The sequence below is a fragment of the Kitasatospora sp. HPM-01-4 genome (assembly GCF_051374625.1).
Lineage (GTDB): Bacteria > Actinomycetota > Actinomycetes > Streptomycetales > Streptomycetaceae > Kitasatospora.
Map to the genome: position 1 here is coordinate 5,952,255 of NZ_JBPQGP010000005.1, position 112,263 is coordinate 6,064,517.

At 71.1% G+C, this 112,263-nt stretch carries 110 protein-coding genes, 4 tRNA genes and 1 pseudogene (1 of these 115 cut by a window edge); 72 read left to right on the top strand and 43 right to left on the bottom strand.

The window, feature by feature from the left end; all coding sequences use genetic code 11:
• A protein-coding gene (locus ACSMTC_RS25815; RefSeq protein ID WP_436562089.1) for a protealysin inhibitor emfourin crosses the window boundary here: on the bottom strand, positions 1–84 show its 5' end (the start). The gene continues 204 nt to the left of window position 1, outside the view; 84 of the gene's 288 nt are visible here — the first part of the coding sequence; its start codon is at positions 82–84; the stop codon falls past the left edge of the window.
• An 82-nt stretch (positions 85–166) separates the two neighbouring features.
• Complete coding sequence (locus ACSMTC_RS25820) at positions 167–1,186, bottom strand: M4 family metallopeptidase (protein ID WP_436562090.1); 1,020 nt, start codon at positions 1,184–1,186, stop codon at positions 167–169.
• Positions 1,187–1,503: 317 nt separating this feature from the next.
• Here ACSMTC_RS25820 and leuA point away from each other — a divergent pair, with 317 nt between their 5' ends.
• From leuA to ACSMTC_RS25840, 4 genes are all read left to right on the top strand, one after another.
• Positions 1,504–3,285 carry a 2-isopropylmalate synthase gene (leuA, locus tag ACSMTC_RS25825; protein WP_436562091.1) on the top strand — a complete coding sequence of 594 codons (1,782 nt, stop codon included), beginning with the start codon at positions 1,504–1,506 and terminating at the stop codon, positions 3,283–3,285.
• A gap of 237 nt (positions 3,286–3,522) precedes the next feature.
• Complete coding sequence (locus ACSMTC_RS25830) at positions 3,523–4,188, top strand: TerB family tellurite resistance protein (protein ID WP_436562092.1); 666 nt, start codon at positions 3,523–3,525, stop codon at positions 4,186–4,188.
• Between the two features lie 142 nt (positions 4,189–4,330).
• Complete coding sequence (gene recO / locus ACSMTC_RS25835) at positions 4,331–5,077, top strand: DNA repair protein RecO (RefSeq protein ID WP_436562093.1); 747 nt, start codon at positions 4,331–4,333, stop codon at positions 5,075–5,077.
• 5 nt (positions 5,078–5,082) lie between these two features.
• Positions 5,083–5,913, top strand: coding sequence for an isoprenyl transferase (locus ACSMTC_RS25840; protein WP_436562094.1), 831 nt, complete (start codon positions 5,083–5,085; stop codon positions 5,911–5,913).
• A gap of 116 nt (positions 5,914–6,029) precedes the next feature.
• Here ACSMTC_RS25840 and ACSMTC_RS25845 read toward each other — a convergent pair whose 3' ends face one another.
• From ACSMTC_RS25845 to ACSMTC_RS25860, 4 genes are all read right to left on the bottom strand, one after another.
• Positions 6,030–6,443, bottom strand: a complete 414-nt coding sequence (locus tag ACSMTC_RS25845; protein WP_436562095.1) for a Fur family transcriptional regulator — start codon at positions 6,441–6,443, stop codon at positions 6,030–6,032.
• A 35-nt stretch (positions 6,444–6,478) separates the two neighbouring features.
• Positions 6,479–7,444, bottom strand: a complete 966-nt coding sequence (locus ACSMTC_RS25850) for a metal ABC transporter permease (RefSeq protein WP_436564809.1) — start codon at positions 7,442–7,444, stop codon at positions 6,479–6,481.
• Positions 7,444–8,280 (bottom strand): metal ABC transporter ATP-binding protein, encoded by an 837-nt coding sequence (locus tag ACSMTC_RS25855; protein WP_436562096.1) that lies wholly within the window; start codon positions 8,278–8,280, stop codon positions 7,444–7,446. Before ACSMTC_RS25855 ends, ACSMTC_RS25850 begins: the two co-directional genes overlap by 1 nt.
• Before the next feature lie 180 nt (positions 8,281–8,460).
• Positions 8,461–9,414: a metal ABC transporter substrate-binding protein gene (locus ACSMTC_RS25860; RefSeq protein WP_436564810.1), complete on the bottom strand. Its 954-nt coding sequence runs from the start codon at positions 9,412–9,414 to the stop codon at positions 8,461–8,463.
• Between the two features lie 452 nt (positions 9,415–9,866).
• On the opposite strand from ACSMTC_RS25860, the gene ACSMTC_RS25865 reads away from it, so the two are divergent.
• A complete protein-coding gene (locus ACSMTC_RS25865) occupies positions 9,867–11,249 on the top strand; it encodes a glycine--tRNA ligase (protein WP_436562097.1) in 1,383 nt (460 codons plus the stop codon).
• Between the two features lie 138 nt (positions 11,250–11,387).
• On the opposite strand, the gene ACSMTC_RS25870 is transcribed toward ACSMTC_RS25865, so the two are convergent.
• Together ACSMTC_RS25870 and ACSMTC_RS25875 are read right to left on the bottom strand one after the other, a co-directional pair.
• Positions 11,388–11,975, bottom strand: a complete 588-nt coding sequence (locus ACSMTC_RS25870; protein ID WP_436562098.1) for an NADAR family protein — start codon at positions 11,973–11,975, stop codon at positions 11,388–11,390.
• A gap of 515 nt (positions 11,976–12,490) precedes the next feature.
• The gene (locus ACSMTC_RS25875; protein WP_436562099.1) at positions 12,491–13,945 is read right to left on the bottom strand and encodes an MFS transporter; all 1,455 of its coding nucleotides are present in this window, start codon (positions 13,943–13,945) and stop codon (positions 12,491–12,493) included.
• Positions 13,946–14,047: 102 nt separating this feature from the next.
• On the opposite strand from ACSMTC_RS25875, the gene ACSMTC_RS25880 reads away from it, so the two are divergent.
• Entirely contained in the window at positions 14,048–14,890 is an 843-nt protein-coding gene (locus ACSMTC_RS25880) for a helix-turn-helix transcriptional regulator (protein WP_436562100.1), read from the top strand.
• Positions 14,891–15,342: 452 nt separating this feature from the next.
• Here ACSMTC_RS25880 and ACSMTC_RS25885 read toward each other — a convergent pair whose 3' ends face one another.
• Positions 15,343–15,876, bottom strand: coding sequence for a hypothetical protein (locus ACSMTC_RS25885; RefSeq protein ID WP_436562101.1), 534 nt, complete (start codon positions 15,874–15,876; stop codon positions 15,343–15,345).
• 111 nt (positions 15,877–15,987) lie between these two features.
• Between ACSMTC_RS25885 and ACSMTC_RS25890 the strand changes: the two genes are divergently transcribed.
• From ACSMTC_RS25890 to ACSMTC_RS25915, 6 genes are all read left to right on the top strand, one after another.
• Positions 15,988–17,211 (top strand): sensor histidine kinase, encoded by a 1,224-nt coding sequence (locus ACSMTC_RS25890; RefSeq protein WP_436562102.1) that lies wholly within the window; start codon positions 15,988–15,990, stop codon positions 17,209–17,211.
• Complete coding sequence (locus ACSMTC_RS25895; protein ID WP_436562103.1) at positions 17,199–17,843, top strand: response regulator; 645 nt, start codon at positions 17,199–17,201, stop codon at positions 17,841–17,843. Before ACSMTC_RS25890 ends, ACSMTC_RS25895 begins: the two co-directional genes overlap by 13 nt.
• Before the next feature lie 92 nt (positions 17,844–17,935).
• A complete protein-coding gene (locus ACSMTC_RS25900; RefSeq protein WP_436562104.1) occupies positions 17,936–18,823 on the top strand; it encodes a DUF4097 family beta strand repeat-containing protein in 888 nt (295 codons plus the stop codon).
• Between the two features lie 407 nt (positions 18,824–19,230).
• Positions 19,231–20,478 carry a tRNA dihydrouridine synthase DusB gene (dusB, locus tag ACSMTC_RS25905; RefSeq protein ID WP_436564811.1) on the top strand — a complete coding sequence of 416 codons (1,248 nt, stop codon included), beginning with the start codon at positions 19,231–19,233 and terminating at the stop codon, positions 20,476–20,478.
• Between the two features lie 564 nt (positions 20,479–21,042).
• Positions 21,043–23,751 carry a pyruvate, phosphate dikinase gene (ppdK, locus tag ACSMTC_RS25910; RefSeq protein WP_436562105.1) on the top strand — a complete coding sequence of 903 codons (2,709 nt, stop codon included), beginning with the start codon at positions 21,043–21,045 and terminating at the stop codon, positions 23,749–23,751.
• Positions 23,752–23,982: 231 nt separating this feature from the next.
• Complete coding sequence (locus ACSMTC_RS25915; RefSeq protein WP_436562106.1) at positions 23,983–24,477, top strand: ribonuclease; 495 nt, start codon at positions 23,983–23,985, stop codon at positions 24,475–24,477.
• 216 nt (positions 24,478–24,693) lie between these two features.
• On the opposite strand, the gene ACSMTC_RS25920 is transcribed toward ACSMTC_RS25915, so the two are convergent.
• Positions 24,694–25,416, bottom strand: a complete 723-nt coding sequence (locus ACSMTC_RS25920) for a GNAT family N-acetyltransferase (RefSeq protein ID WP_436562107.1) — start codon at positions 25,414–25,416, stop codon at positions 24,694–24,696.
• Positions 25,417–26,104: 688 nt separating this feature from the next.
• Here ACSMTC_RS25920 and ACSMTC_RS25925 point away from each other — a divergent pair.
• Together ACSMTC_RS25925 and ACSMTC_RS25930 are read left to right on the top strand one after the other, a co-directional pair.
• Positions 26,105–27,049 carry a PAC2 family protein gene (locus tag ACSMTC_RS25925; RefSeq protein WP_436562108.1) on the top strand — a complete coding sequence of 315 codons (945 nt, stop codon included), beginning with the start codon at positions 26,105–26,107 and terminating at the stop codon, positions 27,047–27,049.
• Between the two features lie 238 nt (positions 27,050–27,287).
• Entirely contained in the window at positions 27,288–28,247 is a 960-nt protein-coding gene (locus ACSMTC_RS25930) for an SGNH/GDSL hydrolase family protein (protein ID WP_436562109.1), read from the top strand.
• A 131-nt stretch (positions 28,248–28,378) separates the two neighbouring features.
• Here the strand turns inward: ACSMTC_RS25930 and ACSMTC_RS25935 are convergent, their stop codons facing one another.
• Both ACSMTC_RS25935 and ACSMTC_RS25940 read right to left on the bottom strand, forming a co-directional pair.
• Entirely contained in the window at positions 28,379–29,692 is a 1,314-nt protein-coding gene (locus ACSMTC_RS25935) for an MFS transporter (protein WP_436562110.1), read from the bottom strand.
• Complete coding sequence (locus ACSMTC_RS25940; RefSeq protein WP_436562111.1) at positions 29,689–30,276, bottom strand: helix-turn-helix domain-containing protein; 588 nt, start codon at positions 30,274–30,276, stop codon at positions 29,689–29,691. The genes ACSMTC_RS25935 and ACSMTC_RS25940 overlap by 4 nt, the downstream gene beginning before the upstream one ends.
• Before the next feature lie 124 nt (positions 30,277–30,400).
• Between ACSMTC_RS25940 and ACSMTC_RS25945 the strand changes: the two genes are divergently transcribed.
• The 4 genes from ACSMTC_RS25945 (at position 30,401) to ACSMTC_RS25960 (ending at position 36,251) form a co-directional block, all read left to right on the top strand.
• Positions 30,401–31,783 (top strand): deoxyguanosinetriphosphate triphosphohydrolase, encoded by a 1,383-nt coding sequence (locus ACSMTC_RS25945; RefSeq protein ID WP_436562112.1) that lies wholly within the window; start codon positions 30,401–30,403, stop codon positions 31,781–31,783.
• 67 nt (positions 31,784–31,850) lie between these two features.
• Positions 31,851–33,755: a DNA primase gene (gene dnaG / locus ACSMTC_RS25950; RefSeq protein ID WP_436562113.1), complete on the top strand. Its 1,905-nt coding sequence runs from the start codon at positions 31,851–31,853 to the stop codon at positions 33,753–33,755.
• A 289-nt stretch (positions 33,756–34,044) separates the two neighbouring features.
• Positions 34,045–35,295, top strand: a complete 1,251-nt coding sequence (locus tag ACSMTC_RS25955; RefSeq protein WP_436564812.1) for an RNA polymerase sigma factor — start codon at positions 34,045–34,047, stop codon at positions 35,293–35,295.
• Positions 35,296–35,399: 104 nt separating this feature from the next.
• Positions 35,400–36,251 carry an IS5 family transposase gene (locus ACSMTC_RS25960; RefSeq protein WP_436562114.1) on the top strand — a complete coding sequence of 284 codons (852 nt, stop codon included), beginning with the start codon at positions 35,400–35,402 and terminating at the stop codon, positions 36,249–36,251.
• 212 nt (positions 36,252–36,463) lie between these two features.
• On the opposite strand, the gene gad is transcribed toward ACSMTC_RS25960, so the two are convergent.
• The 3 genes from gad to ACSMTC_RS25975 all read right to left on the bottom strand — a co-directional run bounded on the left by gad (position 36,464) and on the right by ACSMTC_RS25975 (position 40,021).
• A complete protein-coding gene (gene gad, locus ACSMTC_RS25965; protein ID WP_436562115.1) occupies positions 36,464–37,867 on the bottom strand; it encodes a glutamate decarboxylase in 1,404 nt (467 codons plus the stop codon).
• Positions 37,868–37,975: 108 nt separating this feature from the next.
• Complete coding sequence (locus ACSMTC_RS25970; RefSeq protein WP_436562116.1) at positions 37,976–39,415, bottom strand: FGGY family carbohydrate kinase; 1,440 nt, start codon at positions 39,413–39,415, stop codon at positions 37,976–37,978.
• Positions 39,416–39,727: 312 nt separating this feature from the next.
• Complete coding sequence (locus tag ACSMTC_RS25975) at positions 39,728–40,021, bottom strand: hypothetical protein (RefSeq protein ID WP_436562117.1); 294 nt, start codon at positions 40,019–40,021, stop codon at positions 39,728–39,730.
• A gap of 293 nt (positions 40,022–40,314) precedes the next feature.
• Here ACSMTC_RS25975 and ACSMTC_RS25980 point away from each other — a divergent pair.
• Positions 40,315–40,387, top strand: a tRNA-Asn gene (locus ACSMTC_RS25980).
• 39 nt (positions 40,388–40,426) lie between these two features.
• A tRNA-Asn gene (locus ACSMTC_RS25985) sits at positions 40,427–40,499 on the top strand.
• Positions 40,500–40,687: 188 nt separating this feature from the next.
• Here the strand turns inward: ACSMTC_RS25985 and ACSMTC_RS25990 are convergent.
• Complete coding sequence (locus ACSMTC_RS25990) at positions 40,688–41,467, bottom strand: trypsin-like serine peptidase (RefSeq protein ID WP_436562118.1); 780 nt, start codon at positions 41,465–41,467, stop codon at positions 40,688–40,690.
• Between the two features lie 76 nt (positions 41,468–41,543).
• On the bottom strand, positions 41,544–42,413 hold the full coding sequence (locus ACSMTC_RS25995; protein ID WP_436562119.1) for a trypsin-like serine peptidase: 870 nt from the start codon (positions 42,411–42,413) through the stop codon (positions 41,544–41,546).
• Positions 42,414–42,658: 245 nt separating this feature from the next.
• Between ACSMTC_RS25995 and ACSMTC_RS26000 the strand changes: the two genes are divergently transcribed.
• Positions 42,659–42,735, top strand: a tRNA-Ile gene (locus ACSMTC_RS26000).
• Between the two features lie 232 nt (positions 42,736–42,967).
• Here ACSMTC_RS26000 and ACSMTC_RS26005 read toward each other — a convergent pair.
• Both ACSMTC_RS26005 and ACSMTC_RS26010 read right to left on the bottom strand, forming a co-directional pair.
• Complete coding sequence (locus tag ACSMTC_RS26005; RefSeq protein ID WP_436562120.1) at positions 42,968–43,570, bottom strand: GOLPH3/VPS74 family protein; 603 nt, start codon at positions 43,568–43,570, stop codon at positions 42,968–42,970.
• Between the two features lie 338 nt (positions 43,571–43,908).
• Entirely contained in the window at positions 43,909–44,709 is an 801-nt protein-coding gene (locus ACSMTC_RS26010) for a polysaccharide deacetylase family protein (protein WP_436562121.1), read from the bottom strand.
• 322 nt (positions 44,710–45,031) lie between these two features.
• On the opposite strand from ACSMTC_RS26010, the gene ACSMTC_RS26015 reads away from it, so the two are divergent.
• The 3 genes from ACSMTC_RS26015 (at position 45,032) to ACSMTC_RS26025 (ending at position 47,379) form a co-directional block, all read left to right on the top strand.
• On the top strand, positions 45,032–45,469 hold the full coding sequence (locus ACSMTC_RS26015) for a hypothetical protein (RefSeq protein WP_436562122.1): 438 nt from the start codon (positions 45,032–45,034) through the stop codon (positions 45,467–45,469).
• A 173-nt stretch (positions 45,470–45,642) separates the two neighbouring features.
• Positions 45,643–46,392, top strand: coding sequence for a class F sortase (locus ACSMTC_RS26020; RefSeq protein ID WP_436562123.1), 750 nt, complete (start codon positions 45,643–45,645; stop codon positions 46,390–46,392).
• Positions 46,393–46,470: 78 nt separating this feature from the next.
• Positions 46,471–47,379, top strand: coding sequence for a 1-aminocyclopropane-1-carboxylate deaminase/D-cysteine desulfhydrase (locus tag ACSMTC_RS26025; protein ID WP_436562124.1), 909 nt, complete (start codon positions 46,471–46,473; stop codon positions 47,377–47,379).
• A 33-nt stretch (positions 47,380–47,412) separates the two neighbouring features.
• Here the strand turns inward: ACSMTC_RS26025 and ACSMTC_RS26030 are convergent, their stop codons facing one another.
• Together ACSMTC_RS26030 and ACSMTC_RS26035 are read right to left on the bottom strand one after the other, a co-directional pair.
• A complete protein-coding gene (locus tag ACSMTC_RS26030) occupies positions 47,413–48,903 on the bottom strand; it encodes an LCP family protein (protein ID WP_436562125.1) in 1,491 nt (496 codons plus the stop codon).
• Between the two features lie 143 nt (positions 48,904–49,046).
• Positions 49,047–49,547, bottom strand: coding sequence for a MarR family winged helix-turn-helix transcriptional regulator (locus ACSMTC_RS26035; RefSeq protein ID WP_436562126.1), 501 nt, complete (start codon positions 49,545–49,547; stop codon positions 49,047–49,049).
• 113 nt (positions 49,548–49,660) lie between these two features.
• Here ACSMTC_RS26035 and ACSMTC_RS26040 point away from each other — a divergent pair, with 113 nt between their 5' ends.
• Together ACSMTC_RS26040 and ACSMTC_RS26045 are read left to right on the top strand one after the other, a co-directional pair.
• Positions 49,661–50,686, top strand: coding sequence for an NADP-dependent oxidoreductase (locus ACSMTC_RS26040; protein WP_436562127.1), 1,026 nt, complete (start codon positions 49,661–49,663; stop codon positions 50,684–50,686).
• A gap of 388 nt (positions 50,687–51,074) precedes the next feature.
• Positions 51,075–51,569, top strand: a complete 495-nt coding sequence (locus tag ACSMTC_RS26045) for a DUF3145 domain-containing protein (protein ID WP_436562128.1) — start codon at positions 51,075–51,077, stop codon at positions 51,567–51,569.
• A 186-nt stretch (positions 51,570–51,755) separates the two neighbouring features.
• On the opposite strand, the gene fabF is transcribed toward ACSMTC_RS26045, so the two are convergent.
• The 5 genes from fabF to ACSMTC_RS26070 all read right to left on the bottom strand — a co-directional run bounded on the left by fabF (position 51,756) and on the right by ACSMTC_RS26070 (position 56,780).
• Positions 51,756–53,021: a beta-ketoacyl-ACP synthase II gene (gene fabF, locus ACSMTC_RS26050; protein WP_436562129.1), complete on the bottom strand. Its 1,266-nt coding sequence runs from the start codon at positions 53,019–53,021 to the stop codon at positions 51,756–51,758.
• Between the two features lie 140 nt (positions 53,022–53,161).
• Entirely contained in the window at positions 53,162–53,404 is a 243-nt protein-coding gene (locus tag ACSMTC_RS26055; protein WP_436562130.1) for an acyl carrier protein, read from the bottom strand.
• Positions 53,405–53,518: 114 nt separating this feature from the next.
• Positions 53,519–54,550: a beta-ketoacyl-ACP synthase III gene (locus ACSMTC_RS26060; protein WP_436562131.1), complete on the bottom strand. Its 1,032-nt coding sequence runs from the start codon at positions 54,548–54,550 to the stop codon at positions 53,519–53,521.
• Entirely contained in the window at positions 54,547–55,491 is a 945-nt protein-coding gene (locus ACSMTC_RS26065) for an ACP S-malonyltransferase (protein WP_436562132.1), read from the bottom strand. Before ACSMTC_RS26065 ends, ACSMTC_RS26060 begins: the two co-directional genes overlap by 4 nt.
• Before the next feature lie 92 nt (positions 55,492–55,583).
• On the bottom strand, positions 55,584–56,780 hold the full coding sequence (locus tag ACSMTC_RS26070) for a PucR family transcriptional regulator (protein ID WP_436564813.1): 1,197 nt from the start codon (positions 56,778–56,780) through the stop codon (positions 55,584–55,586).
• A 273-nt stretch (positions 56,781–57,053) separates the two neighbouring features.
• Between ACSMTC_RS26070 and ACSMTC_RS26075 the strand changes: the two genes are divergently transcribed.
• Together ACSMTC_RS26075 and ACSMTC_RS26080 are read left to right on the top strand one after the other, a co-directional pair.
• Positions 57,054–57,830 (top strand): pirin family protein, encoded by a 777-nt coding sequence (locus tag ACSMTC_RS26075; protein WP_436562133.1) that lies wholly within the window; start codon positions 57,054–57,056, stop codon positions 57,828–57,830.
• Between the two features lie 458 nt (positions 57,831–58,288).
• Positions 58,289–59,785, top strand: coding sequence for a serine hydrolase domain-containing protein (locus tag ACSMTC_RS26080; protein WP_436562134.1), 1,497 nt, complete (start codon positions 58,289–58,291; stop codon positions 59,783–59,785).
• 88 nt (positions 59,786–59,873) lie between these two features.
• On the opposite strand, the gene ACSMTC_RS26085 is transcribed toward ACSMTC_RS26080, so the two are convergent.
• Positions 59,874–60,707: a serine hydrolase domain-containing protein gene (locus ACSMTC_RS26085; protein WP_436562135.1), complete on the bottom strand. Its 834-nt coding sequence runs from the start codon at positions 60,705–60,707 to the stop codon at positions 59,874–59,876.
• A gap of 162 nt (positions 60,708–60,869) precedes the next feature.
• On the opposite strand from ACSMTC_RS26085, the gene ACSMTC_RS26090 reads away from it, so the two are divergent.
• Positions 60,870–61,349: a MerR family transcriptional regulator gene (locus ACSMTC_RS26090; RefSeq protein ID WP_436564814.1), complete on the top strand. Its 480-nt coding sequence runs from the start codon at positions 60,870–60,872 to the stop codon at positions 61,347–61,349.
• Positions 61,346–62,350: an aldo/keto reductase gene (locus ACSMTC_RS26095; protein ID WP_436562136.1), complete on the top strand. Its 1,005-nt coding sequence runs from the start codon at positions 61,346–61,348 to the stop codon at positions 62,348–62,350. The genes ACSMTC_RS26090 and ACSMTC_RS26095 overlap by 4 nt, the downstream gene beginning before the upstream one ends.
• 74 nt (positions 62,351–62,424) lie before the next feature.
• Here ACSMTC_RS26095 and ACSMTC_RS26100 read toward each other — a convergent pair whose 3' ends face one another.
• From ACSMTC_RS26100 to ACSMTC_RS26130, 7 genes are all read right to left on the bottom strand, one after another.
• Positions 62,425–63,657 (bottom strand): alpha/beta hydrolase, encoded by a 1,233-nt coding sequence (locus tag ACSMTC_RS26100; RefSeq protein ID WP_436562137.1) that lies wholly within the window; start codon positions 63,655–63,657, stop codon positions 62,425–62,427.
• Between the two features lie 231 nt (positions 63,658–63,888).
• A complete protein-coding gene (locus tag ACSMTC_RS26105; RefSeq protein WP_436562138.1) occupies positions 63,889–64,095 on the bottom strand; it encodes a hypothetical protein in 207 nt (68 codons plus the stop codon).
• Between the two features lie 57 nt (positions 64,096–64,152).
• On the bottom strand, positions 64,153–65,367 hold the full coding sequence (locus ACSMTC_RS26110; protein WP_436562139.1) for an acyltransferase family protein: 1,215 nt from the start codon (positions 65,365–65,367) through the stop codon (positions 64,153–64,155).
• A 49-nt stretch (positions 65,368–65,416) separates the two neighbouring features.
• The gene (locus ACSMTC_RS26115; RefSeq protein WP_436562140.1) at positions 65,417–66,568 is read right to left on the bottom strand and encodes an alpha/beta hydrolase; all 1,152 of its coding nucleotides are present in this window, start codon (positions 66,566–66,568) and stop codon (positions 65,417–65,419) included.
• Positions 66,569–66,778: 210 nt separating this feature from the next.
• Positions 66,779–67,453, bottom strand: a complete 675-nt coding sequence (locus ACSMTC_RS26120; RefSeq protein ID WP_436562141.1) for a response regulator — start codon at positions 67,451–67,453, stop codon at positions 66,779–66,781.
• Entirely contained in the window at positions 67,450–68,778 is a 1,329-nt protein-coding gene (locus ACSMTC_RS26125; RefSeq protein WP_436562142.1) for a sensor histidine kinase, read from the bottom strand. The genes ACSMTC_RS26120 and ACSMTC_RS26125 overlap by 4 nt, the downstream gene beginning before the upstream one ends.
• A 105-nt stretch (positions 68,779–68,883) precedes the next feature.
• A complete protein-coding gene (locus ACSMTC_RS26130; RefSeq protein ID WP_436562143.1) occupies positions 68,884–69,564 on the bottom strand; it encodes a TetR/AcrR family transcriptional regulator in 681 nt (226 codons plus the stop codon).
• 205 nt (positions 69,565–69,769) lie between these two features.
• Here ACSMTC_RS26130 and ACSMTC_RS26135 point away from each other — a divergent pair, with 205 nt between their 5' ends.
• On the top strand, positions 69,770–71,380 hold the full coding sequence (locus ACSMTC_RS26135) for an MFS transporter (protein WP_436562144.1): 1,611 nt from the start codon (positions 69,770–69,772) through the stop codon (positions 71,378–71,380).
• A 75-nt stretch (positions 71,381–71,455) separates the two neighbouring features.
• Here ACSMTC_RS26135 and ACSMTC_RS26140 read toward each other — a convergent pair whose 3' ends face one another.
• The gene (locus ACSMTC_RS26140; protein WP_436562145.1) at positions 71,456–71,701 is read right to left on the bottom strand and encodes a hypothetical protein; all 246 of its coding nucleotides are present in this window, start codon (positions 71,699–71,701) and stop codon (positions 71,456–71,458) included.
• 154 nt (positions 71,702–71,855) lie between these two features.
• Positions 71,856–74,606 (bottom strand): pyruvate dehydrogenase (acetyl-transferring), homodimeric type, encoded by a 2,751-nt coding sequence (aceE, locus tag ACSMTC_RS26145; RefSeq protein WP_436562146.1) that lies wholly within the window; start codon positions 74,604–74,606, stop codon positions 71,856–71,858.
• Between the two features lie 529 nt (positions 74,607–75,135).
• Between aceE and ACSMTC_RS26150 the strand changes: the two genes are divergently transcribed.
• From ACSMTC_RS26150 to ACSMTC_RS26170, 5 genes are all read left to right on the top strand, one after another.
• Complete coding sequence (locus ACSMTC_RS26150) at positions 75,136–75,573, top strand: DUF3052 domain-containing protein (RefSeq protein WP_436562147.1); 438 nt, start codon at positions 75,136–75,138, stop codon at positions 75,571–75,573.
• Between the two features lie 418 nt (positions 75,574–75,991).
• Positions 75,992–76,450 carry a peroxiredoxin gene (locus ACSMTC_RS26155; protein ID WP_436562148.1) on the top strand — a complete coding sequence of 153 codons (459 nt, stop codon included), beginning with the start codon at positions 75,992–75,994 and terminating at the stop codon, positions 76,448–76,450.
• Positions 76,451–76,572: 122 nt separating this feature from the next.
• Entirely contained in the window at positions 76,573–77,148 is a 576-nt protein-coding gene (locus ACSMTC_RS26160; RefSeq protein WP_436562149.1) for a TerD family protein, read from the top strand.
• A 288-nt stretch (positions 77,149–77,436) separates the two neighbouring features.
• Positions 77,437–78,012, top strand: a complete 576-nt coding sequence (locus tag ACSMTC_RS26165; RefSeq protein WP_436562150.1) for a TerD family protein — start codon at positions 77,437–77,439, stop codon at positions 78,010–78,012.
• Positions 78,013–78,051: 39 nt separating this feature from the next.
• Positions 78,052–79,131: a DUF475 domain-containing protein gene (locus tag ACSMTC_RS26170; RefSeq protein WP_436562151.1), complete on the top strand. Its 1,080-nt coding sequence runs from the start codon at positions 78,052–78,054 to the stop codon at positions 79,129–79,131.
• A 96-nt stretch (positions 79,132–79,227) separates the two neighbouring features.
• Here the strand turns inward: ACSMTC_RS26170 and ACSMTC_RS26175 are convergent, their stop codons facing one another.
• A complete protein-coding gene (locus ACSMTC_RS26175) occupies positions 79,228–80,283 on the bottom strand; it encodes a DUF2637 domain-containing protein (RefSeq protein WP_436562152.1) in 1,056 nt (351 codons plus the stop codon).
• A 319-nt stretch (positions 80,284–80,602) separates the two neighbouring features.
• Between ACSMTC_RS26175 and ACSMTC_RS26180 the strand changes: the two genes are divergently transcribed.
• Complete coding sequence (locus ACSMTC_RS26180; RefSeq protein WP_436564815.1) at positions 80,603–81,346, top strand: Tellurium resistance; 744 nt, start codon at positions 80,603–80,605, stop codon at positions 81,344–81,346.
• 33 nt (positions 81,347–81,379) lie between these two features.
• Here the strand turns inward: ACSMTC_RS26180 and ACSMTC_RS26185 are convergent, their stop codons facing one another.
• Positions 81,380–82,462, bottom strand: a complete 1,083-nt coding sequence (locus ACSMTC_RS26185; RefSeq protein ID WP_436562153.1) for a TerD family protein — start codon at positions 82,460–82,462, stop codon at positions 81,380–81,382.
• A 361-nt stretch (positions 82,463–82,823) separates the two neighbouring features.
• Between ACSMTC_RS26185 and ACSMTC_RS26190 the strand changes: the two genes are divergently transcribed.
• The 3 genes and pseudogenes from ACSMTC_RS26190 to ACSMTC_RS26200 all read left to right on the top strand — a co-directional run bounded on the left by ACSMTC_RS26190 (position 82,824) and on the right by ACSMTC_RS26200 (position 87,737).
• Complete coding sequence (locus tag ACSMTC_RS26190; RefSeq protein ID WP_436562154.1) at positions 82,824–84,026, top strand: HpcH/HpaI aldolase/citrate lyase family protein; 1,203 nt, start codon at positions 82,824–82,826, stop codon at positions 84,024–84,026.
• Positions 84,027–84,196: 170 nt separating this feature from the next.
• Positions 84,197–86,823, top strand: a pseudogene (locus tag ACSMTC_RS26195) (phosphoribosyltransferase).
• Entirely contained in the window at positions 86,820–87,737 is a 918-nt protein-coding gene (locus tag ACSMTC_RS26200) for an HAD family hydrolase (protein ID WP_436562155.1), read from the top strand. Before ACSMTC_RS26195 ends, ACSMTC_RS26200 begins: the two are co-directional and overlap by 4 nt.
• Positions 87,738–88,066: 329 nt before the next feature.
• Here the strand turns inward: ACSMTC_RS26200 and ACSMTC_RS26205 are convergent, their stop codons facing one another.
• Positions 88,067–88,288 carry an FmdB family zinc ribbon protein gene (locus ACSMTC_RS26205; RefSeq protein ID WP_436562156.1) on the bottom strand — a complete coding sequence of 74 codons (222 nt, stop codon included), beginning with the start codon at positions 88,286–88,288 and terminating at the stop codon, positions 88,067–88,069.
• A 146-nt stretch (positions 88,289–88,434) separates the two neighbouring features.
• Positions 88,435–89,688 (bottom strand): coiled-coil domain-containing protein, encoded by a 1,254-nt coding sequence (locus ACSMTC_RS26210; RefSeq protein WP_436562157.1) that lies wholly within the window; start codon positions 89,686–89,688, stop codon positions 88,435–88,437.
• A gap of 202 nt (positions 89,689–89,890) precedes the next feature.
• On the opposite strand from ACSMTC_RS26210, the gene ACSMTC_RS26215 reads away from it, so the two are divergent.
• Positions 89,891–89,962: transfer RNA gene (locus ACSMTC_RS26215), tRNA-Val, on the top strand.
• Between the two features lie 85 nt (positions 89,963–90,047).
• Here ACSMTC_RS26215 and ACSMTC_RS26220 read toward each other — a convergent pair.
• A complete protein-coding gene (locus ACSMTC_RS26220; protein WP_436562158.1) occupies positions 90,048–91,340 on the bottom strand; it encodes a hypothetical protein in 1,293 nt (430 codons plus the stop codon).
• A 371-nt stretch (positions 91,341–91,711) separates the two neighbouring features.
• A complete protein-coding gene (locus tag ACSMTC_RS26225) occupies positions 91,712–92,203 on the bottom strand; it encodes a helix-turn-helix domain-containing protein (protein WP_436562159.1) in 492 nt (163 codons plus the stop codon).
• A gap of 118 nt (positions 92,204–92,321) precedes the next feature.
• Between ACSMTC_RS26225 and ACSMTC_RS26230 the strand changes: the two genes are divergently transcribed.
• From ACSMTC_RS26230 to ACSMTC_RS26305, 16 genes are all read left to right on the top strand, one after another.
• Positions 92,322–92,600 (top strand): helix-turn-helix domain-containing protein, encoded by a 279-nt coding sequence (locus ACSMTC_RS26230; protein ID WP_436562160.1) that lies wholly within the window; start codon positions 92,322–92,324, stop codon positions 92,598–92,600.
• The gene (locus ACSMTC_RS26235; RefSeq protein ID WP_436562161.1) at positions 92,597–92,911 is read left to right on the top strand and encodes a helix-turn-helix domain-containing protein; all 315 of its coding nucleotides are present in this window, start codon (positions 92,597–92,599) and stop codon (positions 92,909–92,911) included. Before ACSMTC_RS26230 ends, ACSMTC_RS26235 begins: the two co-directional genes overlap by 4 nt.
• Before the next feature lie 91 nt (positions 92,912–93,002).
• A complete protein-coding gene (locus ACSMTC_RS26240; protein ID WP_436562162.1) occupies positions 93,003–93,362 on the top strand; it encodes a hypothetical protein in 360 nt (119 codons plus the stop codon).
• Positions 93,359–93,823: a hypothetical protein gene (locus ACSMTC_RS26245; RefSeq protein ID WP_436562163.1), complete on the top strand. Its 465-nt coding sequence runs from the start codon at positions 93,359–93,361 to the stop codon at positions 93,821–93,823. Before ACSMTC_RS26240 ends, ACSMTC_RS26245 begins: the two co-directional genes overlap by 4 nt.
• Positions 93,820–94,236 (top strand): hypothetical protein, encoded by a 417-nt coding sequence (locus tag ACSMTC_RS26250; protein ID WP_436562164.1) that lies wholly within the window; start codon positions 93,820–93,822, stop codon positions 94,234–94,236. Before ACSMTC_RS26245 ends, ACSMTC_RS26250 begins: the two co-directional genes overlap by 4 nt.
• A complete protein-coding gene (locus ACSMTC_RS26255; protein WP_436562165.1) occupies positions 94,233–94,604 on the top strand; it encodes a hypothetical protein in 372 nt (123 codons plus the stop codon). The genes ACSMTC_RS26250 and ACSMTC_RS26255 overlap by 4 nt, the downstream gene beginning before the upstream one ends.
• A 57-nt stretch (positions 94,605–94,661) precedes the next feature.
• Positions 94,662–95,651, top strand: a complete 990-nt coding sequence (locus tag ACSMTC_RS26260; RefSeq protein ID WP_436562166.1) for a YqaJ viral recombinase family nuclease — start codon at positions 94,662–94,664, stop codon at positions 95,649–95,651.
• On the top strand, positions 95,648–96,427 hold the full coding sequence (recT, locus tag ACSMTC_RS26265; protein ID WP_436562167.1) for a recombination protein RecT: 780 nt from the start codon (positions 95,648–95,650) through the stop codon (positions 96,425–96,427). The genes ACSMTC_RS26260 and recT overlap by 4 nt, the downstream gene beginning before the upstream one ends.
• Positions 96,424–96,861 (top strand): helix-turn-helix domain-containing protein, encoded by a 438-nt coding sequence (locus ACSMTC_RS26270; protein WP_436562168.1) that lies wholly within the window; start codon positions 96,424–96,426, stop codon positions 96,859–96,861. Before recT ends, ACSMTC_RS26270 begins: the two co-directional genes overlap by 4 nt.
• An 84-nt stretch (positions 96,862–96,945) precedes the next feature.
• Complete coding sequence (locus ACSMTC_RS26275; RefSeq protein ID WP_436562169.1) at positions 96,946–97,926, top strand: helix-turn-helix domain-containing protein; 981 nt, start codon at positions 96,946–96,948, stop codon at positions 97,924–97,926.
• Positions 97,923–98,468 carry a zinc finger domain-containing protein gene (locus tag ACSMTC_RS26280; RefSeq protein WP_436562170.1) on the top strand — a complete coding sequence of 182 codons (546 nt, stop codon included), beginning with the start codon at positions 97,923–97,925 and terminating at the stop codon, positions 98,466–98,468. Before ACSMTC_RS26275 ends, ACSMTC_RS26280 begins: the two co-directional genes overlap by 4 nt.
• Positions 98,468–98,650, top strand: a complete 183-nt coding sequence (locus tag ACSMTC_RS26285; protein WP_427392964.1) for a zinc finger domain-containing protein — start codon at positions 98,468–98,470, stop codon at positions 98,648–98,650. Before ACSMTC_RS26280 ends, ACSMTC_RS26285 begins: the two co-directional genes overlap by 1 nt.
• A gap of 296 nt (positions 98,651–98,946) precedes the next feature.
• A complete protein-coding gene (locus ACSMTC_RS26290; RefSeq protein ID WP_436562171.1) occupies positions 98,947–99,678 on the top strand; it encodes a hypothetical protein in 732 nt (243 codons plus the stop codon).
• Between the two features lie 11 nt (positions 99,679–99,689).
• The gene (locus tag ACSMTC_RS26295) at positions 99,690–100,358 is read left to right on the top strand and encodes a hypothetical protein (RefSeq protein WP_436562172.1); all 669 of its coding nucleotides are present in this window, start codon (positions 99,690–99,692) and stop codon (positions 100,356–100,358) included.
• An 806-nt stretch (positions 100,359–101,164) separates the two neighbouring features.
• On the top strand, positions 101,165–101,371 hold the full coding sequence (locus ACSMTC_RS26300) for a helix-turn-helix domain-containing protein (RefSeq protein ID WP_436562173.1): 207 nt from the start codon (positions 101,165–101,167) through the stop codon (positions 101,369–101,371).
• Between the two features lie 51 nt (positions 101,372–101,422).
• Entirely contained in the window at positions 101,423–101,683 is a 261-nt protein-coding gene (locus ACSMTC_RS26305; protein ID WP_436562174.1) for a hypothetical protein, read from the top strand.
• A gap of 62 nt (positions 101,684–101,745) precedes the next feature.
• On the opposite strand, the gene ACSMTC_RS26310 is transcribed toward ACSMTC_RS26305, so the two are convergent.
• A complete protein-coding gene (locus ACSMTC_RS26310) occupies positions 101,746–102,132 on the bottom strand; it encodes a DUF2511 domain-containing protein (protein WP_436562175.1) in 387 nt (128 codons plus the stop codon).
• A gap of 46 nt (positions 102,133–102,178) precedes the next feature.
• Between ACSMTC_RS26310 and ACSMTC_RS26315 the strand changes: the two genes are divergently transcribed.
• The 15 genes from ACSMTC_RS26315 to ACSMTC_RS26385 all read left to right on the top strand — a co-directional run bounded on the left by ACSMTC_RS26315 (position 102,179) and on the right by ACSMTC_RS26385 (position 112,245).
• Positions 102,179–102,538 carry a holin gene (locus ACSMTC_RS26315; protein WP_436562176.1) on the top strand — a complete coding sequence of 120 codons (360 nt, stop codon included), beginning with the start codon at positions 102,179–102,181 and terminating at the stop codon, positions 102,536–102,538.
• A 424-nt stretch (positions 102,539–102,962) separates the two neighbouring features.
• A complete protein-coding gene (locus ACSMTC_RS26320; RefSeq protein ID WP_436562177.1) occupies positions 102,963–103,400 on the top strand; it encodes a phage terminase small subunit in 438 nt (145 codons plus the stop codon).
• Entirely contained in the window at positions 103,381–105,000 is a 1,620-nt protein-coding gene (locus tag ACSMTC_RS26325; RefSeq protein WP_436562178.1) for a terminase, read from the top strand. The genes ACSMTC_RS26320 and ACSMTC_RS26325 overlap by 20 nt, the downstream gene beginning before the upstream one ends.
• Complete coding sequence (locus ACSMTC_RS26330; RefSeq protein WP_436562179.1) at positions 105,000–106,397, top strand: phage portal protein; 1,398 nt, start codon at positions 105,000–105,002, stop codon at positions 106,395–106,397. The genes ACSMTC_RS26325 and ACSMTC_RS26330 overlap by 1 nt, the downstream gene beginning before the upstream one ends.
• Positions 106,398–106,406: 9 nt before the next feature.
• Complete coding sequence (locus ACSMTC_RS26335) at positions 106,407–107,393, top strand: VG15 protein (RefSeq protein WP_436562180.1); 987 nt, start codon at positions 106,407–106,409, stop codon at positions 107,391–107,393.
• Positions 107,394–107,438: 45 nt separating this feature from the next.
• Positions 107,439–108,074, top strand: a complete 636-nt coding sequence (locus ACSMTC_RS26340; RefSeq protein ID WP_436562181.1) for a hypothetical protein — start codon at positions 107,439–107,441, stop codon at positions 108,072–108,074.
• A 41-nt stretch (positions 108,075–108,115) separates the two neighbouring features.
• Entirely contained in the window at positions 108,116–109,072 is a 957-nt protein-coding gene (locus ACSMTC_RS26345) for an SU10 major capsid protein (protein WP_436562182.1), read from the top strand.
• An 8-nt stretch (positions 109,073–109,080) separates the two neighbouring features.
• Entirely contained in the window at positions 109,081–109,272 is a 192-nt protein-coding gene (locus tag ACSMTC_RS26350) for a hypothetical protein (RefSeq protein WP_436562183.1), read from the top strand.
• 3 nt (positions 109,273–109,275) lie between these two features.
• Positions 109,276–109,635 (top strand): Gp19/Gp15/Gp42 family protein, encoded by a 360-nt coding sequence (locus ACSMTC_RS26355; RefSeq protein ID WP_436562184.1) that lies wholly within the window; start codon positions 109,276–109,278, stop codon positions 109,633–109,635.
• Positions 109,632–110,042 carry a DUF6093 family protein gene (locus tag ACSMTC_RS26360; protein WP_436562185.1) on the top strand — a complete coding sequence of 137 codons (411 nt, stop codon included), beginning with the start codon at positions 109,632–109,634 and terminating at the stop codon, positions 110,040–110,042. Before ACSMTC_RS26355 ends, ACSMTC_RS26360 begins: the two co-directional genes overlap by 4 nt.
• Before the next feature lie 2 nt (positions 110,043–110,044).
• Positions 110,045–110,428, top strand: coding sequence for a hypothetical protein (locus ACSMTC_RS26365; RefSeq protein WP_436562186.1), 384 nt, complete (start codon positions 110,045–110,047; stop codon positions 110,426–110,428).
• Positions 110,425–110,823 (top strand): hypothetical protein, encoded by a 399-nt coding sequence (locus ACSMTC_RS26370; protein WP_436562187.1) that lies wholly within the window; start codon positions 110,425–110,427, stop codon positions 110,821–110,823. Before ACSMTC_RS26365 ends, ACSMTC_RS26370 begins: the two co-directional genes overlap by 4 nt.
• Before the next feature lie 15 nt (positions 110,824–110,838).
• Positions 110,839–111,171 (top strand): hypothetical protein, encoded by a 333-nt coding sequence (locus ACSMTC_RS26375; protein WP_436562188.1) that lies wholly within the window; start codon positions 110,839–110,841, stop codon positions 111,169–111,171.
• 64 nt (positions 111,172–111,235) lie between these two features.
• Entirely contained in the window at positions 111,236–111,715 is a 480-nt protein-coding gene (locus tag ACSMTC_RS26380; protein ID WP_436562189.1) for a phage tail tube protein, read from the top strand.
• Positions 111,715–112,245 (top strand): hypothetical protein, encoded by a 531-nt coding sequence (locus tag ACSMTC_RS26385; RefSeq protein ID WP_436562190.1) that lies wholly within the window; start codon positions 111,715–111,717, stop codon positions 112,243–112,245. The genes ACSMTC_RS26380 and ACSMTC_RS26385 overlap by 1 nt, the downstream gene beginning before the upstream one ends.
• Positions 112,246–112,263: the final 18 nt, after the last annotated feature.

Here is a 112,263-nt window from a genome sequence, read left to right on the forward strand (position 1 = left end):
AGAGTCGGGTCGGTCGGCGGTGTCCAACTCCGCGCGCTGGGTTCGGCCTGCCAGGCCGCCGGTCCTGGTCACCTGGATACGCATGGTGGTAAGTCTGCTACGCACCGGTGGGACGCGCCGGACTTTCGCCCAGGCCGACGTCCCGCGGATCGGCGGACCGGGCGGCTCAGGTGGTGCTGATCCCTACCTGGGACCAGGCGGCGGTCACGGCGTCCGCCACCGACCGGTCCTGGTAGCGGGCGGCGGCAGCGGCCACGGTGGCCTTGGCGAAGGCGGCGAAGTCGGCGTCATGGGTGAGTCGCCCGCCGGTGAGGGTGTCGTACCAGATCTGCCCGGCCCGCTCCCAGGCGTGGCCGCCGAGTGCGGTCGCCAGCAGGTAGAAGGCGTGGTTGGGGATGCCGGAGTTGATGTGCACCCCGCCCTGGTCCTCGGGGGTGTCGACGTAGTCGTTCAGGTGGGCGGGCTGTGGGTCCTTGCCGAGCTGCGGGTCGTCGTAGGCGGTGCCGGGGGCCTTCAGTGAGCGCAGTGCGACCCCCTGGATGCCCGGGGCGAGCAGTCCGGAGCCGATCAGCCAGTCGGCCTGGGCGGCGCTCTGCCCCAGGGCGTACTGCTTGACCAGCGAGCCGAACACGTCCGAGACGGACTCGTTGAGCGCGCCGGGCTGGTCCTGGTAGTCGAGCCCGGCGGTGTACTGGGTGACGCCGTGGGTGAGTTCGTGGCCGATCACGTCCACGGCTGCGGTGAAGTCGGTGAAGATGACGTTGTCGCCGTCCCCGAAGACCATCTCGGAGCCGTCCCAGAAGGCGTTGTCGTAGTCCTGCCCGTAGTGGACCGTGGCGTCCAGCGGCAGCCAGTCGCCGTCGATGGAGTTCCTGGAGTACACGGTCTCGTAGAGCGTGAAGGTGGAGCCCAGGCCGTCGTAGGCGCGGTTGACCGAGCCGTCCGCGACCGCCGCCTGGCCTTCCCGGCGGACCGCCCTCCCGGGCGCCTGCTCGGCATGGCCGGCGTCGCCGATGGTGCGGGTGAGGTGGTGGGCCGGGGCCGGGGGAGCGACCGCCTGGAGCCGGGCGGTGCGGTGGGCGAGGTCCAGTGCCAGCGAGCGCTGCGCGGGTTCGTGGCCCTGCTCTGCGAGTCGGTCGAGGACGTACGGCGGGATGATCGTGCAGTAGTGGGCTACTGGAGTCATGTTGCCAAGAGTGAGGCATCGATGACTCGTTGTCACGATCCTGGGTGGCGGGTAGTCCGTCTCAAGGAGTGGAATGGTGGCGGAGTTCACTGCCTCGCGCCGGTGACCTGGGCTACTCTCGGACCCATCATGCGTTTCGGGCTGCTTCTTCTTAGCTGCCGCGGCGAGGGCCTGTAGTCCACGAAGGCCGGCTCCCTTGCCGCGGGGAAGTTGTGTTGCGCCCGATCAACGTCGATGCGGCGCACCAGTCGGCCCGACCGGGTGTTCACTGTCCCCGGCCAGCCCGCAATCGATCAGGGAAGCTGAGACTCTCCTCCATGACCGAGCAGTCCGCCATCGCTCGCGTGTTCAACGACCGCCCCACCCCGATCACCGCCGCCACCGCGCCGCAGAAGCCTTCCGGGATGCCGTTCCACCGCTATGTGCCGTTCGGCACCGTGGACCTGCCGGACCGCACCTGGCCGAGCCAGGTCATCACCAAGGCCCCGCGCTGGCTCTCCACCGACCTGCGGGACGGCAACCAGGCGCTGATCGACCCGATGTCGCCGGCTCGCAAGCGCAAGATGTTCGACCTGCTGGTGCGGATGGGCTACAAGGAGATCGAGGTCGGCTTCCCGTCCTCGGGAGCCACCGACTACGACTTCGTCCGCTCGCTGATCGAGGAGCGGGCGATCCCCGAGGACGTCACCATCTCGGTGCTGACCCAGGCCCGCGAGGACCTGATCGAGCGCACCGTGGAGTCCCTGGTCGGGGCTCCGCGCGCCACCGTCCACCTGTACAACGCGACGTCGCCGCTGTTCCGCCGGGTGGTCTTCAAGGGCAGCCGGGAGGACATCAAGGGCATCGCGGTGGACGGCACCAGGCTGGTGATGGGGTATGCCGAGAAGCTGCTGGGCGAGCAGACCGTCTTCGGTTACGAGTACTCGCCGGAGATCTTCATCGACACCGAACTGGACTTCGCCCTGGAGGTCTGCGAGGCGGTGATGGACGTCTGGCAGCCGGGCGAGGGACGCGAGATCATCCTCAACCTGCCGACCACGGTGGAGCGTTCCACTCCGAACGTCTACGCCGACAAGATCGAGTGGATGTCGCGCAACCTGTCCCGGCGCGAGTTCGTCTGCCTGTCCGCGCACCCGCACAACGACCGCGGCACCGGGGTCGCCTCGGCCGAACTGGCCGTCATGGCCGGTGCCGACCGGGTCGAGGGCTGCCTGTTCGGCCAGGGTGAGCGGACCGGGAACCTGGACCTGGTCAACGTCGGGATGAACCTGTTCTCGCAGGGCGTCGACCCGATGATCGACTTCTCGGACATCGACGAGATCCGCCGCACCTACGAGTACTGCAACCAGATGGCCGTACCGGAGCGCCACCCCTACGCCGGTGACCTGGTCTACACCTCCTTCTCCGGCTCGCACCAGGACGCCATCAAGAAGGGCTTCGACGCCCTGGAGGCCGATGCCAAGGCGGCCGGTGTCCCGGTGGGCGAGTACACCTGGGGCGTCCCGTACCTGCCGATCGACCCGAAGGACGTCGGTCGCTCCTACCAGGAGGTCATCCGGGTCAACAGCCAGTCGGGCAAGGGCGGTATCGCGTACGTCCTGAAGAACGACCACAAGCTGGACCTGCCGCGCCGGATGCAGATCGAGTTCTCGAAGATCATCCAGGCCAAGACCGACGCCGAGGGCGGCGAGGTCACCCCGGCCGACATCTGGGCGGTCTTCCAGGACGAGTACCTGCCCACCCCGGCCAACGCGTGGGGCCGGATCGCGCTGAGCGGTTCGCGCAGCCTGACCACCGAGGACGGCCGCGACGCGCTGTCCGCCGAAGCCGTGGTGGACGGGCGGCCGACCACCCTGGCCGGCACCGGCAACGGCCCGGTCTCCGCCTTCGTCAACGCGCTGGCCGGAATCGGCGTGGACGTACGGGTGCTGGACTACGCCGAGCACGCGCTGAGCGAGGGCGGCGACGCCCAGGCCGCCGCGTACGTCGAGTGCGCGGTGGACGGCAAGGTGCTGTGGGGCGTCGGCATCGACGGCAACACCGTGCTGGCCTCGCTGAAGGCAGTGATCAGCGCCGTCAACCGGGCCCAGCGCGGCTAGTCCGCACAGGGACTCGTACGAAGGCGGCGGAATCCGGGCGGGGTCACCGAAAAAGGTGACCCCGCCTTGCCATGTGTTCCACGCCACATTTTTACCCGTTCGGGGTGCTGACACATCCCGGTAACCATGGCAGCATCTACCCACCGGAACCGAGGTCGGTGGGACGGCACCCGGCGTCCGGTCGCGTGACCTGCCCATCGATGCGCAGGCCGCCTGCCATGTCTGGGGAGTGGCGCCGTGACAGGGTTGTGGGGTGTTCGCCCTCGCTGGCGGACGGACGTTCTCGGTGATTTCTTCTGCCCAGGCTGTGGTGGGGACCGCAACTACCGCCGGCAGCACGGGCGGCGGTGGCTGCGACTGCTCGGCACCCCGCTGCTGCCGGTCGGCCCCGTCGTCGGCAGCGTCCAGTGCACCAGCTGCCACGGCCGCTACGGCGTCGAGACCCTGGAGCAGGTCACCTGCGTCCGGCTCGCCTCGATGCTCCGCGACGCCCAGTACACGGTGGCTCTGGCCGTCCTCGCCGCCGGCGGTACCGGCGGGCGGGCCGCCCGGGAGGCCGCCTGCACCACCATCCGGGAGGCCGGCTTCGAGGACTGCGGCGAGGCCCAGGTCCTGGCCGCGCTGGCCGCGCTCACCGGGGTAGGCGGCGAGGGGGCGCTCGACCTGGAGGTCCAGGGCAGCGGCCTCACCATCGAACTGCACGCCGCACTGGAGCCGTTGGCGCCGCACCTCGCCCAGCAGGGCCGCGAGCGCCTGGTCCTGCAGGGCGCCTCGATCGCGCTGGCGGACGGGCGCTACCTGCCGCAGGAGCGCGCCGCGCTGGCCGCCGTCGGCCGCTGCCTCAAGCTCGGCGAGGACCGGGTCGGCGAACTGCTGCGGGCCGCGGCGGGCGCGCCGCACTAGGTTCCGTCCGGGCCTCTTCCGGGCGTCCTCCGGGTGCCCGTCGGCCGCCCGCACGGCAGGGGCCGTGCCTCCGCGGGAGCCGTGGAGTGCGCGAGAATGGTCGGATGGCCACACTGTTCGACTCCCGCGCCGGGGCGCGCCGATGAGTCTGTTCCGCGACGACGGCGTGGTCCTGCGCACCCAGAAGCTGGGCGAGGCGGACCGCATCATCACCCTGCTCACCCGCCAGCACGGCAAGGTGCGCGCGGTGGCCCGGGGCGTCCGCAAGACCAAGTCCAAGTTCGGTGCCCGGCTCGAGCCCTTCTCCCACGTCGACGTGCAGTTCTTCAGCCGGGGCGCCGACCTGGTCGGCCGTGGGCTGCCACTCTGCACCCAGGTGGAGACCATCGCCCCCTACGGCGGCTCGATCGTCACCGACTACAGCCGCTACACCGCGGGCACGGCCATGCTGGAGACGGCGGAACGATTCGCCGAGAACGAGGGCGAACCCGCCGTCCAGCAGTACCTGTTGCTGGTCGGCGGGCTGCGCACGCTGGCCGCCGGACTGCACGAGTCCCATCTGGTGCTGGACGCCTTCCTGCTGAGGTCGCTCGCGGTCAACGGATACGGCGCGAGTTTCACGGACTGCGCCAAGTGCGGGCTGCCCGGCCCCAATCGTTTCTTCTCGCTCCAGGCGGGCGGAGTGCTCTGCGCTGACTGCCGGGTGCCTGGAAGTGCCGTACCCTCCCCTGAGACACTGGTACTGCTCGGCGCGCTGCTGTCAGGGGACTGGCAGACTGCGGACAACTGCGAGCCTCGGTACTGGCGGGAGGGCAGCGGGCTGGTGGCCGCCTATCTGCAGTGGCACCTGGAGCGGGGTATCCGCTCGATGAGATACGTGGAGAAGTGAGCAGCATGGCAGCGCGACGGCTCTTCGGCGGTAAGCAGCGCGAGTACGTGACCCCGCCCCCGCACCCGAGTGGCGCGAAGCCACCGAAGATCCCCGGTGAGCTCGTTCCCGATCACGTCGCGATCGTGATGGACGGCAACGGCCGCTGGGCCAAGGAGCGTGGGCTGCCGCGCACCGAGGGCCACAAGGTCGGCGAGGCGGTCGTCCTCGACGTGCTCAAGGGCGCGATCGAGCTCGGTGTGAAGAACGTGTCCCTGTACGCCTTCTCCACCGAGAACTGGAAGCGTTCCCCGGAAGAGGTGAAGTTCCTGATGAACTTCAACCGGGACGTCATCCGCCGCCGCCGCGACGAACTCGACTCCATGGGCGTCCGGATCCGCTGGGCCGGCCGGATGCCCCGGCTCTGGAAGAGCGTCGTCCAGGAGCTCCAGGTCGCCCAGGAGCAGACCAAGCACAACGACGCCGTGACCCTCTATATGTGCGTCAACTACGGTGGCCGGGCCGAGATCGCGGACGCCGCCGCGGCCATGGGGCGGGATGTCGCGGCCGGCAAGCTGGACCCGGCGAAGATCACCGAGAAGACCGTCGCCAAGTACCTCTACCACCCCGACATGCCGGACGTGGACCTGCTGCTGCGCCCCAGCGGTGAGCAGCGCACCTCCAACTTCCTGCTCTGGCAGAGTGCTTACGCCGAGTTCGTGTTCCAGGACGTGCTCTGGCCGGACTTCGACCGGCGTGATCTGTGGCGCGCCTGCGAGCAGTTCGCGATGCGCGACCGACGCTTCGGCGGCGCCATCCCGAACGAGGTGGCCGGCGAGGTGCCGGAGCAGCGCTGACGCTACGGCGAAGGGGCCCGGGAGCGGTTGCTCCCGGGCCCCTTCGCGTATGCCTTCGTACAGTTGGCCGGTTCGTGCAGCCGGCCGGCTCGTACGGCAGTCGGCTCGTACGGCGGTCAGCTCCTCTTGGCGGCGCAGTCCCCGCAGAGTCCGAAGATCTCCAGCGTGTGGGCGATGTCGGTGTAACCGTGCTCGGCGGCCACGGTGTTGGCCCAGCGCTCGACCGCGGGGCCCTCGACCTCCACGGTGGCGCCGCAGTCGCGGCAGACCAGGTGGTGGTGGTGCCCGCTGCTGCACCGGCGGTAGACCGCCTCGCCGTCCGCGGTGCGCAGCACGTCCACCTCACCGGCGTCGGCCAGCGACTGCAGGGTGCGGTACACCGTGGTCAGCCCGACCGAGTCGCCCCGGTGCTTGAGGATGTCGTGCAGCTCCTGAGCACTGCGGAAGTCCTCGATCTCGTCCAGGGCCGCCGAGACGGCGGCTCGTTGCCGAGTGGATCGGGCGCGCGGCGACGGGCCTGCGGTGGTCACCGTGGGTCCTCCTGGGGGTGGGGTCGTCTCGCACCTCATTGTGCCAGCCCCGTACTGGCGATCGGGTCGCTCTGCTGCCCTCCGTTCTCAGTCGTGGTGTGGAGGTCGGTGTCCTGGCGGGGGGAGGCCCCCTGGGTGGGGATCGCGGCCTTGCAGACCTCGGGCCCCTGGTTGGTGGCGGCGGCCCGGTGGCGGCGGCGGGCCAGCGGTGCGGCGATCGCGCTGAACACGGCGAAGATCGCGATGGCCAGCAGCACGATGGCCGGGCCCGAGGGCACGTCGGCCTGGTACGAGCCGGCCACGCCCGCCACCGCGACGGTGATGCCGAGGGCGATGGAGGCCGCCTGGGTCGCGGCGAAGGAGCGGGTGAGCTGCTGGGTCGCGGCCACCGGGACCACCATCAGCGCGCTGACCAGCAGCAGCCCGACCACTCGCATGGCCACGGTCACGGTGACGGCGGCGGTCACGGCCAGCAGCAGGTTGAGGACGCGCACCGGAATGCCGGTGACCCGTGCGAACTCCTCGTCCTGGCAGACCGCGAAGAGCTGGCGGCGCAGTCCGATGGTGATGGCGATCACCACGGCGCCGAGCGCCGCGATGGTGGTCAGGTCCGAGGGGGAGACGGTGAGGATGGAGCCCCAGAGGTAGCTCTCCAGGCTGCCGCTGCCGGCCTGGGCGCTCATGCTGACCAGCAGCTTTCCGCAGGCCATACCGCCGTAGAAGAGCATCGCGAGGGCGATGTCGCCGCGCTGCCTGCCGCGCGAGCGGACCAGTTCCATCACGATCGCGCCGAGTACGCAGACCAGAACGGCCATCCAGATCGGGCTGGTCTGGAACAGGAAACCGAGGCCGACACCGGTCAGTGCCACGTGCCCGATGCCGTCGCCCATCAGGGCCTGCCGACGCTGCACCAGGTAGACGCCGACGGCGGGAGCGGTGATGCCCACCAGGACGGCGGCGATCAGTGCTCGCTGCATGAAGTCGTAGTTGAGCATGTCGATCATGCGAGTAGCCCCGGGGTGTTGTTCGAGTGGTCGTCGTCCGCGTGCGGATGCACGTGGTCATGGCCGGGCAGGGCGTGCTGTCCGACCTCCTTCGGGGGCGGGCCGTCGTGCGAGACGCAGCCGTCGCGGAGCACCACGGCCCGGTCGATCAGTGGCTCCAGCGGGCCGAGTTCGTGCAGCACGAGCAGGACGGCGGCACCGCGCTCGACCTCCCGGCGCAGGGTGTCGGCGAGGATCTGCTGGCTGGCCATGTCCACCCCGGCCATCGGCTCGTCCATGATCAACAGGTCCGGCGTGCCGACCAGCGCCCGGGCGATCAGCACCCGCTGGTGCTGGCCGCCGGAGAGGTTGGCCACTCCGTCCTCGGCGCGGTCCAGCATGCCGACGGCGTCCAGTGCCCGGTCCACGGCCTCCCGGTCCTTGCGGCGGAACGGCAGCAGCCGGTGCTGCGGCAGCCGGCCGGTGGAGACCACCTCGCGGACGGTCGCCGGCACCCCGCCCGCCGCGGTGGTGCGCTGGGGCACGTACCCGATCCGGTGCCAGTCCCTGAACCTGGCGTACGGCGTGCCGAAGAGCTCAAGCGCACCGTGCTCCAGTGGGACCGAGCCGATCACGGCCTTGACGGTGGTCGACTTGCCGGAGCCGTTGGCACCGAGCAGTGCGACCACCTCGCCGGGCCGCACCGCGAGGTCGATGCCGCGCAGGACGGGACGGCCTTCGAGCGAGGCGACGGCGGCGCGCAGCGAGACGGCCGCAGGCGCGGCGCCCGCGGGGAGCGGGTGCCGCGCCTGGGCGGAGTCCGTCGGCGCCGTGTCGGGTATGACAGAGCTCATGGGGATGTCCTCTTGGTCCTCGTGGTGTTGCTCGACTCGCGCCGGCTGAACCGGGCCTGTCCCATCCGGTGGGTGTGCGGCCTGTGGCCGGCCGGCTCCCGGTGCGTCAGCTTGCGGCTTGTCAGTACGTAGCTTGTCAGTCTGTGGCCTGTGAGTTCATGACTCCTCAGCTCGGGAGGGTCAGCCCGTGGTGCCGAGTGCGGCCCGAAGGTTGGCCAGGTTCTGGCGCATGATCGAGAAGTAGTCGTTGCCGGACGGGTCCTTCACGCCCTCGAGCGGGTCGAGTACGGCGGTCTTCAGGTTGAGGTCCTTGGCGACGGTCTTGGCCAGGTCCGGGCTGACCAGCGCCTCGAAGAAGATCGTGGTGACGCCGTTGTCCTTGGCCGCCTTCTGGATCGCGGCGAGGCGGGCGGGGGTCGGCTCGGCCTCCGGGTCCACGCCGTTGATGGCGATCTGGTTCAGGCCGTAGTGATCGGCGAGGTAGCCGAAGGCGGCGTGGCTGGTGACGAAGGTCTTGGTCTTGGTGTCCTTCAGTCCGGCCTGGAACTCCTTGTCGAGGGCGGACAGCTTGGTGACCAGCTCGTCGGTGTTCTTCTGGTAGTCGGTGGCGTGGCCCGGGTCGGCCTTGGCCAGCTCGGCGCCGACACTCTTGGCCACCGCGGCGTACCGGGTCGGGTCGAGCCAGATGTGCGGGTCGCCCGCCGCGTCGCTGTGGTCGTGGTCGCCCTGGGCCTCGGTGCCCTCGTCCAGGTGGTGGTCGACCAGCGGAGAGGCGGCGGTGGCGTCCACCACGTGCTTGGCGGAGCCCTGCTCGACGGCCTTGTCGACGGAGGGCTGGAGGCCCTTGAGGTAGACCACCAGGTCCGCGCTCTGGATGGCGGCGACCTGCTTGGCCTTGAGTTCGAGATCGTGCGGCTCGACTCCGGGAGCGGTGAGGTCGGTGACCTTCACATGGCTGCCGCCGATCTGCTCGGCGAGGAACTCCATCGGATAGAACGACGCCACCACGTTCAGCTTGCCGTCGCTGCCCTCGCCCTGGGCGCTGCTTGAACCGCCGCAGGCGGTCAGAACGAGGGCGCCGACAGCGGCGGTGGCGGTCAGGGCTATCGAGGTGGTGGAGCGGCGTCGCAGCATCATGACAACCATTGTCATCTTATGTGGAAATGATTGTCAACTCACCTGATTGGCGTATGGGCTGCAGGTCGTATGGGCTGCGGGCTGTGTGGGCTGCGGGCTGTGTGGGCCGCGAGCTGTGGGGCCGCGGGTTGGGCGAGGGTGGGTTGCACGAGGGCATGGGGCGAGGGCGGGTTGGGTGAGACGTCTGCCGTGGGGCGTTTATGGTGCGGCGAGAGCGCATTGGCTCACCTTGGGGCCGTTGGCGCAATCCGAAGAGACCGTTGTGGGCAGCCGCGTCGACGGGGTGAGTGGCCCGCGTCGGGGCGGCGGTGCGGGGCTTAACGGAGTCGACCCGGAATACGATTTGAACCGTCTACCCACGAGCCCGGTAACCTGAGGTATTCGGGTGCGCGCAACCAGCCGCGCCTTGACCGTGCCGTCGAAACTGACGACGTACTGAAGAGAGCACTGTGGCCGCCGACAAGATCGACACTATTGTCAGCCTGAGCAAGCGCCGTGGCTTCGTCTACCCCTGCAGCGAGATCTACGGCGGTACCCGGGCCGCCTGGGACTACGGTCCACTGGGCGTCGAGTTCAAGGAGAACATCAAGCGCCAGTGGTGGCGTGCGATGGTCACCGCTCGTGAGGATGTCGTCGGGCTCGACTCGTCGGTGATCCTGGCCCGCGAGGTCTGGGAGGCCTCCGGCCACGTCGCCACCTTCCATGACCCGCTGACCGAGTGCCTCTCCTGCCACAAGCGGTTCCGCGCGGACCACCTGGAGGAGGCGTACGAGGACAAGCACGGCAAGGCGCCGGCCAACGGCTTCGCCGACATCAACTGCCCGAACTGCGGCAACAAGGGCGCCTTCACGGAGCCCAAGGAGTTCTCGGGCATGCTGAAGACGCACCTCGGCGTCACCGAGGACGCGAGCGGCCTGGCCTACCTGCGTCCGGAGACCGCGCAGGGCATCTTCACCAACTTCAAGGCGGTGCAGACCACTTCGCGCAAGAAGCCGCCGTTCGGTATCGCCCAGGTCGGCAAGAGCTTCCGCAACGAGATCACCCCCGGCAACTTCATCTTCCGCACCCGCGAGTTCGAGCAGATGGAGATGGAGTTCTTCGTCAAGCCGGGCGAGGACGAGAAGTGGCACGAGTACTGGCTTGAGCAGCGCTGGAACTGGTACGTGGACCTGGGTCTGCGCACCGAGAACATGCGCCTCTTCGAGCACCCGAAGGAGAAGCTCTCCCACTACGCCAAGCGCACGGTGGACATCGAGTACCGCTTCAACTTCGGCGGCAGCGAGTTCTCCGAGCTGGAGGGCGTCGCCAACCGCACCGACTACGACCTCTCGGTGCACAGCGAGCACTCCGGTCAGGACCTGAAGTACTTCGACCAGGAGTCCGGCGAGCGCTACTTCCCGTACGTCATCGAGCCCGCAGCCGGTCTGAACCGCGCCATGCTGGCGTTCCTGCTGGACGCCTACTTCGAGGACGAGGCGCCCAACGCCAAGGGCAAGATGGAGAAGCGCGTCGGTATGCGGCTCGACCCGCGTCTGGCCCCGGTCAAGGTCGCCGTTCTGCCGCTGTCGCGCAACGCCGAACTCTCGCCGAAGGCGCGCGGCCTGGCCGCCGACCTGCGGACGGCCTGGAACGTCGAGTTCGACGACGCCGGTGCCATCGGCAAGCGCTACCGCCGCCAGGACGAGATCGGCACGCCGTTCTGCGTCACTGTCGACTTCGACACCCTTGAGGACAACGCGGTCACCATCCGTGAGCGCGACACCATGGCGCAGGAGCGCGTCTCCCTCGACCAGGTGAAGTCCTACCTGGCGGCCCGTCTGATCGGCTGCTGATCAAGCTCCATCGCCGATTGCTCAACCCCCGGCCCTCGCGCGGTTCGCTCCGCGCGGGGGCCGACGGTTGAGGGCAGGGTTCTGGGCGACCATTGCTCAGCGGCTCGGGCGTTGGCCGGGCATAGGGGTGGGTGAGCGTCAGACGGTTGGGGCGGCCAGGCGGGTGCGGGCCTCCATGAGGGCGAAGCCGAGCAGGTTGAGGCCGCGCCACTCGGCGGGCTTGGCCGCCCGTTCGTTGCTGGCGGCGAGGCCGATGCCCCAGAGCCGGTCCAGTGGGCTTGCCTCCACCAGAACTCGCTGGGCGGTGCCGAGCAGGTACTCCCGAAGGGCTTCGTCCTGGCCGAACTTGGCCACATTGCCCTGAATCACCAGCTCGAACCGCTCGGCCGCCCACCGCTTCTCGTCGAAGCCCCGGACTAGCCGCCCGAGCTTCTTCGCCTCGGCGGGTGTGCGGGCGGCGAGGATTTTCGGCAGCACCTGATCATCTCCGAAGAGACGAGCCTTGCTCGCCATCATCCAGTGCTCGGCCGTCGCGTATGTCACCCCGTCCACGGTGAACCTGGCCGGCCACCACTGACTGAGCGAGCCCGGCCCCACCCGGCCGTCCCGCTCGGGCTGGTGGCCCCAGAAGAACAGGTACCTGGGACGGGCGCCCGCTGCCACGAGTGCGGTGAGTTCCTCGTGGGAACGGACGTCGGTCGGGGACTTTGGCTGGCGCGTCGTCATATCGTCATCCTGACACGAAGGGTTGGCGAGCGGCTCCTGATTTTCTCGCCCGCCTTGCTGCCCGCCTTCGCCGTGCACCTTCGTTGTGCACCTTCATCTGCGGCTTTACGGGAGTGCCCCCGTCGGACCGGTCGGCGTGGACCACCCCTGCCCTGCCCGGCCCCGTCTCGGGGTGCGTGCTCCGGGCGGTCGGTCTCGGCGTGTTCGTTCTGACGCGTCTGTTCCGGCGCGTCCGCCATGGACTGCTTCGGCTTGTTCGTTCGGGGCCGCCGACTTCGGATCGCCCTGGCTTGTGGCTCCGGCCGCTGCTGTTCCGGGCTGCCGCTTCGGACTGCCTTGGTCCGTTCGTTCCTGCCCGCATGTTCCGGCCCACGTGTTCCGGGTCCGGTTGCTACGGGTCCGGCTGCTCCGGGGCGCCCGCGTTGCCCGCCCCGGCTACCTGCGCCGCCCTGTACCAAGCTCGCCGTGCCGGTCTGCCTGGACCAGCATGCCCGCGCTCATCCGGGCCGACTCGCTCAGACGACCGTGCGGGGCAGTCGGGCGCTCAGCAGGGCGATGACCACCGAGCCGGTCAGTTGCAGGGTCAGGACCAGCGCCAGCGCGTGGGCGATGCCGAGCGTGGGGGAGAGGGCGAGGAAGAGCGTCCCGAGGGTGGCCACCCCGAGCGCGAGGCTGGACTGCTGCGTTGTGGCCAGCACCCCGCTGCCGACTCCGGCACGCTCGGCCGGAACCTTGGACAGGACCACCCGGAACAGCGGCGTCCCGATCAGGCCCTGGCCGATGCCGGCCAGTGCCACGCCCGGCAGCATCCGCCACGGTGAGAAGTGTGCCCAGTCCAGCAGCACCGTGGCGACCAGGATGGCCAGTCCCGAGCCCTGGACTACCGCGCCGACCGTGATCACCCGGCTGCCAAAGCGGCTGATCAGGCGCGGCCCGCTCAGCGAGGCGGAGAAGTAGCCGACCGCCATCGGAACCAGTGCCCACCCTGCGGCGACGGGACCGAGCCGAAGCCCCTGCTGCAGCATGACGGCCACTACGAACATGAAGCCGCCGAAGCCCGTGAAGTACGGCACCGCGACCCCGAGACCCCGGCGCATCTCCGGTATCCGCAGCAGAGAGAGCGGCACCAGCGGTACCTGGCCCGCCTGCTCCGCCCGCCGCTCCACGTAGAGGAACCCGGCGGCGAGGAAGGGGAAGGCGCCGAGCAGTACCCAGGACCAGAGCGGCCAGCCGGCTGCCCGACCCTCCATCAGCGGGAGGAAGAGCGCGAGCAGTGCCGCCGTCAGCAGAGCGGTGCCGGGCAGGTCGATCCCGGCTGCGTGCGGCGAGCGGCTCTCCGGTACGAATGGGAACGCGAGGATGGCGGTGAGCAGGGCGAACGGGACGTTCAGCAGGAACACGGCCCGCCAGCCGGTGCCGAAGAGGTCGGCGGAGACCAGCATCCCGCCGAGAACCTGTCCGATCACCACGGAGACGCCACCGACCGCGCCGTAGATGCTCAGCGCCCGGGCACGCTGGTGGCCGCTGCTGGCGGCGGTGATGGTGGCGAGCACCTGCGGCAGGAGCAGTGCGGCCGAGGCGCCTTGGGCGGCCCGGGCGGCGACCAGCGCCCAGGCAGTGGGGGCGAGCCCGCAGAGTAGGGAGGTGACGGCGAAGGCTCCTGCGCCGATGATGAAGAGCCGACGGCGGCCGAAGGAGTCACCAAGCCGTCCACCGAGTACCAGAAGCACTGCGAAGGCGATGCCGTACCCGGCGGCCACGAGTTCCAGGACGGCCGGTCCGGCGGCCAGGTCGTGGTCGATGGTGGGAAGTGCGACGTTGACGATGAAGAAGTCGAGCATCGGCAGGAAGGCGCCGAGTAGGACAGTTACAAGACCGGCCGTCCCGAGGACAGGAGCGGCAAAGTGGGCCCCGGGGCGTGCCTGTGAGATCGCGGATGGGGCCTGTGGGATAGCTAGTTGCTGGGTCACGGGCACTACGATCCGCCTCTTCCCACCCTGGTACCAGAGAGCGTTTATCCAGGTATAAGAAGTACCTGGCAACAGGGTCTGATTTGGCGCATCCTTGGCCTTATGACGACCATCACCGCGCCGACCGACAGCCGTCGAACCGAACTGGCGACCTTCCTGCGCAGCCGGAGGGAGCGAATCTCGCCGGAGCAGGTCGGTCTGCCACCGACCGGGCGCCGTCGGACCCCGGGGCTGCGCCGTGAAGAGGTCGCACAGCTCGCCGCGGTGGGAGTCACCTGGTACACATGGCTCGAGCAGGGGAGGGACATCCAGGTCTCGGCCCAGGTGCTGGACTCGGTGGCCCGGACCTTGCAGCTTGACCAGAGCGAGCGGGCCCATCTCTTCGTCCTGGCCGGTTCGGAGGATCCGAGCCCCGTCCAGGACTGCCCGACCATCACTCCCTCCGTACGGGCGGTTATGGAGCAGCTCGAACCGCTTCCGGCGGTGGTGCTGAACAGCCGGTACGACATCCTGGCCCACAACCACGCCTACACCTGGATCGCGGGCGACCTCGACGCGCTGCCGTTCGAGGAACGGAACGTGCTGTGGCAGGCGTTCTCCGATTCCCGATTCGCCTCGGTGCTGGTGGATCTCGCGGGAGCCCGGGAGTCGGTGACGGCCCGCTTCCGGGCGGCGATGGCCGAGCACTCCTCGGAACCGGTCTGGAAGAACCTCCTTCAGCGCCTGCGCCGGACGTTCCCCGAGTTCGAGAAGGTCTGGGAGCGGCACGAGGTGGACGGTCCGAGCAATGGGCTCAAGCGCTTCCTGCTTCCTGAGGTCGGTCTGGTCCGCTTCGAGTACACCAACCTGTGGCTCGGGCCTCGGTTGGGTACCCGCCTGGTCACCTACACCCCACAGGATGAGGAGACGCGAAGCCGTCTGGAGCAACTTGCGGGCATGCGCTGAGCCGCACCCCAGCCGGAGGGATGGAGACCGGCTGAGAGGCGCTCCACCCGTAGTGCCAACAGCAGTTGACATTCCGAGAACCGCCTTCCAAGGTGTGGGAGTTCGGCCCGGCCTGGTACCGGGAACCACACCGCCCAGGGCCAGCGCGGCACAGAGCCATGCCAGGGGCAGCTCGGCACAGAGCGCCATCGCCATGGCGTCGACGAGGTGGCAGCCGTATACCGCTGTATGGAGGTCGTACCAGGCATCGCCCGACAGCAGGACCGCGGCGACTGCTGCCGTCGGCCGACTGCCGGGGCTACCCCGTCGCAGCAGGGCACCGGTGGCGATAAGGGCGGCTGCCTCCAGACAGTCGAGCGCGGGCCAGCCCGCGTCGACTCCGGGGGCGGCGGCCAGCAGCGCTGCCCACGGCAGCAGCACCACTCCGCAGGTGATCAGCATCCGGTGCAGGCTCATGAGGCTCGCCCGGCTCGTACGCTGTCCGCCAGCGTGTCGTCGTGTGGGACTCGTACCCGCACCGAAGTGCAGGGGCCTCCCTCCACCCAGGCCAGCCAGAAGGTATCGGAGAGCGGGACCACGCGAGCTGGACGGCTGCTCCGCCCCCGCAGACCACCGCTGGTGAAGGTGACTTCGGGCAGTGAGCCGTCGATCGGAAGCCGCCCCCATGCGAAGCCGGTCGGACCGTCGGCACCGACGCGATGTCGGGCCCCGCGCAGGAGTTGATGGCCGCCGAGCGCGGAAACCACCATCACATCCAGTAACTCATCGGCCTCGTATATCTCCAGGGAGGCCCGCTTCCGCCAGCCGGCGCCCGGCCTGACCGACCACAGGCCGACGTGAGTGATGCCGTCCCGGTCATCGGCGAGACCCTCGCCCCAGGTGTCCATCGCCACGCACCCGTTGTGCCCAGTGGTCGACTCGACCGGATCTGAGGCCTTCATCAAGCGGTTCGTTCTCGTCATGTCGTCAAGATTCGCGATCGACAAGAACTCTGTCGGTAGCGCACACATCCGTCTTGGGGGTGTACCTAGCTACAGCATTGATTCGGATGCCTACTTCATGGATCGGCCTGATCTGGTGCCCCTAGGCTGTGCGGCATGTCGAACTCCGCCCTCCGCCGTGTTCACGCCTGGGGCGCCGAGCACGCCCCGTGGTCGGCGGCCACCCGGCGGGATGCGGTGTTCATCGCAGCCGGAGTCCCGCTGGGCCTTCCCCCTGTTCTCGCCCTGTGCGTAAGCAAGTTCGGCGAACTGCTCCCCGTCGTTGTGCTCTGCCTCGATCTGCTGACCGTCACTCAGCGAGGCCGCTTCCGCGAGCTGCGCGGTCTGGTGATCCCCAGCAGGGTGGGTCCGGACGCCACCTGGCTGGCGCGCCTGCGCTCCGGCTTCACCTGGCGGCAGGCCGGGTATCACCTGCTGGCCGCACCGGTTATCGCGATCGGTTCCCTGCTGGTGCTGGCCACCGGAGGAGTGGGGCTGGTGCTGGCCACGATCTATGGTTGGGCCAATCTCCTGTCCAGGGACAGCTCTCTCCGCTTCTCCACCGGCTGGACGGTGACCGGGGCCGGGCTCACCTCCGTCGGTCTGGCTCTGCTGCTCGTGGTTCCCTGGGCGGTGGCCTGGCTGGCCAGGATCGACGAGCGAGCGGCCCGTGCTCTGCTCGGGCCGAATCGGGCGGAGGTCCTGGAGCGTCGAGTTGAGGATCTCGCCGAGAGCAGAGCCGGCGTGGTAGACGCGGCGGATGCCGAACGCCGCCGGATAGAGCGGGACTTGCACGACGGTGCCCAACAGCGCCTGGTCTCATTGGCGATGAATCTGGGCCTGGCCCGACGCACGCTCAAGGACACACCATCCGAAGCGATGCAGGTCATCATCGAGGCACACGAGGAGGCCCAGGCTGCCATCGCGGAGCTGCGTGACCTCGTCCGAGGGCTCCATCCCGTGGTCCTGGAGGATCGGGGTCTGGACGCGGCACTCTCCGGCGTCGCCGCCAGGGCCCCGGTTCCGGTCCGTCTAACGGTGGACCTCCCCGACCGGCTCGAACCGACGGTCGAGGCGGTGGCCTATTTCACCGTCTCGGAGGCCTTGGCCAACGTTGCCAAGCACGCCCGAGCCTCCCGCGTCGATCTGTCGGTGCGACAGGACTCCGGCCGGGTCCGAATCATCATCACCGATGACGGAGTCGGCGGCGCCGACCCGAGCAGAGGTACCGGGCTCATCGGGCTGCGCAAGCGCGCGGCCTCGGTGGACGGCACCTTGGCCATCACCAGCCCCGTCGGGGGTCCGACCACCATCACCGTGGAGTTGCCGTGCGAGCTGTGATCGCTGAGGACTCGGTCCTGCTTCGAGTGGGCCTGGTCAAGGTCCTGGAAACAGTCGGATTCGAGGTCGCCGCCGCAGTCGGTGACGCCGAGGCCCTGCTCATAGCCGTGGAGGAGCACAAGCCGAAAGTCGTCGTCGCAGATGTCCGGATGCCGCCGGGCTTCACCGACGAGGGAGTCCGGGCCGCGCTGATGATCCGTCGGCAGTGGCCGGAGACCGCAGTGCTCCTGCTCTCCCAGTACGTGGAGGAGCGGTACGCCGCGGACCTGCTCACCGGGAACACCAGCGGGGTCGGCTACCTCCTCAAGGAGCGGGTCGCCAATGTGGACGACTTCGTGGAGGCACTGCAGCGAGTGGCGGAGGGTGGTACCGCGCTGGATCCGGAGGTGGTGGCCCAGTTGCTGCTCCGGCGTCACCGCGATCCGCTGGAGCGCCTGACCTCCAGGGAGCGGGATGTTCTGGCACTGATGGCCGAGGGCCGTTCCAACACGGCCATCGCGGAGTCCCTGGTGGTCAGCGACAGCGCCGTCGCCAAGCACATCAACAGCATCTTCATGAAGCTGGACCTGCCGCCGGCCGAAGTGTCACACCGAAGGGTGCTGGCCGTGCTCCGCTTTCTGGAAGTGGGGTAGCCATGGACCGCCAGGACCCGGCCGAGGGGGCAACCGCTTGGGGGCGAACAGTCAGCGGCGGAGTGTGGCGGCGGATCGGTGTGATCGTGTTGGTGATCACGCTGTTGGGCGGCGGAGTGACGGCCTGGTCCGAGTTGAACCACCAGCGCCGGACAGCTCACCGCACCTTCTGGCAGTCGAGCAATCCCATCAGGACGGTCGAGGTGAGTTCAGGAAGCGCACAGGTCCTGGTCGAGGCAGGCGCACCCGACCGGGTCACGGTCAAGGAGGACCTGGGCTGGGTGGTGAGCCGTCCGTCCGTCAGCACCCAGGTGGTCGGGAGCACCCTACGAGTCGCCGTTTCGTGCGGAGGCCCCATACCGGTGATCGGCTGCAGTGTCGCGCTCGACATCCAGGTCCCGACCGAGACCGAAGTACACACCCAGAACAGCTCTGGAGGGACGCTCATATGTGGCGTCTCCGGCGAGATAAGAGCGAGAACGACCTCCGGCCGGCTACAGCTGGAGGGCGTGAGCGGCCCGGTGTGGGCCAAATCGACCTCGGGGAACATCACGGCCAGGGAACTCGGAGCCCCGGTGGTCGACGCGGCGTCCAGCTCCGGGCAGGTGGACCTGGGCTTCGCCCTGCCTCCGGGATCGGTGACGGCCACCACCGTATCCGGTGCGGTCGTCGTCGCTGTCCCGGGAAAGAACACCCGCTATCGAGTGGGCGGGCACACACTCTCCCATTCTTGGAGCGTCGACCCTGACATGGAGGACAGCAGCTCAGACCGCAGGATCGACATCACCACGATGTCCGGCCCGGTGACGGTGACCTCGGTCGACTCCGGCTCCGCGTTGGCGCCGTCCAGCGCCTCGGCCACCGAGCCGGCACCTGGAGCCCCGGAGCCGGGCGGGTCGGCACCAGGTAAGTCAGCTCCCGGTGCCCCAACGCCTGGAAAGTCGGCGGCACCCGCCGCCTCGTCCCAGGCTCAGCCATAGGCATCGGCCGGCTTTGGCCTCGGCCCGGTCCGGCCGGGTCTGCTCACAGGCATCAGCCCGGTTTGGCTTGGTCACAGGCATCGAGCCGACTCTGGGTATCGATCCAGCCCTGGACACCTGAACCGGTCCCCTGCATGAACCGACCCCTTGCAGGAACCGACCTCGGGCATGAACCGACCTCGGGCCAGCCACGGCCGACCGCAGAGCCGAATGGGGGATCACCTGGGGGACAATGGAGAGTCTCGGACCGCCGCCCGCGCCGAATCACAGTCGCCCTTGCCGACCCTGAGGACTCCGCCCATATGACCTCCGTGCCCGCGTCCAGCGCAACCGCCAGCCCGACACCCGCGTCCAGCGCCACGCCGGAGCGCGGCGCCTCCCGGGTGTCCAGCGGCGCCGCCACCGCCATGTCCAGCACCGCCGCCCCCACCGCAGGCACCCCGGTCTCGGCCCCCACCCCCACCCCGACCTCCCCCACCTCGACCGCCCCCGCCCCGGCCGCCCCCACCCCGACCGCCGCCGAGTTCGCGCCGCTGAACATCGGCCCGCTGCAGGTGTGGCCCCCGGTGGTGCTGGCGCCGATGGCGGGTATCACCAACGCCCCGTTCCGGACGCTCTGCCGGGAGCAGAGCGGGGGCAAGGGGCTGTATGTGTCGGAGATGATCACGACGCGTGCGCTGGTCGAGCGGAACGCCAAAACCATGCAGTTGATCAAGTTCGATCCGAGCGAGAAGCCGCGCTCGATCCAGCTGTACGGGATTGACCCGGTGACGGTCGGCCGGGCCGCCAAGATGATTTCGGAGGAGAACCTCGCCGATCACATCGACCTCAACTTCGGCTGCCCTGTTCCCAAGGTGACCCGCAAGGGCGGTGGCTCCGCGCTGCCGTACAAGCGCAACCTGCTGCGCGAGATCCTGCGTGAGGCGGTCGGCAACGCGGGCGGCCTGCCGGTGACCATGAAGATGCGCAAGGGCATCGACGACGATCACCTGACCTATCTGGACGCGGGCCGGATCGGCGCGGAGGAGGGCGTCTCGGCGATCGCCCTGCACGGGCGTACCGCCGCGCAGCACTACGGCGGCACCGCTGACTGGTCGACCATCGCACGGCTGCGTGAGGCCGTTCCGGCGGAGATCCCGGTGCTGGGCAACGGAGACATCTGGTCGGCCGACGACGCGGTGCGGATGATGCGTGAGACCGGCTGCGACGGCGTGGTCGTCGGCCGTGGCTGCCTTGGTCGGCCATGGCTGTTCAAGGATCTGGTGTCGATCTTCGAAGGCGATGTGGACTACGCCCGGCCGACCTTCGGCTACGTGGCACAGGCGATGGTGCGGCACGCCCAGCTGCTCGGTGAGTGGCTGGAGGACGAGGCACGGGGTGTCATCGACTTCCGTAAGCATGTCGCCTGGTACACCAAGGGATTCTCGGTGGGTTCCGAGCTCCGGGTGAGGCTGGCGATGTCCAGTTCGCTGACCGAGCTGGCGGAGACGCTCTCCCAGGTCGAGCAGGAGCAGTGCTGGCCTGCTGGTGCGGACGGCCCCCGTGGCCGGACCAGCGGCAACAACCGGGTTGTGCTGCCCGATGGCTGGCTCGACGATCCGTATGACTGCGCCCTGCCCAGCGCTGAGGCCGAGTTGGACACATCTGGTGGATGACTTAGACAATATGGCGAATCTGTCGCGCTAGGCTCGATCGCCGGATCGGATGGGCCCTCTTGGACAATGTGGCCAAGGGGGCTCCTTTCTGGCAGATTTTCATAACGAAGAGCCATTGGATATCGACAGAGTGCGACGAACTGCGGATGTCGCCTACGTTGGACGGCTGACGTGCGCCCGTGACGCTTGCCACATATCGTGGCGATTGACGGCTGGTCGAGTGGGTTCGCTGGACCGTCGGGTGTGAATCGCTTCCCGAAGGGGCCTGGCGGCGGATCGGTGCGGCTGGCTGCAGGAAATCAAGTCGGGGCAACACCGAGGTCGATCGGCCGCTACTCTCTGTCCGGTTCTTCTGATCTTTGAGCTTCCGTGCCTTCACTAGTTGAACGATTGCTAGCGTCAGCCGGACGATTTCACCAACAGAGGTGAACGCCTCGATAGGCATTCGATCTATTGGGTCGCGGCCAGTTCCGGGGTACATACGGCCTATTGGCGGCGCGAAAGTGCCTTCGAAATGGGTATGTTCTCCGGCGTCAGGGCAACCGTGTGCGAGGAGACCGACCCGTGGCGGCGCAGCAGAAGTTTGTTTACTCCTTCACCGAAGGAAACAAGGACCTGAAGGATCTACTCGGCGGCAAGGGTGCGAACCTCGCCGAGATGACCAACCTGGGCCTCCCCGTCCCTCCGGGGTTCACCATCACCACCGAGGCGTGCAAGGTCTTCCTGGAGACCGGCAGCGAGCCGGCCTCGCTGCACAAGGAGATCGGCGAGCACCTTGACTCGCTCGAGCGGCAGATGGGCAAGCAGCTCGGCCAGCCCGACAACCCGCTGCTGGTCTCGGTCCGTTCGGGTGCCAAGTTCTCCATGCCCGGGATGATGGACACCGTCCTGAACATCGGTCTCTCCGACGCCTCGGTGACCGGCCTGGCCGCCCAGTCCGGCAACGAGCGCTTCGCCTGGGACTCGTACCGCCGCCTGGTCCAGATGTTCGGCAAGACCGTCCTGGGCGTGGAGGGCGACCTCTTCGAGGAGGCGCTGGACGAGGCCAAGACGGCCAAGGGCACCTCCAGCGACCTCGACCTCACCACCGAGGACCTCAAGACGCTGGTCGAGACCTTCAAGGCGATCGTGCTTCGCGAGACCGGCCGGGACTTCCCGCAGGACCCGCGGGAGCAGATGGACCTGGCGATCCACGCGGTCTTCCACTCCTGGAACGGTGACCGCGCCCGCCTGTACCGCCGCCAGGAGCGCATCCCGAACGACCTGGGCACGGCGGTCAACGTCTGCAGCATGGTCTTCGGCAACCTCGGCGAGGACTCCGGCACCGGTGTCGCCTTCACCCGCGACCCCTCCACCGGCGCCGTCGGTGTGTACGGCGACTACCTGTCGAACGCCCAGGGCGAGGACGTGGTCGCCGGCATCCGCAACACCCTGCCGCTCGCCGAGCTGGAGAAGCTCGACAAGAAGTCGTACGACGAGCTGATGGCGATCATGCAGAAGCTCGAACTGCACTACCGCGACCTGTGCGACATCGAGTTCACGATCGAGCGCGGCAAGCTCTGGATGCTGCAGACCCGGGTCGGCAAGCGCACCGCGGCCGCCGCCTTCCGGATCGCCATCCAGCTGGTCGACCAGGGCCTGATCGACCTGGACGAGGCGCTGCACCGGGTGACCGGCAGCCAGCTCTCCCAGCTGATGTTCCCGCGCTTCGCTCCGGACGCCGCTTCCAAGCAGATCGCCTGGGGCATCGCGGCCTCCCCCGGCGCCGCGGTCGGCAAGGTGGTCTTCGACTCCTACACCGCCGTCAAGTGGTCCCGTTCCGGCGAGAAGGTCATCCTGGTCCGCCGTGAGACCAACCCGGACGACCTGGACGGCATGATCGCCGCCGAGGGCATCCTCACCTCGCGTGGCGGCAAGACCTCGCACGCGGCCGTGGTCGCCCGCGGCATGGGGAAGACCTGTGTCTGCGGCGCTGAGGAGCTGGAGGTCGACACCAAGCGCCGCCGCCTGACCACCGCCGACGGCCAGGTGATCGAGGAGGGCGAGGTGGTCTCGATCGACGGGGCGACCGGCAAGGTCTACCTGGGCGAGGTCCCGGTTCTCCCGTCCCCGGTGGTCGAGTACTTCGAGGGCACCCTGCACGCCGGCGCCGACGTCCAGGGCGGGCTGGTCCAGGCCGTGCACCGGCTGATGGCGCACGCCGACGTCCGCCGCAAGCTGGCCGTGCGGGCCAACGCCGACAACGCCGAGGACGCCAACCGCGCCCGCCGCTACGGCGCCCAGGGCATCGGCCTGTGCCGCACCGAGCACATGTTCCTCGGTGAGGAGCGCCGCAAGGAGGTCGAGCACCTGATCCTGGCGGACAACGACAAGGACCGTGAGCAGGCCCTCTCCGCCCTCCTCCCGCTGCAGAAGGGCGACTTCGTCGAGCTCTTCCAGTCGATGGACGGCCTTCCGGTCACCGTCCGGCTGCTGGACCCGCCGCTGCACGAGTTCCTCCCCGACATCACCGAGCTCTCGGTACGGGTCGCCCTCGCCGAGGCTCGCAAGGACTCGAACGAGAACGACCTGCGCCTGCTCCAGGCCGTGCACCGACTGCACGAGCAGAACCCGATGCTGGGTCTGCGCGGCGTCCGCCTCGGGCTGGTCATCCCCGGCCTGTTCGGGATGCAGGTCCGGGCGATCGCGGAGGCGGCCGCCGAGCGCAAGCTGGCCGGTGGCGACCCGCGCCCTGAGGTGATGATCCCGCTGGTCGGCACCGTCCAGGAGCTGGAGCTGGTCCGCGACGAGTGCGAGCGCGTCCTGGCGGAGGTGGCGAAGTCCACCGGGGTCAAGCTGGACATCAAGCTCGGCACCATGATCGAGCTGCCGCGTGCCGCGGTGACGGCCGGTCAGATCGCCGAGGCCGCCGAGTTCTTCTCCTTCGGCACCAACGACCTGACCCAGACCGTCTGGGGCTTCTCCCGCGACGATGTGGAGGCCTCCTTCTTCACCGCCTACCTGGAGAAGGGCATCTTCGGGGTCTCGCCGTTCGAGACCATCGACCGCGAGGGCGTCGGTTCGCTGGTCAGGCACGCCGTGGAGGCCGGTCGGGCCACCCGTCCCGACCTCAAGCTCGGCGTCTGCGGAGAGCACGGCGGTGACCCGGACTCGGTCCACTTCTTCCACGAGGTGGGGCTGGACTACGTATCCTGCTCTCCCTTCCGGATTCCGGTGGCGCGCCTTGAGGCCGGCCGCGCCGCCCTTGAGACCGCGGGCAGCGACTCGCGCTGACGGGCACTGCCCGAAGCGCGGTCGGTCGCTGGCCGCAACCCCCTCCGCCGGAGGGGCGTGCGGCGGAGCTCGGCGCAGGAGAGCCGCCGTACGTGGCAGCCGGGGCGGGAACGGACAATGGCGTCCGTTCCCGCCCCGGCGGCGTTTCCCCGGGTACCGGGCCTGGGTCGGACGGGTGAGCGGGGTACCCGGTGTGTGGAAGCCTGACCGGTACCGGGCAAGCTGGAGCGCATGACCAGCCGAATCCGTCTGATCGCCGTCGTCGCCGTCCTGTGCTGCGCGGTGATCGCCGCAGCCGTCTACGCCCTGCTCGGCACCGGCAGGACGGCGTCCACCAGGACCTCCTCCCACCAGACCTCCCCGGCGGCCGGATCCGGCGGCCCGAAGCCCTCCGCCCCGGCGAAGCCGTCGGCCTCCGGCACCTGGGTGCCCACCAATCCGGCCATCGCCGACGTCTGCCGCAGCAAGCTGCCCGGCCAGGCCCAGGACACCCTCGCGCTGATCGCCAAGGGTGGCCCGTACCCGTACCGCACGGACGGCGTGGTCTTCGAGAACCGCGAGAGCAGGCTGCCCCGGCACGCGGGCGGCTACTACCACGAGTACACCGTGGTCACCCCCGGCTCGGGGGACCGCGGTACCCGACGGATCGTCACCGGTACCGCGGGTGAGCAGTACTGGACGGCCGACCACTACAGCACCTTCCAGGAGATCGACTCCCACTGCTGAACCCTGCCGGACGGCGGGCGGTGCCGGTGGAACGCCGCGATGACCGCAGGTGCGCCGGTGCCCTCCGCCCGCGGCCATGGGATGGCAGCGGGTGCGGAGGGCACCGGCGCGTCCGTGCGGTCACACCCGCGTCGGCGGGAAGAGCCGTCGGGGGCCCGCGTCAGCGGTAGGGCCCGTCCGGGCCCGGACCCGCGTCGGCGGGAAACCCCGTCGCGGTCAGACCTGGATCAGAGGGAGGCCGCCCTGTCTGAGGCACTCCTGGTTGATCTCCGGGTCGGGGGCGGTCGGCGAGGTGGCGGCGGCGATCCGGAGCTCGATGATGTCCCGGACGGCCGGCCACTCCTCGTCGAGGATGGAGTAGAAGGCGGTGCTGCGGACGACCCCGTCCAGACCCCGCGAGTGGGCGCGGCGGACGCCCTCACTGGTCGCGCCGAGCCGCTCGATGGCCGCCCGGGAGCGCTGGTTGCGGGCGTCGGCGCGCAGCGAGATCCGCTGGACCTGCCAGGTCTCGAAGGCGTGCCGGAGCATCAGCAGCTTGGCCTCGGTGTTGATGCCGGTGCCCTGGGCGCACGGCGAGAGCCAGGTGTTGCCGATCTCGGCGGCGTCCGGGACCGCGGCCAGCGGGTCGCCGTGCGGCACACCCGGCACCGGCGGCCAGACCAGCGGGCCCTGCCAGTAGTCCAGTTCCAGGAAGCGGGTGGATCCCACCACGCTGTCGTCCGCGGTGTTCACGATGGCGAACGGCAGCGACCTGCCCGCCACCTGGTCGGCGAGGGCGCGGCCGATGTACTCCCGGGCGGCTTCCAGGCCGTGCGGAACGGGAGTGAAGGCGTAGGTCGCACGGTCCTCGGCGCCGGCCACGGCCAGTGCCTCGGCGTGGTGTTCGGAGAGGGGCTCCAGCCGCACGCTACGGCCGATGAGGGTTACGGGTACGGGCACGGATCCTTCGGTCCTTCGGCGGTCGGAGGGCCCTCCGTACCGGAAACTGGCGGCACGAAGGCGGGGGTGTCTCAGCACGTCCGGGTACGGGCACGGGTCTTCGACCGCGTCCGGCGGGATGAGAGAAAGGACAGTGTGCGTCCGAAAGATGGCCGAGAGGGGAATGAGAGCGCGAAGAGCAGCGGGCGGCCAAGTGAAGGCAAGGTGTCTGGAGAGTGGCTGCCAGCGTACCTGGCCGGACCGGGAACACGACGTGACAGACGGCGCGACTACGGTGCGGCGATGCGAGGCAGCGAGAGGACCATACCTGCCAGAAGGCGGTGCGTCACTTCGCGGCGCGCGAACGGGGGCGCACGGCCGTTCCGGACACGCCTCCGGGGTCCGGCACAGCAGCCGAAATCGGGCGCGGGACGGGGTGTGCCAGGCCTGTCAGAACTGCTCTCACCTGCGGATTCGTGGTGGAGTGCGATGATGCTCGCCAGGTCGGGCCCGACGGGTGCCCGACGGGCGTAGTGGGCAAGCTGACACATCCTCGGCGATCCGGGAATGTCACGGTGTTGCGGCACGCTGGACAGGTGAAGAACCGGTCGGCCGGAGGGCCTCCGCAGGATCCGGCACCCGTGACGGGGCGGGGTCCGGCCGGTCGGACCGACGACGAGTGACGAGACGGAACGGGGTGGGGTGCGCGGTGCGTGATCCCGAGGAGCTGTACCAGCTGGAGCCGCAGGGCGTGGACGCGCTGGCCGAAGCCTGTGCCGCCGCCGGCACCGAGGCCGCCGGCCTGGTGCTGCTGCACCACTTCGAGGGCTTCCTGGACGCCGGCGAGGCCGGCGGCCAGGTGGTCGCCCACCTGCTGGAGCACGGTTCGCCGCAGATCGTGGCCCGGTTCGAGCACGACCGCCTGGTCGACTACCGGGCCCGCCGCCCCATGATGACCTTCGACCGCGACCACTGGACGGCCTACGAGCCGCCGGAGCTTCTGCTCCAGCTGGTCCGGGACTCGGTCGGCACGCCGTTCCTGCTGCTCAGCGGTCCCGAGCCGGACACCGAGTGGGAGCTGTTCGCGGCGGCGGTGCGCGAGCTGGTCGAGCGCTTCGGCGTCCGGCTGGCCATCGACTTCCACGGCATCCCGATGGGTGTCCCGCACACCCGCCCGGTCGGGCTCACCCCGCACGGCAACCGGGTCGACCTCGCCGCCGGCTACCCCCGCTGGTTCGACCAGGCCCAGGTGCCGGGCAGCGCCCAGTCCCTGCTGGAGTACCGGCTGTCGCAGGCCGGGCACGACGTGCTGGGCTTCGCGGCCCATGTGCCGCACTACGTCGCCCGTTCCGCGTACCCGGCGGCCGCCGTGGTGATCCTGGAGGCCGTCCAGTCCGCCAGCGGTCTGGTCCTGCCGGGCACCGGGCTGCGCGAGCGGGTCGGCGAGGTGTACGCGGACATCGAGGAGCAGCTGGCCCGGGGCGACGGAGAACTCCGTTCCGCGATCCGGGGCATGGAGGGCCAGTACGACGCCGTGGCCGGGGCGGTGGGCCGCGAGAGCCTGCTGGCCGAGGCCTCCGAACTGCCCTCGGCGGACGAGCTGGGGCGGCGCTTCGAGCAGTTCCTCGCCGAGCAGGAGCGCGGCGCGGAGTAGCGCCCCTCGCACACCCGTCCGGGCACCGCCCGTCGTGGAGCTGCCCGAGCTGCCCGAGCTGCCACGCGCCGGGTACGGCTCGACCGGGTGGGAGTCTTCGCGTAGCCGCCGTCACAGCCGGGCAGTAGCCGCCGTCACAGCCGGGCGCGGGAGCGATCGGGCGCGCCCGTTCGTTTGGGCTGGCGCGGACGCCCGGGGGCCGGGCCGTCGGAGCACGGTTGGGCGAACGGGGGAGCAGGTGGACATCAGGCGCACGGCCGTGCTGCTGGGCACGGCCGGCCTGCTGCTGACGGCCGGGTGCGGGACGGACGGTTCCGGTCCGGCGCCGACCGCATCGGCATCGGCGACGGCATCGGCCACCACGGCCCCGACCGGCCCGTATGTGGCGCTCGGCGACTCGTACACCGCCGGGTTGCGGATCGCTCCGCAGACCGGGGCCCCGGCCGGGTGCGCCCGCTCCGGTGCCAACTACCCGTCGCTGGTGGCCAGGGCACTCGGCCTGACCGGGGCGGCCTTCACCGACGTCAGCTGCAGTGGGGCGACCACCCGCGACCTGACCGGCGCGCAGCGGACCGGCGACGGCACCAACCGGCCCCAGCTGGACGCGCTCGCCCCGGCCACCCGGCTGGTCACGCTCGGGATCGGCGGGAACGACGCCGGGTTCGCGGACGTGCTCGGACGGTGCGCCGAGGAGAGCCTCAGACAGAGCCTGGTCGCGGGTCTCACCGGCGCACCCGCCGACGACTCGCCCTGTCGCCGCCACTACACCGATGCCGACGGACAGGACCAGGTGCGGGCGAAGGTCGACGCGGCCGGCGAGCGGCTGGGTGAGCTGCTGCTGGAGGTGAAGCGGCGGTCCCCGCAGGCCAGCGTCTATGTGGTCGGTTACCCGCAGCTGCTGCCGGCCGACCCGGCGGCCTGCGGGCCGACGCTGGGCCGGAGCGTGCTGCCGGGGGACATCGCGTTCCTGACCGAGAAGGAGGGGCAGCTCAACGCCATGCTCAGGAGCCGTGCGGAGGCGGCCGGCGCCAGGTACGTGGACACCTACACCCCGTCGTCCGGGCACGACATGTGCGCGGGGGAGGCGGACCGCTGGATCGAGCCGCCCTTCGCCACATCCGGCCTGGCACCGGTGCACCCCAACGCGGCCGGGCAGCAGGGCATGGCGGCGGCGGTCCTCCACGCCCTGAGGGCGTGACCGGTCGGCCGACCGGTGGCGCGATCCAACGGAACGCCGTGGCCCCTCCTGGCGCGAGCCCGCCCCCGCGCACCCGCTCGCCGCGCCGGGCGGTGGGGCGCGAGGCCGGACCGGGTACGTACGGCGGTCGTTCAGCCCGCCACCGGCACGGCGGCTGCGACCGCGGGGGTACCCGGCGGCTTCGGCTCGGCCATCGGCTCGGTGGGCAGGTCGCGGCAGCGGCGTACCGGTGAGAACCAGAGGATCAGCGAGCCCAGCGGCACCCCGGCCGTGAGGATCCACATCGCGGGCCGCAGGCCCAGGGCGGTCCCGAGCAGCCCGCCGGCCAGGGCGCCGACCGGGATGGTCCCGTAGTTGAGGACGGCACTGCTGGCGGTCAGGCGGCCCAGCAGCTCGGGCGGGCAGTAGTGCTGCTGGAAGGTCGATTTGAGGACATTGCCGCCCACCACCCCGGCCGAGACCCCGAAAGCGCCGAGGACGTACAGCGCCAGGCCGGTGCCCCTCCCGGTGAGCGGGATGAGCAGGGCCGGCAGGGACAGCCCGCTCTCGAACAGGAGCATGGTGCGCGCCGTACCGATCCGGGCGGCCACCCGGCGGGCCAGCGTCGCGCCGACGATCCCGCCGCTCGACGCGGCGGCGACCAGTACACCCACCAGCCCCGAGTCCAGCCCGACCTCGCGGACCAGGAACACCACCAGGATCGTCTGGTAGCCGGTGAGCGCGAGGTTGGAGCAGGCGCCGAAGAGCGTCAGGCTGCGGAACCAGGCGTCGCCCGCCACCAGCCGCAGGCCCTCCCCGATCTCGCGGAACAGCGCTCGGCGCGGCGCGGCCTCGCGGACCGGTTCCCGGTGCCGGATCCGCGCGGTGGCACAGAGCGAGATCAGGAAGGTGGCCGCGTCGGCCAGCAGCCCGTTCACCGGGCCGAGGAGCTGGGCGATGGCGCCGCCCGAGCCGAGGCCGACGATCTGGGCGGCGGAGGCGCTGCCGTGCAACTTGGCATTGCCCTCGGCCCGGTCGGCAGGGTCCAGCAGGCCGGGCAGGTAGGCGGTGTACGCGGTCTGGAAGAAGACCCCGGCGGCTCCGGTGACCAGTACCACGAGCAGCAGTTGGGCCATCGTCAGAAGTCCCGCGTGGGCGGCGGTCGGCACGCTCAGCAGCAGGACCAGCGACACGGCCGAGGCGGCGATCATGATCGGACGGCAGCGCATCCGGTCCACCCAGACGCCCACCGGCAGGCCGATCAGCAGCCAGGGCAGCCAGCCGGCCGCGCTGAGCAGGCTGACCTCGAGGGTCGAGGCGTGCAGGGTGGTGACGGCGATCAGCGGCATCGCCAGGGAGGTCACCGAGGAGCCGAACTTTCCGGTGGTCTCGCCGAACCAGAGCAGTCGGAAGTCGCGGTGGCGGCGGAGTAAGCCGACCGGGCGCGGCGGGTCCGCGGGGTTCATCGGCTCTCGGGTTCCTTTCGGGGCAGGGCCTGGAGCTGGAGCACGATCGGCCGGGCGTCGGGTCCCGGTTCGCTGTCCGGCGCCGGGGTGTGGCGCTCGATGACCTCGAACAATTCCCTTAGCAGAGCGCTGAGTTGATCCGGTGTCAGGCGAAGCGTGTTCCAGTCGGAGACGCTTCCGACCCCGAGCCAGTCGCCCGTCCACTCGATGGCCGAGGCCTCGCTGGCGTGCTGGAACTGCTGCCGGAGGATCTCCTGCACGTAGACGGCCGCCGTGCCCCGCAGTGCCGGGTCGTGCCGGAAGTCGGCGGTGTTCAGCACGTTCTGGGCGCGCTGCGCGCGCCACCACCGCTCGCGTCTGGTGCCGCGCCCCAACTCCTCCTCGATGAAGCCGTGTTCGGCGAGGTGGCGCAGGTGCCAGCTGATCGTTCCGGTACTCTCGCCGAGCCGCTCGGCGAGCCGGGCCGAGGTGGCCGGCCCGTCGAGCCTGAGCGCTTCGAGGATGTGCATCCGCAGCGGGTGCGCCAGTCCGCGAAGGCTCCTGGCGTCGATCACACGTTGGGTGCGGGGTTCGGGCTCGTTCATGGCGCACAGCCTAGGGTGCAGAGAGTTCTCTGCATAGTGTTCTCTGCAGAGAAGTCTCTGCAACATTGGCGGACGCGCGGCGGGGCAGAGGAATGTCGGTCCGGCGGCGTACGGTGACACGCATATGGACGACACCGCGCACCGCTCAGCCCCGAACGATCCTTCTCGGCCCGGAGCGTCCCAGTCGGACGCACCGCGCCACGCCGTGCCGCACCGCGCCACGCCCCGCACCGGTGTGTCCGGATACGACCCCGCCGCCCAGGCGCGCTGGGTGCCCGAGCCCGACAAGCGCCCCGGCCGCACGGCCTTCCAGCGCGACCGCGCCCGCGTCCTGCACTCCGCCGCGCTGCGCCGGCTCGCCGGCACGACCCAGGTGGTCGCCCCGATGCGCAGCGACTTCCCGCGCACCCGGCTGACCCACTCGCTAGAGTGCGCCCAGGTCGGCCGGGAGCTCGGGGCCTCGCTCGGCTGCGACCCCGACCTGGTGGAGACCGGCTGCCTGGCGCACGACCTCGGCCACCCGCCGTTCGGGCACACCGGTGAGCAGGCGCTCGACCAGGCGGCCGCCGCCTGCGGTGGCTTCGAGGGCAACGCGCAGTCGCTGCGCATCCTCACCCGCCTGGAACCCAAGCGCTTCGCCCCGACCGGCGAGCCGCCGGCCCGCCTCGCCCCCTGGCCGGGCCGCAGCGTCGGCCTCAACCTCTCCCGCGCCGCGCTCGACGCCGCCACCAAGTATCCGTGGACGCGCGGCGACCACCCCACCGACCCGGCCTCCGCCAAGTACGGCGTCTACGCCGACGACCTGCCGGTCTTCCGCTGGCTGCGCAGCGGCGCGCCCGCCGGCCGCAGGTGCTTCGAGGCCACCGTGATGGACTGGTCCGACGACGTCGCGTACTCCACCCACGACGTCGAGGACGGTCTGCAGGCCGGCCATATCGACCCGGCCGCGCTCAGCTCGCCCGAGGAGCGCACCGAACTCTTCAAGATCGCCCAGCGCTACGCCCCGGACGCGGACGCCGAGGAGCTGAGCGAGGCCCTGGACCGCCTCCAGGGCCAGGAGTGGTGGCCCCGCTCGTACGACGGCTCGGCCCGCGCCCGCGCCGGTCTCAAGGACCTCACCAGCCAGCTGATCGGCCGCTTCTGCCTGGCCGCCGAGCAGGCCACCCGGGCCAGGTACGGCCCGGGGCCGCTCACCAGGTACGCCGCCGAGCTGGTGGTTCCGCGCGGGGTCCGGCTGGAGTGCGCGGTGCTCAAGGCCGTCGCCGTCCGCTACGTGATGCAGCGGGACGAGCAGGCCCAGCTCCGCTCCCGCCAGCGGATCGTGATCGCCGAGCTCGCCGACCGCCTCACCGACGCCGCCCCGTACGGCCTGGACCCGGTCTTCGCCGCCCTCTACGAGAACGCCGAGGACGACCGGGCGGCGCTGCGCGCGGTCATCGACCAGATCGCCACCCTCACCGACGCCTCCGCCCTGGCCCTGCACGCCCGCCTGGTGGAGCGGAGATAGCAAGCCCGCTTGGTGGAGCGGAGACAGGGGACGCCGCCCGGGGTGTCCGGGGCCGTAGAATTCCGGGGTGGCAGGCAGGATCAGGGACGAGGACGTACAGGCGGTGCGCAACGCACTGCCCATCGACGCGGTCGTCGGGGACTACGTTCAGCTCGCCAACGGTGGCGGTGCGCAGCTCAAGGGCGTCTGCCCGTTCCACGACGAGAAGTCGGCCTCCTTCTACGTGCACCCGGGCAAGGGCGTCTTCCACTGCTTCGGCTGCGGCGAGAGCGGCGACACGATCTCCTTCCTGATGAAGATCGAGCACTTCTCGTTCGCCGAGGCGGTCGAGCGGATGGCCGCCCAGGCGGGTATCACGCTGCGCTACGAGGAGGGCGGTTACAGCCCCCGGCACCAGCAGGGCGAGCGCACCCGCTTGGTCGAGGCGCACAAGGTGGCCGCCGCCTGGTTCCGGGAGCAGCTCGGCTCTCCGGAGGCCGAGATCGCCCGCCGCTTCCTGGCCGAGCGCGGCTTCGACGAGGCCGCCGCCTCGCACTTCGGGGTCGGCTACGCCCCGGCGGGCTGGGAGCACCTGGTCCGCTACCTGCGCGGCAAGGGCTTCACCGACAAGGAGATCCTGGTCGGCGGTCTGGCCTCGCAGGGGCAGCGCGGCGGCCTGATCGACCGCTTCCGCGGCCGGCTGGTCTGGCCGATCCGGGACGCCGCGGGCGAGGTGGTCGGCTTCGGCGCCCGCCGCCTGCGCGAGGACGACAACGGGCCCAAGTACCTCAACACCCCCGAGACGCCGATCTACAAGAAGTCCCAGGTGCTCTACGGCATCGACCTGGCCAAGAAGGAGATCGCCAAGAGTGGCCGGGCCGTGGTGGTCGAGGGCTACACGGATGTGATGGCGTGTCATCTCGCCGGTGTCACCGCGGCGGTGGCCACCTGCGGTACCGCCTTCGGCGAGGACCACATCAAGATCATCCGTCGGCTGCTGATGGACACCTCCGCCTACCGCGGCGAGACCGTCTTCACCTTCGACGGCGACGCGGCCGGGCAGAAGGCCGCCCTGCGCGCCTTCGAGGACGACCAGAAGTTCGCCGCCCGCACCTCCATCGCCATCACCCCGGGCGGTATGGATCCGTGCGAACTGCGCCTCGCCAAGGGCGACGAGGCGGTCCGCGAACTCATCGAACACCCGGTCCCGCTCTTCGAGTTCGCGCTCCGCTCGGCCGTCGCCCGGCACCGGGTGGACACCGCCGAGGGCCGCGCCGCCGCGCTGGAGGAGACGGCCTCGATCATCGTCAAGATCAAGGACCGCTCGATCCAGCACGAGTACGCGGTCCAACTCGCGGGCATGCTGGGCATCCTGGACGAACAGTTCGTGGTCCGTCGGGTCGGTCAGCTGGCCCGCTGGCAGCGGGAGAACGGGCAGCAGCCGCGTGGTCAGGCGCTGCGCCGTGCGGACGGCCGGCAGCCGGTTGAGCCGCCGCGTCCCGTCCACCGGCTGAACCCCCGCGACCCCGCCCAGTTCGTCGAGCGCGAACTGCTCAAACTCGCCCTCCAGCACCCGGAACTGGTCAGTCCGGCCTTCGACAACTACGGCGACGACGAGTTCCCGACCCCGCCCTACACCACCGTCCGCCGCGCCGTCCGCCAGGCCGGCGGCACCGCGTACGGCGCGAGCCTTCCGGACTTCACCGCGGCCGTACGCGAGGCCAGCCCCGACGACCAAGTACGTAGCCTGGTAACCGAGTTGACCGTCGAGCCGCTGCGCACCCGGCGGGCGCCGGACGCCATCTACGCGGGCGAGTTCCTGGTCAAGCTGCGGCTCCAGGCCGTGGACCGGCGGGTCAACGAGGTCCGCGCCCATCTGCGCCGCCTGGGCGACCGGGCCACCGCTGAGGAACTGGGTCCCGTCCAGGGCGAGCTGTGGGCCCTCCAGCAGTACGCCCAGCAGCTGCGCAGCAAGGGTGCGGCGGGGCTGTAGCCCCCACGGAGGGGCTTCGAGGGCCGGGCTCGCCGAGGCCCCGTGCGCGGCCCTGACGGGCCCGCTCGCACCCGCGCGCCGGAGCCGCCCCGCGCACCCGCCGGCCCGCCGCCCGCGCTCACGGAGCGTCCGACACGGGAACAGAAAGTCGCCGCCCACCTCTCGGCCCCCGGGTGTGGCGTACCCCACACTGGTGGGTATCCCAGTCCGTGTGGCGCGGTTCTCCGCATGAGCCGCGCGCGGCCCAGAGGGGGATGCCGTGGAGCTTGCCACTGCGCGTCAGGCCGTCATGTTCGAGGACGGCGTCCGTCACGGCCGGGACACCGCCCCGCCATCCGAGGAGTCCCGAGTCCCTCCGCAGGGTTCACCGGACGCCCACCCCGACCCCGTGGACCTCGACCCGGCGGCTACGGGCGCCCGCACCGGCCTGCCGGACATCCCCCACCTGCCCGATCCGCCGGACCTCCCCGACGTGCCGGACGTACCGGGCCCGCCCGACCTCCCGGGCGCCCCCGACCTGCCGGACGAGGACGGGGCCGAGGAGCTCGCCCCGGCCCCGGGCGAGGGCAGCGGCCCCGCCGCCGACCTGCTCCGGCAGTACCTGCGCGAGATCGGCCGGATCCGCCTGCTCACCGCCGCCGAGGAGGTGGAGCTGGCCCGACAGGTCGAGGCCGGCCTCTTCGCCGAGGAGGCCCTGGACCGCCGGGTCGCCGCCGGGGCCCAGGTGCCCGTACCCGGCACCACGGCGGACCCATCGGGCACCACCGGGTCCGCGGCCCCCCTCACCGACGAGCTCGACCGCCTGGTGCTGCTCGGCAGGCTCGCCAAGCGGCGCCTGATCGAGGCCAACCTGCGGCTGGTGGTCTCCGTGGCCAAGCGGTACGTGGGCCGCGGCCTGACCCTGCTCGACCTGATCCAGGAGGGCAACCTCGGTCTGATCCGGGCCGTCGAGAAGTTCGACTACACGCGCGGCTACAAGTTCTCCACCTACGCGACCTGGTGGATCCGCCAGTCGATGAGCCGGGCGCTCGCCGACCAGGCCCGGACGATCAGGGTGCCGGTGCACGTGGTGGAGCTGATCAACCGGGTGCTGCGGGTGCAGCGGGCGCTGCTGCAGGAGCGCGGGGCGGAGCCCGGCCCGGCCGAGGTCGCCGCGGTGCTGGAGCTCTCCGAGGCCAGGGTCCGCGAGGTGCTGCGGCTCGCTCAGGAGCCGGTCTCGCTGTACACCCCGGTGGGGGAGGAGGACGACGTCGCGCTCGGCGACCTGATCGAGGACGCGGACGCCGTCTCGCCGGTGGAGAACGCCTCCTTCCTGCTGCTGCGCGAGCACCTGGAGGCGGTGCTGGCCACCCTGGGGGAGCGTGAGCGCCAGGTGGTCCAGCTCCGCTACGGGCTGGACGACGGACGGCCGCGCACCCTGGAGGAGATCGGCAACCTCTTCGGCGTCACCCGCGAGCGGATCCGCCAGATCGAGTCCAAAACCCTCTCCAAGCTGCGCGGCCACGCCTTCGCCGACCAGCTGCGCGGCTACCTCGACTAAGACCGACCGGCAATAGGTGCTGGCGAGGTGGCCCGGACGGCAGAACGGGCACGGGTCCACGCGATCATGGAGTTCTCTACGCTCAGTGATCACGAAGGACAGCCGTGCCCGCGCTGCCATCTTGCCTGCTCGAACCCCTCTGGGACCAATTCGCCGCACTCCTGCCCACACGACCGGAGTTCGCTGTGGGCCACCCACTCGGCTGCCACCGCCGCAGAGTCCCCGACCGGACCGTGTTCGAACACGTGGTACTCGCACTGGTCCACGGCTCGGGCTACGAGCGCCTCTCCAGCCCCGGATGCTCGGACCGCACCATCCGTCGAAGACTCAAGGAATGGGCGGAACAAGGCATTTCCGAGGCCGTCCACGCTCTCGCGCTCCAGGCGTACGACCGCATGATCGGCCTGGAACTGTCCGAGATATCCGTCGACGGCTGCATCACCAAGGCCCCGTGCGGCGGCGAGCGTGCGGGCCGGTCCCCGGTCGACCGCGGAAAGCAGGGCCTGAAACGCTCGATCGCCACCGAGGCCCACGGCGTCCCGCTCGGCCTGGTCGCCGCGGGGGCCAACCGCCACGACTCGCCTCTTCTCGGACCAACCCTCGAGGCCGCCATCGGGCAGGTCGGGCCCCTTCCTCAGGACGTGAATGTCAACCTCGACCGGGGCTACGACAACAACAAGTCCCGAACTCTGCTTCGGGAGTTGGGCTTCACCGGTGAGATCGCCCGCAAGGGCGTACCCGCCCCGATCCAGGCCGGCAAGCGGTGGACCGTGGAACGAACGCACTCGTGGATGAACGGCTACGGCAAGCTGCGGCACTGTACCGAGAGGAACGGCGCGGTCGTCGAGTTCTATCTCCACCTGGCCGCTGCACTCGTCACACTCCGCATGCTGATCCGCCGCGCCACCACCCGCTACCGGTGGGGCGACCGTCCCACCACACGCCGCCTCAAGTGATCCATTTGCCGGTCGGTCTAAGACCGACCGGCAATAGGGCCCGCGGCGTCGCGTGCCGATAGCTCTCGCCTGGACGCACATCCCTCGTCGCGCGCAGCGCCGCTGCGCTCTCCTCACGATGCACGCCCAGACTCGGCTCTCGACCCGCTCCTTGATCCACGCTCCCTATTGCCGGTCGGTCTAAGACCGACCGGGGTGACGGCCGGTCGGCCCTAGTGGTGGAAACCGGTCCGGGCCGGCATGCCCAGCTCCGTCAACGGCTTCGGCTGGAGCCTGAGTTCGGGCAGTGCCCGGGTCAGGTCGGCGAGCAGCAGGTCGGCCAGGTCCCGGGAGAAGCCGTTGCGGCAGACCACGCGCAGCACGGACAGATCGGTGCGGTCCGCCGGGAAGGTGTACGCGGGTACCTGCCAGCCGCGTTCGCGCAGTCGCCGGGACACGTCGAAGACGTCGAACGGGAGGCCCTCCACGGTGGTGAAGGCGAAGACCGGCAGCTGGTTCCCCCGGGTGAGCAGCCGGAAGCAGCCCAGCTTCTCGATCTCGGTGGCCAGATACCCTGCGACGTCCCGGCAGGCCTGCTGGACCGCCCGGAACCCCTCACGGCCGAGCCGCAGGAAGGTGTAGTACTGGGCGACGACCTCCGCGCCGGGCCGGGAGAAGTTGAGCGCGAAGGTGGGCATCTCGCCGCCCAAGTAGTTGACCTTGAAGATGAGTTCCTCGGGCAGCGCCTCGTGGTCCCGCCAGAGTGCCCAGCCGACGCCGGGGTACACCAGCCCGTACTTGTGGCCCGAGGTGTTGATCGAGGCGACCCTGGGAAGCCGGAAGTCCCAGTGGAGTTCGGGGTCGAGGAACGGTGCCACCATGCCGCCGGAGGCTCCGTCCACGTGCACGGGGACGTCCAGCCCGGTGCGCTGCTGCAACTCGTCCAGCGCGGCGCAGATTTCGGCGATCGGTTCGTACGAGCCGTCGAAGGTCGAACCGAGAACGCCGACCACGCCGATGGTGTCCTCGTCGCAACGGGCCACCGCCTGTTCGGCGTCGAGATGGAATCGCTCGCCGCTCATCGGCACCAGCCTCGGCTCCACCTCCCAGAAGTTGCAGAACTTCTCCCAGCAGACCTGCACATTGATGCCCATCACCAGGTTGGGCCGGGCGCCGGCCGCGTAGCGGTCCCCGTTGCGCCGCATCCAGCGGCGTTTGAGGGCGAGCCCGGCCAGCATGCACGCCTCGCTGGAACCGGTGGTCGAGCAGCCGATGGCCTGCGCCGGAACCGGCGCGTGCCAGAGGTCGGCCAGGATGGCCACACAGCGCTGTTCCAGCTCGGCGGTCTGCGGGTACTCGTCCTTGTCGATCATGTTCTTGTCGGCGCAGTCCGCCATCAGCCTGGTCGCGTACTCGTCCATCGAGGTGGTGACGAAGGTGGCCAGGTTGAGCTTGGCGTTGCCGTCCAGCATCAGCTCGTCGTGGATCAGCTGGTACGCGCTGGACGGGGGGATCGGACGGTCCGCGAGCCGGTGCCGCGGCGGGGCGAGCTTCATCGCGCCGAGCGGATCGGCCGTGCCGAACAGCGGGCTGACGGACAGGCGACGATCCTCGCCGTTCCCCTTGTGCAGCGCCATGCGGAGACATCCCTTCAGCAGAGTGCCCGGAGTACCGGAGCCTCCCACGCTGCCACCGCCGCCGGCCGGCGTACCCGCAACACGCCGCCGGCCCTCCGGGCGCGCGCCCTACTCCGCCCTGGTCTCGGGGTGCATCTGCTCGCGCACGGTGACGTACTGCTGGCGGACCGCCTGGCCGATGGCGAGGTCGTGCTCCCGGTCGGGTGTGTACACCGCGGCCTCGGGCAGCTCCCACTGCGGCGGCTCGGGCGTACCGGCCAGCGCCCAGGCGGCCTGTCTGGCCGCACCGCGCGCGGCGTGCGCCCCGGCGGGCGGTACCACCACGGGCAGGCCGAAGACCAGCGGGGCGATCTCCCGCACGGCGGGCAGCCGCCCGACCGTACCGAGCAGGAAGACCCGGTTCACGGCGACGCCCTTGGCCCGCAGGACGTCCAGCGCGTCCGCGATGTTGCAGAGCATGCCCTCGACGGCGGCCCGGGCGAGGTGCTGCGGGGCCATCGACTCGGCCCGAAGCCCCGTCAAGGTGCCTGCGGCGTGCGGCAGTCGGGGAGTCCGCTCGCCGTCCAGGTACGGCAGCAGCACCAGCCCGTACGAGCCGGGTGAGGACCGCAGGGCCAGCTCGCTCAGCCCGGCCAGGTCGCAGCCGAGCATGGCGGCCGTCGAGCGCAGTACCTGCGCGGCGTTGAGGGTGCCGACCATCGGAAGGTGGCGGCCGGTGGCGTCGGCGTACGAGGAGACGGCGCCGGAGGTGTCCACCAGGGCCTGGTCGTGCACCGCGAAGATGGTGCCGTTGCTGCCGAGCGAGACCACGGCGTCCCCCGGCAGCAGCCCGAGGCCGAGGGCGGCGGCCATGTTGTCGCCGGTGCCGGCGGAGATCAGCAGGCCTTCGGGGGTGTGCCCGGCGGGCTCGGCGGGACCGAGCACGTCGGGGACGCGCAGTTCGTGGCCGAGGGCGAGCTTGATGAGGTCCTGGCGGTACTCGCCGGTGAGCGGCGACCAGTAGCCGGTGCCGGAGGCGTCGCCGCGGTCGGTGGTCCGGCGCTTGGAGTGGCGGCCGAGCAGCTGCCAGGTCAGCCAGTCGTGCGGGAGCAGCACCTCGGCGATCCGCTTCGCCGAGGCCGGCTCGAACTCGGCCAGCCAGCGCAGCTTGGCGATGGTGTACGTCGGCTGCGGTACCGAACCGATCGCCTCCACCCACGGGGCCTGGCCGCCCAGCGCCTCGATCAGCGCGGCGGCGGCACCGGCCGAGCGGGGGTCGTTCCACAGCAGCGCGGGGCGGACCAGCACGCCGCCGGCGTCCAGGCCGATCATGCCGTGCTGCTGGGCCGAGACGCCGATCGCCCGGACGCTCTCCAGCAGCCCGCCGGTGGCCGCCTCACCGAGCGAGTGCAGCCAGTTCTGCGGGTCGGTCTCGGTGGTCCTGGCATCCGCTCCCGCGGGCAGCGGGTGGGGTGCCCGGCCGTCCCGCAGGACGGCACCGGTTTCCGCGTCGCACGCGACGATCCTGGTGCGAGTGGTGGAGCTGTCGATCCCCGCGACGATGGCCATGCCGAGATCATGCCTCAGCGGCCGCCCGGCCCGGACGCCGCCCACCCGAGTGTTGCCCACTCGGTACACCTGCCGCCGGCGCGGCGGCCTCTCGACGGCCTCAGGGTCCCGACCGGGGACCGCAGGAGAACCGGCACGGCCGTAGCGTGCTCCTCGCCCCTGGTGGCGTACCTCACGTCGCCCGGTGCGACGTGGCCCTCCCGCCCCGGCCTTCGAGGCCGGGCGCCCCTCCGACCGGTCTCCCGGTCACCGGGAGCCTGCCCGGCCCGATCGCGGGAGCGGCCGGCCACGGGCCCGGGGCGGCCAGCGGCGCTACGGCCGCACCGTGCCCCAGCTGTCGTCCTCGACGCGGTGCCGGTTCAGGTAGGGGACCCGGTCGGTGAGGGCGTCGGGCAGCCGGTCACCGACCCGCTCGGCCACCGCGCCCGCGGCCTTCCCGGCCACCGCGCCCGCCTGCTGCCTGGCCTTGCAGGCCGCGTCCTGGACCCGGGGGTTCTGGGCGATCTGCCTGGCCGTCTTGGCGATCTGCTCGTAGCGCTCCCGCCCGGCGCGTGCGCCCAGGACGTACCCGAGCCCGACCCCCACGACCAATGTCACCTTCCACATGCTCGGCCTCCACCCTTCCTCGCGGCTCCTGCCGCGTTGCCCTACCCGTCCTGCCCGGCGGTGAACCGCACGGGCACCGGCGGGTCCGGGGAAGCCTCGCCCGCCGTGCACCAGCATCCCCCGACGGTGCGTACGGCCGCGCGCCGGGCGCGCCGGAGCGGGTGGCGCGCCGGGGTGCCGAGCGGGGTGAGGGGTATCGATTGGCGGACCACCCCCCTGAGTGCGCTAATGTATGTCCCGCAGCGAGCGCCGAGAGGCCCGGGAGGATCCCGGAGATCAAGGCGGAAGCTCATTCCCCCATAGCTCAATTGGCAGAGCAGCCGACTGTTAATCGGCAGGTTATTGGTTCGAGTCCAATTGGGGGAGCTCGGACAGCCTGCTCGCAGGACGTCCGGCTGTGCACATTCCCCCATAGCTCAATTGGCAGAGCAGCCGACTGTTAATCGGCAGGTTATTGGTTCGAGTCCAATTGGGGGAGCTTCACCGGCAGTTGAGGTGAGTAGTACAGAGCGAGGGCCCTCCGGTCACCGGGGGGCCTTCGTGTTTCCTCGGGAGCCCGCTGGCGGCGGTCCGCCTCGCACCGGGCCGTCCTCCCACCGTTCCCGGCCGGGAATCCTCCACCCGGGCCGGGAATCCTCCGTCCGGCCAGCGGCGGGGCCCCTTCGGCTACGCGCTGGCCTTCCGGTACAGCTCGGCGACCCGCTCGTCGAAGGTGATGCTGTACGAGGTCTGCTCGGTGTCCCCGCCCTGCTGGTAGCCGCCGATCACGCCGATCACGGTGCCCGCGGAGGTCAGCCAGGGGCTGCCGCTGGTGCCGTTGGTGTAGCCGTCGCAGTCGAAGCGCTCCTGGGTGGCGGAGAACTTCTTGGTGGGCGCGGTGCAGGTGATCGGGGCCTGGTGGTCGTTCGGGTAGCCGGTGACCGAGACCGGGAGGCCGAAGCCCTGGTTGGTGCCGATCGGGTTGCCGCCGAGGGCGTCCTCGATCTCCTTGCCGTTCACGGGAGCCACCGTGACGAAGGCGACGTCGTACTCCGGGTCCTCGTCACTGGTCCAGTGCGGATCCGTGGTGATCGATTCGAGTGGCCAAGCCCCGTACGGGGCCTGTCCGTTGCGGTAGTCGGGGGCGAAGACCAGGTTGTCGAGCCGGCCGAGCTCGCTGGTGTAGACGCAGTGGGCCGCGGTCACCAGGAGATTGCGGTGCGGACTGTCCACGACGCTGGCGGTACAGGCCCGTTGGCCGTCCAGGTCGCCGACGAAGAGTGCGCCGATCCGCTTGTTGAGCTCGCTGTCGGGTGCGGGCTGGGAGGAGGGGATGTTGCCCTCGGCCGCTATACCGGAGCTCGACGTGCAGCCCGTGGTGGTGGCCAGCAGCACGGCCAGCAGCGCGGCAGACCCACCGGGACCACGCCGAGCCGTCGTGCCGCCGGAGTGCCGTACGCGTGCCATGAACCGGTCTCTCTCCCCAGGGCCCGCCGTCGCACGGGCTCGGGAGCAAGATCTACCAGGCGAGCAGCCCGATGCGCTAGCCGGTGGCCCGATCGTAGAGGGACTGGACCTGGTCGCCGAAGTAGCTGCTGTACGAGACGTCGGGGGTGGCCCCGCCCTGCTGGTAGCCGCCGATCACACCGACGATGGTGCCGGTCCTGCTCTTCGGATCGAGTCCGGTGATCCACGGGCTGCCGCTGGTGCCGCCGGTGTAGTCGGGACACTCGATCCGGAGCTGGGTGGGGCTCTGCGCGGTGGTGTCGTTGGCGCAGGTGATCGGGGCGTCACCGCTGCTGGGGTAGCCGGTGATCCGGACGGGCAGCTGGTAGCCCTTGTTGATCCCCAGCCTGCTGGCGCCGAGCACCTGCTGGATCTGCATGCCGTCCTGCGGCTGGACGATGGCGAAGGCCACGTCCATGTCCGGGTTCCCGCTCTCCTGCCAGCTCTGGTCGACGGTGATCGAGACCAGCGGCCAGACCCCGTGGGGAGTCTCGCCGTTGCGGTAACCGGGGACGAAGACCAGGTCGCTGCGCTGCCCGGTCATCGGGTCGTAGACGCAGTGCGCGGCGGTCACGATCAGGTTCTCGCCGGCGCTGTCGACCACGCTGGCGGTGCAGAAGTGGTCGCCCTGCGCGTCATGCGTGAAGACCGCCCCGACCTGGGCGTTGAACGGGGTGGCCCGCGCGGTGTGGGTGGTGCCGGGGTGTTTGGCGATCGCGGCGAGCAGGCGCTTGCGGCTCCAGCCGTGGGCGGCGCTCACGCTCGGGGTCGCCGCGTGCCCGCCGGGGCCGGTGGGGCCGCTCGCCGTGCTCGCCGAGTCCGAGGAGGAGGCGCATCCGGTCGCCGCCAGCCAGAGGGTGCAGGCGAACGCGCACGCCCGCCGGCCGATCCGTCTACGAACAGCCACCTGTCCACCGCCCTGGTCCGCCCGTGCCACCGCGTCACCCGTACTGCCCCGTGCCGACTTCCCAGCCTCACCCATCGGGCGGATCGCCGCCAGGTCGGCCCGCCCGGAGGTGGCGGCGCACACCTGGGCGTACTCGGATGCGGCCCCGGGCGAGCATCAGGACTGATCGACCAGCTATGCTGCCGGGGACGCCCTGAGGGGCTGTCTGCCGCTGCACCGGCTGCTGCCCGGATGCATGGCGAACCGGGGCGGTAGCTCAGCCGGTTAGAGCAGGGGACTCATAATCCCTTGGTCGTGGGTTCGAGTCCCACCCGCCCCACCATCTAATCTGATGGACCGTCTGCCAGCGTAACCCTCTGACCTGGGGAAATGCGCGACTCCTCTGCGGTAACTGTAGAGGTATGACTACCCATCAGGCGCGGTGGCATCCCAATATTCACCCGTATGGGAACGCATGGGGATGCCGAGGTGACGTGCGGCGGGGCTGAGCAGCGCGTTTGCCGGTCGTGACGGCTGCCCGGCCCTCCGTCCGGGTGGCTTCCCGTGTGCCGCTGTCAGCCGCCCCGCCAGATGTTGTCGAAGGCCGCCTGCTCGATGGTCCGCCGTTGCCGTACGGCCTCCAGCTCCACCACCGCGTCGCCGACCGCGGCGAGCACGGTCTCCACCGCTTCGCCGACCGCGCCCGGGGTGTCTCCGGTCTCCTGGTCTCGGAACCCGGCCGTCGTCGCGAGGATGGTGAGGACCGGTTCGTTCGCCGCCCAGCGGTCCTCCGCCAGGCGGCGGTCGGGTGAATCGGTCAGCACCGGCCGGCCGGTCTCGAAGGGCATCCAGCGGTGGTGCCGCCGGGTGAGCCGCCCTTCCGCCTCTAGAACGGCCAGATAGGTCGAGGCCAGGCCGCGGCCTCTGCGCCACAGCCAGTCGCCGACGGACTCGTACGGCGCCTCCCGGAGCGAGGCCGCGGCCTGGTCCAGCAGGCGATCGGCGGTGGCCGTCCGGTCGCCGGGCACGATTCGATCGTCGTCAAGGGTGGCGGCCCCGGCGGTCAGGAGGTCGATCAACTCGGCTCCCGCCAGCGCGAGCGACATCTCGCCCCGCTCCACCGGGCGGCCGGGCGCCACGTCCATGGATGTGATCATCAGGTCCCGGGCTGTGGTCATGGAGGGCTCCGCGTCAGGGGCGGCGGCAGGCGCTGCGGTATCGGCTCGTCCGGCACCTCGCACGATGCCCGGCGGCAGGGCCGTCTGCCGTGGCCGGTGAGTCTGCCACCGCTGCGGCAGGAGGTGGAGGTGAGGGCCGGGCGCGGGTCGGGTGGGTGCGGGCCGCCGGTGAGTACTCCCGTGCCGAGTACTCCCGTTACGAGCCTAGGGAGCGAGGACGGCGGGTGCACCCCCGCGCCGGCCGTGTCCCGGTACCGGCGTCGCACGGTCCGACGAGCGGGGTGCGGGGCGGCCGTACGGCTGTCCGGCCGGCGCCGTGTTTCCCGACGGGGTTCGGCTCATCGTGGTGCGGTGAAGCGGTAGCCGTTGCCGATCAGGGTCGGCAGGCAGGTGCGCAGGGCGGCGACGGTCTGGGAGCGGTCGCCGCCCCCGTCGTGGTTGAGCACGATCGCGCCGGGCCGGACGCCTGTCAGGACCCGGTTGGTGATCGCCGTGGTGCCCGGCCGGTCCCAGTCGCGGGGATCGACGGACCAGCCCATCGGCCGCATCCCGAGCTCCGAGCAGACCCGCAGCGTGACGTCCGGCCAGTCGCCGCCGGGCGAGCGGAACCAGGTGACGGGCCTGCCGGTGGTCTCCTGGAGCAGGTCCGAGGTGCGCCGCAGCTCGTCGCGGACCCGGGACTCGGGCAGGTGCCGCAGGTCGGGGTGGGTCCAGGTGTGGTTGGCGATGTGGTGGCCCGCGTCGGCGATGGCCCGGACCAGGGCGGGGTTCGCGGCCGCGTTCTCGCCGATCAGGAAGAAGGTGGCGCGGATCCCGTACTGGTGCAGCAGTTCCAGCACCACCGGCGTGTGGGCGGGGTGCGGGCCGTCGTCGAGGGTGAGGGCGATCAGCCGGTCCGAGGTCTCCAGCTCGAAGAGCGGGGCGGTGACGGGACGCGCCTGGTCGGTGGCCGGGGGCGGGGCGGGCACCCTCGCCGTGGGGAAGTCCGCGACGGGGGCGGCGGGGGAGGCGACGGGGGAGGCGGCGTCGGGGTGGCTGCTGGGCCCGGCGGCAGGCGGGAGGGTGCCGTGCGGCGGGCTGGGCCGGGTGGTGCCGCTCCGCTGCCCGGTCGGCGGTCCGCAGGCGCCGGACGACAGCATGGCCACTCCTGCGATGCTCAGAAGCAGCCTGCGGGGGACCATCTGATGGTGTGACAACATGCCCGATCTCTCCCTCGACTCGATCGGCGCCACGCCGTCGGTGGCCGTACCGGCTCCGTACGCCACTCCGTCAGCTGAATGGGAGTCAGCTGGAATCGGCCATCGGTGGGCGCGGCGGAGGGATGTGGGCCGGGGCGTCACCCGGAAGGGAGTCAGCGGTGGCGAGTGGTCGTCAGGTGACTGAACGTGAAGTGTGAGTCCGCGATCTCCTGAGCCGGTGACCGAATCGGCGGTCGTCCGGACCCGCCGGAAGGATCACCCCATGCGCGTGCAGCCCACCAGCCTCGTCGGGGCGGCCGTGGCCGCCGTCCTCGCTTCCGGTGCTCCCGTCGCCCACGCGGTGAGCGGTCCCGGATCGCCGTCCGACCCGAAGGCGGCCCAGGGTGCTCCGGCGGCCGCCGCCGACCAGCGGGCCCGGGAGGACCGGGGAAGGCGGGACGAGGGGAAGAACGGCGACCGCCGCGAGGGCGGGCACCGTAAGGACGACCACAGGTGGGCCGAGGGCTCCCACTCGGAGGGCTCCCGTGCGGAGGGCCCGCAGGAGGAGGGGCGCAAGCCGCGCGGCGGTGTGCACACCGGTGGCGGTGGCCTGGCGATCCCCGGTGGCGGTCTGACCTCCGGCGTCGTGCTGCTGGGTGCGGGGCTGGGCCTGGGCGCCTACGCCCTGCGCCGCCGCAAGGCGGTCGGCGGCGTGCTCTGAGGATGACGCGATTCCTGTCCCGTCGGGGCCGGCGCGCTCCCGGTGTCGGCCGCGACGGCGCGTCGGCGAGTGGGCCCGGCCGGGCCCGGACGGCCGACTCCGGACACTTCCCGGCTCCCGGGTGAGCCTTCCCGGTCCCGGCCGGGCCAGACGAGAGAGAGGTACGAAAGCCGATGGCAGACGGGACGACCGAGGCCGAGGCCGAGCAGCCGGCTGCCGGCGGCCGGAGCGGCAGTCAGCGGCTCCTCAGATGGTCGATGTGCGCGGCGGCGCTGGGGGCCCTGGTGATCTACCAGTCGGTGGACCAGCGCATGGTGTCCGTCCGGCCGCCGGCCGCCGTCGCCGGGCACGCCGCGCCCTCGGCCGCCGCATCACCGGCCGCACCGCCGGCCGCCCCGGTGTCGCCTGCCGCGAACGCCCCCGGGGCCCCGGCCGCGGGGAACGCGGCGCCCGCGCTGGGCCGGTCCAAGCCGACCAGGATCAGGATTCCGCAGCTGTCCATCGAGGCGCCGTTCACCGAGCTCGGCCTGGACGCGGCCGGTGCGCTGGAGGTCCCGCCCGCGGACAACCCCAACCTGGTCGGCTGGTACCGCGAGGGGCCCACGCCGGGCGAGCGCGGCACCTCGGTGCTCGCCGGCCATGTGGACACCACCAAGGGAGCCGCGGTCTTCCTGATGCTCTACACGCTGGCCCCCGGGAACACCGTGGAGATCACCAGGGCCGACGGTACCGTCGCGGTCTTCGCGGTGGACGCGGTGAAGACGTACCCGAAGAACGCCTTCCCGGACAACGAGGTGTACGCCGACACCCCCGATGCCCAGCTGCGCCTGATCACCTGCGGCGGTATGTACGACCGCAAGCTGAAGGACTACACGGAGAACATCGTGGCGTTCGCCCACCTCCGGTCCTCCCACAAGGCCTGAGTGGTCCTCCGGGCCCGGGCGGCCCTCCCGGAAGCCCGGGCCGCGGGGCCGGGGCCGCCGCTTCCGTATGCTGGCGGGATGCTCACCCCCGCCGCCCTGCCGACCCCGCTGCAGGTGCTGACCGACCCCGTGCTGGCCCGGGCGGGCGTCGAGCTGCGGCTGAAGCGGGACGACCTGGCGCACCCGACCGTTCCCGGCAACAAGTGGCGCAAGCTGGCCCCGAACCTGGAGCAGGCTCTCGCCGACGGGCACACCCGGCTGCTGACCTTCGGCGGGGCGTACTCGACGCACGTACGGGCCGTGGCGGCGGCCGCGCGGGCGCTGGGCCTGTCGGCGGTGGGGGTGATCCGGGGCGAGGAGCTTGCGGCGGCGCCCCGGAACTGGTCGCTGCGGGCCGCCGAGGCGGCCGGGATGCGGCTGGAGTTCGTCTCCCGCTCGGAGTACCGGGCGCTGGTGACCGGGGAGCACGAGAAGTACGGGGAGCTGCTCGGACGGTGGGGGCGCTGTCTGGTGCTGCCGGAGGGCGGGTCCAACGCCCTGGCGGTACAGGGGGCGGCGCGGATTCCGGCGGAGATCCCCGGTCTCGGGGAGCGGGACGTGCTCTGCTGCCCGGTCGGCACCGGCGGCACCCTGGCCGGGATCGCGGCCGGGCTGCCGGACGGTGCGCGGGCGCTCGGGGTTGCGGTGCTGCGCGGTGAGGGCTACCTGGAGCGCGAGGTGACAGGTCTTCACCATGCCACCTATGCAAGGGAGTTCGGGAACTGGCGGATCCACCACGGCCACCACGGTGGCGGCTACGGCAGGGTTCCGGCCGAAGTCGAGGCGTTCGCGGGGGAGTTCGAGCGGCGGCACGGGGTGGCGGTGGAGCTGCGGTACGTGGCGAAGACCCTGTTGGCGGTCCACGACCTGGCCGCCGCAGGGGAGTTGGCGCCCGGGACCAGGGTGACCGTGGTGGTCACCGGGCTGCCCGATCCGGTGGACGCCTAGCCGCGGTGCGGCCGGCCTCCGCGGGTGGTCCGCTCAGCCGAAGGAGAGGTCGGTGCAGAGGTCGCTGTCGGCGGGGCGGGTGTTCTCGGCGATGGTGACCGGGACGGTGGTGGGCGGGGCGCTCGGGGTGGCGGCGGAGTCGTCCGGTGCGTAGTCACGGCCGAGGGTGACGGTGACACCGTCGGCGGACGGGTCCACCCGGAGGGTGGCACCGGTGAAGTACTGGGTGAGCTGCTCGGCGGCCCCGCGCTGGTCCGGGGCGTACCCGATCAGGGTGGTGCCGCGCGGGGAGGCGTCGGGCCCGAGGACGACGTTCCGGTAGCCCTTCGCCCTGAGCGCGTCGGCCGCCTGCCCGGCGAGTCCGCCGGTCCCCGAGCCGTTGGACACGGTCACCGGAAGGTCGGCGGCCGGGGAGGCCGACGGGGTGGTGGAGGGACCGGCGGACGGAGCGGCCGAGGAGGACGGGCTCGCTGCCTCCTGGCCGGTGCTCTTGCCGTCGAGGGTGTCGTCCTGCCGCAGCAGGTTCCACAGCCGGTCGGCGTCGGGGTGGATGAGGGCGACCCGTTCGCCCGAGTAACGCCAGGGCACCGTAACGAAGTTGATGTCCGTGAGCTTGATGTTCCGCAGTGACTGCGCGAAGTCGGCGAGCTTCACCGCCGTACCCAGTCCGGGGTCGACGGTCAGCGACTTGGTGGCGGCGTCGGCGAGCGGGAGCAGGGTGGCCGGGTTGAGGCCCTCGCCCTGGACCTTCTTGATCAGCGAGGCGACGAAGGCCTGCTGGCGCTTCATCCGGCCTATGTCGGAACCGTCGCCGAAGCCGTGCCGCGCCCGTACGTAGTCCAGTGCCTGCTGCCCGGAGAGGGTCTGGCGGCCCTTGGCGAGCTTTATCCCGTAGGAGTCCACGTCGTTCGGGACGCAGACGTCCACGCCGTGCACGGCGTCGGTCATCGCGGCGAAGCCCTTGAAGTCCACCACGACGGTGTGGTCGACCCGCAGCCCGGTCAGCGCCTCGACGGTGTTCTGGGTGCAGGCGGGGTTGCCCTGCGGGAACTCGCCGACGGTGAAGGCCGAGTTGAACATCTGGTTGGCGTGCGCGGTGGTCCACTTGCCGCTGGGAAGTCTGCACGGCGGGATCGTCACCAGGGTGTCGCGGGGTATCGACACCACGACGGCGTGCCGGTGGTCGCCGTAAATGTGCACCAGCATCGCGGTGTCCGAGTTGCCGACCCCCGCCTCGCCGCCGGCGAGGGCCTCGTTGCCGTCGTCCCGGCTGTCGGAACCGAGCAGCAGGACGTTGACCGGGCGCCCGCCGCCGGTCACGGGAGCCGCGGCCGGCGGCCGGCTGGGTGCGATGCCGCCCGCGTCGAAGGTGCTGATGTTGTGGTCGATGTGCCAGTAGAGCCAGGCTCCGCCGCCGCCGGCGGCCAGTACCAGGACGGCGGCCGTGGCCCCTGCGGCCCGGGCGAGTCGGCCCCGGAGGGAGGCCGGAGTGCCTTTGGCGGGACGGCTCTTGGCGTCGGTCATCATCAGCGCTCTCTGTACGGTCGCCCGGGGGTCCGGCCGGCTGGTGCGGTTCTCACCAGATAGACGGTTCGACAAGGCGTCCGGTTGTACGAGCGCACTCCCCAACAAGGGGGGCGCGGACCGGCGGTCCCTCCGGGGGGTCGTCAGGAGCGGCTGCGCTCCACGGCTCCGGCCGGGATGCGCGCGGCCTCCGGGCCGGCTCCTTCGAGCATCCGGCGCAGCAGGTCGCGGAGTTGGGCCCGCTCGCCCTCGGCGAGGGCGGCCAGCGGCTCGCGGGCGAAGTTGAGCGACTCGCGCAGTTCCTCGGAGGCGTCTCTGCCGGTGTCGGTGGCGGCGACCAGCTTGACCCGGCGGTCCTGCGGGTCCGCCTCGCGGGTGACGAACCCGCGGTTCTCCAGCCGGTCCACGATGCCCGTGATGTTGGACGGCTCGCAGCTCAGCGTCTGGGCGATCTGGCGCATGGGCATCGGGCCGCGTCTCAGCAGTGCGAGCACCTTCGCCTGGGCACCGGTGAGTGATCGGGCGGCGGCGGCGTCCTCGTACTCCCGGTGGAAGAGCGCGACCAGGCTCGCCATGAGGTCCACGACCTCGCGGGTGATCGCGTCGGTGGGCGGCGGGGCGACCGGACTCGGTTGCATCTCCATGCTTTCGAGTGTAGCTGGAAAGTTGACAACATGAACCTTTCATGTCCACGATTGCTTTAGGAGGTCAACCTTTTACGTTGACCGGGTACGGGACGAACATCGGGAGTGCAGCCATGGCAGAGCAGGCAGTGCCCACCACGGGGCGGGAGTGGCACCTGGAGGCCCGGCCGGAGGGCTGGCCCAAGACCGGCGACTTCGCCCTGGTCGAGGCCGAGGTTCGGCAGCCGGGGCCGGGAGAGATCCTGGTCCGCAACGCGTACCTGTCGGTCGACCCCTACATGCGCGGGCGGATGAACGATGCGCGGTCGTACGCTCCGCCGTACCGGCTCGGCGAGGTGATGGAGGGCGGCGCGGTCGGCTACGTGGTGGCCTCGCAGGCCGAGGGCTTCGCGGTGGGCGACGCGGTGCTGCACGGCCTCGGCTGGCGCGAGTACGCCACCGTCGACGCCAAGCACGCGGTCAAGGTCGACCCCGAACTCGCCCCGCTCTCCTACTACCTGGGCATCCTCGGCATGCCCGGCCTGACCGCCTACGCCGGACTGCTCGAGGTCGGCGGCTTCAAGGCGGGCGACACCGTCTTCGTCTCCGGCGCGGCCGGCGCGGTCGGCTCGCTGGTCGGCCAGATCGCCAAGCTCAAGGGCGCGGCCCGGGTGGTCGGTTCGGCCGGTTCGGCGGAGAAGGTCGCCAAGCTGGTGGACGACTACGGCTTCGACGCCGCCTTCAACTACAAGGACGGGCCGGTCCACGACCTGCTGACCGAGGCCGCTCCCGACGGCATCGACGTCTACTTCGACAACGTCGGCGGCGACCATCTGGAGGCGGCGATCTCCGCTCTCAAGGTGCACGGCCGGGCCACCCTCTGCGGCGCGATCTCGCAGTACAACGCCACCAGTGCGCCGGCGGGTCCGCGCAACCTGGTGCAGGCCATCGGCAAGCGGCTGCGCCTGCAGGGCATGCTGGTCGCCGACCACGCCGCGCTCCAGCCGCAGTTCGTCGCCGAGATGGCGGGCTGGCTGAAGGACGGCAGCCTGCACTACGACGAGACCGTCGTGGACGGTGTGGAGAACGCCCTCGAGGCCTTCCTCGGCCTGCTGCGCGGCGACAACACCGGCAAGATGGTGGTCCGGCTCGGTTCCTGACGCACCGTCCGCTGTCCGGGCGCCCCCGTGGATCGGTCTCCGCGGGGGCGCCCGGCGCGCTGTGCGGACCTTCCGCGTTCCGCGCGGACGTTCTGCGCACGGATTCGGACTTTTCGATGGAGCGTCACACCTGTCGCGGACCCCGGCCGCTACGGTTGATCCGTCGCGGATGGGGCCGTTCGGGGGAGAGATCCGGAGGAGGGGTAGACCTCGTGGCGGATCTGGCTAGCATTGAGCGAGAGCTTGTCCGTTTTGCTCAACTTGATGACCTAATGTCGAATAAGTTGAGTGTCGCGGGGGCAGGAACCGGTCAGGCGGCGACGCAGGACCGGTGGCGGGTACGAGGCAGCTGGGGAAGGCGACCCTCGTCCACAGCCTGGAGGTCCCGGTGACGACACGTGGAGTCCTGTACGTCCACTCCGCGCCCCGCGCGCTGTGCCCGCACGTCGAGTGGGCGGTCGCGGGCGTGCTCGGTGTGCGGGTCGGCCTCGACTGGATCCGCCAGCCGGCCGCGCCCGGCCACTGGCGTGCCGAGTTCTCCTGGCAGGGGGAGCCCGGCACCGCGTCGAAGCTGGCATCCGCCCTGCGCGGTTGGCAGTTGCTCCGGTACGAGGTGACCAGCGAGCCCTGCGCCGGCGCGGAGGGGGAGCGCTACAGCAGTACGCCCACGCTCGGCATCTTCCACGCGGTCACCGGGCTCCACGGGGACATCCTGATTCCGGAGGACCGGCTGCGGGCCGTGCTGCTGCGGGCCAAGACCGAGGGTGGCGACCTGGAGGCCGAGTTGGCGCGGCTGCTCGGCAAGCCGTGGGACGACGAGCTCGAACCCTTCCGCTACGCGGGCGAGGGCGCTCCGGTGCGCTGGCTGCACCAGGTGGTCTGAGGGCCGGGCGGGAGCCGTCTTCGACCGCCCGATGCGCCTTGCTCCTTGGCGGGGCGGCGCCGACCACTGCCTTCCGGACCGGGCGGCTCCCCGCGCCCCGAGAGCATGCCCGCCTGTCCCCGAAGGTCCGCACGCACAAGGGCCGTACCGGCAACTCCGGTACGGCCCTTGTGCGCTGGCTGTGCGTCAGACGGTGCGGAAGGCGAGGACCACGTTGTGGCCGCCGAAGCCGAAGGAGTTGTTGAGGGCGGCGATGCGGCCCTCGGGGAGCTTGCGGGGCTCGCCGCGGACGATGTCCGCGTCGACCTCGTCGTCCAGGTCGTCGACGTTGGTGGTCGGCGGGGCGAGGCGGTTGTGGAGCGCGAGCACGGTGGCGACGGTCTCGATGCCGCCGGCACCGCCCAGCAGGTGGCCGGTCATCGACTTGGTCGCCGAGATGGCGATGTGGTCGACGTGGTCACCGAGTTCCTTGCGCAGCGCCTTGATCTCGGCGACGTCGCCCTGCGGGGTCGAGGTGGCGTGCGCGTTGACGTGCACGACCTCGGCCTTGTCCAGGTCGGTCTGCTCGAACAGGCCGGCCAGCGCCTGGGCGATGCCGGCACCGGTCGGCTCCGGCTGCGCGATGTGGTGCGCGTCGGAGGAGAGGCCCTGACCGACGGCCTCGCAGTAGACGCGGGCACCGCGGGCGGCCGCGTGCTCGGCCGACTCCAGCACGACCACGCCGGCGCCCTCGCCCAGCACGAAGCCGTCACGGCCCTTGTCGTACGGGCGGGAGGCGCGCTGCGGCTCCTCGTTGTTCTTGGACATCGCCATCATGTTGGCGAACGCGGCGATCGGCAGCGGGTGGATCGCCGCCTCGGTGCCGCCGGCCACCACGACGTCGGCGCGGCCGCTGCGGATCATCTCGATCGCGTAGCCGATCGCCTCGGCGCCGGAGGCACAGGCGGAGACGGGAGTGTGCACGCCGGCGCGGGCACCGAACTCCAGACCGACGTTGGCCGCCGGGGAGTTGGGCATCAGCATCGGGACGGTGTGCGGGGAGACCTTGCGGACGCCCTTCTCCTTCAGCACGTCGTACTGGTCGAGCAGGGTGGTCACACCGCCGATGCCGGAGGCGATCACGGCGCCCAGGCGCTCGGGGGTCAGCTTGGAGGACTCGTCGGTGGCGGGAACCTCGAAGCCGGCGTCGGCCCAGGCCTCGCGGGCCGCGATCAGGGCGAACTGCGCCGAGCGGTCCAGCTTGCGGGCCAGCGGACGGGGGAGGATCTCGGCCGGGTCCACGGCGGTGCGCGCGGCGATCCGGACGGGCAGCTGGGCGGCCCACTCCTCGGTCAGCTCGACGACACCGGAACGGCCCTCAAGCAGGCCCTCCCAGAACGAGGCGGCGGTGCCGCCCAGCGGCGTGAAGGCGCCGATACCTGTGACGACCACGGTGCGATTTTCAGCGGTCACTGGTTTCTTCTTCTCTCACGTTGTGCGGGGAGGGTGGGCCGGGCCGAAGGGTGAGGCCGGGGATGGGCCCTGGGCCGGGATCACCGGCCGGGACGTGTCAGACGCCCCGGCCGGTTCGGTCACCGGAGACCGGAGGTGGATCAGGCGTTGGCCAGGATGTAGTCGACGGCGTCGCCGACGGTCTTCAGGTCCTTGACCTTGTCGTCCGGGATCTTCACCTCGAACTTCTCCTCGGCGGCCACGACGACCTCGACCATGGAGAGCGAGTCGACGTCCAGGTCGTCGGTGAAGGACTTGTCGAGCTCGACGTCCTCGACCGGGATGCCGGCGATCTCGTTGACGATGTCGGCAAGACCTTCCAGGACCTCGTCCTTGGTAGCCATAATCGGCTGCTCCTCTTCGCTGTGGATCGCCCACTGCCCGGCGGACAGTCGGCAGGTTTTCGGTGCCGCGCCCACGGATGCGGGACACGGTGGTGCAACTGGCGGTGATGTTGCCTAGGGGAGAGTAACGACTGCCGCGGCGTAGACCAGACCCGCCCCGAAGCCGATGATCAGTGCGAGGTCGCCGCTCTTGGCCTCACCGGCCTCCAGCATCCGCTCCATGGCGAGCGGAATGGAGGCGGCGGAGGTGTTGCCGGTCTCGACGATGTCGCGGGCCACGGGGACCGAGCCGGGCAGCTTGAGCGCCTTGATCATGGCATCGGTGATCCGCATGTTGGCCTGGTGCGGGATGAACGCACCGAGCTGGTCGGCGGTGATCCCGGCGGCGTCCAGCGCCTGCTGGGCGACCTTGGCCATCTCCCACACGGCCCAGCGGAAGACCGTCTGGCCCTCCATCCGCAGCGCGGGCCACCGTACCTCGTCGCCGGCGCCGTTGACGGCGTCGGCCTTGACGAAGGCGGTGTCCCAGGCCTGCGTCTGGGAGATGACGTCCTTCTGCGAGCCGTCCGAACCCCAGATGACCTTGCCGATCCCGGGGGTGTCGGACGGGCCGACGATGGCCGCGCCCGCGCCGTCACCGAAGATGAAGGCGGTCGAGCGGTCCGAGGTGTCGGTCAGGTCGCTGAGCCGCTCCACGCCGATCACCAGCACGTACTCGGCGCTGCCGCCGCGCACCATGCCGTCGGCCAGGCTCAGGCCGTAGCCGAAGCCCGCGCAGGCGGCCGAGACGTCGAAGGCCGGGGCGGTGCCGCAGCCGAGCCGCTCGGCGATCTCGGTCGCGATGGCCGGGGTCTGCTTGAGGTGCGAGACGGTCGCGACGATCACGCCGCCGATCTGTGCCGGGTCGATCCCGGCCTGGGCGATCGCCTTGCCGGCCGCCTGGACCGACATCTCGCTGACGGTCTCCTCCGGGCCCGCCCAGCGGCGCTCGGCGATCCCGCTGCGGGTACGGATCCACTCGTCGGAGGAGTCGATCCAGTTCAGCACCTCGGCGTTCGGGATCACCCGGACCGGGCGGTAGCCGCCCACTCCGTGGATCCGCGAGTACGCGGCGCCGGTCGAGGGACGGATCTGCGCGGTGGTCATGCGTTCTGCTCCTGACCGCCGTGCTCCGCGACCAGCGCGCGCGCCTTGTCGAGATCGGCGGGGGTCTTGAGGGCCAGCGTCGCCACACCCTTGAGGTTTCGCTTGATCAGGTTGGTGAGGGTGCCCGCCGGGGAGAGCTCGATCACGGCGGTGGCGCCCAGCTGCCCCAGGGTCTCCATGCACAGGTCCCAGCGGACCGGGTTGGAGACCTGCGACACCAGGCGGTCCAGCACCTCGGCACCGGAGTCCACGACCTCGCCGTCCCGGTTGGAGACGTACGAGACCAGGGGGTCCGAGACGGTCAGGGTGGGCGCCAGCTTGGCCAGGCGCTCCACGCCCGGGGCCATGTGCTCGGTGTGGAACGCACCGGCCACCTTGAGCGGGATCAGCCGGGCACCGGCCGGCGGGTCGGCCTTGAGCGCCGCCAGCTGCTCCAGCGTGCCGGCCGCGACGATCTGCCCGCCGCCGTTGTTGTTGGCGGCCGTCAGCCCGTGCTCGGCCAGCTTGGCGGCGACCACCTCGGGGTCGCCACCGAGCAGCGCGGCCATCCCGGTCGCGGTCCGGGCGGCGGCCTCGGCCATGGCCAGGCTGCGCTCACGGACAAATGCCAGCGCGTCGTGCGCGCTCAGCACACCGGCGCAGGCGGCGGCGGTGATCTCACCGACGCTGTGACCGGCGACCGCGCCGACCAGCTTGCGGGCCTCGGCCTCGTCGGGGAACAGGGCACGGGCGGTGAGCAGACCGGCAGCGACCAGCAGCGGCTGGGCGACGGCGGTGTCCTTGATCTCTTCCTCGCCCGCTTCGGTGCCGAAGCGGACCAGGTCGATCCCGGCCACGGCCGACCAGCGCTGCAGCCGGTCGGCAGCGCCGTCCAGCTCCAGCCAGGGGCTGAGGAAGCCAGGGGTCTGGGCACCCTGTCCAGGGGCGACGATTACGAGCACGGTTCAACCCTCTCTCGCCAGGCACCCGGGGACGGGTAGGCGACGGTAACGAAGAAAAGCATGCGGGATTGTGGAGTCCCTACAGGGCGGGGTCAGCCCTGTTCGGCGACCGATCCGAGACGGCCCAGCGCGAGAGCGATGCGCAGGGTGAACGCCGACCGTACGTCGGACGGAGCATAGCCGGTGACATCGGTCACACGTCGCAGCCGGTAGCGCACCGTGTTCGGATGGACGAAGAGCATCCTGGCGGCTCCCTCCAAAGAGGAGGCCTGCTCAAGGTAGACGCTCAGGGTCTCCAGCAGTGCCGAACCGGCCTCGTCGAGCGGTGTGTAGATCTCCTCCACCAGCTGCCGCCGCGCGGCCCGGTCGCCGGCCAGTGCCCGCTCGGGCAGCAGGTCGTCCGCCAGCACCGGACGCGGGGCGTCCGGCCAGGCGGCGCAGGCCCGCAGCCCGGCGGCCGCGGCCGCCGCGGATCTGGTCGCCGACAGCAGGTCGGGCACGGTCGGGCCGACCACCACCGGGCCCGGCGCGAACTGGCCGATCAGCGCCCGCGCGGCGTGCACCGGCTCCTTGTCGCCGCCGACCACCACGACCAGCCGCTTGCCCAGGACACCGGTCAGCACATGCAGCTTGGCGTATCTGGCGGCCCGGCGGATCGCCTCCACCACCAGCTCGCTGTCCCCGTCCGGGGCGCTGCCCATCACCACCCGGACCTGGGTCGGCTGGCCCCAGCCCAGCGCGGCGGCCCGGGAGAGCACTCCCTCGTCCGCATCACCGGAGAGCAGCGAGTTGACGACCAGCGCCTCAAGCCGCGCGTCCCACGCGCCGCGCGCCTCCGCCGCCTGCGCGTACACCTGGGCGGTGGCGAAGGCGATCTCCCGCGCGTACACCAGGACCGACTCGCGCATCCCGGCCTCGTCGCCGGGGGCGGCCACCTCCTCGATGGCCTCCTCCATCACCTCGATGGTGGTGCGGATCAGCTCCACGGTCTGGCGCAGGGTGATCGCCCTGGTCAGCTCGCGGGGTGCGGTGCCGAAGACGTCCGTCGAGATCGCCTGGGGGGCCTCCGGGTGGCGGTACCACTCGGTGAAGGCGGCGATACCGGCCTGGGCGACCAGGCCGATCCAGGACCGGTGCTCCGGCGGCATCCGCCGGTACCAGCCCAGCTGGTCGTCCATCCGCGCGATCGCGGCGCTGGCCAGCTTGCCCGCCGACTTCTCCAGCCGCTTGAGCGTCGCGGCCCGCAGCTCGGCCCGCTCGGCGGCCAGCTTGCGCTCCTGCGCGGTCAGCCGTCCCGGCCTGCCGTTGCGCGGACGCTCGGCGGCCTTGGCGGGGGCCTTCGCCGGAGCCTGCGCGGGCCCGGTGTCCTCGGGCCCTGGGGCGGGCGCGGCGGCCCTTCCGGCCCCGGCCTTCGCGGGCGCGGCCTTCGTGGCCCCGGACTTCTTGTCGGAATTCGCTGAAGCGGCTGGCACAGGACAAGCCTGCCTCACGTCGGTCGGTGCTCGTGCACACCCCCGCCGGTTGTGGCGGTGGCTCCGGTCACACCGGCTACGGTGTCAGTCGTGACTGACGCCGCCACCCGCCCCCGTGCCGACCTGCGCCGATCGACCGAGCGCTACCGTTCCACGCCGGCCGAAGGCATCGAGACCAGGCACGCCTTCTCCTTCGCCGGCCACTACGACCCGAAGAACACCCACTTCGGGGCGCTGCTCGCCTGCAACGAGGAGACCCTGGCCCCCGGCGCGGGCTTCGACGAGCACCGCCACCGCGACACCGAGATCCTCACCTGGGTCGTCGAGGGCGCCCTCGCCCACCGGGACGGCGACGGCCACGCGGGCGTGGTCCGCCCGGGCATGGTCCAGCACCTCAGCGCGGGCTCCGGGGTCAGCCACACCGAGCGCAACGTCGGCGGGGCCGAGGTGCCGGTGCGGTTCGTACAGATGTGGCTGCAGCCGGACTCGTTCGACACTCCGCCCGGCTACGGGCTGCGCCGCGTCGAGCCGGCCGCGGACGGGCTGACGCTGCTCGCGTCCGGACTGGAACGGGACGCCGATACGGACGCGCTCCGGCTGCGGCGCAGCGACGCCGCGCTCTACCTGGTCACGGCCGGTCCCTGGCAGCCGCTGCCCGCGCTGCCGCAGGCGCCCTACCGGTACCTCCACCTGACGGACGGCTCGGTGGGATACCGGACGGTCCCGGGGCCGCAGGGGGGCGGGAGGTCGATGACGGCGGGGGACAGCGTCCGGGTCACCGGGAACGCGTTCGCCGATCCGACGGCGGGGGCGGACGGCGCTCAGCTGCTGCTCTGGGAGATGCACTCGGGGCTGAAGTACGGCTGAGGGCCGGGCACCGCGGGCGGGTACGGGAGCCGTCTCCCGCCCCGGGCGACCGGACCGCGCTCCGGGTTCCGGGGGAGCCCCCGCACGCGGCCTGACCCCGAACGGGTCAGCGGGAGGGCGATACGGGTGGTGGCGGCTTACGTTGGCGATGGCCCGTACCGCCCCCTCGCCGCGGGGCCGCAGCCGTGGGCCGCTTCCCCCGCTCCCGCCCAGAGAGGCGCCTCGACATGGCCGACCCCTCCCAGCAACGGTGTGTGTACGGACCGCGAGGCAGGATATGCCTGGCAGGTCTCGTCGTCGCCGCCCTCCTGACGGGCGCGGGCTGCTCCGGGACCCCCGGCCTGGTGGTCGCCGCCTCGAACGCCGGTACGTCCGGCGCCGGCTACGCCTCCGCGTCGGCCCCGGCGTCGGGAGCGGGGTCGGGAGCGGGGTCGGCGGCCGCCTCCAGCAGCCCTCCGGTGGAGCTGACCCCGGCGGTGACCGCCCAACTCGACGCGGCGGTCGGCGAGGTGATGCGGAAGGCCGATGTGCCCGGGGTGATCGTGGGGCTCTCGATCCCCGGTAACGGCACCTACACCAAGGCGTTCGGGGTCGCCGACCGCAGCGGCAACACGGCCATGACCACCGATCTGAACATGCGGATCGGCAGTGTGACCAAGACCTTCACCGTCACCGCGCTGCTGCGCCTGGTGGACGCGGGCAAGGTCGGGCTGGACGATCCGATCGGCAAGTACGTCGCCGGGGTGCCGAACGGGGACCGGATCACCCTGCGGCAGCTGGCCCAGATGCGCAGTGGCCTGTACCCGCACAGCTCGGACCAGGAGTTCGTGAACCTCCTGCTCTCCAACCCCGCCAGGCCGTTCACGCCGCAGGAACTGCTCGGCTACAGCTTCAGGCACCCGGTGTCCTTCGACCCGGGGAGCCAGTACCAGTACTCCAACACCAACACCGTCCTGCTCGGCATGGTGGTGGAGAAGGCCTCCGGCCAGCCGCTCCAGGACTTCCTGCAGCAGCAGGTGTTCGGGCCGGCGGGCCTGCAGCACACGGTCTTCCCGACGGACGCGTCCTTCCCCGACCCGCACGCGCACGGCTACACCAGCCAGATGGCGGCCGCCGGAGGCCAGACGCCGGATGCCGGCCAGAGTGCGAGTGCCGGCCAGAGCGCGAGTGCGAGTCAGAGCGCGAGCGCGGGGCAGACACCGGGTGGCGCGAGCGCGGACGCGACCGACTGGAACCCGTCCTGGGCCTGGGCGGCCGGAACCATGATCTCCAACCTCACCGACCTGCAGAACTGGGCCGGGGCGCTGGCCACAGGGACCCTGCTCAGCCCCGGCACCCAGGCGCAGCGGCTGCAGATGCTGCCCACCGGCTACCCCAACACGGGTTACGGCCTGGGGCTGCTCGGCGACAACGGGTGGGTCGGGCACAACGGTTCGGTTCCCGGCTACCAGAGTCTGGTGCTGTACCTGCCGTCCGCGAAAGCCAGCCTGGTGGTGCTCACCAACACCGATGCGAGCTACCAGGGCTCGGAGAACTCGACGCTGCTCGGTGAGGAGATCACCCGCATCGTGACGCCGGGGAACGTGTACTCGCTGCCGGCGGGCCCGGCAGCGGCGGCTTCGCCGTCCGGGTCCTCCGCCTCGCCGTCCGGGTCCTCCGCCTCGCCGTCCGGGTCCTCCGCCTCGCCGTCCGGAGTGGAGCCGTCCGGAGTGGAGCCGTCCGGCTCGGAGTCGGACGCATCGGGGTTCCCCACCTCGCCGTACCCGTCCCCCACCGGGGCGGCCTCCCCGTCGCCCTCGGGCCCCGTGTCCGCTCCGTCCGCATCCTCGCCGCGGTCACAAGCGCCCTCGGGTGCGGCTTCGGACGTGCCCTCGGACCTGCCGTCGCCGTCCGGGCCCGCCTCGTTCCCGTCCTCGGGGTCCCGCTCCGGGCGGCCCGGGGCCGGGGCGAGCTGACCGTAGCGCCGCGACGGCCGAACTCCGGCCCGGCACAGGGCGGTTGGGGCCTGTGCCGGGCCGGATCCGGGTGTCTGCGGCCGGTCGGTCAGCCGCGCAGTTCGGCCAGGACCGCGTCGTTGAACTGCGGCCAGGCCTCGGCGGCCCACGGCCCGAAGTCGCGGTCGGTGAGGGCGACACAGGCGACGCCCGCGACCGGGTCGACCCAGAGGAAGGTGCCGGACTGGCCGAAGTGGCCGAAGGTCTCGGGGGAGTTGGCGGTGCCGGTCCAGTGCGGTGACTTCTCGCCGCGGATCTCGAAGCCGAGCCCCCAGTCGTTGGGGCGGCGGTGTCCGAAGCCCGGCAGGACGCCGCTCACACCCGGGAACGCGACCTCCCGGGTGGCGGTGCGCACGGTGGACGGGTCCAGCAGCGTGGGCGCCTGCAACTCGGCGGCGAAGCGGGTGAGATCGGCCAGGGTGGAGAGGCCGCCCGCACCGGCGGGCGAGCGGTGGGCGGTGTTGATCAGGGTGGCCCGCATGCCCAGCGGCTCGAACACCGCCTCGGCGGCGTACTGCGCGAAGTTGATCCCGGCGGCCTTGGTCAGGGTGTCCGCCAGCACGTCGAAGCCGGCGTTGGAGTAGAGCCGGCGGTTGCCGGGCGCGGCCATCGTCCGGTGCTCGTCGAAGGCCAGTCCCGAGGTGTGCGCGAGCAGGTGCCGGATGGTCGAACCCTCAGGCCCGGCCGGGTCGTCCAGCTCGAACACCCCTTCCTCGACCGCGACCAGCACCGCGTACGAAGTGAGCATCTTGGTCACCGACGCCAGCGGGAACAGCCGTTCCTGCGGCCCGTGTTCGCCCAGCACGACGCCGTCCGCGCCCCGTACCACGGCGGTTGCCGCGTTCGGCACCGGCCAGTCCTCGATCATCCGCAAGCTCTGCATGTGCCGACTCTAACGAGCCCGGCCGCAGGGTGGCGTGGGAGGCTTGCTTAGAGTGCGCTCCAACTCGGTAACTTCATAGTCATCGCCGATCGACGGGGGCCACCAATGGCAACGAGCGCAACGATCAAGTCTGATCCGCTGAGCTGCGGTGAGGCCTACCGGATGGCGAATGCGGAGGCCGACCGCACCCCGCGGCACAGCATCAGCGAGGTCGCGGCGGCCAGCGGGCTGACCACCCACACGCTGCGCTGGTACGAGCGGATCGGCCTGCTGGACCCGATCGACCGCTCCTACTCCGGCCAGCGCCGGTACAGCGACGCCGACCTCAACCGGCTCGGCTTCCTCAACCGGCTTCGGCTGACCGGGATGCCGGTCGCCGGCATGCTCCGCTACGTGGAGCTCGCCAGAGCCGGTGAGCGGACCGTCGAGGCCCGCCGGGAGATCCTCGTCGAGCACCGCGAGGAGGTCCGGCAGAAGATCGCCGATCTGCACGCGACCCTCGCGGTCCTCGACTACAAGATCGACATCTACTCGCAGCACGTGGAGCAGGTCGGGCACGCGGCTCCCGCCCGGGACTGCGGGCAGGAGCACCAGTGGTACGAGCAGCACGACCACAGCGACAGGAAGAAGCAGAGCGCATGACTCTCCCCACCACCGTTCTCGGCACCGACGGCCCCGTCGTGGGAACCCAGGGCCTCGGCTGCATGGGCATGAGCGAGTTCTACGGGCCGACCGACGCCACCGAGGCGCTGGCCACCCTGGACGCCGCCCTCGACCTCGGCGTCACCCTGTTCGACACCGCCGACATCTACGGCTCGGGCAAGAACGAGGAGCTGATCGGCCCGTTCGTCCGGGCCAACCGCGACAAGGTCGTCCTCGCCACCAAGTTCGCCATCGAGCGCCGGGCCGACGACCCCATGTACCGGGGCATCCGGAACGACCCCGCGTACATCCGCACCGCGGTCGACGCCTCGCTGCGCCGCCTGGGTGTGGACGTCATCGACCTCTACTACATGCACCGCCGCGACCCGAAGGTCCCGCTGGCCGAGTCGGTCGGTGCGATGGCCGAACTGGTCCAGGCCGGGAAGGTGCGTCACCTCGGGCTCTCCGAGGTGACCGGGGCCGAGCTGCGCGAGGCGCACGCCGTGCACCCGATCGCCGCCCTGCAGTCGGAGTGGTCGCTCTTCTCCCGGGACGTCGAGCGCAGCGCGGTGCCCGTCGCCGCCGAGCTCGGGGTCGCGTTCGTCCCGTACTCGCCGCTCGGGCGGGGCTTCCTGACCGGGGCGGTCAAGTCCACCGAGCAGCTCGCCGAGGACGACTTCCGGCGCACCATGCCGCGGTTCAGCGGGGAGAACGCGGTGCGGAACGCCGCGCTGGTCGAGCCGATCCAGAAGATCGCCGCCGAGCGCGGGGTCAGCGCGGCCCAGGTGGCGCTGGCCTGGGTGCACCAGCAGGCGGAGGTGCACGGGCTGAACGTGGTGCCGATCCCCGGTACCCGCAAGCGCTCCAGGCTGGCGGAGAACGTCGCGGCGGCGACGCTGCGGCTCACTCCGCAGGAGCTGGCCGAGCTGGAGCTGATCGCGGGCCGGGTGACCGGGGACCGGTACGCGGACATGGGCTTCACCTCCGCGGGCCGGGAGTAGGCGCACACGCCGGGGGCCGGGGCCCTGCCCGGTCGGGCAGGGCCCCGGCCCCGTACTCCGGGCTGGGCCCGGTGTCAGCCGGTGGTCGGCGGGTGGGTGACGCTCCCGTACCGGCCGAGGGCGATGTCGGCGAAGTTGTGCAGGCTGGAGGTGTTCGGCGCGAGGTAGCCCGTGTGGCCGGAGGCACCGGCGGAGGAGACCCGGATCGCCCCGAACTCCTCGGAGGTCGGGTCGGCGCCGTGGCCGAGGCCGCCGACCTCCAGGTACGGGACGTTGCCGATCCAGTCGGTGGGGTTGCGGGCCGCCCAGAGCCGGACACCGTCGCCCAGCTCGGACGCGTTCTGCACGCCCATGCCCGGGCTGCCGAAGACCACCAGGTCGGTGGTCCGGCCGGCGTGGATCCTCGGCGCGGCGATACCGCAGACCACCGAACCGTACGAGTGGCAGAACAGCGCCGGCGGGGTGTCCGGGTGGCTGGTCGCGCCCAGTCCGTCGAGCAGGCGCTCCAGCCGGGGGGCGCCGACCTCGGCGAGCCGTGAGGTGACCGCGTCCGCGCCGAGGCCCAGGGGGGTGACGTACCCCGTCCAGGCGATCACGGCGGTACGGGTGCCGGGCGACTGCCGGTGCTCCTCGTCGAACAGCGCGCGGGCCATCCCGGAGGTGGAGCGCAGCGGGTCGGAGGGCTGGTCGAAGTGGGCGAGGTCGGCGTCCGAGCCGGGGACCAGCACGGCGACCTTCTCGGCCGAGGCGAGGTCGCCGTAGACCTCGCTGACCAGGCCGCGGCCGCGCGGGTCGAAGGCCAGGATCTGGCGGCCGGGCGCCAGCAGTTCCTCGGTGTTCTCGGCACGCAGCCCGGCCGCGGTGCGCTCGCTCGAAGTCAGCTTCGGGTCGTCGGCACGCCCCCGCCACCGGTCCGCCTCGGCCCTGATCGCCAGCCGGTTGGCCTGGTAGCGGAGCTTGACCGGGGCGCCGTCGAGGTTGCCGACCACCAGCGGGTACCGGACCGCCAGCCGGGTGGCCTGCTCCTGCGTGAGCGAGGCGAAGAAGGCGGCGACCGTCCGGGCGTCGGCGCTGGCCGGGTCGGGCATGGACCGGCCCAGCGAGTGGTCGGCGACCCACTCGGTGCTGCCGGCCGGCGGAGTGGAGATGGCCAGCTGCTCGGTGGCGGCAGCGGCCTGGGCGGCTGCGGCTCCGGCGTCCATCAGGACCGCGCAGCTCGCGAAGGTCCCTATCAGCAGGCGCTTGACACGCCTGCGCCGCGCTGCCGTGTACTGGCTGATCCTGCGCTTCGTCAGCCTTCGCTGCAAGCCGTCAACTCCCTCGGACCCGTGACCGTCGCAGCGGGCCGGGCCCGATGGTGGTACGACCTCCAACTACTCGTCAGCCAGGTTAGGGGCTTTGGGCGCGGGTCGTGCAGGATCCAAACTGTGCGATGAGTCACATCGGGGCGTCATCGCCGCGCGCCCTTCGCGTCGAACTCCCTGACCAGCCGTTTCGGGGCGATGCCGCGCCAGGCCTCCGTCAGCAGATCGCCCAGCTCATCCGGGTCCACTGTGGCGAGATTCACTCGCACCCAGCCGTACCGGCCGGTGTAGGGCGCCGCAGCAGACCGAGCCGCTGTCGGGGGTGCCCATGGCGAAGATCTTCTCGCCGACCCGCAGCGTCACCTCCGTCCCCCAGGTGAGCCGCTCGGTGGTGCGCGGGAGGGCCAGGCCCATGGCCAGGAACCGGTCGAACGTCACCATGCCGCCAGGGTAGGGCGGACCGCCGACAACGCCCGGTTCCCGGCCGCAGGGCGCGGGTCACACCATCCCCAGGGCGTACGCCGCGAAGAGTGCCGCCGCCGCGCCCGTCGCGGCCCTGAGCGGCCCGCGCAGGCCCCAGGGCCCGTCGAAGCGCCGGGCGTACCGCGTGATCGCCGCCAGCACCAGCCCGAAGACCGGCAGCCAGGCCAGCCGGGCCACCACCCAGCCCAGCGAGTCGGGTGCGGTGGTCAGCCCCGGCGCCGTGCCCAGCCGCGAGACGGCCAGGGCGACCGAGTACATCGCCGTCTGGTGCCAGCAGAAGATGGTCATCGCGGAGAGGTTGACCACCACGACCGGCAGCCAGAGCAGCGGCCTGCGGAGCAGGTTGGCGATCCGCTCCCGCAGCAGCATCGCGGCGCCGCACTGGAACGCCGCCAGCGCCAGCACCAGCAGGGACGGCGGGTGGGAGTTGGTCCTGGCCCGGCCCGGCACACCGACCATGCTCGCCGGATAGTGGAAGACCAGCAGCAGCACGGCGAACAGTGCGGCCCCGCCCAGCAGCAGCATCCGCGCCCCGGAGCGCGTGATCCGGCCCTGTGCCCAGGAGACGCCCAGCTGGTAGCCGAACATCCACCCGGGCACCAGGTTCACCAGGGCCAGCCAGGAGGGCATCGAGGAGGCCCACGGGCCGTACCGCAGCAGGTCCACCACCGCGACGGTGCCCAGCAGCGGCGCCGCCGCCCAGCCGCCGAGACGCCGTCCGGCGGCCACGCAGTACGGGGTGAGAGCGGTCAGCCCCAGGTACACGCCGATGTACCAGAGCGGCTGCACCACCAGGACCGTCCCGGTCCGCACCGTGCCCCGCGGCACACCGAGCGTCTCCAGCAGCGGGATCAGGACCGCCCACACGGCGGCCACCCCGAGCACCGGGCGCAGTAACCGGACCGTGCGGGCGCGCAGCCAGGCCGTGGTGCTCACCCCGCGGGCCCTGGCCCGCTCCAGCGAGCGGACCGAGGAGTACCCGCCGACCAGGAAGAACACGCCGAGCAGTTGCAGCGCCCAGCTGAGCGGGGCGAAGAAGCCGAGCGAGGCGAGCGGGCTGGCGTTGTGCAGCACGCCGCCCGAGAGGGTGAGGCCGCCGAGCAGCCAGTGCCCGACCGGAACGGAGAGCAGGGCGAGGGCGCGCAGTCCGTCCAGGGCGCGGTCGCGGTCGGCGGGGGTCCGGTCGGCCACCTTGGCGGCGGTCCGGCTGAGGCGGTGGGCGAGTGGCATACGGGTGCCCTTCTCGGACGGGTCGGATTCGGGGCGTGGGCGGGGGCGGTCAGCGGGCAGCACGGCACTCCCGGCTCCGGTCGGCGCACGGGATGTGCGAGTGGTCGCCGAGCGCGATGGCGGCGAAGGCGGTGAGCGAGGCGGTGCCGGGGGCGAAGTAGCCGCTGTGGCCGTGCGAACCGGCCGAACCGACCACCCGGGCGCCGAAGCCGGCGGCGGTGGGGTCGGCGCCGTGGCCCAGGCCGAGCACCGAGACGTACGGGACCTTGCCGATCCAGTCGGAGTCGTTGCGTTCGGCGGCCCAGAGCGGCACCCGCAGGGCCCGCGCATCGGGGACGTCCATCCCGGGCGAGCCCAGCACCACCAGGTCGCGGACCTGCTCCGGGCCCGGGTCGGCCAGTCCGCAGACCGCCGAGCCGTAGCTGTGGCAGAACAGCGTCACCGGCCCGGTGACCGGTGCCAGCCCGGCGAGGAAGCGGTCCAGCCGGCTCGCGCCCGCCCGGGCCAGACCGGAGGTCGCCGCGTCGAGGCCGAGCCCGACGGGCGTGGTGTACCCGGCCCAGGCGACGACGGCGACCCGGTCCCCGGTGGCCCGGCGCAGCGACCGTGCCATCCCGGCGGGGGTGCCGTACGGGTCGCGGTCGCGGTCGAAGGACATCAGGTCGACGTCCGAACCGGGTACCACCACGGCGGTACGGGCGGCCGTGGTGAGGTCCCCGTACACCTCGGCGATCTGGCCGCGGCCGCGCGGATCGAAGGCAAGGATCTGACGATTCGTCAGAGAGGCGTAGTAGTCGGCGCGTTCGGCTGCCGCGCGCTGCTGGTCTGGGGTTACGGCCGGGTCCGCGGCGCGGGCCAGTTCGCGCCTGCGCTCCTCGGCCAGTGCGAGCGCGTTGGCGCGGTAGCGCAGCCGGACGGGTGCGCCGTCGAGGTTGCCGACCACCAGGGGGTGGCGGGCCGCCAGCGCGTTCTGCTGCGCGGCCGTCAGACCGGCGAAGAACCGGGCCACCTCGGCGGGCGGGGCGGTGGCGGGATCCGGCAGCCGCACCCCCAGGGTGCCGTCGGCCACCCAGGCCGCGCTTCCCTCCGGTGGGCCGGTCAGCGGTGTCTGGCCGTCCGCCGCCGCCCACCCGTCGGCTCCTGCCAGCACCGCGGCCATCGCCACGGCCGCCACCAGCCCCCTGCCGAACCGCCCCGCCATCTTCCGCTCCTTCTCCGCGACTTGGACGAGGAGGAAGGTAGGAAGACGACGCCGGGGCGGGCGTCACACCGCGGGGCCAACCACGGCCTCATACCGTGGTGCTAGGGGTGCTCCCGTAGGGGTTCGGTGGCCGGGCACGCTCCCGCAGGGGTGCGGTGGTCGGGGGTGCTCCCGCAGGGGGGCCGGGTCGCACGGGAGGGCTCGTACGGACTACTGGCCCGGGGTGACCAGGCCCGATTCGTAGGCGAGGACCACGGCCTGGGCGCGGTCGCGGAGGCCGAGCTTGGCGAGGATACGGCCGATGTGGGTCTTGACGGTCTGTTCGGCGACGATCAGACGCTCGGCGATCTGCTGGTTGGAGAGGCCGCGGGCGATCAGTTCCAGCACCTCGGTCTCACGCGGGGTGAGGCCGTTCAGGCGCAGCCGGCGGTCCCGGCGAGGGGCGGGCCGGGTACGGGCGAACTCCTCGATCAGACGGCGGGTGACCGAGGGCGCCAGCAGGGCCTCGCCGGCCGCGACGACGCGGACCGCGGAGATCAGGTCGGCCGGCGGGGCGTCCTTGAGCAGGAAGCCGCTGGCCCCGGCGCGCAGCGCCTCGTACACGTAGTCGTCGACGTCGAAGGTGGTCAGCATCAGCACCTTGGGGCGGTGCCCGCCCCCGGCCGCGGGGTCGAGCAGGCGGCGGGCCGCCTCCAGTCCGTCCATCTCGGGCATCCGGACGTCCATCAGCACCACGTCGGGGTGGGTGCGCCCGCTGACCTCCAGCGCCTGCCTGCCGTCGGCGGCGTCGCCGACCACGTCGATGTCGCTCTGCGCGCCCAGCAGCGCCGCGAACCCGGCCCGGACCATCGCCTGGTCGTCGACGATGACTACGCGGATGGTCATGTGCGGTGCTCCTCGGGCTGGTTGACGGGCAGGACGGCGGCCACGCGGAAGCCGCCGTCGGGCAGCGGTCCGGTGTCCAGCCTGCCACCCAGCAGCCGGACGCGTTCACGCATCCCCACCAGTCCGTGCCCGGTGCCCTCGGGCGACTCGACGCCCGCCCGGTCGTTCCCTCCCGCCGGGGCGGCGTTGACCACGGTGATCCGCAGGGTGTCGTCCTCGGCGGCGACGGAGACCCAGACCTCGGCGCCGGGCGCGTGGCGGACCACGTTGGCCAGTGCCTCCTGGACGATCCGGTACGTGGACACGCCCACGGCCTGCGGCAGTTCACCGAGTGCGCCGACCTCCTCGGCGATGCTCAGCTCCGCCCGCACCCCCGCCTGGGCGACGGTGTCGACCAGTTCGGGGAGGCGGTCCAGGCCGGGCTGCGGAGTGCGGTCCGGGGCGCTCTCCTCGCTGCGCAGCACACCGAGCAGCCGGCGCATCTCGGCGAGCGAGCCCCGGGCGGCGGCGGCGATGGTGCCGAACTCCTCGGCGGCCTCGGGCGGCAGCCCGCTGATCCGGTACGGTGCGCTGTCCGCCTGGACGGTGATCACCGACATGTGGTGCGCCACCACGTCGTGCAGCTCGCGGGCGATCCTGGCGCGTTCCTCCAGCAGCGTGCGCCGCCCGCGTTCGGCCTCGCTGATCTGCTCCTGCTCGGCGAGCAGCCGCCGGGCCTCGCCGCGTCCGCGCAGGCTCCAGCCGAGCACCAGCACGGCGCCGCTGAGCACGATCGGCAGCGGGCCGCCGGCGTCCCCGGCCCGGGTGAAGGCCGCTCCCTCCCAGGCGGTGGCCAGCGTGGTGACCAGCCAGACGGCGAACAGGGTGCGCCCGCTCTCCCGCAGGGCCAGTGCCAGCATCAGGAAGAGGTAGCCGAGCAGCGTGGTCACCGGCCAGGGCCAGGGGCCCGCGGCCTGCGGGGCGTGCGCCGTCAGCACGGCCTCGGCGACGGAGACCGGGAGCACCACCCACCAGACGGCCAGCGGCCGGGTGACCGCCAGGATCAGCGGTACGGTCTGGGCGACCACCAGCGCCGCCGCGGTCGGGAGCGTCAGCTTGTACAGGGTGTGCAGGTTCACGATCCCGGTCGGGATCAGCGCCGCGTTGAGCGCGAGCGCGATCGCGTACGGCAGGGCGCGCAGCCAGCGCCGACGGGAGGTGCCCAGTAACGGCTCGGCGCCGACCGACGTGACCAGGGCACGCCCGAGGGAGAGCGCGAACGGGCGCAGGGCGGACAGCATCCGGCGCAGGGCGGACAGGACGGTGTCGGGTAGTCGGATCTTCATCCCGGCCCAGCGTAGGGGCAGGTGGGCGAGGCGGCGTCGTACGAGGGGACTGCCCCGTACGTAGTACCCGGGTATGAGGCGTACCCGCGGCGACGCCTGGCGGGCTCAGTCGCGCCAGCGGCCGGACAGCGCGGGCCCGAGCTGGTCGAAGTGGCGCTCGATCATGGCGATCATGCCGTCGGGGCCGGTCTGGTGGTTGCCGGGGTCCGAGGTCCAGGAGAGGTGGGACAGCCGGACGACCGCGCCGAACACCGCGGCCAGCAGCCGGGGCCGCAGGTCGGTGGCCAGGTCGAGGCCCTCGCGCTCGGCCAGGATCTCGGCGACCTGGCGCTCCTGCTCGGCGGTGTGCCGCAGGTGGGCGGCGAGCAGCGTGGGGGTGGACTCGATGAGTTCGAGCAGCTCCAGGGCGGCGGTGACGTTGCCGGGACCGGCGTGCTCCACGCTGCCGAGGCTGCGCCAGGACTCGGTGATGGCGGCGCGCATGGCCAGCAGCGGGTCCTCCTCGGCGGGGCGCCGGCGCAGGCACTCGATGAAGAAGTCCTCGGCGTCGGCCATGACGGCCAGGGCGACCTGCTCCTTGTTCTCGAAGTAGCGGAAGAAGGTGCGCTGGGAGACGTCCACGGCGGCGGCGATCTCGTCCACCGTGGTGCGGCCGTAGCCGTGGACCAGGAACAGCTGGTGCGCCGCTTCGACCAGGGAGTCCCTGGTGCGCCGCTTCTTGCGCTCACGAAGCCCGAGGACCCGGCAGGCGGGGTCGGTGGTCGCCGTGGTGAGCTGCGCGGCCATACGCGGGGGCCTTTCGAGGGGAGGGGTCGGTGTCACCACGATAGCGCTCTGACATATGTCATCAATGCGCACAAGTCATTGTTTGCCTAATGTCAGTGGCTGCCATAATGTCGCTGTCGGTGGCGCCCGCCGGGCCGGAAGACTCGTGGGGACGGGTGGGCCGGGGCGCCACTAGCCATGTTTCTCGGGCTCCGGAGGGCCAGCTATGAGTCAGTCCGTCGTCAACAAGGGGAAGGCGGACCTGCCGCCGCAGCACAGCGGTCCGCCGGGAAAGCGGGACGGCCTCAAGGGCCACCCGTGGCTGACCCTGCTCACCGTGGCGGTCGGTGTGATGATGGTCGCCCTGGACGGCACCGTCGTCGCCATCGCCAACCCGGTCATCCAGACCGACCTGGGCGCCTCGCCCGCCGACATCCAGTGGGTCACCAGCGGCTACCTGCTGGCACTCGCGGTCTTCCTGATCACGGCCGGGAAGATCGGTGACCGCTTCGGCCACAAGGCGACCTTCCTGGTCGGCGCGACCGGCTTCGCCGCCACCTCGGCCGCGATCGGGTTCTCCACCGGCATCCAGATGGTGATCGCCTGCCGTGTCCTGCAGGGCCTGTTCGGCGCGCTGCTCCAGCCCGCCGCGCTCGGCCTGCTGCGCGGTGCCTTCCCGGCCGAGAAGCTGAACATGGCGATCGGCATCTGGGGCGGTGTGATCGGTGCCTCCACCGCCGCCGGCCCCATCGTCGGCGGTCTGCTGGTCGAGCACGTCAGCTGGCAGTCGGTCTTCTTCATCAACGTCCCGGTCGGCCTGGCGACCCTGCTGCTCGGCCTGTGGATCCTGCGCGACGTACGGGCGGAGAACACCGCCAAGTCGTTCGACCTCCCCGGCATCGTGCTGCTCTCGGTGGCGATGTTCGCGCTGGTCTGGGGCATCATCAAGGCCCCGAGCTGGGGCTGGGGCGACTCGGCCACGCTGCTCTGCCTCGGTGGCGCGCTGCTCGCCATGGTGCTCTTCGCGCTCTGGCAGACCCGCGCCAAGGAGCCGCTGATCCCGCTCAGCCTGTTCCGCTCCGTGCCGCTCTCGGCGGGCACGATGCTGATGGTCCTGATGGCCTTCGCCTTCTTCGGCGCGATCTTCTTCGTCACCTTCTACCTGCAGAACGTGCACGGGATGACGCCGGTCCAGGCCGGTGTCCACCTGCTGCCGATGACCGGCATGATGATCGTCGGCTCCCCGGTGGCCGGCCTCGCGATCGGGAGGATCGGCCCGCGGATCCCGATCGTCGCGGGCATGCTGATCACCACGCTCGCCATGTACGGGATGTCCACGCTGGACATCCACTCGGGGACGGGCGTCATGTCGCTCTGGTTCGTGCTGATGGGCCTGGGCATCAGCCCGGTCATGGTCGGCGCCACCGAGGTCATCGTCGGCAACGCCCCGATGGCGCTGTCCGGGGTGGCCGGCGGTCTGCAGCAGTCCGCGATGCAGGTCGGCGGCAGCCTGGGGACGGCCGTGCTCGGCGCGGTGATGGCCTCCAAGGTCGGCAGCGTGCTGCCCGGCAACTGGGCCAAGGCCGGGCTTCCGCCGGTCGGGGGTGCCCAGGGCGAGCAGCTCAAGCAGGCCGCCCAGCTCGGCATCGCGCCGCCGGCGCCGCAGGGCACGCCCGCGCCGGTGGTGCACGCGATGGCGGACGCGGTGCACAGCTCCTTCGTCAGCGGGATGGCGATGGCCTTCGGGGTCGCCGCGGTGATCGCCTTCGCGGCGGCGCTCCTCGGACTGCTGACCAAGCGGGGGAGCAGCGACGCGGGGCCCGCGGTGCACATCTAGCGCCGGGACGGCGCCGACAGGCGGCTCACCACGATGCGCGAGAAGCCCCGCACCTCGGTGCGGGGCTTCTCGCGTTCAGACGGGGCCGCCCGAGGGCGCCGCCTCGCGCCCGTGGGGAGCCTCCTGCTCGGGCGCGCTCTGCAGGGAAGGCGCCTCCCGGTGCCGCCCCGTGCCCCTCATGGTGGCGCTGTGGACGTATCTGACACGCTCCTCGCGCTCCAACTCCGGGAACCAGTAGCGAAGTTGCTTCTGCGCCTCGACGGGGGAGAGGTGCAGCTCGGTGAGCAGGAACTCCGCCTTGGCGACGATCTCCTCGTTCATGGCGACCTCCTCGGGGTGGGCCCGGAACGATTCTGCAGCCACCCCGGCCGCCCGGCCCCCGCTGTTGCGCCTACCGGGCGTCCCGAGTACGCCCAAAACGCCCGAGGGCCGGGCTCCCGGAAGGGGAGCCCGGCCCTCGGCCGGTCCGGTCGGATCAGGCGTCGCCGCCGGCCGCGCCCGGGTCGGCAGCGGCCACGTCCAGCAGCTGGTAGCGGTCGATCGCGTCCTTCAGCACATGACGCTCGATCTTGCCCTGCTTGGCGAGCTCGGTGAGCACGCTGAGGACGATCGACTGCGCGTCGATGTGGAAGAAGCGACGGGCCGCACCGCGGGTGTCGGCGAAGCCGAAGCCGTCGGCGCCCAGCGACTGGTACTGGCCCGGCACCCAGCGCGAGATCTGGTCCGGCACCGCGCGCATCCAGTCGGAGACGGCGACGAACGGGCCCTCGGCGCCCTGGAGCTTGGCGGTCACGTACGGGACGCGCTGCGGCTCCTCCGGGTGGAGCAGGTTGAACTCCTCGGCGTCGACCGCGTCACGGCGCAGCTCGTTCCAGGAGGTCGCCGACCAGACGTCGGCCTTGACGTTCCACTCCTCGGCGAGGACGCGCTGGGCCTCCAGGGCCCACGGCACGGCCACACCGGAGGCGAGGATCTGCGCCGGGATCTGGCCGGCCTCGCCGCCCCTGTACTTGTACAGACCCTTGAGGATGCCGTCGACGTCGACGTCCTCGGGCTCGGCCGGCATGTGGATCGGCTCGTTGTACACGGTGAGGTAGTAGAAGACGTCCTCGCCGTGCGGGTGCTCGGCGGTGGAACCGTACATCCGGCGCAGACCGTCCTGCACGATGTGCGCGATCTCGAAACCGAACGCCGGGTCGTACGCGACGACGCCCGGGTTGGTCGAGGCGAGCAGCTGCGAGTGGCCGTCCGCGTGCTGGAGGCCCTCACCGGTCAGCGTGGTGCGGCCGGCCGTGGCGCCGATCACGAAGCCGCGGGCCAGCTGGTCGGCCATCTGCCAGAACTGGTCACCGGTGCGCTGGAACCCGAACATCGAGTAGAAGACGTAGACCGGGATCAGCGGCTCGCCATGGGTGGCGTAGGACGAACCGGCGGCGATCAGCGAGGCGGTGCAGCCCGCCTCGGAGATGCCGTCGTGCAGCATCTGGCCGGTCGGGGACTCCTTGTACGCCAGCAGCAGCTCGCGGTCGACCGACTCGTAGGTCTGGCCGAGCGGGTTGTAGATCTTGGCGGACGGGAAGAGCGAGTCCATACCGAAGGTGCGGTACTCGTCCGGCGCGATCGGCACGAAGCGGTTGCCGATGCCCTTGTCGCGCATCAGGTCCTTGAGCACCCGGACGAACGCCATGGTGGTGGCGATGGTCTGGTTGCCGGAACCCTTCTTGACGCCCTTGTACGCGTCGTCGCCCGGCAGCACCAGCTGGCGCGGCCGCACCTTGCGGGTCGGCACGTAGCCGCCGAGCTCACGCCGGCGGTCGTGCATGTACTGGATCTCCTCGGAGTCCTTGCCCGGGTGGTAGTAGGGCGGGTAGCCCTCTTCCAGCTGCTTGTCGGTGATCGGCAGGTGCAGCCGGTCACGGAAGCGCTTGAGGTCCTCGACCGTCAGCTTCTTCATCTGGTGGGTCGCGTTGCGGCCCTCGAAGTTCGGGCCGAGCGTCCAGCCCTTGACGGTCTGGGCGAGGATGACGGTCGGCTGGCCCTTGTGCTCGGTGGCCGCCTTGAACGCCGCGTAGATCTTCTTGTGGTCGTGGCCGCCGCGACCCAGGTGCTGGATCTGCTGGTCGGTCATGTTCTCGACCATGGCGCGCAGGCGCAGGTCGCCGCCGAAGAAGTGGTCGCGGATGTACTCGCCGGACTCGGTGGCGTAGGTCTGGAACTGGCCGTCCACCGTGGTGTTCAGCTTGTTCACCAGGACGCCGTCGCGGTCCTGGGCCAGCAGCGGGTCCCAGCTGCGGTCCCAGATGAGCTTGATGACGTTCCAGCCGGCACCGCGGAACTGGGACTCCAGCTCCTGGATGATCTTGCCGTTGCCGCGGACCGGGCCGTCGAGGCGCTGCAGGTTGCAGTTGACCACGAAGGTCAGGTTGTCCAGGCCCTCGCGCGCGGCGAGCGACAGCTGGCCGAGCGACTCGGGCTCGTCCATCTCGCCGTCGCCGAGGAAGGCCCACACGCGGGAGTCGGAGGTGTCCTTGATGCCCCGGTGCTCCAGGTAGCGGTTCATCCGGGCCTGGTAGATCGCGCCGAGCGGGCCGAGGCCCATCGAGACGGTCGGGAACTCCCAGAAGTCCGGCATCAGCCGCGGGTGCGGGTAGCTGGACAGGCCGTACGGGGCCTTGGACTTCTCCTGGCGGAAGGCGTCGAGCTGCTGCTCGGACAGTCGGTCCAGCAGGAAGGCACGCGCGTAGATACCGGGGGAGGCGTGGCCCTGGAAGAAGATCTGGTCGCCGGACTCGCCCTCGGCGTCCTTGCCTCGGAAGAAGTAGTTGAAGCCCACGTCGTACAGCGACGCGGAGGAGGCGAAGGTGGCGATGTGCCCGCCCACGCCGATGCCCGGGCGCTGGGCCCGGGAGACCATCACGGCCGCGTTCCAACGGGTCGCGTTCAGGATCTTGCGCTCGATCTCCTCGTTGCCGGGGAAGAACGGCTCGTCCTTGGTGGCGATGGTGTTGACGTAGTCCGTGCTGCGCATCTCGGGCACGGCGACACGCTTCTCGCGGGCGCGCTCGATCAGGCGGAGCATCAGGTAGCGGGCGCGCTCACGCCCCCGCTCGTCGATGGCCGCGTCAAGCGACTCAAGCCATTCCGCGGTCTCCTCGGGATCGAAGTCCGGGACCTGACTCGGAAGGCCGCCAATGATGATCGGGTTGCGATCGGATCCGGAAGCCACGCTGTTCCTTCACTGTCGGACGTAACTGAGGTGTGTCGCGCCGCCTCCATCGTGTACCGCGACTCGGAGATCCGTCATCTCTACCGATCGGTAACCATTCCGTACCAGGGGTTGATTTCCCTGGGGCGGTCAGGTCGGATGGTGTGTGACGTGGACATCGCTGCCGCGTCGCGCACCACCGGGTGTTACGAAGAGGTGGTCCGACCTTGTGGCCCGACCGTCCGTTGGCGGCCGGTCGGGGTGAGGGCCAACAGGAGACTCTACGCCCGCCGGAGTCGTTACTCCGAAATGCGTTCGCATCCCGGGCACTTTCCGGCCTCGCGCGGCCGCCTGACCCGCAGCATCGCTGGGGTGTGTAGAAAAGGGCAAATCGGTGTGATTACCGACACATTCCACGGCGTGTCCTGCCCCGACACGTCAACCTTTGGGTGGGATCGGGGGTCGGGTACTTGCGCGAACCGCCGCGCACGTGTGGACTACGGCCACAGCCTCGGCATGAATGCCGAGCCGAATACTGGAGGTTATTCCCGTGAGCGCGACCGCGGACCCCGCGGACAAGTCCAACCCGGCGCACCGTCTCGGCTTCGAAGAGGGCCAGGTGGTCCAGGAGCTCGGGTACGACGAAGACAGTGACCAGGAACTCCGCGAGGGCATCGAGGACATCACTGGCACCGAGCTCGTCGATGAGGACTACGACGACGTCGCCGACGTCGTCGTGCTGTGGCACCGCGAGGAGGACGGGGATCTCACCGATGCCCTCGTCGATGCACTGGAGTACCTGGCGGAGGGCGGCCTGGTCTGGCTGCTGACCCCGAAGACGGGCCGGGACGGCCACGTCGAGGCGCACGAGATCAACGACGCCGCCCGGACCGCCGGTCTCTCCCAGACCAGCTCGGTGAGCGTGGCCAAGGACTGGATGGGCACCCGCCTGGCGACGCCGAAGGCTGCCAAGAGCGGCCGCCGCTGACCCAGGCCGCGGGCAGCGGGTACCGGCGCGGTGGCGCCGGGCCCGGGTGACGCTCGCGTCCCGGACCCCGCCGGAGCTTCCTCCGGCGGGGTCCGGCCGTTTCCGGGGGTGCGGGACGGCCTCCGGAGGTGCGGGACCGCCTCCGAGGGTGCGGGACCGCCTCCGAGGCGGATCGCCCGCGCCCCTCCCGGCACTCCCCGCCGCCGGCGCTCGCCCGCCGCCCGTCGTCCCCACGGTGGACACCGACGGCTCGGGCGGGACGGACGGCCGTCGAGCGGGCGGTGTTCACCAAGGGCGAAACCGGGCCCCGATGCCGGACGGAACTCCCCCGGACGGTCGAACCGGCGCGCGCGGATGCGAGGATGCGGATAGTCGCGCGGCCGTCTGGGCCGTGGCATCCGGTTAGGAAGGTCTCCGCATGGCCATCGAGGTCGGCACCAAGGCTCCGGACTTCGAGCTGAAGAACCAGCACGGCGAGCTGGTCAAGCTCTCCGACTTCCAGGGCGAGAAGAACGTCGTCCTGGTCTTCTACCCGTTCGCCTTCACCGGGGTCTGCACCGGAGAGGTGTGCGAGATCCAGAACGAGCTGCCGCGCCTGCAGAACGACGCGGTGCAGGTCCTCGCGGTCTCCAACGACTCGCCGTTCACCCTGCGGGTCTTCGCCGACCAGCAGAGCCTCGAGTACCCGCTGCTGTCGGACTTCTGGCCGCACGGTGAGGTCTCCCGGGCGTACGGCGTCTTCGACGAGGAGAAGGGCTGCGCGGTGCGCGGCACCTTCGTGATCGACAAGACCGGCGTGGTGCGCTGGTCGGTCGTCAACGGCCTCCCGGACGCCCGGGACACCAAGGAGTACCTGGCCGCGATCGACGCTCTCTGAGCCGTCCGCGGGACCCGTCGGCCCGGCGCGTCGGCGACGCGCCGGGCCGCACCGTCGCCGCGGACGGGAACCGGTCCTACGATCGGGCCGTTGTCGGGGAAAGCACGAAACTTGGAGGACCAGTGGGTGTCAGCCTGAGCAAGGGCGGAAATGTCTCGCTCACCAAGGAGGCTCCGGGCCTCACCGCCGTGGTCGTGGGCCTCGGCTGGGACGTCCGTACCACCACCGGTGCCGACTTCGACCTCGATGCCAGCGCGCTGCTCTGCAACGAGGCCGGCAAGGTCGCCTCGGACAGCAACTTCGTCTTCTTCAACAACCTGAAGAGCCCGGACGGTTCGGTCCAGCACACCGGCGACAACCTGACCGGTGAGGGCGAGGGCGACGACGAGAGCATCAAGGTCGACCTGAGCGCCGTCCCGGCCGATGTGGCGAAGATCGTCTTCCCGGTCTCGATCTACGACGCGGACACCCGCCAGCAGAACTTCGGCCAGGTCCGCAACGCCTACATCCGGGTGGTGAACCAGAACGGCGGCACCGAGATCGCCCGTTACGACCTCTCGGAGGACGCCTCCACCGAGACCGCGATGGTCTTCGGCGAGCTCTACCGCAACGGCTCGGAGTGGAAGTTCCGCGCCATCGGCCAGGGTTACGCCTCCGGTCTGCGCGGCATCGCCCAGGACTTCGGGGTGAACGTCTGACCCGTACTCGGGTGAGTTCCCGGCAGGTGGCCGGGTGAATAGTCTTGGGGCCGGGGTCGGCGGGAGTTCCTTCCCGCCGGCCCCGGCCCTTGCTGTTCCCGGGTCTGACGCTTCGTACGGGTTCCGGGCCCCGAGTTCAGCAAGTTCAGTGGGTCCAGAGCACCCACGGTGGGCCGCGAGGGCGTACATCTGGAATGCGCCCGGCCGGCGGCCCTGTGCGCTGCGCGAAATCCCGTGCAGCGTGCCGGACACAGCCCCGGGAACGGGGATGAGGGAGGAAGAACGACCATGAGTGTCACGCTCGCCAAGGGTGGGAACGTCTCGCTGACCAAGGCCGCGCCGAATCTGACGCGAGTCCAGATCGGCCTGGGCTGGGACGCCCGTTCCACCACCGGTGCGCCCTTCGACCTGGACGCGAGCGCCCTGCTCTGCGCCGGTGGCCGGGTGCTGGGCGACGAGTACTTCGTGTTCTACAACAACCTCCGCAGCCCCGAGGGTTCGGTCGAGCACCAGGGGGACAACCTGACCGGCGGTGCGGACGGCGACGACGAGGTGATCGTGGTCAACCTCGATCTCGTCCCGCCGCAGGTCGACAAGGTCGTCTTCCCGGTCTCGATCTATGACGCCGATGCCCGGATGCAGAACTTCGGCCAGGTCGGCAACGCGTTCATCCGGGTGGTGGACCAGAACGGCGGCACCGAGATCGCCCGTTACGACCTGACCGAGGACGCATCCACCGAGACGGCCATGATCTTCGGCGAGCTCTACCGCTACCAGGGTGAATGGAAGTTCCGTGCGGTGGGCCAGGGTTACGCGTCCGGTCTGCGCGGCATCGCTCTCGATTTTGGAGTAAACGTAGAGTAAAGCTGCTCTGCGTACAGGTATTTGAAAGGTTCTGACCCCGTGTTCCTCCGTACATTCGGATGGTCATTCGCCATAACGATCGCCGGTCTGATAGCTGCCGGCCTGATCTGGGGGGCCGAGGGTTTCGGCGTCGTGCTGATTCTCTCGATCCTGGAGATCTCGCTGTCCTTCGACAACGCGGTCGTCAACGCCACCGTCCTGAAGCGGATGAACCCGTTCTGGCAGAAGATCTTCCTCACCATCGGTGTGCTGATCGCTGTCTTCGGTATGCGGCTGGTCTTCCCGCTGGCGGTGGTCGCGTTGACGGCGCATCTCAACCCGGCCACCGTCGTGGAGTTGGCACTCGACTCCGGCAAAACCCATGACGGTCACACCTACGCCCAGTTCCTGACGATGGCCAACCCGGCCATCGCGGCCTTCGGCGGCGTCTTCCTGCTGATGATCTTCCTCGACTTCGTCCTGGAGGAGAAGGAGTTCAACTGGCTGAACTGGATCGAGAAGCCGCTGGAGAAGATCGGCAAGCTGGAGGCGCTCTCCTCGGTCGTCGCCCTGGTGGTACTCGTGCTGGCGGCCAGGTTCTTCGCCGGTGCGCACGCCGAGACGGTGCTGCTGGCCGGGCTGCTGGGCCTCGCCACCTACCTGGCGGTGGCCGGGCTCTCCGGTGTCTTCGAGTCCGGGCTGGAGGAGCAGGAGGAGGCCGAGGCGGCCGCCGAGCGCGGCGGCGGCTCGCTGCTCCAGGTCGGCGGCAAGGCCGCGTTCTTCCTCTTCCTCTACCTGGAGGTGCTGGACGCCTCGTTCTCCTTCGACGGAGTGGTCGGCGCCTTCGCCATCTCCCAGAACATATTCATGATCACCCTGGGCCTGGGGATCGGCGCGATGTACATCCGTTCGCTGACGGTCTTCCTGGTCCGCAAGGGCACGCTGGACGACTACGTCTACCTGGAGCACGGCGCGCACTACGCGATCGGTGCGCTGGCGCTGATCCTGCTGGCCTCGATCAAGTACCACATCCCGGAGATCGTCACCGGCCTGATCGGGGTCGCCTTCATCGGCGCCGCACTGGCCTCCTCGGTGCTGCGCAACCGGCGCGAGCAGGCGCTGGAGGGCGCCTCGGCCTGAGACCGCCCCGTCGCGGGTCGGTCTGCCTCCTGAAACGTCGAACGGTCCCCGGAGCCTCGCGGCACCGGGGACCGTTTCCGTCCGCCCGCTCTCAGGTCAGCCGAGCTGCTTCTCGATGGCGCGCAGCTTGCGCTCCAGCGAGTCCAGTTTGGGCATGGAGAGGGTGTCGTCGTCGGCCGTCAGGTCGATGGCCTGGAACTTCTCGACCGCGGGGGTCTGCCTCACGGCGGGGGTCCGCTCCACGGACGGGGTGCTTTCGGCGGCGAGTGCGGGGGTCGCCGCTAGTGCAGGCTCCGTAGCGGACTGGCCGTCACCGGCCCCGGCGGCGGTGAGTGCGGGGACCTGGCGGCCGCCCCGGGCCCGGCCGAGCAGACCGCCCTGCCGGGCGATCGCCTTGAGTTCGGCGCGCTCGCGGCGATCGGCGCTGCGGGCCCGGGACTTGGCCTCCTGCCTGGCCTGCCGCTCCTCGCGGACCTCCTCGACCGCCTCGTCCAGGCTGCGGACGTTCTCCAGCAGCATCAGCGACCAGGCCGCGTACGTCTCGCGCGGTGCGCGCAGCCAGCGGACGATCCGGATCTGCGGCAGCGGACGGGGGATCAGGCCCTGCTCGCGCAGTGCGGCGCGGCGGGTCTGCTTGAGCGCGCGGTCGAAGAGCACCGCCGCCGAGATCGACATGCCGGCGAAGAACTGCGGCGCGCCGTCGTGCGCGCCGCCGCGCGGGGCGTGCACCCAGTTGAACCAGGCCGAGGCGATGGCGAACAGCCAGACCAGCAGGCGGGATCCGAGCGCCGCGTCACCGTGGCTGGCCTCGCGGACCGCGAGCACCGAGCAGAACATGGCCGCGCCGTCCAGCCCGAACGGAACCAGGTACTCCCAGCCGCCGGAGAGCCCGAGGTTCTGCTCGCCGAAGCCCACCAGGCCGTGGAAGGAGAGCGCGGCCGCGACACCCGCGCAGCAGAACAGCAGCACGTAGGAGGCGATTCCGTACACCGCCTCCTTCCGCCGCCGGCGCTCCTCGCTGCGCTCCCAGGAGTCGCCGCTGTCGCCGGACCTGGTGCCCCTGAAGCGCAGTGCGGCGAACAGGACGGCGGTGAACAGCAGGGCGGCGGCGCCGACAACGGCCCAGACCAGCTGTATCGAGGAGAGGTTCATCGGGGCGGGGGCCTCGGCTTTCCGCAGGTCGGTGCAGTTCGTTCCAGCGGGGAACGGAACGGGACGGACAGGGCAGGTACACCTGTGCGGCTGAACGATATCGCGTTCCGGAGGCGTGCATGGTACTGGAGTTGACTTGCCGTCGGGCGCAGCGGCACGCCGGATTCCGGGCGGAGCCCGTACGGGGGGCTGCGGCGCCGCGCGGCTGGGTAGGGATGTATGGCATGGCGGGCCCGCTTCGGGCACGATGGGCCCGACGGGTGGTGGAAGGATCGGCCGGGTCCGGATCGGGGCCCGCCGGGTGTCTGGGGAGGACGCGATGGTCTCGGTCTGGGAGTTCCTGCGCGGGGACCGCAAGGACTTCGACACCGGTGGTCAGCACAAGGTCACACTGACCAAGTCCCAGCCGCAGCACGCGATCACCGGCCCCGCCGCCACCACCGGCTACCTCTACGTCAACCTGCACTGGACCGGCAGGACCGCCTCACGCGGCGCCGCCAAGAGCGCGCTGCGCAAGCTCTTCGACCCCCGCATCCTGCGCCCGATGGAGCCCGCCTCGTACCAGTCCGAGCAGGTCAACGTGGACCTCGACCTCGCCTGCATGTACGAACTCACCGACGGCACCCGGGGTGTGGTGCAGCCGCTCGGCAAGTACTTCGGCGATCTGCAGCGACCGCCGTACATCAAGCTCAGCGGAGACGACGTCTACGGCGCGCCCTCCGGCGAGACGATGTACATCAACCTGGAGAAGAAGGACAAGTTCCGGCGCCTGCTGGTCTTCGTGTACATCTACGACGACACGCCCGCCTTCGACAGTACGCACGCGACGCTCACCATCGTCCCGCAGAGCGGGCCGCGGATCGAGATCAGCCTGGACCAGCGTGCCCCGCAGGCCCGTTCGTGCGCCGTGGTGCTGATCGAGAACAGCGGGGACAACCAGCTGACGATCCGCCGGGAAGTGCGCTACGTGCACGGCTTCCAGTCGGACCTGGACCGGCTGTACGGCTTCGGGATGCAGTGGCAGCGCGGCTACAAGACACCGGCCGGGCCGGGCGAGGACTAGGGCGTTGTCCGGAGATTCCCGCCGGACAACGCTCTAGCGGGGCTGGAACTGCGGACCCTGCGGGGGGAGCGTGAACGACTGCGCCGGCGCGGGGGGCTGCGGTCGGTACTCCGGCTGGGGCTGCGGCGGGGCCGGCGGGTAGCCGTAGCCGGCGGCCTGGTAGGGCTGGGTGGGGTCCTGCGGGTAGCCGTACGTCGGCTGAGGCGGCAGGGGTGCCGGATAGCCGTAGCCGGCGGTCGGGTTGGCCGGGTGCGGCTGCTGCGGGTAGCCGTACGCCGGTTGGGGAGCGGGCATCGGGGGCGGCGGGTAGCCGTAACCGGGCTGCTGCGGCGTGTGCCGGTCCGGTGAGTGCAGGGGCGGCTGCGGTGGGGGCGGTGGTGCCGTGGGCGGCAGCAGCGGTTGCCGTGCCTGGGTCGTGGGCGCCACGGTGGGCGGTGCCGTGGGCATCGGCGGCAGCAGGGGAGCCGGCGGCAGGGTGGCGGGTGCCAGCGTCCAGCTGTCGGGCTCTTCGAGCGGGTCGGTCCAGGGAGCGGTCGGGGGAGCCGCCGTCTCCTGCGGGGAGTCGGGCGCGTCGTCCACGGCGACCCCGTACTCGGTCGCCAGCGCGGCGAGGCCGGCCGCGTACCCCTGGCCGATCGCACGGAACTTCCAGGCGCCGTTGCGCCGGTACAGCTCGGCGGCCACCAGCGCCGTGACCTCGCCGGTGTCGGTCATGGCGAACTCGGCGATCGGCGCCTCCGACTCCGGGACGGCGGCGTCGTGCAGCACCACCCGCAGGCCGCGGACGGCCGGGAACGCCCCGCCCTCGGCCGACCCGGCCAGCACCACCCGGTCCACCTCGGGCGGCAGCTGCGCGAGGTCGACGTCGATGGTGTCCCGGAGCGCGCTGCCGTCCGGCGTCCACTGCTTGGGCCGGTGCCGCACCGTGCCCGTGGGGTGCTCGGGCTGGTTGTAGAAGACGAAGTCCTCGTCCGAGCGGACCCTGCCGTCCGGCCCGAGCAGCAGTGCGGAGGCGTCCACATCGGGTGTCCCCGGTCCGGCGCTCCAGTGCAGCACGGCGCGCACGGCGGCGGCCGTCAGCGAGATGTTGGCGCCCTTGGCCATCACGTGCGTCATAACGCACCATCCTGCCGCTCCGCCCCGTCCCGAGACAACGCGGGTGGCGTCGTGCCGCCCCGTCAATCGGGCTGCCGTCATGACGGTCATGACGGTCATGACCGTCATGACCGGCCGGGCGGGGCCGGGCCGTGGCGGCCGGCGGCGATCGCGGCGACGGCCCGGGACCTAGGACCTCCACAGCCGGAGCAGGCCGGAGCAGGCCAAATCCGGCCGCACCACGGCCGGTCACCTGGGCCGCCCGCGCGGGAGGCATCGACGAGGGGTCGCGAACTTTCCGGCCAGGCGGACCGTCTATCAGATGCCAATACCACCGCGACCTGCGGGTACGCTGCCGATTTACCCAGCAATGGAGAGCACTTTGCGCCATTTCGGCCACCTCGCCGACGACGTACGCGACCGGCTCTTCCTACGGCAGCCGACCGCCTTCGACCGGAACGGCGACGCGGCGGTGCTCGCCACCGCACTCGGCGGGACGCTCTACAGCCCGGCCACCAGGCCCACCCTGGTCGCCGACGTCCGGAAGCAGGCGGCGCGCGGAGTGGTCTCGATGGTGCTCTGCCTTGAGGACGCGATAGCCGACCACGAAGTACCGGACGCCGAAGCGAACCTGGTCGCGCAGCTCGCCGAACTCCGGTCGGGCGGAGCGGACGACACCCCGCTGCTCTTCGTCCGGGTCCGCACCCCCGAGCAGCTCACCGACCTCACCCGGCGGCTGGGTCCGGCGATCGACCTGCTCACCGGCTATGTGCTGCCCAAGTTCACCGAGGAGAGCGGCGGCCCCTTCCTGGAGGCACTCACCGAGGCGGAGCGGTTCACCGGGCAGCGGCTGTTCGCGATGCCGGTCCTGGAGTCCCCCGAGCTGGCCCACCTGGAGTCGCGCCGCGAGCAACTCTTCGGCGTGGAGCGACTGCTGGACAAGCACCGGGAACGGATCCTGGCCGTCCGGCTCGGCGTCACCGACCTGTGCTCCGCGTACGGGCTGCGCCGCTCGCCCGACCTGACCGCCTACGACGTGGCGCTGGTGGCCGGGGTGATCGGCGACGTGGTCAATGTGCTCGGCCGCGCCGACGGCACCGGGTACACCGTGACCGGGCCGGTGTGGGAGTACTTCCCCGTCCAGGAGCGGATGTTCAAGCCGCAACTGCGCCGCACCCCCTTCCTCGCGGCGGACCCCCTTCCGGCCTCCGGCCGCCAGGACCCGTCCGGCGGCCTCGGAGTCCGCAGACAGCTCATCGAACACGATCTGGACGGACTGCTCCGGGAGATCGAACTGGACCGCGCCAACGGCCTGTTGGGCAAGACATGCATCCACCCCAGCCACGTCCCGGCCGTGCACGCCCGCTCGGTGGTGACGCACGAGGAGTACTCGGACGCCCTGGACATCCTCGACCGGTACCGGGACGGCGGCGGGGTCTCCCGCTCGGCGTACACCAACAAGATGAACGAGGCCAAGCCGCACCGCGCCTGGGCGGAACGGGTGCTGCTGCGCGCCGAGGTGTTCGGCGTCGCCCGGGCGGACACCGGCTTCGCCGAACTGCTGGGTGCCGTACTCCGCGGCTGAAACCGGCACCCGCGCCATGACCGGCCCCGGGACCCGGCCGACCCCGGGACCCGGCCGACCCCGGGACCCGGCCGAGCCCGGGCCATGACCGGCTCGGGGCCCCGACCGCGCCGCGGCGGGCACCCGGACCTCGGCCCTCACCGCCCCAAGCACCGTCGAAAGTAGGAGTCTTGACCGCAGCACCGCATGTCGAAGCCGCCCCCTGGACCGGCCGGTGGGTCACCGACCGGCTCGGCCTGAAGCTCACCGGCTCACCCGCACTGCCCGAGCTGATCGGCATCGCCCTGCGGGCGAACAACCCCCGGCGCGCCCACCTGCTGGTCTCCCGAGTGCTCGGCAAGCACATTCCGCAGCACCCCGCCGTGGTGCACCAGGCCGGTGTCGAACTCGGCCACCGGGTAAGGGAGTTGCTTGGCCCCGTGGAAGCCGGCCGGGCGGTCGTGCTCGGCTACGCCGAGACCGCCACCGCCCTCGGACACAGCGTCGCCGACGGCCTCGGCGCCCCGTACCTGCACTCCACCCGGCGACCGGTCGAGGGCGTGGCACCGGCCGGCGGCTTCGAGGAGGAGCACTCGCACGCCACCTCGCACCTGCTGCTCCCCGAGGACCCGGCCCTGCTCGCGGGTGACGGTCCGCTGGTACTGGTGGACGACGAGTTCTCCACCGGCACCACCGTGCTCAACACCATCCGCGCACTGCACGCCGACCACCCGCGATCGCGCTACGTCGTGGTCGCCCTGGTCGACCTGCGCACCGAGGCGGACCGCGGCAGGCTGGCCGAGGCGGCCGCCGGACTCGGCGCCCGGGTGGACCTGGTGGCCACCGCGGCCGGCGGCGTCCGGCTGCCCGCCGGCCTGCTGCCCAGGGCCCAGGAGCTGATCGCCGCCACCGACCCCGGCGACGGCCTTCCGGACGGTCCGCTCGCGCCGGTCGTCCGCGCCCGGCTCGACTGGCCCGAGGGCCTGCCCGAAGGCGGCCGCCACGGCTTCACCCGGGCACACCGCGGGTCGCTGGAGGCGGCGCTGCCCCGGCTCGCCGCCGGACTGGCGCCGCTGCTGGCCGGACACCGCCGAATCCTGGTGCTCGGCTTCGAGGAGCTGATGTACGTTCCGCTGCGGATCGCCGACCAGCTCGCCTCACAGCTGGGACCGGAAGGGCGGATACGGTTCTCCACGACCACCCGCTCGCCCGTGCTGCCCGTGGACGACCCCGGCTACCCGATCCGCACCAGGCTCACGTTCCCCGCGCACGACGCGCCCGCGGACCGCGCCACCGAGCGCTACGCCTACAACGTCGCCCCCGGGAGCGACCCGGACCGCCGCTTCGACGCGATCGTCCTGGTGGTGGACGAGAAGGCCGACACCCCCGCCCTGCACGAGGGCGAGCGGGCGCTGCTCCAGCAGCTGCGCCGGGTCACCGACCAGGTGGTGCTCGCCGTTCTGCCCTCGTACCGCCCCCGGACACCGTGACGATGCCCCACCGTCCGATGATCGTCCGCACACCACCGCAAAGGCCCGCCATGCCCACTGCCACCAGCGCGCTTCCCGGCACACTGCCCGTCGCGCGTCCGCTGTCCGACACGCGTCCGCTGTCCGACACGCGTCCGCTGCCCGCCACGCGTCCGCTGTCCGGACCCGCCTTCTCCTCGTATCCGGCCGAGGAGGTCACCTGGCTGCTCAAGGACCTCTCCGAGGTCCGGCTGGAGGCGCCGACGGAGGAGCGGGAGGAGGCCGTGCAGTCGGGCGGCGCGCACTACGCCGAGTCGCTGCCCGTCGAGTACCAGCCCGGCCCCGAGTACCAGGAGCTGTTCCGGCAGGCGCTGGCCGCCTCCGCCCGGCGGGTCGCGCTGGCCGTCGGCACGGTCGCCGAGACGCTGGTCCGCGAGCGCGGCCGGGATCTCGTCCTCGCCTCGCTCGCTCGGGCCGGCACCCCCGTCGGCATCCTGGTCAGACGCTGGCTGGCCGTCGCCCACGGACTGGACACCCGGCACTACACGCTCTCCATCGTGCGGGGCCGGGGTGTCGACCGGGTCGCGCTGCGCCACCTCGCCGCCCATCACGACCCGGCAGCCGTGGTGTTCGTGGACGGCTGGACCGGCAAGGGCGCCATCACTCGTGAACTCACCGCCGCCCTGGCGGACACCCCCTTCGACCCCGGACTCGCGGTACTCGCCGACCCCGGCCGCTGCGTGCGCACCTACGGCACCCGCGAGGACTTCCTGATCCCCTCGGCCTGCCTCAACTCCACGGTCTCCGGCCTGGTTTCACGCACCGTACTGCGCGACGACCTGATCGGACCGGACGAGTTCCACGGTGCGAAGTTCTACCGCGAGCTGGCCGCAGCCGACGTCTCGGCCGACTTCCTGGCCGCCGTGACCGGGCACTTCACCGCCGTACGGAGCGAGGCCGAGGCCTCGGCCGCCCGCCTTGCCACCGACGGTGACCGCACGCCGGACTGGGCCGGCTGGGCCGCCGTCGAGCGAATAAGCACCGAGTACGGCATCGACAACGTGAACCTGGTCAAGCCGGGCGTCGGCGAGACCACCCGGGTCATGCTCCGCCGCGTTCCCTGGCGAATCCTCGCCCGGCGCGGAGCCGGTGCGGACCTCGACCACGTACGGCTGCTCGCCGACCAGCGCGGCGTACCCGTGGAGGAGGTGGACCGGCTTCCGTACAGCTGCGTCGGCCTGATCCACCCCCGGTTCAGCCGAGGCGCGACCGGCGCCGACGGTCTGGCGGTGGGTGCGGTGGATGCGGTGGGTGCGGTGGCCGGTGTCGGCGGGGGAGTGTCCGGATGAGTGGTCCGATGGGCGGTCCGACAGGCGGTCCGACGGGCGCCGCCGGGAATTCGACGGACGGCGTGGCGGGGCGTCGGTTCATCGTCGCCAGTGACCTCGACCGCACCCTGATCTACTCCAGCCGGGCCCTCGCCCCGGACGTCCCCGACCGTCCGGTGCCCCGGCTGCTCCCGGTCGAGGTGCTCGACGGCCGCGCGTTCTCCTTCATGACCGAGCACGCCGCCCGGCTCCTCACCGAACTGGTCGGGGCGGCCCTGTTCGTCCCCGCCACCACCCGCACCACGGCCCAGTACGAGCGGGTCAACCTGCCCGGGCCGACGCCCGGTTGGACCCCTTCGTACGCAATCTGTGCCAACGGCGGCCAGTTGCTGGTGAACGGCGTGCCCGACCGGGACTGGCAGGCCGAGGTGCGGTCCCGACTCGCCTTGGGCAGCGTGCCGTTGGACGAGGTGGTGCACCATCTCGCGGCCGTCGCCGACCCCGAGTGGACCCGTAAGCGCCGCATCGCCGACCACCTCTTCGCCTACCTGGTCGTCGAGCGCGCCGAACTGCCTGACGGCTGGCTGGCGGAGCTCACCGGCTGGTGCGCCGAACGCGGCTGGACGGTCTCCCTGCAGGGCCGCAAGGTGTACGCGGTGCCCGCCCCGCTCACCAAGAGCGCCGCCCTCACCGAGGTCGAGCGGCGGACCGGCCCCGCGACCGTCCTCACCGCCGGCGACTCCCTGCTGGACGCCGACCTCCTGCTCGCCGCCGACCACGCCTGGCGCCCCGGCCACGGTGAACTCGCCGACACCGGCTGGACGGCCCCCCAGGTCACCGCCCTCCCCCAGGAGGGGGTGGCGGCAGGGGAGGAGATCATCCGCCGCTTCCTGGCCCCGGTCCGGTCCGGGACGGGGACGGCCGTCGGGGGCTGAAGGGCGCGGGGCGGGCGCGGGGGATACGGCGTGCGGGGCTCGGGTCTCGGGGCTCGGGCTGTACGCGTGCCGCGAGGGCTCGCGACCTGCCCCGGGACGGCTCGGGCAGTCACAGCCAGGCCTCGCCACCGACCGGTCGGAAGACCGGCCGGCCCACGGTCCGCCGGGCTGTCAGCTCACCGGTTGGCTCACCCGCCCGTCGGTGCGCTTGTCGGACGGTGGGTCAGCCGGTCCTCTGATGGAGTGCCCGATCGGTCAGCCGGTCGGCGGGTCAGCCGGTCGGCCGGTCGGCGGGTCAGCCGGTCGGCTGGCCAACCGACTGGTCCGCGTCAGCGGCAGCAGCCTCCGCCGCAGCACCCACCGCCCCCGCCTCCGGCGGACGGCATCGACGCGGCGGCGGCCGCACCGCCCGTCACCGCGACGGTGGAGAGCAGCTTGACGGTGTCGGTGTGCCCCTCCGGGCAGACGGCCGGGTCATTGGCCTGCGCCATGGCGCGGCGGAGTTCGAAGGTGGCCCCGCAGGAGCGGCAGCGGAAGTCGTAGCGTGGCATACCCGGCAGCGTACCGAGCCCGCCGTCCCGGCCGCAGTCCTACGGGACCACCGGTCCCGCGCCGCCGGCAGGCGTCCCTGCCCGAACCGGCCGGCCGCCGGTCGGCTTCCTGACCAGACCAGCCGGCCGCCGTCCCGACGGCGGCCTCAGCGGCTGCCCCGGATCATCGCCACCACTTGGGCCGCGGTCTCCCGAACCCCCTCCAGCTCGGTGAGGAAGTGCCAGTAGTCGGGGTGCCGTCCGGACGACTCCAGTTCCGCGACCGCACGGTCCAGGCGGAGGACCGCCGCATCGAGCGGACCCGCGTGCCGGGGGTCCGGGGTCAGCCGCCCGGCCATCGCAAGCCGCTGGGCGTCGCGCAGCGCGAAGCGGCTCCGCTCGATGTCCCGCTGCGGGTCGGCCGACACCTCGTTGAGCTGTCGCAGCCGGTCGTGCGCCATCGCCACCGAGCCGTCCGCCGTCTCCAGCAGCGCCCGCACGGTACCGATCGCCCCGGTGGCGTCCGCCCAGCGCTGCTCCTCCCTGGCCCGGGCAGCCTCGTCCAGTTTCTGCCGCGCCGTCCGTACCGCCTCGGCCGTCCGGTCCGGCACCCGCTGCAGGTCCTGCCAGCATTCGCTGCTGAACCGCCGCCGCAGTTCGCTCAGCACCGGCCCGACCGTACCCGCCCGGGTCTCCAGCGCCTGGATCCTGGTCCGCAGGCTGGCCACCCGCTGGTCGATCTCCCGGGCCTTCGCCGGCCGCTGCTCGGCCGAACCGCGGATCGCGTCCGCGCGCAGCATCACGTCCTCCGCCCGCTGGAGCGTCGCCGCCACCCCGTGCCGGGCGGCCCCCTCGTTGAGCCTGGTCAGCTCGGGTGCCAGCTCGGCCAGCAGCGCCGCCAGGTCGTCCGCCCGCAGTCCCGCCGCCCGTACGTCCTCCAACGCGGTGGTCGCCGCCAGCAGGGACTGCCTGGCCTTCTCGACCGCCGGAGTGACCCTGACCAGCCGCGCCTCGGCCTGCTGGACCACCGGCTGAACCCGCTCCAGAAACCTCGCCAGTTCGGCCCGCTCACCGGCGATCCGGTGCTGCGACTGCTCCAGCGCCTGGCGGGCCCGGGTCGCGGTGGCGGAATCCAAGCCCTCGGCGTCCGGGTCGAAGGCGTCCAGCGCGGCCAGGTACTCGGCACTCACCGCATCCACCCGCGCGGAGATCTGCCGGTACTCGGCGAGCACCTGCTCGGCGGCCTTCCCCTCGGCCGCCGCCCGCACGGTCTCCACGGCCAGCTCGGCCTCGCGCTGCGCGCTGTCCAGTTCGTAGAACGCCTGCTGCGCGGCATCCCGGGCCGCCCTGGCCGCCTCGCGCTGGCTGTCGCTCCGCCGCCACCAGCCGCCCCGCCCGCCGCCACCGCCGGCCACCCTCACGCCACCGCTCCCTGCTCAGCACCGAACGCCCGATCTGCTCCATTCTCGCGGATCACCACAACCCCCCGTCTCGCCCGCCCGCCCCTTGCCACCACCCCTCCCCACCCCCTCCCACGGAAAGCCTGCGGCGAACCACCCACCGGACGGGGTATCGTTGTCCCTCGTCGTACGCCTCCGGTTCTCCCGGAGTGCGTGATGGCACGGGTGCATAGCTCAGCGGTAGAGCGCTGCTCTTACAAAGCAGATGTCGGCGGTTCGAAACCGTCTGCGCCCACAGCTCTGACCAGCATGAAAGCCCCTGACCAAGATCGGTCAGGGGCTTTTTCATGATCGAATGGGAGAATTTTGGGAGATCAACTTCAGGCGGCCTGAGCGGCCTTCCCCGCCCTCTCCCACCGGGCCTGCAGCGCCTCCAAGCGGTGCTGACGCATCTGCGGCGTGACGTGTTCGTACGTGCCCTCGATATCGGCCACCGCCCAACCCAAGGTCGAGAAGCGCAGCGCCCGGTCGACCCGGTCATCCTTCATCCACGTGCTGTGGGTGTGGCGGGCGCCGCGCATCGTGAAGCCGGGCAGGATCGGCTCCCATGCCTCGCGCGGAGCGTGGCCCCGCGAGGCCGGCAACGCGGTGCGGCCATCGGCGGCCGGGCGCAACTGCTGCCGCGTGAAGTTCCCACGACGCCACCACTGCCCGCCCGGGGTGAAGAACACGAACTCATGCTTCCAATCCGCCAGATGGCGCGTCAGCAGCTCAACGAGGAACGGCGGCACGTCGACCTCGCGCGCGCTCGTGCGGTTCTTCGGCGGATCGAGAAACAGCTCAACCCGGTGCTTCGGCTCCTTCTTGGCCCGGGGAGTCTTGCCGGCCTGGATCGCCCGCTCGATCCGGGTGGCCTCGCGCTGCCGCCACTCCTCGATCTCATCGTCGGTCAACTCGAACTCGACTTCGTGAAGAGCACCCTTCCGTGGGTCGATCCGGAGCACGTAGCGCTCGAAGGTCTCGCCATCGACGCGATCAGCTCGCAGCAGCAGGCAGTTGTCCCTGTGAAGTCCGGCCAGCTCGCCCCAGCGCAGCCCGGTCCAGGCAGCGGTGATGACCATCAACCCGGCCACACCGCCGAGACGCTCCCCGATCTGCCGTGCCTCGTGAGGCTGTGCCCAGATCTCTTCGTCCTGCGGGATATCGATGCTCCGGCCGGTGCGCCGGTTCCGCTTGAACAGCGGGTTGCCGAGCAGGTACCCGGCATCCACGGCACCGGTGAGGATCATGCTGAGCAGGGTCAGGGCGTGCCCAACGGTGGCGGGAGAGCAGGTCTGGCGGGCCCCCCACGCCTTCGCTGCGAACAGATTGATCTGGTTGATCGGGGTGTGCTCCCACTCGGGCAGCAGATGGGTGTTCAGCAGGCGGCGCCGCTTGGCGACCGTACCGGGTGCGACCTTCTGGGCATCCATCCATGTCGGGGCCCACTCGCCAAGAGTCATCTTGGCCTTTCGCGGGTCGTACGTCGGGTTGTGGCGAAGAATGGCCTCCTGCTCCTCGCCCCATTCCTTCGCGGCCCGTTTCGTTGGGAACCCCGGTTCGGACCCGTAGGTGCCATCGCCCTGCTTGTACCGTACCCGCCAGCCCTTGCCGTGCTTCTCGGCGTACGCCAACAGAACCCCCCTGAACGTGAAGTGATGAGTGAATGAGCCGCGGCGCTCCTGGTGGCGCAACGCGACGTGAAGCCCGGGTGGGAAGGGCTATGCGGCAGCAGCCGGTGAGCCAGCGTTGAGCAGCGTCTGGCGTACGACCTCGGCGGCCGCGAGAGCGTCAGGGGTGTTCCTGACCCAGATGGTGTACGGGCCGTCAGCCGGACCGTCTACCCACCACTGGACATGGTGGGGGAGTGCGTCGACGGGGACGAGGCGAACCCGTTCGTCGTGCATGGTGCATGCCCTTCAGTACCTGGTATCGGTGCCCCCTCTCCAGGTACTGACATCACATCACAGAGCGGCGTCATTCGTAAGCGCTTTGCAAAAATAGGTCAAACGTTCGGTTGCTCGTTGTTGCGCTGCAGATGAAGTCGCTTCCACTCCTCCAGCGCGGCCTGGATCTCGTCCTCGCTGGCGTCCTCGGGGACGAGCGGGATCATCACGACGCTGAGGCGTCCAGCGGCGGGCAGGTCGAGTACCGCGCCGTCCAGCACCTGTCCTGCGGCCAGCTCGCGGCGGATCCGCAGTGAAAGGCCGGCAAGCGCATCGGCGCTAGCCCCGGGTTCCGCCGGAGCCTCGGCTGCCGCGCCCGTGGTCGGCTTCCCGCCGTCCAGGACAGCCTTCACGCTTTCCGGCGTCCAGCCGAGCGCACTGCCCACCCGATCGGCAGCAAGCGAATGGCGCGTGCGCTGCTTCCCACCCTCCAGCTGCCGGATGGTGGCGACGGACACCTGAGAGCGATTGGCGAGCTCCTGCTGAGTCCATCCAATGGCGTCCCGGGCATCACGAATCGCTACTCCGAGACGCACCCAGTCCATGCTCATGCGCACATCATGCCCCATCTGTAGGCAACACCGGTACGCGATCGGGCCTATTTGGCCGGTTCTACCGCTCCTGAGTGTTGCCCGCGGCCGCAGTCGACCACCACCTAAGTGCGATCGAATGCCACTGGATAGCTTCTGGCCGCCATTGAATCCATTGCAAGCGCTACTTAATAGCGCTACTGTCTCTCTCGTGACACCGAACGGGTACGCAATCAGGGCCGTCCGGGAGGCGCGGGGCTACTCCATGCGTCGGGTTGCGGGCATGGCCGGGACACACCGGAGCACCATCCTGCGAATCGAGCGCGAGCAACGTGGAGCCAGCCCCGCGGTTCTCCAGAGGATCGCGGACGCCCTCGGTGTGCCCATCCAGGCCATCACGAGGGAGAGACAGGAATGACCACACCGACGATCGCCCCGTCGGCCGGGATCGCCCCGGAGCTGCTGGCGCAGATCGTGGCGGCCACCATCGCCGCTCTCGGCGTCCAGCCCGCCACGGACAACCCGCTCCGGCTGTACACGCCGGAGCAGACCGCCGACCTCCTCGGCATGACCCCGTACTGGGTGGAGGAGCGGGTACGCGCCGGAACGATTCCGCACAAGCGGCTCGGCCGCTTCGTCCGCTTCAGTGCCGCGCAGATCGCGCAGATCGGCGACGAGATCGACCCGGCGACCCGCAGGGCCCGGCCGCGCACCCGCCGCGCCGCCTGACCTGCTGGCAGCAAATCGGGCCGCCCGGGGGGCAACCCGGAACGGCCCAGCAGCCCACCGATCAACCCAACGATGAAGGAGGTAAGGCCGCGTGATGCAGCCTACCGAACTCCAGCTCCAGGCCGATGCGCTCGCCGTGATCGCCGAGCTGACCGCCGCCGCCATCAAGGCCGGCGCCCCGCCGATCGCCCCCGCGTGGACCATCAATGGCGGATGGGTGGCCGGGCACTTCCGCAGCGCCGACGACAGCGCCCTGCGCACCCTCGACCGCTGGCGTCGCGCCCTCGGCGCGCACCGCGTCGGCTCCTACCCGGCCGCCGGCCCTGAGGGCCCGCTGACCGTCTGGACCGTCACCGGCGTCGTGGGCGAGGTGAGCGTCCAGCTCACCGCGACGATCCCCGCCGGCGCCGCCACCACCCGCCCTGCTGACCGAGAGTTGGTGACCGCATGACCACCCAACGCCAGCAGTACCGCACGGCGCTGGCCACCGCCGAAATCCTCCTGCCGATGCTCAACCCGGCGCCGAACAGCATCAGCATCACCTGCCGCCGGTGGGCGCCGGAGCAGGTCGAGATCGAGGCGTACGCCCACATGGACGTGGAGGCCGTGGCCCGATGGCACGTGGCCGTCGGCGGCGAACTCGTCAGCGAGCCCCACGCTGCCGACCACGTCCGGTGGACCGTGCGCGCCGAGCTCGGCGGGATCCCCCTCGAACTATGGACGCTGGTCGACGCGCCGCCCGAGGTCGAGCCGCTGCCGATGCGCGAGCTGCACACCGATGCCGCGCAGGCCGTCCTCGGCGAGTGGATCGACGCGCACGGCGACCCGGGCGACTGGACCGAGGACATCCGGCTCGCCTACGCCGCGCAGATCGCCGACCTCCGCGCCGGCGCCACGGATGGTGCCGCATGAACACCGAGCCGATCCCCACCGAGCGCCTGGACGCGATCCGCCGCATGGACCTGGCCACGCTGATCCCGCAGTCCCAGCAGTGGCGCCCGGCAACCCAGGCGCAGGCCCGGCGCTGGCTCCAGCTGATGGCGCCGGTACTGCACGAGCTGCTCGACGAGATCGTCGCTCAGGACGCAGACCTCGACGAGGCCGAGGCCGAGATTGCGGAGCTGAGGGCCACATCGCAGGCCCCCACACTGCCTCCCGTCGACCCGGGAACCTCCATCACCCTGCGGCGCCTGGCCAGTGGCCGATGGCAGTTGCGCTGGTACTCCGACAACAAGCGCCGTTCGAAGGCCGTTGGGAGTCGGCCGGCGGCGGAGCGCCTCCGGGCTGTGCTGTACGACCGAGCTCGGAACGGTGGTGGCCGGTGATCGCGCCCCTGCGGATCGTCCGCGTCGACGACCCCCGGCCCGCGCTGGAACTCCAGCGGCCGGACGGCAGCGGCTGGTTCCTCGTCCCGCTGCCGCCCCGGGCCCGACTCCGCCTCCGATACCGGTCCTGGCCCACGCCGCATCTCCGCCTGGAGGACACCCCGCGGCCCAGCTGCCCCGACTGCAACGGCACCGGCGAGATCGAGACCGGCGGCGACGAGGACGGCCCGTACGAGCCGGACCCCTGCCACTGCTGGATGCCCTCGCCCTTCCGAGACCCGGTCATGACGATCCGCCTGCCGCTCTGGGCCGCACACCGCTGGTTCGGCTGGACCGAGCCCGAGTACAGCACCGAGCCCCCGTTCTGACCGCACCCCGGCGGCCGGGCACCGTCCCGGCCGCCGGACAACCCCCGACGAGGACACGTGAGCTACCTGTATCCGTCCGGCGCGCAGGTCATCCTGCCGCCGGGCGCCACCCCCGATGACCCTGCCTGGCACGCCGCGCGCCGCGACGGCCTCGGTGGGTCCGACATGGCCGCGATCTGCGGGCTCGACAAGTACACGTCGCCGCTGGAGATCTGGCACACCAAAACCGGCAGCACGGTGCCGCGCCGCGACGACCCGGTGCTGTCCGAGGCGGCACTGATGGGCCACCTCCTCGAACCCGTCGTCGCCCAGCGATTCAGCGACATCACCGGCCTGCCCGTGTACGACGGCGGCGGCACCATCAAGGCCCTCGACCCGGCATGGGCTCTCGCCAACGTCGACCGGGTCACGCAGGAGAACGGCGAGTACGGCGTCCTGGAGCTCAAAACCCGCAGCTCATACGCACTGGATGAGTGGCTCACCGAGCCGCCCACCGGCCCGTGGCTGCAGGTCCAGCACTACCTCATGGTCACCGGCTGGCGGTACGGCCACATCGCCTGCCTGATCGGCGGCCAGCGGACCATCGTCCACCGGGTCGAGCGTGACGACGACCTGATCGACGGACTCCGCACCATCGGCGCCGAGTTCTGGCAACAGGTCCAGGACGGCACACCGCCGCCCGTCACCGGCAGCGCGGCCTGCACCGACCTGATCAACCGCCTGCACCCGACTCCGACCATCGAGCAGGTGACCGCCGACGCCGCAGAGGTAGGGGCCCTGCTCCGGCAGCGCGCGGCGGCGCTTGCCGAGCTGGCCGCACCAACCGCCGCGATCGACGAGGCCGAGAACCGCCTCCGGGCGATCGCCGGCGACGCCACCGAGGTCCACGTCCGAGGCGAACTCGCCTACAGCTGGCCCCAGTACAGCCGCCGCGGCGCCATCAACTGGCGCCAGCTGGCCAGCGACTACCCGACCGTCGACCTCGACGCCTACCGGGGCCCCGACACCACCTACCGAGTCCTCCGCATCCCTCAGGAGACCCTGTGACCCTCGCCGACGCACGCGCCGCCGTCGCCCAGCGCGCCCAGACCACCAGCCAGCCCGCGCAGCAGGCCCCGGCGACCCTCGCCCAGCAGATCGACCGCATGCGGCCCGAGATCGCCCGCGCCCTGCCCAAGCACATGGACGCCGACCGGATGGCCCGCATCGCCCTAACGACCCTGCGTCGGACGCCGAAGCTGGCCGCCTGCACCCCGGAGTCGTTCCTCGGCGCGCTGATGACCTGCTCGCAGCTCGGAGTCGAGCCCGGCGCAACCGGTGAGGCTTACCTCGTGCCGTACGGCCGGGAGTGCACGTTCATCCTCGGATACAAGGGCATGGCCAAACTGTTCTGGCAGTCCCCGATCGCGCGGAGTCTCGCCGCCGAGGTCGTCTACGAGAACGACCACTTCGAGTGGGAAAAGGGACTCGAACCGCGGCTGGAACACCGGCCGGTCCTCGCCAACCGCGGCCGGCCTGTGGCCTACTACGCCGTCGCCACGACCGTGAACGGCGGCTCCGCCTTCGTCGTGATGTCGCCCGAGGACGTCGAGCAGCACCGCAAGCACTCCAGGTCCGGCAACTCGGGGCCGTGGCGGGATCACTACGACGCCATGGCGAAGAAGACCTGTGTACGCGAGCTGTTCAAGCTGCTGCCGGTGTCCGTCGAGCTCTCGCAGGCGATCGCCCACGACGAATCGATCCGCACTGACCTGGACACTGCGGTGATCGACGTCGAGCCCGAGTACATCCCGGGCGAGCTCGTTCAGGACGGTGCCGAGTGACCCCGACCGAGCGCAGCGACCTTGTCGAGCGACTGCTCCCGATCGCCGCCGGCCTCGCCTGCATCACCCACGGCGACGGGGGCCCGGACGACATCGCCCAGACCCTCGCCGACCTCGACCAGACGGAGCGGGATGCCCTGATCGTCGTCCTCGCCGCCCTGGTCGACCCGGACACCACCATCACGGACGCACTCGGATACGTCACGTGGGACGAGCACGGCCGGCCCAGCGCGCCGATCCGGTCGCCGGAGACCCTGCGCGACATCGCTGTCTACCAGCACGCCCCCAGCGGGGTGCACCAAGCGCTCCAGGCCGAGCAGCAGATGACTGCCCGTGTCCTGCACCGGCAGTACGGCCACGCGCAGACCGACGTCGCGCGCCGTCTCGGCGTCCACGAGCGCACGATCCATCGCTGGGTCAATCCGGCCGCCTGACCCTCCTGTACGGCCCGGGGCGGAGAGGCCCGAACCTCCGCCCCGGGTGACCAACCCCCGCACCGCTAACCGGAAGGCAGCCAGTTGAGCACCGAAGCAGTGAAGTGGGCCATGGACGACGCGCCCATGCTGCTGACCGAGAAGGGCCGGCCGGACACGACTGCCCGGCACGTCCTCCAGGCGCTCGCCGAGCATGCCCACAAGAACGGGACCAGCGCGCACCCCTCGAACCGGCGCCTCCAGTACCGGACTGGGTACGACGAGAGGACCATTCGCCGGGCCTTGCGTCGGCTGGAGGGCGGCGGCCTGATCGCGGCCGACGGCACGGTTGGCGGTCGACAGCGCTGGAACCTGGCGATGCACCTGATCCGGCCCGAGTCGGACTGGACCGACCTCGAAGCGGCCGAGGAACAGATGCGCAAGGCCGCTGCGGAGCGTGTGCGCAGGCACCGGGCAAAGCGCGTAACGGACTCTGCGCCCGTTACTGAAACGGACTCTGAGTGCGTTACCGGGACCGATGTAACGGACTCTGCGCCCGTACGTAACGGACTTGGAGTGCGTTACGAGACCGATGTAACGCACTCAGAGTCCGTACGTAACGCACTCAGTGCCCCCCGAACCATCAGGAACCACCCAACTACAGAACCGTCAGAGAACCACCACCACCCGGACGCCCTGCCCAACCTGCCCGCCGTACCAGCCAGCGCCGAAGCAGACGAGCGGCCCGCATGGCTCCGCCAGCTCCAGGACGCCCTCAGCGCCAACGGCATCAACGTCCCCTGGACGTTCAAGGGCGACGAGGACCTACTCCTCCGGAACGACGTTCAGCGCCTCGGAATCCCGGTCATGGTCCGCTTCGCCGTCCAAGCCGCCCAGGGCGCCCAGCGCGGGCCGTTCAGCAGCCGGTTCTTCTACCCCGGTTGGCGCTCCATCCCGACCCCCGTAGATCCCAACGTCATCCCCATGCAGCCCAAGACCCGCCAGCAGCAGGAAACCGACAGCTGGTTCGACCGGGCCATGGCCCGCGCCCAGGCCCGCGACGAGCAACGCAAGGAAATCTCATGATCGAAACCGAATGGGTCGTCCTGTTCCGGTACGTCCGGGCGATGTTCCCCCAGCAGCGATTCGACGAGTACACCCCCGAAGCCTGGTACGACGTCCTCGGTCAGTACGGCGCTGCCGAGACCCGTGCCGCCATCGCCGCCTGCGCTGCGGCCAAGCCGTTCGTATCCCCGGCCGAGATCGTCGCCGCGATTCGTCAGCATCGTGCTGACGTGGACCGCGACCTCCACGGGGCCGGCCAGTACGCCGAGATCCCCGACGCCGACCCCGACGATGTTCCCGCCTACCTCGCTGCCCTGCGCACGCAGCGCATCCGGGCCGCCGCCGGGGAACCGCTCACCTACCGGCCCAGGCTGGCCATCGCCGCCGCTGGCGTCGGCCGCAAAGTCCCCACCGAGGAACCCGTCCGCCGATCCGGCCCGCGCAGCATCCGCTGCCCCCAGTGCAGCGCCGAACCCGGCAAGTCCTGCCGGACCACCGTTCTCGGGCGCCGCATGGCTGACGTCCATCCCTCCCGCCTCGACGCCGCCAAGAGGGCCGCCTGATGGGCCGCCCCATGCCGCCGGGCCTCCGCCCCCAACGGCCGCCCGAGTGGGCCGTCCCCTGCCCGGTCCCCACCTGCAAGGGCCGCCCCGGGAGCCCCTGCACCGGGCTCCGCGGCCGGATCAAGGCGGACGTCCACCCCAGCCGGTACGACGCCTGGATCGTCCAGCAGAACGCCGCATGACGCCCGAGCCGCACCACACCCGCCGCACCCGCCACACACGCCCCAGGAGCCGCAATGCCACCGTCCCGCGCCGAGCTCGCCGCCGAGCGCCAGGAACCCTGGGCCGCCCAGCGTGACGCGTCCTGGTACGAGCGCCCCGACGTATACAGCGACAAGGTCATCCACGTGGCTGGGAAATCGTGCCTCTACGGCGTCATGTCCCGCTGCGGGCGCTCCGTCCTGAACAAGGACCTGGTGTGGGCGCTTGAGGGCGTCCCTGCTGGCCGGCGCTGCCGCAGTCACGGATGCCGCCAAGCATGGCCTACCGCCCCGTCTGCCTGAACGCCCGCCCCCGGCCGCCGCACCGCGCGGCGGCCGCCACCCCGAAGGAGAACCCGATGTCCGACCAGCCCACGCCCGCTCAGACCGCTTACGCCGCGTACGGCGCCGCCACCGACCGCCTCCGCCGCCAGCTCGCCGAGCTGCCCGAGCTCCTTGCCTACGCGCAGCTCGCCCTGCTGCCTGGCAGCGCGCCCCAGTCCGGCTGGGTCTCCGGCGCCACCCGCGAGGCGCCGCTACCGTGCCGCCTTGACGTCCTGTCGCTGCTCGGGCCGGCCGCCGAGGAGACCGTCCGCGATCCGTACGGCGACCAGGTCGGCGTGGAGCCGATCCTCGGCACCCTCCTGAGCTGGGCCCGGCTCGTAGCGGAGGAGAGCAACTACTACCGGCCGAGCGGCGGATGGACCGTCGGCGGACTGGTGGCGTTCCTCGCTGACCGCGACGTGTTCGAGTGGGCCGTCCAGCGGCCGTGGGCCGACGAGTACGCCGACGAGATCGCCGCCGTCCACTGGCAGTTGGTCCCGCTGGCCCGACTCCGGCCCCGCCGGCGGCCGATGTCCCTGCCGTGCCCGCGGTGCGAACTCCTCACGCTCACGGCCGAGGACGGCCGAGACATCGAGTGCAGCAACCCGGGCTGCGGCACGATCCTCCGCCAGTCCGAATACGACGACCGGGCCGAGCAGCACCTGACCGAGCTCTACGCCGCCTGAATCAGCCTACTGTGAACGCGCTCAACTCGATGCCGAGCCACGGGTTGAGCGCGTTCACCAGACCCCAGGACGTGACCATGTACCGCCCCGGCGACATCCACCGCGCCGAGCTTTGCGACATCCCCGGCGCCGGATCCTGGACCATCCACGGGACCGCGCTCATCCTCGACGCGTCCCCGCGCGACGACCATGTGCGCCTTGTCCTCGCGCTCGGCGACAACCCCGACCCCAACCGGCCAAGCACGCACACCACCTACGCCCTCGGCAGCCTCTACCACGGTGAACGCGTTCTCCGGCAGCTTGTTGTGCCAGAGCCCGGACCGGCCACCGTCACCCTCGGCCCCGCGATCGGACGCCACCACGACGCTGCCGAACTGGACGCGATGCTCGATACGGCGTGGGACCGGTTGAGCGACCTCATGCCGGATCTCATCCCGGGCGGCCCGCTCGGTGAGAACGCTCTCAGTCGCCTCGACAAGGTCGCTCAACGGGTCGCCGATCGGCGGGAATCGGTCCGGGAGGCACTCCGCGAGCGAGACCACCTGATCCGTCGCTTCGTGGCCGGCCGCGTCGAGCCCGCCACGGTGGCCGTCCGCGCCCGCGTCGACAAGAGCCGCGTCTCCCAGCTGACCAAATCCCCAAGTCACATGTGGACCGACAACGCCAACCACCTGCGATGACCCGCCCGCCTCCCGCTTGCCTTGACTTGACGTCAGGCGCCACACCCGCATCAAAAATCACATAAACATCAACTCCTGATATCTGCCACGATTTGAAAATCGGCCATTTCGTCACACCGCCGTTGACGATCAAGTCGACTGTTCGTAGAGTTTCTATCCGCAAGAGTCTGGGTTTTAACGATATCCGCACAGCAGTCCGGGATTCCATCGGGTCACGGAAGGACGACACGGATGAAACGCACGATCGCTCTGGCACTCAGCGCTGTCTCGCTGGGCGTCGCCTCCCTCGCCTTGGCTACTCCTGCACAAGCCACGTCCCGTGACTGCCAGATCTACTTGGTCGAGATGGGCTACGTCGTCGGACCAAAAGCGCAGGCAGCGTGTGACTGGGCGGCGCAGAGGAATGACGGCTACGGTTGCTTGGACCGGCTCGTGCAAATCGGAGTCAGGTTCCGCATCGCCGGTGATGCCTGCTCCCTCGGTGCAAGGAAGTAAAACATGGGGACTGGAATAGCCACCGCGTGATCATCAAGGGTTGTGTGGACTCCTGAAGATCGTGCGGTGGCCGCAGGTCGCAGCTCTGACGCCGCTCACTGGCAAGTAGACCGGGCGTCCGCGTGAGCCGCAGCCAGACTACGACCCGGCGACGACCGCGCTACATCAACGTCGGCCGGCGAAATCGTGGGAGATGGTTGCGCAAGATCGCTTGCCTGTGCAACGCTGGTGTCAGCACCACACGTGCGCCATCATCACGAAGGGCCCGACCAACTCCGGTCGGGCCCTTCGGCGTTCCCGGGGAGGTTGACGTGGACGAGCTGCTGACCGGGCCTCAGGCCGCCGAGCTGTGCGGCGTCAGCCCGACCACCATCCGAAGCTGGAAGAACCGCGGCAAGCTCGCCCCCGCCGGCCTCGACGAGCAGGGCCGGCCAATGTACCGGCACCTGGACGTCGCCCTCGCCGAACGCTCCACCCGGAACAGGGCAGGCCGCACCTTCGGTCAGCGCGCCGCGTAGACCAGCAGGCCACCACATCCCGCGCCATGAAGCCGTGACAGCCTTACCGCCATGGGAATTCTCAACAAGGCCAAGGGCAACAGCGCCGGCACCGAAGCCCGCGAAGCCTTTACGCGCGGCGACTACGTATTTGTGTTCAAGGCCATCGAAGCGAACGTCAAAAGCATGACCACGGGCCCGATGCCTGGTATGGCAGAGCAGATCCAGGCCATCGAGGCTGAAGGCTGGGCCCTCACCAACATGGCCGCCGCCGAGAGCAAGGTCCTCAGCGGCGAACGCATAGCCCTGATCCTCATGTTCCGTCGCCGCTGACGTCGAAGGCTCCACCTGCGGTCCGCCACCTGCCCCGGTGGCGGCCCGCTCTCAACCGGCGATCAGCACAGCGCCAGCCCCGCCGTGATCGCAGGCTTCAGGCTCATCTTCAGCCCGGAGCCCAGCGCGGGATCCGCAGCCCAGATCGGATCCGGCTCGGCATACGACTCGTGTGCGCTCCCGTTCAGTGCGTACTCCACACCGCCGGCCTCGAACGTGACTGCCCCAGGAGCATGGCACCGCAGCGTTCCCGACGACACGACGAACGGCCACGGCGAGAGGTCGCTCCGCGAGATCGTGCGCGAGTGCGTGGACGACCCGTCGCCCAGGCTGCACCCCCACGCTGTCGCGGCCACGATGAACGCCATCGCCCCGGCCGCAAAGTAGCGCCCGTACCGCCGCACCAGCACCGGATCCACGCCTGTCGCTGGCTTCTCCAACTCGACCATGCCGCCCCCTCAGTAGGGCGCACAGCCTAGAGCTGAGGTGATCACCGTGACCAGACACCGGGCCTACACCATCTGCACCGTCGCTGGCTGCCCCGAGTACACGACCGGCGGCCGGTGTGATGAGCACCGGCGCGCGGCCGACCGGGCACGCGGCACCACGAGCCAGCGCGGCTACGGCCGCGGCCACCGAACCCGCTTCCGCCCCGCCGTCCTCGCCCGCGATCCCGTGTGCGTGCTCTGCAAGCAGCAGCCCAGCCAGCACGCCGACCACTGGCCGCTCAGCCGCCGCGAGTTGGTCGACGCCGGCATGGACCCTGACGACCCGCAGCACGGGCGCGGCCTGTGCCAGCGATGCCATGCCCGCTCCACGGCTGCCGAGCAACCAGGCGGCTGGAACGCCAGATAGACACCCTGCAGCCAGCTTCCGCATTTCCAGGAGACCGCACAGCACCAGCCCGAAGGGTGGAACGCATGAGCAACCACACGGTGCAGACGTACCCGCTGCCTCACAGCGGCCTGGTGATCGCCGAGAGCCACACGCTGACGGCTGAAGGGCTGCGGGTACTGGCCGCTGGCGAGGCCGAGCGAACCCGAGAGGGCGTTTGGACCTGGTCGACTGCTACAGAGGGTGACCGTACCCCAGGGGGGTGACCCCTTCGGCGGCCCCGTTAGGGACCCGCGGGGGAGGTAACTCGCGCCGTGTACGGGTCTGGGGATTCCCCGACAAGCCTTTTGGTAACTCAACGTGACTTGGCTTGGTCGCGACGGCCGGGCGCGTCGATGTGCTGCAACGGCACGTTGGAGGTGATCACGTGGCTGGACTCGGACCGGTGCCGAAGGACCCGTCCCAGCGGCGCCGACGCAATGCAGACCCGGTGACTGGTGCGGTTCTTCCCGCTGATGGACCTGAGGGTCCGACGCCCGTTTTGCCGGGCGGTCACGACTACGACAGCCGGACGCTGGCGTGGTACGAGACGTGGCGTTCGTCGCCGCAGGCCGCCACCTTCCTGGCTACGGACTGGCAGCGGCTGCACATGCTGGCTCAGCTGGTCGAGCAGTACTGGCAGGAGCCGAAGAAGGAACTGCTGTCGGAGATCCGGTTGAATGAGGCTGCGCTCGGCGCGACCGCGGCGGACCGGGCCCGGCTGCGGTGGACGGTGGCCGAGGCCGAGGACGCTGCCGAGCGTCGGCCGGCCGTGCGGACCCGGGCAGCGTCGTCCCGGCGGGACCGGGTGTTGAAGGTTGTCGATGGCCAGGCGGAAGGCTGAGCCGAAGGCGTTCGTCTCGCTCGGGTTCACCGCGATCGACTGGATCGAGACCTACCTGTGCCACGGGCCGGGCGACGTCCAGGGCGAACCGCTGGTCATCGACGACGAGATGGCCGCCTTCATCGTCCGCGCCTACGAACTCGACTCGGTGACCGGCCGCCGGAAAGTGAACCGAGCCTTCCTGTCCCGCCCGAAGGGCCGTGCGAAGTCCGAACTCGCTGGCGCGCTGGTGTGTTTCGAGGCGCTCGGGCCGTGCCGGTTCGACGGCTTCGATGCCCAGGGCGAGCCGGTGGGCCGTGAGCAGGTGTACCCGTTCATCCGCTGCATGGCCACCGAGGAGGGCCAGGCTGGGAACACCTACGACAACGTCACGGCGATGCTTGAGCACCTGGTCGAGCACTTCGGGGACGAGTTCCCCGGCATCGACCTCGGGCGTAACGCGCAGACGTCCAGCCGGATCTTCATCGAGGGCGGCGGTGAGATCGTCCCCTCGACGTCGTCCGGGGCAGCGAAGGACGGTGGCAAGGAGACCTTCGCGGTCTTCGACGAGACGCACCTGTACGTGCTGCCCGAGCTGCGGTCGATGCACAAGACCGTGCGCCGGAACCTGGTGAAGCGCCGTGCCGCAGAGCCGTGGTCGCTGGAGACGTCGACCATGTACGCGGTCGGGGAGAACTCGGTGGCGGAGGCGACGCACGAGTACGCGGAGGCGGTCAAGGCCAGCCGGGTGCGTGACGGTGGCCTGTTGTTCGACCACCGGCAGGGCCCGCACGTCGAGGACCTGATGGACGACGCCCAGCTGATGCCCGCGCTGGAGTACGTCTACGGAGATGCGGCCGGGTGGATGGACCTGGAGCGCATCGCAGCAGACATGCGCGAGCCGGACACCGACCCAGCGGACGCCCGCCGGTACTTCCTCAACCAGCCCGGGACGGCCTCGGCGAAGGCGTTCGACGCCGGCCGGTGGGCCGAGCTCGCCAAGAGCGGATTCGTCGCTCCGGCCCGCGAGTTGATCACAGTCGGCTTCGACGGGGCCCGGTGGCGGGACGCGACCGCGCTGATCGGCACCCATGTGGATACGGGGCATCAGTGGGTGCTCGGCGCGTGGGAGGCCCCCGTCCGCGAGGACGAGGCGGAGGACTGGGAAGTCCCTGCCGCCGAGGTGAACGCAGCGCTGGAGGCCGCCTTTGATCAATGGCGGGTGGCCCGCGTGTACGCCGATCCGCCGTACTGGGAGAACACCGTGGCCGCGTGGGCAGGCCGGTGGGGCGAGAAGGTCGTCACCGAGTGGTGGACTCACCGGCCCCGGCCGATGGCGTTCGCCCTGCGCGCCTACCGCACGGCGATGACCGACGGGTCTCTCTCCCACGACGGTGACCCCCTGTTCACCCGGCACATCGCCAACGCCGTGAAGCGGGACGCCCGGGTGCGGGACGACGAGGGCAAGCCGATGTGGACGATCCAGAAAGACCGCCACGACTCACCCCGCAAGATCGACGCCGCGATGGCCGGATGCCTGTCCTGGGAAGCCCGCCGGGACGCGATTGCCGCAGGACTCAACAAGCCCAGGAAGCCAAGCCGGATGGTGGTGATGCGCTGATGATCGACCGCACTCCGGAGGAGTGGCTCGGGTACCTCGCGCGGGCGCACGAGGCGGAAATCCCGGGACTGCGGGAGCTGAACCGCTACTACGACGGCGAGCAGCCCCTGAAGTACCTGCACCCGGCTCTGCTGGAGGAGTTGGGCGACCAGCTGCAGCAGGTGGTCATCAACTGGCCGCGGCTGGCGGTCGATTCGCTGGAGGAGCGGCTCGACGTCGAGGGGTTCCGGTACTCCCGGGATGAGGATGCGGACGCTGATCTGTGGGGGATCTGGCAGGCGAACGGACTGGATGAGGCCAGCCAGCAGGCCAACTTGGATGCGCTGATCATGCGCCGGTCGTTCCTGATCGTGGGGACGAACGAGGAGGATCCGGAGCATCCCCTGATCACGGTGGAGTCGCCGTTGCAGGTGCGCGCGGACTGGGACCCGCGCACTCGCCGGGTGCGGGCGGCGTTGAAGCGCTGGCACGAGACAGATCTGTTGACCGGCGCGGTGAGGGATCAGCATGCGACGCTGTACTTGCCGAACGAGACCCGCTGGTACGAGCAGTCCAGTCCGTCCGGGTGGACGGAGACCGCCCGAGATGAGCACGGCCTCGGTCTTGTGCCGGTTGCGCCGATCGTCAACCGGCCGCGGATCCTGGTCCCGGGTGGAAGGACCGAGCTGGCGGACCTGATCCCGATCGCAGACGCGGTGTGCAAGATCGCAACCGACATGATGGTGAGCGCGGAGTACCACGCGATGCCGCGCCGGGTCGCGTTCGGGTTCGGCGAGGAGGATTTCCAGGACGAGAACGGCAAGCCGGTCTCCGTCTGGTCGAGGATCGCCGGCCGGATCTGGGCGACTGCCAAGACCCGCAAGGACGACGGCGTGGACGTCATCCAGTTCCCCGAGGCCCAACTCGCCAACTTCCACTCCACGGTGGAGTTGCTGGCCCGGTTGCTGGCGTCGATGGGCGCCCTGCCGCCGCACTTCCTGGGCCTGTCGACCGACAACCCGCCGTCGGCGGATGCGATCCGCTCCTCGGAGACCCGGCTGGTGAAGCGGGCCGAGCGGCGGCAGCGCTCCAGCAGCGGCGGGTATGAGGCAGGGATGCGCCTTGCCCTGAGGATCCGTGACGGCGTGTGGGATCCGCGGGCGGCATCGCTGGAGACCCTGTGGAGGGACCCGTCCACGCCGACGTTCGCGCAGAAGGCGGACGCGGTGGTCAAACTCCACTCGGCCGGGATTCTGCCGACCGAGCAGGCCCGCGAGGACCTCGGCTACACCGCAGTGCAGCGGGAGCGGATGCGGCAGATGGACGCCTCCGCAGCCGACCGGGTGATGGGCGGCGATCTCGCCGCGCTCCTCGGCCCCAAACCGGCCGTGCCCGAGCCCGTCCCGGTCGGGGGCTGACCGGTGGAGGTGAGCGCGCAGAGCCTTGGGACGGCGTACTACCGCCAGCAGCAGCTCACCGTGCGCCGCACCGCCGCCGCCGCGCAGCTGCTGTGGCAGCAGGTCGACCCCGCGGCACTGGATGACTCGTGGAACGCCGCCGGCCAGGCCCTGCAACAGGTCCTGGCCGGCGGCCAGCGGCAGGCCGCCACCCCCGCGGACGCCTACGTGGCCGCCGTCGTCGCGGCGGACGGGGCGATGAGCGAGCCGGGCGGGCGCCTGGCCGTCGACCGCTTCGCGGGGCAGGCCGCCGACGGGCGCGCGCTGATCTCCCTGCTGTACGAGCCGTGGATCGAGACCCGCTGGCGGCTCTCGGCCGGGCAAGCCGCGCCCGAGGCGCTGACCGGCGGCCTGGCCACCCTTGTGCGACAGGTCGCGACCGAGGTCGCCGACGCCGGCCGGGAAGCCACCGGGGTGAGCATCGCCGGCAACCGCGCGACAACCGGCTACGTGCGCGTGCTCAACCCGCCCTCGTGCGCCCGGTGCGCGGTGCTGGCCGGGACGGAGTACGCGTTCAACGCCGGGTTCCAGCGGCACCCGCACTGCGACTGTGTGCACCTGCCCGTCACCCGCTACCGGCGCGGCCACGCGGCGATGGACCCGCGCGACTACTTCCACAGCCTCTCCCGCGCCGAGCAGGACCGGATCTTCACGGCCGCGAGCGCCCAGGCGATCCGGGACGGCGCCGACATCACCTCGGTGGTCAACGCCCGCCGCTCGATGTACACCGCCGAGGCATACGGGCAGCGCCTGCGCTCGACCTACGACGCCACCACCCGGCGCGGCGCGTTCTTCCGGGCCGAGCGGCAACGCGCGATCGACCGCGGACTGATACCGCCGTCCGGCGCCGGGTTCAGGCTCCGCTCGCACCGGCTGCTGCCCGAGGAGATCTACCGCCGCGCCGGAAACCGGGCCGAGGCGATCGCGATGCTACGGCGCTACGGCTACCTGACCTGACCTCGGCGCAACGCCGGGGTCCCGACTCCTGCAACGGGAGACCTGATGAGCAACCCCACCACCGACCCCACCACACCCCCGCCCCCGGCGCCGGCGGATCCGGCACCGCCCGCACCTGCCACGCCGGGACAGGGCGACCCGGCCGCGCCCACGGGAGATGCGCCGCTCGGCCCGGCCGGGGAGAAGGCCCTCGCCGAGTGGAAGCAGCGCGCCAAGGACGCCGAGAAGCTCGCCCGCGACCAGGCTGCCCGCCTGCAGGCGTTCGAGGACGCCCAGAAGAGCGAGGCCGAGAAGCTCGCCGACCGGGCCAAGGCCGCCGAGGACCGCGCCGCCGCGGCGACCCGGCTCGCCGTCACCGCGAAGGTCGAGGCCCTGGCCGCCAGCCGGTTCGCCGACCCGCTCGACGCGGTCGACGCGCTGACCCCCGACCAGTTCATCGGTTCGGACGGCACGGTGGACACCGACGCGATCGAGCAGGCTCTGACCGGCCTGCTCCAGCGCAAGCCGCACTGGGCCCCGGCCCCGGCCGGGCCGCGATCCCCGCGGCCGGACCCCTCACAGGGCGCCCGGCCGGGCGGAACCCCCACCCTCACCCAGCAGATCGCCGACGCCGAACAGGCCGGCGACACCCGGCGCGCCATCGCGCTGAAGACCCGCCAGCTCCGCGAGCTGACCAAGTAGGGCAGGCCCTAGGCCGCGCCCACCAATGAGAGGAGCCCCAAGTGGCCGCAGTGACAGGGCAGGGCACGACCTACAACCTGCCGAACTACCACGGTGAGCTGTACACCGTCACCCCGACCGAAACCCCACTCCTGTCCGCGATCGGCGGCCTGTCCGGCGGCAAGCGCACCAAGTCCGTTGAGTTCGAGTGGCAGACCGTCGACCGCCGCGCCTCCAGCGCCAACAACACCGCACTGGAAGGCGCGGCCGCGCCGACCGGCACCGCCCGGGCCCGCGCGAATGTCTCCAACGTGGTGGAGATCCACCAGTCGGCCGTGGAGGTGTCCTACACCCGGCAGGCCGCCACCGGCATGTACTCCGGCATCAACATCGGCCTGGACGACAACCCGGTCGACGACGAGCTCACCATGCAGATCATGGCCGAACTCCAGTCCATGGCCGTCGACATCGAGCTGTCGTTCCTGACCGGCACCTACCAGAAGCCGGCCACCAACGCGACGGCCCGCAAGACCCGCGGACTGCTGACGGCGATCGCCACCAACGTCAACGCCAACGGCGGCACCGGCCGGCCGATCTCCAAGGCGATCGTCGACAGCACCCTGAAGACGATGTTCACCAACGGCGCCCCGCTCACCCAGGACACCACCGTCTTCCTGACCGGCCCGGACCAGAAGGTGGCCCTGTCCAACCTGTACGCGGCGGCGCCGCTCAACCAGCCGACCATGACCCGCAACATCGGCGGCGTCGCCGTCGACACGATCGTCACCGACTTCGGGACCTTCGGCGTGATGCTCGACCGGTGGATGCCCGCCGGCCAGATCGGCATCGTCGACCTGTCGGTGTGCGCCCCGGTGTGGCTGGAGATCCCCGGCAAGGGCCTGCTGTTCGCCGAACAGCTCGCCAAGACCGGATCGTCCGAGAAGTGGCAGCTGTACGGCGAGGTCGGACTCGAGTACGGGGCCGAGAGCTACCACGGCCTGATCAAGGACCTCACCTAAGGAGCACCATGGCCACGTTCGCCAGCGCGCTGTATCCCGGCCTCACCCTGCAGGACGAGAAGGGCATCTGGGCCCAGTTCACGGCAGGCCGGTTCGAGACGACCGATGCCGCGGTCATCAAGCGCCTGCAGGCCCTGCCCGATTCCGAGGGCATCGCCGAGACCACCGACGCCCCGCCGGACGAGATCCCCCAGGAGTAACCCGTGCCTCTGGCGACGACCGCCGATCTGGCCGACCGGCTCGGCCGCGACCTCACCGACGCCGAGACACGCCAGGCAACCGCCCTGCTGACCGATGCCAGCGCGATCATCATCGACCGGTTCCCGCAGTACGCCACCAGCCCAACGGCCGCATCCACCGCGGTGTGCGCGGCGATGGTCCTGCGGGTCCTGCGCAACCCCGACGGGAAGCGGAGCGAGCAGATCGACGACTACTCCTACACCATCGACTCGGCACGCTCGGCCGGCGAGCTGTATCTGACCGAGCACGAGGCGGCAACGCTGCGGCCGGTCCGGACCTCGGCATTCAGCATCGTGCCGAGCGCCCCGGTGCCAGCGTCGTGATCGACCCCGGCCGGGCCCTGGCGGAGGGCCGGGCAGCCCACGAGGGCCTGATGGTCGACCAGTGCACCATCACCCGGCCCGGTCCCGGCATCCTCGATCGCGCCACGAGCACGCTCACCCCGGGGCCGTCCGAGATCCTCTACACCGGAAAATGCCGCGTCAAGGCCCAGCGGATGCCGCGCACGGCCGAGGCCGGCGAAGACCTCGTGATCGTCTCCCGCTACGAGATCGCGCTGCCCTTCTCCGCCGTCCCCAGCGACACCCTCCGAGTCGGCGACCGGGTGGCCGTGACCGCCTCAGCCGATGAGCGGCTGATCGGGCAGGAACTCGCGGTCCTCGCCATCGACTTCGGCTCCACCGCCACCGCCTGGCGGATCTCCGCGCAGGACACCACAGCAAGGAGGTAGCCGTGGGCATCGACGCCTCCGGGCTGCAGGCGCTGGCGGCCCAGCTCGCCGCCGCCGCGCAGGCCATCGACGCCCAGGGCCGCGCGGTCGTCTCCAAGGGGGCGCTGAACATCAAAACGGACTGGAGGGCTAACGCCACGCGGTCCGCAGGCACGCACGGACGTCTCTACCCCTCCAGCATCGGCTACGACCTCGCCCCGCTGCCGGGCGGCGGGACCGGCGCGGTCATCGGCCCCGACAAGGAAGCACCCCAAGGGCCCCTCGGCAACCTCATCGAGTTCGGCAGCGTCAACAACCCGCCGCACAACGACGGCGGCCGGGCCCTGGCCGCCGAGGAGCCGCGGTTCATCGCCGCCGCCGAGACGCTCGGGGGTGAACTCCTGTGACCGCTTCTCCCGCGACGCTGCCCCACGCCGATGCCGCCCTGGCCGCCCTGGCTGCAGCCGGCCTCACCGCAGCTCTGGGCCAGGCGCCCGCGGGCGCCGACCCGCCCTACTGCGTGCTCTACCCGGACCCGGGCCGGGCCGTCCCCGGATCGCTGGCCGACCCTCTCGCCTTCTACGAGGCGCTGATGCAGATCACATGCGTCGGGCAGAGCGCCGAGCAGGCCCTGTCGGTCTCCGACCGGGTCCGTACTGCCCTGTCCGTGCCGCTGGCCGTCGCAGGGCGGTCCGGGATGCGCCCGGAAGAGCTCGGCGGGCCGCTCGTGCAGCGAGACGACGACGTCAGCCCGCCCTTGTTCTACGTGCCGGTGCAGTACCGGATCCGATCCACCCCCTGACCCCAAGGACACCCCATGGCTACTTTGCCCACCCAGGTGATCGCCCTCGCCGGCCTGACCCCCGCCTACGCCGCCGCCGGAGCCTCCGGCGACAAGGTCGCCATGTCCGGCGACCGGACCTTCCTGCACGTCAAGAACGGCAGCGCATCACCGATCACGGTGACGCTGACCGCGACCGGCGCGGTGCGCGGCCAGACCGTCACTTCCCCGACCGTCACCATCCCGGCGTCCGGTGAGCGGATGATCGGCCCGCTCACCGCCGATCTCCTGGCCGGCGCCGCCGACGGGCTCGCCGCCATCGCCTACTCGGCGGCCGCCTCCGTTACGGTTGCCGCCCTGCGCATCTGACCCCCGCCCGCTTCCACCAGCCGCCCCCACCGAGGGGCTTTTTTCATGCCCCGAGGAGGGCCGCATGTCCGATCTGATCTCCGATGGCATGACCCGGGTGGCCTGGGTCGCCTCCATCGCCAACATCAACGCCCCGACCGCCACCGAGCTGACCGGTGGCCTGGACCTCACCCCTCGTCTGACGCCCGACGGCCTCAAGATGGACCCCACCACCGCCGACGTCGACACCGGCTCCCTGGCGAGCACGTTCGACACGATGGAGGTCGGCCGGGTCAAGTTCGACGCCGAGCTGACCGTCAAGCGCGGCACCACGCCGAGCGAGGACCAGCCGTACAGCACTCTCGTGTACGGAGCCCATGGTTTCCTCGTGGTCCGGCGCGGCATCGGATACCCGACAGCGTGGACCAGCGGCCAGCAGGTGGAGGTGTACCCGGTCGCCTGCGGGGAGCGCGCGAACAAGGCCCCGGCGGCGAACGAGGTCATGAAGTTCACGAGCGCGCTCAAGGTGACCGCGCCGCCGGCCACGAACGCGGCGGTCGCCTGATGCCCACGCAGAAACGTTCCATCAAGGAGATCGCTGCGGCGGCCCGGCTGCGGGAGACCACCGTGGTCCTCTCGTTCGCCGGGGATCTGCATGGCCAGATCGAGGACCTGCAGCGGCAGTTGGCTGCGGCGTCGGACTGGCGCGGCGGCTCCCTCGCGGATGCCGACCCGCGCCCGGAGCTGGCCGAGCGGATCGAGGCCCTGCAGCGGGAAATGGCCGAGAACGAGGCCGAGTTCACCGTCCGGGCGCTCCCGGCCCGCGCCTGGTCGGATCTGCTGGCCGCGCACCCGCCCCGCCCGGGCGCCGAGGAGCGGTTCAACATCGAGACGTTCCCGGCGGCGGCGATCGCCGCGTGCTGCATCGACCCCGTGATGACCGGCGCCGAGTACGCCGAGCTCGCCCAGGTCCTCACCGCCGCCCAGGAGGACGAGCTGTTCGATGCGGTGTGGCGGGTCAACACCCAGGCGGCGTCCGTCCCTTTCTCGCTGGCCTCCTCCGCGATCCTCGCCTCCCTCACCGCCGGGAAGTAGAGGCCGCCCGCGCGTGGG

What these genes read in the sequence shown, in the direction of transcription:
- ACSMTC_RS25820 (WP_436562090.1), bottom strand. Translation starts at nt 1,186, where the DNA reads ATGACTCCAGTAGCCCACTACTGCACGATCATCCCGCCGTACGTCCTC.
- leuA (WP_436562091.1), top strand. Translation starts at nt 1,504, where the DNA reads ATGACCGAGCAGTCCGCCATCGCTCGCGTGTTCAACGACCGCCCCACC.
- recO (WP_436562093.1), top strand. Translation starts at nt 4,331, where the DNA reads ATGAGTCTGTTCCGCGACGACGGCGTGGTCCTGCGCACCCAGAAGCTG.
- ACSMTC_RS25840 (WP_436562094.1), top strand. Translation starts at nt 5,083, where the DNA reads ATGGCAGCGCGACGGCTCTTCGGCGGTAAGCAGCGCGAGTACGTGACC.
- ACSMTC_RS25855 (WP_436562096.1), bottom strand. Translation starts at nt 8,280, where the DNA reads ATGAGCTCTGTCATACCCGACACGGCGCCGACGGACTCCGCCCAGGCG.
- ACSMTC_RS25860 (WP_436564810.1), bottom strand. Translation starts at nt 9,414, where the DNA reads ATGCTGCGACGCCGCTCCACCACCTCGATAGCCCTGACCGCCACCGCC.
- ACSMTC_RS25870 (WP_436562098.1), bottom strand. Translation starts at nt 11,975, where the DNA reads ATGACGACGCGCCAGCCAAAGTCCCCGACCGACGTCCGTTCCCACGAG.
- ACSMTC_RS25880 (WP_436562100.1), top strand. Translation starts at nt 14,048, where the DNA reads ATGACGACCATCACCGCGCCGACCGACAGCCGTCGAACCGAACTGGCG.
- ACSMTC_RS25890 (WP_436562102.1), top strand. Translation starts at nt 15,988, where the DNA reads ATGTCGAACTCCGCCCTCCGCCGTGTTCACGCCTGGGGCGCCGAGCAC.
- dusB (WP_436564811.1), top strand. Translation starts at nt 19,231, where the DNA reads ATGTCCAGCACCGCCGCCCCCACCGCAGGCACCCCGGTCTCGGCCCCC.
- ACSMTC_RS25915 (WP_436562106.1), top strand. Translation starts at nt 23,983, where the DNA reads ATGACCAGCCGAATCCGTCTGATCGCCGTCGTCGCCGTCCTGTGCTGC.
- ACSMTC_RS25935 (WP_436562110.1), bottom strand. Translation starts at nt 29,692, where the DNA reads ATGAACCCCGCGGACCCGCCGCGCCCGGTCGGCTTACTCCGCCGCCAC.
- ACSMTC_RS25940 (WP_436562111.1), bottom strand. Translation starts at nt 30,276, where the DNA reads ATGAACGAGCCCGAACCCCGCACCCAACGTGTGATCGACGCCAGGAGC.
- ACSMTC_RS25945 (WP_436562112.1), top strand. Translation starts at nt 30,401, where the DNA reads ATGGACGACACCGCGCACCGCTCAGCCCCGAACGATCCTTCTCGGCCC.
- ACSMTC_RS25955 (WP_436564812.1), top strand. Translation starts at nt 34,045, where the DNA reads ATGTTCGAGGACGGCGTCCGTCACGGCCGGGACACCGCCCCGCCATCC.
- gad (WP_436562115.1), bottom strand. Translation starts at nt 37,867, where the DNA reads ATGGCGCTGCACAAGGGGAACGGCGAGGATCGTCGCCTGTCCGTCAGC.
- ACSMTC_RS25970 (WP_436562116.1), bottom strand. Translation starts at nt 39,415, where the DNA reads ATGGCCATCGTCGCGGGGATCGACAGCTCCACCACTCGCACCAGGATC.
- ACSMTC_RS25975 (WP_436562117.1), bottom strand. Translation starts at nt 40,021, where the DNA reads ATGTGGAAGGTGACATTGGTCGTGGGGGTCGGGCTCGGGTACGTCCTG.
- ACSMTC_RS25990 (WP_436562118.1), bottom strand. Translation starts at nt 41,467, where the DNA reads ATGGCACGCGTACGGCACTCCGGCGGCACGACGGCTCGGCGTGGTCCC.
- ACSMTC_RS26005 (WP_436562120.1), bottom strand. Translation starts at nt 43,570, where the DNA reads ATGACCACAGCCCGGGACCTGATGATCACATCCATGGACGTGGCGCCC.
- ACSMTC_RS26010 (WP_436562121.1), bottom strand. Translation starts at nt 44,709, where the DNA reads ATGCTGTCGTCCGGCGCCTGCGGACCGCCGACCGGGCAGCGGAGCGGC.
- ACSMTC_RS26015 (WP_436562122.1), top strand. Translation starts at nt 45,032, where the DNA reads ATGCGCGTGCAGCCCACCAGCCTCGTCGGGGCGGCCGTGGCCGCCGTC.
- ACSMTC_RS26020 (WP_436562123.1), top strand. Translation starts at nt 45,643, where the DNA reads ATGGCAGACGGGACGACCGAGGCCGAGGCCGAGCAGCCGGCTGCCGGC.
- ACSMTC_RS26025 (WP_436562124.1), top strand. Translation starts at nt 46,471, where the DNA reads ATGCTCACCCCCGCCGCCCTGCCGACCCCGCTGCAGGTGCTGACCGAC.
- ACSMTC_RS26030 (WP_436562125.1), bottom strand. Translation starts at nt 48,903, where the DNA reads ATGACCGACGCCAAGAGCCGTCCCGCCAAAGGCACTCCGGCCTCCCTC.
- ACSMTC_RS26035 (WP_436562126.1), bottom strand. Translation starts at nt 49,547, where the DNA reads ATGGAGATGCAACCGAGTCCGGTCGCCCCGCCGCCCACCGACGCGATC.
- ACSMTC_RS26040 (WP_436562127.1), top strand. Translation starts at nt 49,661, where the DNA reads ATGGCAGAGCAGGCAGTGCCCACCACGGGGCGGGAGTGGCACCTGGAG.
- ACSMTC_RS26055 (WP_436562130.1), bottom strand. Translation starts at nt 53,404, where the DNA reads ATGGCTACCAAGGACGAGGTCCTGGAAGGTCTTGCCGACATCGTCAAC.
- ACSMTC_RS26060 (WP_436562131.1), bottom strand. Translation starts at nt 54,550, where the DNA reads ATGACCACCGCGCAGATCCGTCCCTCGACCGGCGCCGCGTACTCGCGG.
- ACSMTC_RS26085 (WP_436562135.1), bottom strand. Translation starts at nt 60,707, where the DNA reads ATGCAGAGCTTGCGGATGATCGAGGACTGGCCGGTGCCGAACGCGGCA.
- ACSMTC_RS26090 (WP_436564814.1), top strand. Translation starts at nt 60,870, where the DNA reads ATGGCGAATGCGGAGGCCGACCGCACCCCGCGGCACAGCATCAGCGAG.
- ACSMTC_RS26095 (WP_436562136.1), top strand. Translation starts at nt 61,346, where the DNA reads ATGACTCTCCCCACCACCGTTCTCGGCACCGACGGCCCCGTCGTGGGA.
- ACSMTC_RS26105 (WP_436562138.1), bottom strand. Translation starts at nt 64,095, where the DNA reads ATGGTGACGTTCGACCGGTTCCTGGCCATGGGCCTGGCCCTCCCGCGC.
- ACSMTC_RS26110 (WP_436562139.1), bottom strand. Translation starts at nt 65,367, where the DNA reads ATGCCACTCGCCCACCGCCTCAGCCGGACCGCCGCCAAGGTGGCCGAC.
- ACSMTC_RS26115 (WP_436562140.1), bottom strand. Translation starts at nt 66,568, where the DNA reads ATGGCGGGGCGGTTCGGCAGGGGGCTGGTGGCGGCCGTGGCGATGGCC.
- ACSMTC_RS26120 (WP_436562141.1), bottom strand. Translation starts at nt 67,453, where the DNA reads ATGACCATCCGCGTAGTCATCGTCGACGACCAGGCGATGGTCCGGGCC.
- ACSMTC_RS26125 (WP_436562142.1), bottom strand. Translation starts at nt 68,778, where the DNA reads ATGAAGATCCGACTACCCGACACCGTCCTGTCCGCCCTGCGCCGGATG.
- ACSMTC_RS26130 (WP_436562143.1), bottom strand. Translation starts at nt 69,564, where the DNA reads ATGGCCGCGCAGCTCACCACGGCGACCACCGACCCCGCCTGCCGGGTC.
- ACSMTC_RS26135 (WP_436562144.1), top strand. Translation starts at nt 69,770, where the DNA reads ATGAGTCAGTCCGTCGTCAACAAGGGGAAGGCGGACCTGCCGCCGCAG.
- ACSMTC_RS26140 (WP_436562145.1), bottom strand. Translation starts at nt 71,701, where the DNA reads ATGAACGAGGAGATCGTCGCCAAGGCGGAGTTCCTGCTCACCGAGCTG.
- ACSMTC_RS26155 (WP_436562148.1), top strand. Translation starts at nt 75,992, where the DNA reads ATGGCCATCGAGGTCGGCACCAAGGCTCCGGACTTCGAGCTGAAGAAC.
- ACSMTC_RS26165 (WP_436562150.1), top strand. Translation starts at nt 77,437, where the DNA reads ATGAGTGTCACGCTCGCCAAGGGTGGGAACGTCTCGCTGACCAAGGCC.
- ACSMTC_RS26175 (WP_436562152.1), bottom strand. Translation starts at nt 80,283, where the DNA reads ATGAACCTCTCCTCGATACAGCTGGTCTGGGCCGTTGTCGGCGCCGCC.
- ACSMTC_RS26180 (WP_436564815.1), top strand. Translation starts at nt 80,603, where the DNA reads ATGGTCTCGGTCTGGGAGTTCCTGCGCGGGGACCGCAAGGACTTCGAC.
- ACSMTC_RS26185 (WP_436562153.1), bottom strand. Translation starts at nt 82,462, where the DNA reads ATGACGCACGTGATGGCCAAGGGCGCCAACATCTCGCTGACGGCCGCC.
- ACSMTC_RS26200 (WP_436562155.1), top strand. Translation starts at nt 86,820, where the DNA reads ATGAGTGGTCCGATGGGCGGTCCGACAGGCGGTCCGACGGGCGCCGCC.
- ACSMTC_RS26205 (WP_436562156.1), bottom strand. Translation starts at nt 88,288, where the DNA reads ATGCCACGCTACGACTTCCGCTGCCGCTCCTGCGGGGCCACCTTCGAA.
- ACSMTC_RS26225 (WP_436562159.1), bottom strand. Translation starts at nt 92,203, where the DNA reads ATGAGCATGGACTGGGTGCGTCTCGGAGTAGCGATTCGTGATGCCCGG.
- ACSMTC_RS26230 (WP_436562160.1), top strand. Translation starts at nt 92,322, where the DNA reads ATGCCACTGGATAGCTTCTGGCCGCCATTGAATCCATTGCAAGCGCTA.
- ACSMTC_RS26235 (WP_436562161.1), top strand. Translation starts at nt 92,597, where the DNA reads ATGACCACACCGACGATCGCCCCGTCGGCCGGGATCGCCCCGGAGCTG.
- ACSMTC_RS26245 (WP_436562163.1), top strand. Translation starts at nt 93,359, where the DNA reads ATGACCACCCAACGCCAGCAGTACCGCACGGCGCTGGCCACCGCCGAA.
- ACSMTC_RS26250 (WP_436562164.1), top strand. Translation starts at nt 93,820, where the DNA reads ATGAACACCGAGCCGATCCCCACCGAGCGCCTGGACGCGATCCGCCGC.
- ACSMTC_RS26280 (WP_436562170.1), top strand. Translation starts at nt 97,923, where the DNA reads ATGATCGAAACCGAATGGGTCGTCCTGTTCCGGTACGTCCGGGCGATG.
- ACSMTC_RS26285 (WP_427392964.1), top strand. Translation starts at nt 98,468, where the DNA reads ATGGGCCGCCCCATGCCGCCGGGCCTCCGCCCCCAACGGCCGCCCGAG.
- ACSMTC_RS26290 (WP_436562171.1), top strand. Translation starts at nt 98,947, where the DNA reads ATGGCCTACCGCCCCGTCTGCCTGAACGCCCGCCCCCGGCCGCCGCAC.
- ACSMTC_RS26305 (WP_436562174.1), top strand. Translation starts at nt 101,423, where the DNA reads ATGGGAATTCTCAACAAGGCCAAGGGCAACAGCGCCGGCACCGAAGCC.
- ACSMTC_RS26310 (WP_436562175.1), bottom strand. Translation starts at nt 102,132, where the DNA reads ATGGTCGAGTTGGAGAAGCCAGCGACAGGCGTGGATCCGGTGCTGGTG.
- ACSMTC_RS26325 (WP_436562178.1), top strand. Translation starts at nt 103,381, where the DNA reads ATGGCCAGGCGGAAGGCTGAGCCGAAGGCGTTCGTCTCGCTCGGGTTC.
- ACSMTC_RS26330 (WP_436562179.1), top strand. Translation starts at nt 105,000, where the DNA reads ATGATCGACCGCACTCCGGAGGAGTGGCTCGGGTACCTCGCGCGGGCG.
- ACSMTC_RS26340 (WP_436562181.1), top strand. Translation starts at nt 107,439, where the DNA reads ATGAGCAACCCCACCACCGACCCCACCACACCCCCGCCCCCGGCGCCG.
- ACSMTC_RS26350 (WP_436562183.1), top strand. Translation starts at nt 109,081, where the DNA reads ATGGCCACGTTCGCCAGCGCGCTGTATCCCGGCCTCACCCTGCAGGAC.
- ACSMTC_RS26375 (WP_436562188.1), top strand. Translation starts at nt 110,839, where the DNA reads ATGGCTACTTTGCCCACCCAGGTGATCGCCCTCGCCGGCCTGACCCCC.
- ACSMTC_RS26380 (WP_436562189.1), top strand. Translation starts at nt 111,236, where the DNA reads ATGTCCGATCTGATCTCCGATGGCATGACCCGGGTGGCCTGGGTCGCC.
- ACSMTC_RS26385 (WP_436562190.1), top strand. Translation starts at nt 111,715, where the DNA reads ATGCCCACGCAGAAACGTTCCATCAAGGAGATCGCTGCGGCGGCCCGG.